We start from the raw sequence: 115,343 nt of genomic DNA, 5'->3' as shown, positions 1-115,343 counted from the left end.
ACCGAAACTTAATTCGAAAACGTGAATTATTTGGGATGGACTTTTTATTTGATGAAGTACCTAATAAAATTGTTCCATTTGATTTTCAAACTTTCTTAAACTGTAATGAACAATTTGTTATAGGGACGACTGATTGCGAATCAGGACAAGCTGTTTATTATAATAAAAAAGAACATGGAAATGAAATTTTAAAAATCATCCGTGCATCCAGCTCAGTGCCGTTTATAGCGCCTGCTGTAGAGTATGATAATCGAAAATTGCTAGATGGAGGAATTATAGATCCTATACCGGTTTTAAAAGCTCAAACTGATGGTTATGAAAAGAACGTTGTAATTATGACAAAGCCAGAAGGATATGAGAAGCAGCGAAATAAATTTTCTGGACTAGTTAAAATTCTATATAGAAAATATCCAAAAATCGCAGAGAATTTAGTAGACCATTATCGTTTTTATAATGAGACAATATCTTATATGAATCAAATAGGACAAAAAGATAACTTTTATATCATTCAGCCTAGCGTACAACTTCCAATAAGCGGAATAGAAAGAAATAAAGAAAAACTCATTAATTTATATAATCTTGGCTATACAGATGCTAAATACCATTATGAAAACTTATTAAATTGGATAGAGAAATAAAGGAGGAGAAAGTTGAAGTTAGGAAAACGAATTATTTTTAAAGAATTGCAGAAAATGCATAGTCTACTGAATAAACCGTTTTCTTATCGTGCTACAGCAAAATTGCAACGAGACCTAAAAAGTAAATTTACCGAAGATGATTGTATAAACGCTGATTTTAATCATTATTGGATGCATACAGCAGCTACTTTAAATTCTATACTAAATGGAAACGAACAGAACATTACGTTTCAACAAATAAAGTGGTTAAGAAAATCGTTTTTTGAGTGGTTTCCGCAATATCGTTTTCTAGAAACAGAAATTGTGAATTATCCCATTTTGTATAGAGATTTCATAAGTTATGAGAAGACCAGGAAGCTATTACTTTATTACCTTACTGAATAAAAGCGAAAACGTACAGGTTACATTACTTGTACGTTTTTTTGTTCATAAAACATTCAATATTAACAACTAGTTTATATAGGAATTCTAACGAGAAGAAAGAAGTACACATAATAGAATGATGCAGGGGAGGAGAGAGGAATAGCTGTTTTGCTTTAAGTTATTGTCCAACTCGAATACAGTTAGTTATTTATGTTAAAATATTTCGAGTGAAATCAAGCTTTTAAGGATTTCATTGAACATTAAACAAAACAAGTTAGCAACGTAGAAGGGATAACATTAACATGAAAAACGTATCAAATATAGATAAAGTAGAATCAATAAAATCTTTACAGTCAACAATTAGTAAACTTGAAAATGCCTTATCACAGATGACTCAAAAAGGATCAAATACTACTTTAGTGAAAAAAAGACTCAAAGCAGCTAGTATCGGCTTAGCTATGTTAGAAAGTGTTTGGAAGCAAGAAACTCATAATTATACTCAGGAAGATTTAGCAGAAGCTCGTAATGTTCTGATTGGTTTGCTTCCATCAATTGAAAAGATTTACGTTAAGTCAAAGCTTGGTAGTCCTCAAAGAACGCTTTTAGAAAGAAGAATAAAATCGTTGGAACTTTCTATTCAGGCAATTGATTATTTTTCTAATAAATAACTTCGCTAAACAAATAACTTACGACTACTTTTATATAGGGATTCTAATGAAAAAAACTACATATAGAATACTACAAAGGAGGAAGAGAGGTGACTACAATAATCAGTCCTAAGTTAGAGAAGCTTAAAAATCAATTAAAGAATGGAAACGAAAAAGCTCTTTATACTTTTTTGCATGAAATAAAGTCAAATCACACGCCACTAATAGAACAATGCCCTGCAGATAATCAGTATAAGCTTATAACGTATATATGGTTAGGGGATCAAAACACTGAAAACGTTTATGTATTCGGTAGTTTTCCTGGTTGGGATTTGTCTGTAAATCAATTACAACGATTGTTACAGACAGATATTTGGTATGTAACGTTTAGGACGGATAAGAGTTTTATTTCAACGTACTATTTTTCAGTAAACGATGTTTTCGAAAATGATTGGATAAAGCGTAGTGAACAGTACGAAATAGACCAATTTAATCGAAATACATTTGGAGAAGGTACCAATAAAGCGTCTGTGTTAAACATAGGAATGGAGGTGCAATATAGCAGTCGTTTTCCTTCAAAGGATTATCCATCCGGAAAGATTGAAACATATTCTTTTTATAGTTCGATTTTAAATAACACACGCAAAATTCATATTTATACGCCTCATGATTATTCTCACACTTCACATCTTCAAGAACTTCTCATTGTATTTGATGGGAATTCATTCATTCATTCAGAGCCTTTCAATTGAAAAAACACTTAATTATTTAATTTACGAAAAAGAAATCCCATCTTGCATTGCTGTTGCTATAGATCCTGTTGATCGATTAGAAGAGCTAACTTATAACGATAAAATGAATACATTTTTAACAAAGGAATTACTTCCGTGGATTCAATCTAAGTATCACGTTTATCAAGAAAGGAATCATACAACAATTGCTGGTTTCAGTCTTGGTGACCTAGCAGCTTTTTATGCAGCGCTTTAAAATCCACATGTTTTCGGAAACGTGTTGTCAATGTCTGGATCCGTGCATTGGAAAAAGGATGGTTATGAAAATCAAATTTCATCTATAGATTTAAATGCGACTCAACCTCATTTTTATATTGCAGCAGGAGAACTCGAAAACAAACCTCTTTTAACGGCTAATAGACGCCTGTATAAAGCTTTAAAAGAAAAAGAGTATCCAGATTACTTATGAAGAGTTTCAAGGCGGATATGACGGTATTTGGTGGCGAGAAAAGTTATTTGATGGATTGAAAGCATTGAAACGTACAAAAACGCTACTATAAAATGTAAAGAGGAGAGATTCTATGAATCAAGAAGAACTAGATAAAAAACTAAAAAAGCAAGAGATTTTAGTAAAAGATGAGAAAGTTTGGACATTTACGTATGAGGACCATATTAGTTCTATCGTAAAAGAAGCAAAAAAGAAAGGGTCTTTTGATAATTTACCTGGTAAGGAGAAACCTCTAAATCTAGATAAAGATCTTTCGTACAATCCTGAAAAGCAACTGTATAGAACTTTGAAAAATAATCATGTATTACCTAGGTGGATTGAGCTTTCAAAGGAAATTGATGATTTAAAAGAAAAGCTAAAAGAAAATACAAATACGGCAGAAGCAGCGGAATTAATTCGAACTATCAATAAAAAGGTTTTAGAGCATAATTTACTTTGTCCGCCAAGCGCGCAAAAAATGAGGGTGAAAATGGATTTTTAACGATTTTCAATTAAGCTATCGCTTGCTATATAATTAAGTTAGGCATTTTCAATTCATTACTAAAGGGAGGCAAATGTAGTGAAGAATACGTATCAACTTCAAATTCCGAAAGAACTAGAACAGTATCGTAGTATTTTAGAAGAAAGTGTGAAACCGTATGTTAAAGTGTCTGGAACATTAGCAGAGACAACCCTTTTTGAAAGTAAGTTTGGTGGTTATCCGTATTTACCTATAGATCAAGAGCATCCTAAAGACTCAAACGGACAACCTATGATGCTACTTGCGCAGTTAAACCTTGAAGAAATACCAAACATTGAACATATGCCTCAACATGGAATGTTACAGTTTTTCATAAGTGCTGAAGAAGATCTTTTTGGAGCAGATTTTGATCATCCCACAAGCCAAAAAGACTTTCGAATTGTTTATCATTCTACAATCACAGCGGATTTAACTAAGGTGATTACTGATTTTAGTTATTTAAACACTTTAGATTTAGAGAATTTTATCGTACCCGAAGCAGCAAAACTAAAGTTTGAGTTGGCATATCAACCAGTAACACCAAGAGATTATCGATTTGAAATGATTTTTAGTGATAACATTGATTGGGAAGAAATTGTTGATGAAGAAAATAATATAGAATTAGGCGAACTGTATGATGATTTATGTAAAGATCAAGGACATAAAATTGGCGGATATCCATTTTTCACACAGACAGATCCGAGAGAATGGGAAGAAAAATACCAACAGCATGACATATTATTGCTGCAAATCGATACAGACGATTCATTAAATATTATGTGGGGAGATTCTGGTGTTGCTAATTTCTTTATACGTAAGGAAGAGCTGTTAAATCTAGATTTTTCCAATGTCATTTACAATTGGGATTGTTACTAGAAGATATAAATAAAATAATAGCAAACAAAAAATCTTCCTGAAGGTAAGGGAAGATTTTTTTATATTAAAAATAAACGTTATGTTAACTAGAATAAAAAACAATGAGTGTAATGAAAGTCAAGCCTAAATAACAGAAATAACAACAAATAATGTAAAGTTGTAAAATGTGTGCAAATAGCAATCAATTCATTAAGTAAAACATAAAATAAAATCACTAATTTATATTTTGTATAGAAATAATTTTTCTGTATAAAAATTTCTTGCCGATCAAAAATGATTTGGATTCGTTAAATCTCAAGCGATTATTGATTAAGATTTGCTGTGATGAATTTATAACAAATAAAAACGATAAAAACTGAAGAAATTTGTTTAGATAAGATTTCATGTGAATCTCACTAAAAATCTCTGTTACGTCTCATTAAGTATAGTTTACTTGGTTTTTGATACCTGTAATCGATTTGTTTCTATAACTTCCTATAATATATATTATGTTAACTGGATAAAAGTAATAAACTTATTATATGTTAGTTTAGATTGTTACGCTTCCCTTTTCATCGGATTCATTCTGTGTAATCGATTGTGTGCTTATTTGTTGTTGTTTTATGAGTTGTTGATGATAATGTCTCCAGATATAAATTATATTTAAGACAATAAAAAATGCAATTCGTTTTAACTGAACGCATTAAACGAATTGCATTGATATGATTACGAATAAGTTCTTAAAATTAGTTTGCTACAGCAATTGCTTCAATTTCAATTAATAAGTTATCTTTAATTAACTTAATCTTTTCATAATCTCTTTTAAATTAATTATCATTTTTTAGCCAACGTTTGAAAGCCGATTCGCTTATTTCTAAATTTGAACAAGTTGTAGCATTACATTTATTTTTCATATATTCTTCAAGGAAATTTTGTTTTCTTTGCTTAACGGCAGTTTGAGTTTGTTTTAATTTTCAATCTTGTAATTGATCTAAACTCAGACTTTCTTTCTGAAACACTTCATATTTTCTATGCAAATAAATATCTTTGTCTTTATAAATCCAATTTGAAAATAGTTGTATTGATTTTCTTTCTGTATAACACCATCTGCTGCTATAAATCCTAAAATATAAGCCATATTATTTGACCAAGTTTTAAAATAATCTTCTTTTATGTCATACTTTCTCTTCCAGCTCCCTATAGCGCGCCTTGGAACGTTGTTGTCTGTTAGAACCATACGAATATACCTTGCAGAAACATTAGCAAGCATCGCGATTTCTGAAGTACTTTCCCCTTCTGCATACATATGAATGATTTCAGCTTTTGATAGTTTACATTTTGATTTCTTTTTTCGCTCTATGTGCACTTACATCCTCTCCTTCCTTTCTTTTATTAGAGACATATTTTCTTCTATAACACACAACGAAACGTATGTTCTTTGTTGCGTATAAGAAGGAATTTACTAAATAAAAACAATTTACAACATGTACTTAATATTTGTTTTAGCTGCCACTTTGCGATTTGTACTTTATAGATACGAATAATGAATTTGACGAATTTATGATGAAAGGTAAAATGATATAGTTTAAACTACAAATAGCTACAATAACCACATACGTAAATTGTTAATCGTAAAAAGGAGAACTGATGAATAAGAAATATACAAATCAAATTCATACTGATATGAGTTTTAAACCGAAAGATATTATAAGTTTAATGACGGATTACTTTAAAATGAAATCAAAGCTGCGTCCTATAAAGGATTTGCCTATCGTTTTATCAAATAAAGATAATGAATCGTTTGAGAGTGTTACATGGTTTGGCCATTCTGCTTCTCTTTTGAAAATAGAAGGTAAAAAACTATTATTAGACCCTATGTTTGGAGATGCCTCTTCCCCATTTCCTTTGTTTAATAGTAAACGCTATAGTGGTGCTTTTTCTTTAGAACGTGATGACCTTCAAGAAATTGATGCGATTATCATTTCTCATAATCACTATGATCATTTGAATTACAAAAGTATTATGCAGTTAAAAGATCGCGCAAAGCACTTTTATGTTCCAACTGGAGTTGCACAATATCTTATTAAATGGGGTGTTTCACCTAGTAAAATTAGTGAGCATAATTGGTGGGACGAAATTACGTTTGATAATATTAAGTTAGTATGTGCGCCTGCAAGGCATTTCTCTGGACGTGGTATGACAGATAGAGATTGTTCATTATGGTGTTCATGGCTTATTCTTGGTCAAAAGACTAAAATTTTCTTTAGTGGTGATAGCGGTTATGCCCCTCACTTTAAGGAAATTGGTGATAAATACGGTCCATTCGATCTTACATTAATGGAATGCGGACAATATGATCCGAGGTGGTCTGCTATTCATATGTTGCCTGAAGAAACGGTACAAGCCCATATTGATGTTAAAGGAGAATTACTTCTTCCGATTCATTGGGGTGCTTTTACGTTAGCATTACACGAATGGAGTGACCCGATAGAACGTGTTACACAAGAAGCCAACCGTTTAGGAGTGAAAATTACAACACCACAAATTGGCGAATCTATTACGTTAAAATCTACAGACTATCCTTTATCAGCTTGGTGGAAGGAAATTTAATTTTAAAACATAAAAAGAGCGAATCCTCTTATAAAGAATTCGCTCTTTTTTCTGTATTTAAACTTATTTTACTATATTGGATCTCCCACTATCTAATACTCTATTTGCTGGTACACTGGACATTTCAACCATTGTATTCATACTCTTATCAGTCAGTTCAATGAGTTCGTTTTCATGTTTTATTTTATTTAAATCCCACACCATCCCATGAAATTCATTATGTTGACCACTTACCTGTATAACGCTTTTTGTTTTATTTGAAGGCTGTATTTGAAGGTTTGTAAATTGATTCCCACTAATTTCATTTGGCGTAGTTACTTGACTATCCATATAAATCATATTTACACAGTCTTCTAAAGAAAAGTTCATAAAACGATTGGCATTTATCCAAGCTTGTCCGGTGCTCGGTTTTTTCGCTACTAATTTCAGTCCGGTTTCCATTCCTACAACTTTAATATTTTCGAAGTTAACAAACGAAATTTCATTTTCTTTTCCAGCAGAGTATAAAGAAATTCCGGTACCTTTATTCGTTTCCGTCCAATTGATAATATTTATATCTTTTATTTGTGTTTTGTTCCAAGTGTTATAATATTTATTTTTACCGTCTAAATAAATAACTTCAGAGTTAAATTTAGGATCGTCAATAGCTATATACGCTCCTTCAATGGATGCGTTTTTCTCTAGTTCTAAAACTCTAAAGTTTCCCTCAACTACAAATTGGGATCCATAACCAAATAATAATTTCACACCTTTTTTAACAATGATTGGTGACGTGATTTTATACTTTTTATCATCAAGCAATACAGTTTTAATTTTACTAGACTCTGCTTTATTAATAGCAGATTGTATTTTTATTGAATCATTTTCCCCTTTAAAGTTTTCTACATACAAGTTAGTACTTTTAGCTGCATAGTCTTTTTTGTTGTATTGATAAAAAGCAAAAATAATTAAAACTATACCAATGAGTAAAACAATTATTTTCTTCATCGTACTCACCCCATATCGATTAATCTATGGCTTTTATATTTAGGTTATTATTATTTTGCTTTGTATTTCAGATTACCATTGCTGCTTTGTCTATGATTGAATTATATTATGTAGGATTTAGTAAACTGTTTGCTATACTAATACATCATTCTTATAATGTATTAATTTATGATTTCATAAAACAAAAGTCTGCTTGTACATAATGTAGTAATCACTTCCTCTATCCCTAATAAGCTCTTACTGGTGATATAAGATGTACTGCTGCAGATTGCTCTCCTGCTTCAATCAATATCGGTCTCATAGAACCGCCAAAGCTTAAAGTAATCGTTTCTTCTTTTATTGCTCTTAAAGCATCAACCATAAAACGCCCATCGAAAGATATATTTAATTGTTTTTCACCTTGAATCGCATCTATCTGTTGTGTTTCGGATATTTGCCCAATTTGAGAAGCGTTTGAAGAAATTTTAATTGTAGATTCGTTTATGATTTCTAAGTTAACATTGTTATTGGCCCATTCACTTGCTAATAAACTTGATCGATCTACACCTTGTAATATCTTTTTTCTATCTATGTTAATAATCGTTTTAAAGTCATTTGGAATAAGGTTAGAAATATTAGGATATTTCCCTTCAATTAGTCTTGAATATAATGTGGTTGTTCCGAGCGTAAATATAATATGACTCTCTGAAAGGTAGATATATACGAATTCCGAATTGCCGTTCATTAATTTTAGAAGTTCACTAATGGTTGCGCTTGGTACAATACAATTTGCTTTTACATCTGAGGAAAGCAATGTTTCGCGTATAGCTAGTCTATGTGAGTCAGTTGCAGCACAAATGAACTTATTATTAGATAACTCTATATGCACCCCAGTAAGAACAGGTCTAGATTCATTTTTTGCTACTGCAAAGACTGTTTGTTTAAATACTTCAATCAATTGCTCTGTCTCTACTTTGATTTCTGCATGATTATCTATAAGCGGTACATTCGGAAACTCATCTGCAGGAAATCCATTTAAACTTAATGTGATTTCTTCTGATTGTATCTTAATAATTTGCTCATTCTTACTTTTTATTGCTATATCACTTGGCATTTTCTTTATTATTTCAATGAAATACTTTGCAGGTACAACAATAGTTCCTGCCTTTAAAATAGTTGCAATTTTTTCGTCTTCAATTGAAACAGGAATGAATTTTTTAATAAAAATATTCGAGTTACTTGCAATTAAAGTAATTCCAGATTGATCTGCAGTTATTTTTATACCAGATAATATAGGAATTAAAGATTTTGTTGATATTGCTTTGTTGACTTCTGAAAGTGATTGAGTGAATTGTTTGTGATTAACGATAAACTCCATGTTTTCCCCGCCTTACATAAGATAATATTTTTATGAAGATTGATGAACGATTGTTCCGTTAAAAAAATAAGGTACTGTTTCTTTCTTTTGTAATAAATCTAGTAAATGTTCTGGTATGCGTAAATATGGAGCTGCTATATGTAATTCCATCCAAGTAATCTCTTCGATTTCTTTTGGCCTTGATATATATGTCTCTCCGCCGATTATTTCGCCTAGAAAATTAAAGAAAATTGCATGATGATCTCTTTCCTCAAAAAAGGCTTCGCTGATAGAACAAATCCCGTTTACATTTATATGTAACCCTGTTTCTTCTTTTACTTCTCGAATTACTGCTTCTTCTAATGTTTCTCCTAGTTTAACTGCGCCACCTGGTAATGTATAATAAGAACCATTTTCCCCTGTGTTTTTTACCATTAAGATCTTTTCATTAGTTTTATCGTACAAAATCGCGTATGTAACATTAACTTTTTTCATATGTACCTCCTCTATTTTAAATAAAAGGAATTTTCTGTCTTCTATTCATTCTACCATTAACTCCTTTTAATATATATAAGTTAGTTAAGTCTTGCCTTTACCACTATTGTTGGAGTTAATAAGAATAGGCTACTGATATAAAAAAAGAACGTACCTTAGGAAGATTATCCAAAGTACGTTCTTGCAGTTTTAGTATAAAAATTGATTCAATTAATACTGAAATTAATATTAACCTCGCCCTTATTGCATTTGTATTTCAAATACTAACGTTAACAAATTCTATATACTTTTTAACCGTTTTTCTAAATAATAATGATTATGTCCTTTCGGATGATCTTCACTTACTCCAATTACTTTATATCCATGTTTCTTATAAAAATCAGGAGCTTGGAAACTAAAAGTATCTAAATTAATTAACCTACACCCTTTTTCAATTGCAAATTCTTCAATAAGTTTTATTAACTTGCTTCCGTAGCCTTCATGCCTATATTCTTCAGAAACCCATAGAAAGTCAACGTGTACATGGTGCCAAAAAATTATTGCTGTTACCCCACCTACGATTTCTTCTTTTTCATTTCTTACTATGAAACTAACCTTCTCTGAAGGGGTTTTTTCTTCATCTGCAAGATATTTTTGATTGTATTCAATCACTTTCTCTCTTATGTAATCACTATCTTCTTGTACCCACTGCTGTACTATTTTCATTTTAAGTGTCACACTCCTTTTACGATAGCTATTCAACTTCATAATTCTAATGTCCTGTCTAAATAATAGTCGTAGATGACTAATACAATTGTTTCATTTCACTAAAATAAAAAAGCCCTACTACCTTTCATCTGTAATAAGACTTATATACGTTGTGTAGAATCCAATTAATCTCAATGAATGTAATTGCTCAAAAAAATATTAAAATTGTTCAATTCTTTTTTATGAAAACTTCCGTTATTTCAACACCTTAGGAGAATAGTCCAATTGTATCACTGCGAAAAAGAATGAACATTCCTAAACCAATTAGAACAATTGGAACAATAATATAACAGTTTTTCTCAAGTACTTTAGCTAGTATAGGAGCTTTTAGCAATTTGTAGCTAATAAAACACCATATCGCTATCATGAAAAAAAAGATAACTAATGTAACGATATTTGTTTCAAGAGTTTGACTAGCAAACATTGGTATATAAATCGAAATATTGTCAGCTCCATTAGCTAATGTAATTGAAGCTACTTTAAATAATGAACCAGTAACGTTATCGATAACTTCATTACTTTTATAAGAACGAAGTGACAACAGTCCTTTAACCCCCATATAAATTGGCACGAATCCTAATAACCCAATCCACGAAACAGGAATGAAAAAAGAGCTTAAAGACCCAACGATACTTAGAAAAACAATCATACTAAACCCAAAATATTGTCCAATAACAATATAAAGTTTTTTTCTCATAACTTTTTCGCGGACAGCTCTACCTTCTTTCCTAATTACTTCTGTTCTTACTTGTGAAAATAAAACAAGCAGTATAAAAATGTCATCAATATTTGTTGTAGCGAATGCCACAACAGAAGAAATTATGGTTGTAATCAATATAAGCCAACTACTTTCATTGTAAACTTATAAGAAAATAATGGTCTATGAATGAAGTGCACGTTCCATCACAAAGTTGGTTAACTGTAATTTTCTAAATGTTTTTTAACAACATGTTAGTTCCTTTATAAAACAATATGAATATTCTACGTATCTGCTACTTAGTTCATTAAGAAATAAACAACTTTATTGCTTCTCAAATCATTTCATTTTAAATTAAATAACTCTATTCTCTCTACACAAAAAAAGAGACCTATATTAGGACTCTTTTTAGTATTAAGCTACTTTCCGATGTAAATGTTTTAGTTCCTTTTTCTTTTCTGCATTTGGTGGACGAATTAATATTGAAATAATAAAGGAAATAACACTTAAAACACCGATTATAATGAAAGTTGGTTGAAATCCCCCGAGTATCGCTCCAATAAATGATCCTGCAAGCGCACCAAATCCGAAACCTTGGTAGACAATCCCATAATTTGTACTATGGTTTTTTAATCCAAAGAAATCTCCGACAATAGCTGGGAATATAGTTATATTACCGCCGAAGCAAAAGGCGACACTTGCTACACAAGCAAAATAGATTCCGTAATTTAGCGGAATAAAACTTAAAGTAAAGACTGACAAACCTATAATAATAAACGTTGCAGAGACAATTTTCATGCGGCCGATTTTATCTGATAACGTCCCAAGAATGATTCTACCTACTGTATTAAAGATTGCAATCATAGCAACGGCGTTTGCAGCGGTTGCTGCGCTAAGTCCAACGAGTTGTACGCCGATATCTTTTACCATACTTATTAAATACAAACCACCCATACACGAGGTGAATAACATAAAAAATAGGAGATATACTTGTTTCGTTCGCATCATTTCACGCGGAGTATAGTCATTGTGTAATGTTTCAGTTACAGCATTACTTACAATTGCCTCACGTAAGAAGAACGATCCGATTAATACTAAAAGTAACACGATAATACCCCAATATAAGAATGCTTGTGATACACCAAGGTTATCGATAAGATTTCCGTTTATATACCTAAAGATTAAGCTGCCCATTCCATATGCTGATACAGATATACCTGAAATAAGCCCTTTCCGATTTGGAAACCATTTAATTAAATTAGATAGTGATGTAATATAAGCCGTTCCATCCGCATAACCAACAACGACACCAGCTAATAAATATAATAGTGGTAAGGAAGAAACTTGTGAACTAAGTATTAAGCCGAGTCCTAAAACAATTCCTGCAGTAGCAATAAGTTTCCGAAGTCCTAATTTTTTCTGCAATTTTGCTGCAAATAAAGTTGAGAATGATAAAGAAAAACTTGTTATGGAGAAAGTTATCGCTACTGAATTAAGATTCCATCCAAACTTACTTACAAGGGGTTGATTAAATAAACTCCATGTATAAATTGTTCCAAGGCCAATTTGAACAATGATTGTACCTAGAACAATTAGTAACGGATTTATAGAAGTTTGTTTCATACTAACTGTCCCCTTCTTTTATCTTGACATGAATTTTCACAGTTAGTATATCCATCATAAATTGTAAGATACTGTACGGAAAATGGTAATTAAGTTCATATACACAAAAAGACACTTCATAAAGAAGTGCCTTTTTGCAGGTTATATCGAATGTTTCTAAAGAAAGCTTTGTTAAGATAAGACATTTTCAAATGCTTATGTATATATGTTATCAAATAATTTATTATATGTGATGGGACTTAAGACGTATTTTTCATTCATCATATAGTCGGATGAAAAATTAATATTCGATTTCATCAAAATCCTTCGGCTGCGGTACAGTTTGCATATTTGCTGCATCTTTAGGATCGCTGTAAATTGCATTTTGCTCTGTATTTACATCTTTTATATTTTGTTTTTTATTTTTGCTCACTTTATCTTTCACTTTCAATCACTCCTTTTTGTTATAGGATTAATTATGCCCTATTACCGCTACTAAATGTATCAGTGACTAAATTGCTAAATTCACGTAAATAATATAAGTAATTATCACCGCCGTAGTTATATCTTTTGTTATACATTTTTGCAACAACTACATTATATTCAGGTATTACTAAAATAGTCGGTCCAGTAATCCCTAATATTTGATACGACCCTTTTGGAATACGTTCACCAAGCTCACTTAATTGTGCAGGTTCATTTTGGACGAACCAAAACACCCCATTTTGTGGTAGCTCTTTGTTTATAAATGTTGGACTCTGCAAACTCGTAGCGATTTTTATAACTTCTTTTGGAACAATTTGTTTACCGTTTATCACACCTTGATTTAAATGAAGATTACCCCAATAAGCAAATTCTCTAGCTGAGACAAACAGATTTTTTTCAGTACCGTCATCTACTGTACCAATTTCACTAATTGCGTCTTCATTTGGATTATTAACAACGTCAACTAAATTTTCATCTCGCTGAACTCTCCAACCTGTTTCTTGAAAATTAGCAGGTTTAAACACACGCTCCTTTAACAATTCAGGAACACTTTTGTTATATAGCTGGTAAATAAGACGTGTCATCATTCTTACATTAATATCTCTATATGCCCATGATTGTCCCGTCATTCGTTTCTTCTAATCCGTGCGAATGTGTTACTAAATGTCTTATCGTTGTTTTACCAAGCAATGCAGAATCAAAGTCTTTAAAATACTTTGTCGCTTCATCATCAATAGAGTTTATTTTCCCCTCGTAAAGTGCGTATGCTACCATTAAACCTAAATAACTTTTTCTCGCAGAAGCAACGTTGAATTGTGATGACGCGGTTACTTTTTTACTTGTAGAGATATTTGAGTGGTAACCACTATAATGCTCTAGTACGATTTTATTATTTTTTATAATACAAAGTGCTGTAGCAGAACTATGATTTTTTTCTTTAATATTTTCTACCCAAGAAATCAACTTATCGTATGTATACAAATAAATCCCCCTTAATACGTTCGAAAATTACAGCATGAAAGAAAAGTATAAACAATGTTTACACCTTTCTTTCATATAAAATATTAATGATGTAATATATTTAAATAATCCACCAGTTCCAGCAATTAAAGCAACCAAAACAACCAGCGCAACCTACGCAACGTCCACCACAGCCACCACATCTACCGCCGCCACAACCGCCACAGCGTCCACCACAACCTCCGCATCCTCCGCAACGACGTGCATCGTCTTGAATGTAATAGTATGGATATTGACTTTGTTGTTGATCCCAATACACAACATTACCAGTTTGATAATCATTAAGGTTTAATGTTTGTAGTTCATGTTGAAATTGATTCATTACGAACCCCTCCATTTATAAATTTAAATTCCGCCCAAACGTTAAAGTTTATATATTTTTGTAAACAAGATTGAAACAAGGCTATAGACTAAATACGTACATCAACAAAATATGAACTTACACTAGGTGATGTACCTTGTTTTTGAGCCTATTTTCTTTATATTCATTCGATGGACGTATTTACTATAAATAAAGTGATTTAAAAATTACTAATCCAACAATTTAGTAGTTCATCACTTAACTTTCTTTCAAGTAATTCCTTCACTAAAGGCATTGGCATGATTTCATAATCATTTAAGGATTCTTTATTATAATCTATCCAGTGAAATGCTAAATGAGACTCGCTAGATTTCGGTGGTAAGTCCGTATGTAAATCTTGTGACTCTACTTCAAAAATGTGGTTAATTTCATGATGAAGCACTTCTTTATCTTGCCATTGATTTTCTATGACTCCTAAAAATTGTTGTATACTACAGTTTACTCCAAGTTCTTCTCTTAACTCTCTTATTAATGCATTCTCTGCTGATTCTCCAATCTCAACATGGCCACCAGGTAAAAAATAATGATGGCCAATATATTCAGCAACTAATAATTTTTCATCTTTTATCATGACTGCTCGTACAATATGATGAAATTTACTTTTCAATTGATATTCCTCCTAATTATTCAATGTATAGTTGCTCAAAATAGTCATTTAGTATTGGTATAATATAAATCATAGGTGTTTCATACGGATGAATATCATTAATAACTTCAAGAGCATCTTTTACAAGTTCTCGTTTACACTTTATTTCAACTTTACATTCTTGCCCTTCGCATATTCGACCAATTTCTCCATTAAAAGGAGATGCCTCGTCTAAAGGTCTCCAATATCCTTTCACTGAACTATAGGAAAAACAATGGTCATATTCGCCCGTTTTACATGCTCCAATTTTATTTAATTCATCCCTTAATGTTTCAATATATTCTTCAGGAATGAACACTTCAATTTTCACTTCAGTAAATTGCATATTTCATTTCACGCCTTTACTTCCTAATAGTTAAACGAATAAACGATATACTTGCTCGCCATCATACTCCTGTTCTAATGATTTGAAACTGTATCGTTCATATAGTTTCTTTGCAGAGATATTATCTTTATGTACGGTTAATCTAATTTCTTTACACGCCTTAAACGTATTTTTTATTATATTAATACTTTCTTGTAAGGCTGCTTTTCCATAACCATTACCTTGCTGCGATTGATCAATAATAAATCCGTTAATCCAATACATATCCGATGTCTCTCTTACAACTGCATGTATTACAAAACCAACCATAAGGTCACCATCGTATATAGCGAATGGTATGTACTCTACATTGTCACCATCTGGTTTTATATATACTTTAGCAAGCGAAACTGCTACGGATGGAACAAATTTCAACTGATTTTCTTTAACTTGTAGCTTTAATGCTTCTTTCCAATTTTCTCTCGTAACAACCTTTAACTGGACATTCAATATTGTAAGCTCCTTTATCTAGAGGGATGTATTTTTATATTCAACGCATTGAAATAATTCCCTTTTTCGACAACAACTTATAACATGATTTTTATAAAATCTTGAATGAATTTTTGTTCATCTATTTCTAATGCTATATGGGCCCCTTCAGATATAGAGCTAGGGCGGAAATCAGCAAATGTTTGTCCTTTCGTATCTCCGTATGTATCTACATTTACTGTACGATGCACAAATTCAAAAAAACTTGGATTTACTAATCCACTTATTGCAACCACATCATGTAGCAAAGGTCCTTCGATAGATGGATTAAGTTTTTGGTATGCAGATAAATAGTAATCATACATTGGTTTCATTATCATATGAAATGGATTCTTTGTATTAGCTTGAATATAGCTAAATACATTTGGTGTTAACACAGCTTTGTTTGTTACATTTAAAGGGAATATTAATAAATTCTTTGCTTGATGGAAAACAATTTTACTTGCTATAGGATCTCCATACACATTTGCCTCTGCTAACGGCGTAACGTTTCCTACTTCTAAAAAAACACCACCCATGAAATATATTGCTTTTACATTTAGCATTAAATCATTCCATAAATTAAAAGCAATTGCTAACGAGGTAAATCTTCCTACAGCAACAATCGTTAAATCTTTTCCGTACTTTATAAGAATCGCAGCAATACTGCCAAAATTGTATATTGGAATAGATAATACGCTTTCTGGAACATGGATAGTACCTAATCCTTCTGCTCCGTGAATTTCAGGGTAGTACGTAGTAATTTCTTCTGTAAGTGGTTTTGTTGTACCACTAATGACAGGAATGCCTTGTCTATTTGCTAACTGTAAAATATACGCTGCATTATGTGCAGCATGTATATGCTCAACATTTCCGTATCCAGTTACAATACCGACAATTTCAATTTCGGGATGCAGTAAACCATACATAATGGCAAATGAGTCATCAATACCTGGGTCTCCGAAAAATAATACTTTTTCCAAGAAATACTCTCCCCTCATAAAAAAATTGAGTCATCAATAGCTATTTATATGAAAAAAGCAAGTATACATATGCAAAGCTTAAAATGGATAATGTTTTACAAGATATAAAAAGGAACTAGCGTATGCTAATTCCTTTTCTTAGGTAAATATTCTCAAATTTGATTATTTATCGTATCCTTCATAGATTTCATCATTTATTAGATTTTGTGTTTTTTTATCATCGGGTACAGGCTTCCACCAATTTCCCGTAATAAAAAGCATAGTTAATAGATTGTAACTATCACTAAAATAGCTTTCTCTCTTATTCTTCATCCAATCCCATCCACTATTTACCCACTTTTGATTATTGCTACTCGTTATACTTGCAGCAATAAACGGTGAAACAAATACAGCAGTTGAATAACTACCAATATTAGATCCATTTAATTGATAACCATCCACAATTTTAGAAGGATTTCCATTCGTTTTATTTTGAATCCACGAAGAAACTTTATCAGAAATGACTTTACTTCTTTTCTCGCCGTACATCGCATAGTCCATTACAATTCTCAATGGTACCCGACTAGCATTGTAATAATATGCATTTGTATATTCTGACTCATCTAAGAAGTCTTTAGGTGCGGGTTGTGGTGGGTTTTTTACAACGAAATCTGAAATAAGTCCTGTATTTGGAGAGTACTTATTACTAAATTGCGTATAAACATCGTACAAATTATTAATAACAGTAAGCCAAGTTTTATCACCTGTAAATTCATAAAATGCTCTAAGGTGTGACATCATCCAATCAGATGGTCTCGTATCAAGTGAACTTTTAGAATCCCAATCTCCTAAATTTAGTCGGTTATTATTTGTAACATTACTAGCTTTAATACCTTTTGTAATCATGTCTTGTGCTTCTTTCAAATAATTAACTGTTCCATTAGATCCCCACTGCTTATGAGCAAGAAGAAGAGAATACGCAATATCTAAATCCCCATCAGTAGCAGAATCAAAATGACCTTGTGCTTTTTTACTATCTGCGACAACCCATCCCATTAAATTAGGATTTTGAGAACTTTTAAAAGTTCTTGCTGTTTTAAATAAACCGTCATAGATTTTTTGAGCATTCGAATCATAACCAGCCATTAATACTGTAATTATCATCCCATACCCTTGACCTTCTGAAGTTCCAAGTGGCTTAAATCCATCCGCATCACCTGTAATCTCTCCTTTTACATAATAACCACCAGGTAAAGAAGATAAATCATTTTTCAAATATTTCTTTTTCCAATTATCGTAGTAGCTTCTTACAGAAGCATTTAAGCTTTCTTGTGTAATATGATTCGGTTTTATAACGCCTGCATAATTAACTTGCTGGGGAAATGGTTTCATTTCCTTTGCAGCAGCTACTTGTTGATTAACTATGGGAATAAAATTTTGTACTGAATTGTCCGTTACATTTGCTGCGAAACTAGAATTAGAAAAACTAGCTAGTCCGATTCCTATAATAGAAATACATGTGAAAATTTTTCTTTTTCCATTCATTATGTTGTCATCTCCTTTTAAAATGCTTACTACATAAAATGTAACATACAATATTTAACTGAAATACAAAATATTATATTTATCAACATAAGAAAGAAACTATATAAAAAAGTATTATAAAATCATTATTGAATTACATTATACGGATTGATTATTTGCTAAATTCCTATGTTTTTCTTTTCTTAATACTGGTATATGAGCAATCACAATTCCAAGTATAGTAATTCCTCCGCCAATTATTGAAACTAAAGTTGGCACTTCTCCTAACCATATCCAAGCAATGAAACACGCAGTTATTGGCGTTAAATATAGAGAACTTGTTGCTTCAGAAGCACCAGTACGAGATATAATATAGGCCAATGTAATATACGGGAGTACTGTTGGAAAGACACCTAAATATATAACGCTCAAGTTAACTTCAAGAGGGGCTGCTAGTATTTCTTGATAAACTCCGGGTAAGAAAATAAGCATACATACAGTACTAGACAAAATTGTATATATGGTAAATGGTAAGAAGCCATATTTTTTTAAGTAAGATGTTTGGAAAACGAAAAATAGACTTTCTGAAATCGCCGCTAATAATATAAATAATCCCCCGCTATTTAATTGAATAGCGTCGCCTTGGCTAAGTGAAATTAAGACAATTCCTGCAAAACTCATTACACCACCGATCCAGCCATTTAATTTCATTTTTTCATTCAAAAAAACAGAAGCAAGAATTGCCGTCACTATTGGAGTGACTGAAATAATTAAACTTGCAGATCCAGCATTTACTGTTTTTTCGCCGTAGTTTAATGCGATGTGATAAATAGTAAACCCTAAAGCACCAAATATAAAAAATGCTGGGATATCCTTTAAATCCGGTAGTCGTAGTTTGTATATAAATGAAAATAACAAAAGTATAAATGAGGCGATTAATAAACGTAGTAAAGTAAGGTGTTCAGGCGTATAAGATTCAAGCCCCATACGAATTGCTGGAAAAGCAGTTCCCCATATAAGAATTGTAAAAGCGTGAGCACATATAATGCGTAAATCCCATTTTTTATTATGCATGTTTTCTCTCCTTCCCTAAAAAACCAACCATTTTTAAATTACCAATTATTTCTTTTCATCATATTTAATAGTTGATACAATGTCTTCAACCAGTTATTTATCGGAAAAACCAACCACTTTGAATCTTTTAAATAAACGAGGGAGTTTTTTATATGACAACCGATAAAAAAGTGCCTAAATATTGGCAGATAATAGACTATATAAAAGAAAAAATTGAAAACGGAGAATGGCCAATTGGAAGTAAAATCCCTAGTCAGCGGCAGTTAGCAAAATTATTTCATGTAAATCGAAGTACTGTAATAACTGCGCTAGATGAACTTATGGCAGATGGTTTAATTCAAGGACAAATCGGAGCAGGAACAATTGTAACAAATAATACATGGTCATTATTAGCAACTAATCCCCCGCCCGATTGGAGTGAATATGTAAAGGCCGGTATTCATAAACCAAGTAAGTTAATGGTGCGAGAAATAAATGAAGCGGAAGCAAATAAAACGCTTATTCATCTTAGTAAAGGTGAACTTGCACCTCATCTTTTCCCGCTTGAAACTATGCAATCTATAATAAAAAACGTCAGTGAGGAATTAGATTATTTTGGATACGAAGAACAAAAAGGTTTTTATCCGTTACGTGAAGCAATAAGCAAATATGTAAAATCATTTGGAATACATGCATCACCGGGTTCTATATTAATAGTCTCTGGTGCACTCCAAGCATTACAATTAATATCAATTGGTCTTTTACATAGAAAATCAACTGTTTTACTTGAACAACCTTCTTACTTATATTCACTTCATGTTTTTCAATCAGCAAATATAAATTTATCCGGTATATCAATGGATAATCAAGGTATTTTACCTAACGACTTATTAAAACGAATTAAGTATAGTCAAAAAAATAATATTTTATATTCAATCCCTTGTTTTCAAAATCCAACGGGGATATTGATGTCCAAAGAGCGAAGAAAAGAAATATTAAAAATATGTGAAAAAGAGCAATTGCCTATCATCGAGGATGATATTTACCGAGAGTTATGGCTTGATAAATCACCACCAGCTCCTTTAAAGTCAATGGATAAACATGGACATGTATTATATATTGGTAGTCTCTCTAAAACACTTACCCCAGGACTTAGAATTGGATGGATAATCGGACCAGAACCTGTTATTGATAGATTGTCAGATATAAAAATGCAAACAGACTATGGATCCAGCTCTTTATCTCAAAGAGTAGCTGCTGAATGGATAAATGAAGGTTTTTATGAAGACCATGTAGCAAACGTAAGAATTCACCTGAAAGAACGAAGACAAATAATGATACGAGCTTTAAATAAGTATTGTGCAGATGTTGCATCGTGGGATATTCCTAGTGGTGGATTTTTTATATGGCTAAAGGTTGTGCATAACATTCCGATGAAAAAACTATTTTCAGAGGCACTATCAAAAGGAATTCTTTTAAACCCGGGACGTATTTATGAAGAAGAATCAGATCAGTACATTCGTTTATCATATGGATATGCTTCTCCAGAACAAATGACTTACGGGGTTAAATTGCTCAGTGAATTAATTCGAAAGTTAACGGCATAAAAAAATCCTCTTTTGTTTTTGGAGGATTTTTTTACGTATCTTATTTACCACAATTTCATTTCCTGCCCTAATAAAATAAGTTTTTCATAAGGATCTCCGTCAATATTTAATACTTGAGCAAATGCAGGTTCTGTTTTTAAACCTTGTTCCTTTAAGCGAATAACTTCTTCCCTTATATGGGGATGCTGCATTAATAACATGTGCTCCACTATCATATGTCTATATGCATTTTGATTACGCACTGGCTTAGGTTGAGCAAATAATTCAAATTCAAAACCTTCGAATTCAAAATTCACCTTTATCGATTCAGTACCTTTAATTTTTTTCTTTTTAATGTTGAACCCTCCATAAGAACCATATAAAGATCTCATTTCCTGCTCAAAAACATCAAAGTTATATACTTCCATTACAATATCTAAGTCAGATTGAGGAGTATCAATTCTTATCGGGATTGTCCCACAAAGAACGGGATTATATAAAGCTAAATCCTCCATGATGTTTAGGTTATTCAAAACATCATATATTTTTTGTTGCTTGTCATTGCCCGATTGTAAATATGTAATAGATGTAAACATAGAAGTCTCTCCTTCACTTAACGTAATAATCATCTCACTAAATTTAAGAAAACATTTCAATCATTGGATTTTGTTCTAGGAGTACCTTTATTTCAATATATTAAGCCGAACTAACTATATTTTTCAACTTTTCTCCTATACTGTAATACTATAAAAATAAAAAAGGAGGAATTATTATGAGCATTTTTAACATTCTTTTAACCATACACATCCTATTTGGAACAATATGCTTAATCACTGGTATTGTAGCGATGGTTGCCCAAAAGAAGAAAGGAAAACATACCGAATGGGGCGAAATATATCATGCATCCTATGTTGTCATTACCCTTACGGCAATAATATTATCCATTATCAACTGGGATAAAGTCGCATATTTATTTTATGTAGCAATCTTCTCTTATTCATTTGCGATTTATGGATACCTTGCACGAAAAAAACGTTGGAAAAATTGGCTCCATCACCACATCAGAGGTATGTTAGGTTCTTATATAGGTGCAGTCACCGCACTTTTAGTAAATGTCGGCATCCATATTCCTATTATAAATTTACTTCCGCCAATATGGTTTTGGTTTTTACCCACCTTAATTGGTATTCCCCTCGTAGCCAGTGTATCAAAAAAATATAAAAAGCGTAGTTGAAATTAATTACATTTTGATTACTTTCTGATTATTAGAATGAAAAATTATACTCTATGTATCACGAATGATATTATGAGTGCTCGCCCTATGAATATTTAAAATAAAATGCCGCCCAACAGGACGGCTCTTATATTTACTTTATAAACGTAACATATTCACCAGAAACCCATTGATTTCCACCAACATTATACCAACCATCTTTATATCCAAACGATTGATATTTTTCACCTTGATACACGTTTTTCACAATGCCGTAATTTGTTCCTGGGCCGGTACGAACACGCAATACATCAGCGATTATAGTAACTACACCTACACCATCGTTTGATGATTGTGAAGATGTTGGTACATTCCCTCCCGTATAACGAATATATGATGGATCGTTATAAATCCACTGATCGCCACCTAAATTTAACCAGCCATTTGATTTTCCAAATACTTTGTAGGACTCTCCTTTCCCTAATTGACGAATAACGCCGTATCCAGTACCAGGTCCTTTTCGTAAATTTACATTACTACCGTTAATATACGCAACCCCTACACTATCATTCGATGGAGGAGAAGTCACTACGTTTTGAGCACCTTTCCCAAAAGTATCCGTTCCATATCCTTTGTAGTTATATTGCAAATGCGGGCTATCCACGAATCCTTTCCAGTCACCGCCCCATTCAAAGCCAATTTGTTTAGCATAACGAATTGCTGATGCCCACGGTTCTTTATTATAGCCATTCCAATCTTCTGTACCATTCGACTGAATTGGAACAAAATCTAATGCCTGTCCTACTAAGTGATATGAGCGCATCGTTTGTGATGCTCCTTTACGAACATATTCACGTTGTTGCTCGACCGTACGGATTGTTTCATAAATTAACACTTCAATACCATTGTTAATGCAGTACTGATACCACTTAAAAGCTGCAGCTTTCGTATTATCCGCTAATTTATTCAGATTACTTACATTTCTATTGTGGTATTTCAATATGCAACATCTCCTTTTCTATTATCCTATGCAAAATTCATCTCATGGGTTGTACATATACCTAGAACGACACGAAGTACAAATACATAAGAAGCCAATTCATCTGAAAAGGTTTTCACTTCTAGCTTCAAACTTTGTAAACTGAAATGGAAGCAATAAAAAAACCACAACCTAAGTCTTCCAGTTGCGGTTTTTGGTATTTTCTTTTTATATGCTACCTGCCTTCTTGCATTGATAATCCTAGTATACAGGTTGTGTAAATTTTCCCTTTATGAATAACACTACTTATTCATGATTTTTCAAATCCAATATTGAATGTAAATGATCTGGATAATTAGTAAACATTCCATCGACTCCCCATGCAAGCAACTTTTTCATATCATTTTCATTATCTACTGTAAATGGATGAACTTCTAATCCGCTTTTCTTTATTTTCTTTACATAATCTGAATCAATATATTTGTAATTCATACCAAGACCTATGCAGTACATTTTATACTTTTCTATCTCTAATTTTGTTAATTGAACTACTTTTTTATAAGGTAATAATTGTACTATGGATATATTACTATTTAAGCTATGAATCTTTTGTAGACTTTCTTCACTAAACGATTGAATAATAACTTTATCATGTATTTCGTAGTGATTAATAATTTCTAATAATTTTCCTTCCATTCCTGGATATTCATCAGGTGATTTTGTTTCGATATAATAGTTTGCGTTATGCCCAAACGTTTCAAGAATTTCTGTTAATGTTGGGACTTTAACATTTTCAAATTCTTTCTTTGCTAAGTTCGGATATTTTCCATTGAAAAAAGAGCCAGCATTTAGTTGCTTTATTTCTTCTAATGTATGCTCTTTCACCAGCCCAGTACCATTCGTTGTACGGTTTAATGTTTCATCATGCATAGCCACTAAATGTCCATCTTTTGTCATTTGGAGATCAATTTCTATATAATCTCCATTCATTTGTTGTCCTAATTGATATGCTGCTATTGTATGTTCAGGTGCATACGCAGAAGCGCCTCTATGTGCGATATTTTTTATATGATTTGATTGGTTAATAGCCTTAGTATACTTATGTTCATTTGTTTTCTGAAAAACAAAGATACTTATTACTATAAAGGCACAAATTATTGTAACGAGATATATCTTTTTCATAACGATTTATAAGCTCCTATATAAAGACGATTTAACTTGAATGATTTACTTAATTAAATGTCGATTTTCGAATACAGTCATTTTGCCGATAGCTTGAAATCCCGATTTTTTATAAATATTGATTCCATCGGGTGAAGCTTGTAATACACAATACGTATTTTTAAATTTTTGTGCTTCTTGCAGAAGGAAATTGAACATAATAGATCCGAATCCTCGTCCTCTCATTTCTTCTTTCGTTGCTATGTCATAAATACCAATACTATCTTTTGAACATATCAATGAACCAACAGTTACGACTTCGCCTTCATAAAATCCTAAAAATAGTTTCATATTCTCACTGTTCCATAAATCAAGAGTAGAAATTTGATTATAGAATGCTTGTACATGTATACCTTCCTCTGATGTGCCAAATAGATTAGCTAACGTTTTTCCAAATTTTTTTATTAGTCCAGGTGATGATGCTTGTTGAATTGTAAAACTTACTGGCATGTTTATTGTTGGAGAAATTGTTTTTAAATCTGCTACCATCGCGATATTTTGCTCCGCTTCTTTTAAACCGATTTTAATTAACTCGCTTTTTATATCCCGCTCTTGCTCCTCATCCCATAACCAAACACTCATTGGAAATTTCTTTTGATTATAGTAGTCTACCTCCTTATATAATTTCTCTATCCCTACCGTTAAATTATTGTTTAGTAGAGTGATGATATTAAATGTATCGGCAGGTAATCCGCAATCAACAGCAATATAATCTTTCGTTTCTTTTATACTCGTTCCGGTCACAAATTGCGCAACATATGAAGTTTTATATGCAAAGTTATCTATTAGTAGTTGTTTATAATTCATCAATAGTTCTCCTTTTCATAAAAAGTAATACTCGAATTCTTCTATATTAAATATAACATATTAGAAATTTACCTTTTTCTATAAAAAGTACCTCTTTAAATTGTGCTCTATAGTTTAAAATAATTAAAAATGATATAACGTTGTCGGAATGAAAAAAGTGGTATATAATAAATATTAACATTACTAGTAATTATTTTAGGTATTCCTAGAATAAAGGAGCGATACATATGAAAATTACTATTTATTTCGGAAGTCATGAAGATCAAGATGTTCGTACTATGGACTGTCATTTAGATGTAGAAGATACAGAAGAGGTTGTTTCTGTATCATAATATAAATAGTTAGGGTAAATCCTATTCCCTACAGTGTTTAAGACACCTTTTATAAGGTGTCTTTTTTGTTATATTTTCATTAAAAACCCTTTACTTTATAGCGTTTTAATAGTAAAATATAAATATACGAACAAACGTTCTTTTTTATTTTAAACGTACATGAAGGGATGATTTTAACAATGGCTTCATTAAAGCGCAGAGGAAGAAAAAAGCAAGCACCTATTATTTCAAATACAGGCTTTATCGGCTCTGTCTTTATTGATACATTGGAGTTACAAAAGAAATCCTATTATTTCGCTCGTAAAAAACTTCAAATTGTTCATCACGTATTAGATGGTCTCTCTGGAGCAACAAGCGCTTTGTTTAAAGAACATAACATTTCAGCATACATGTCATGTGTGTATTTACATAAACAAAAGAAAATTGGCTTTGTTCTTTCAACGAAACCATTTGAACAAAGTGATGGCGTTGCTTATTTTGTAAATTATTTGATCGAAAAGAATTTTTACGGCGGCCATGACAAAGATGTAGAATATCAAGAAGTATTTAATACAGGTTTTATCGGTGTAGTATTCGCTGATTTATCTAGTATAGATCGCTTTAATTTCGAGTTTGAAATGGGTATGCTAACGAAATTAATGAAAGATATGATTATTCCGGTTAAAGAACTGTTTTTACGCCATAATGTACCGGCTTACATCTCCACTTCTCATTTAGAAGAACAAAACAAATTAGGTTTCGTTCTCTCTGTAAAGCCATATGACGAACGCGCTGAAGCAGATTTATATTTTGAGGCATATTTAAAAGAACGCGGGTTATTTATCGGTGATGAAGAAGATGAAATTGATAAAATTGTCATTAGAAAAACAGCTGAATTACGATAGATAAGCGCAGGATCATCATCCTGCGCTATTTCGATATTATTTAATTATGTTCAACACTATACCCTTTTGAATGAATTTCTAAATTTAACTTATTTGCTAAAATTTTATTCAAAATAAAAAATACAATCCCCCCTGCAATGGGAAGCATATAGGCTGGCATGTAATTTAATAATAGTCCTGATATTGCAAGTGCTATTGGCTGCATTATTTTACCTATGCTTAATCCAATACTAAGAACTCTTCCTCTATATTCTTCAGGAATCTCATTTTGCATGAAATACATTAAAGGAATATCAATTTGTGCTATCATAAATCCTAAAAAGAACATAATCATGCAATACGTAGTAACATATACCAAATTATTTACTACAATAGATTTAAATAAAACAGGTATTCCTGAAACTATCATAAAAATTGCCAACATAAAACTTATTTTTTTCAATAGATAAGAATAAGAAAAACAATCAGTTATCTTTTTTACTAATATTGCACCAACTATCATACCTATCGGAAATGTCCCTTGAATCATACCAAATTGCTTAGAACTAAGATTGAGAACTGTGTTAATAATGTATGGCAACGGAACAGTTACAGCAAAGCCTAAAAAGAAATTAAGGGAAATTAAAATACTAAAAGTATTTTTTAAGCTTTTCCGCTCCATTAAGTAAGAGTATCCCTCCTTTATATCTTCAATAAAATTAATTTCTCTAATTGAACATTCCTCATGTATGTTTTGCTCGCACAATTTAAAGTTTATAAACAATATGGATATAGCCGAAAGGATAAATGAAATACCGTTAATAATTATAAAAGTTTTCATATCAAAGACTGCAAAAACAATGCCCCCTAACATAGGCCCTAAAATTAAAGATATAGAATCGATAATTTTACTTATAGAATTAATACTCATTAACCGTTCTTTAGTAACCATATTCGGTTTTACGGCCTCTAATCCTATTCCAAAAAACGTTGTAAATACTGTCATAAGAAAGGTAGTAGTATAAATAATGAATAAGTTTAATCCATAATAGTTGCTTAATATATAAACAGTTATTAATAAGCACCCGCTTAGTACATCCATGCAAACGACGAGTTTCTTTTTATCAACCTTATCAGCAATGACACCAGCAAATGGATTCATAACAATCATTGGAATCGTTCCTAATATGAGCGTAATCGCAAAATTCAACGCAGATCCGGTTATTTGTAAAACATACAATCCTAATGCAAAACTATAAATAGAGCTACCGAATAGTGATACTGTTTTTGCAATTGAATATAAACAAATATTTCTTAGTTCTTGGTTTCTATTTTTATTTTCTATATGTAATCGTAAACTTCCCATCACTTTTCCCCCTGCATAACTTTGTATTACGTACATTGTAAGTTCTTGGGTCAACCCAATAGCAATATGTACGATTTGAAAAGTTTTAAGGAAAAATAAATAAAAGATGGAGTTAGCCCCATCTTTTTCCGAAAAATGAATATGTATAAATTTCTTCTCCTTGAACAAAGAAATCCTCGTACTTTCCGCCTCGTTTTAAATAATTTGAAGTACTTTCATCAATCGATTGAAACTGTAAATTTTGGATTTCTTTCGTTACTTTTGCAGATGTAAAATTCCCTCGGAGTCTAGGTACAATTTGGCTATTTATACTAAATTTATTAAATAAAATAAATGAACTTAATAAATAACAATTGTGTTTAAAAAGGGAATTTAATTCGTGCAATAAAAACTCCTCATGTTCAAAACTATAATTACTTGTACCTGATTGATCGATTACAATATCAACAGAATTACTCTGAATAGGTATGTTTAGAAAATCGGCACAAATAAATACAATATTTCTTTTCGCATTTCTTCTCTCAATTAAATCTTTTAAAAGTAAAAGTTTATTCAAATCTCGATCAACAGCAATATATAAACACTCTTCTGGTAGTTCTTCATAAATATTTCGTAAAAAGAACCCAATACCAGATCCTAAATCAAGTAGTATTTTTTCATTTAAATCTAGTTGCATTAGTTTCTTTTTCGCCCATTCTCCTCCTCTTTGAACATTTTCCAAAAAAGCAGTATCAGTTTCATGGATATAATCCGAAATAGAATATTCAAGTGATGTCTTTTCATACGCTTTCAATGAGTTGTCAGCTGTTAAAACCCCTGAAATAATCGCGTATTCTTCACCACAATTACAAATTAACTTTCCCTCAATAATTTGATTTTTATTGATAAAGCCATCTTCAAGAATTAAATTTCCGTTACACTTAACACATTTAAATAAATGGAGTACTTTTAAATCTACCCCTAAAATTGAACTCGAAATTTCAGTTTCTATAGATAAATTATGTAACGCTTCCTTTAATTTATCTTTTCGTTCCTCTAAGGTCTTTATTTCTTGTTCAATCTTTTCATATTTTACTTTAAATAAAGACTGATAAAAAATATCCTTTTCATAGTCTAAAGATTTCCCTAAATTTTTATAAAGAAACAGTTCTTTAATTTCATTCAAGCTAAACCCTAGCCATTTGTACTCTAATATAAGTTCTATATCCTTTTGACAATACTCGTCAAAAAAATAGTGACTTCCTTTTTTCTCAGGAATAACAAGTCCAAGGTCCATATAATGTCTAATCGTATCTATACTTACATTATTTACTTCTGCAAACTTACTGATTTTCATCCTAATCACAACCATTTATATATTTGTTTATACATACTTCTTTATTATTTTAAGAAATCCTTTCATCGCCCTATGCAAAATTATTTATACTATGAAAAAGTTGTAATTAATTTTAGGGTTCCGCCACATACCCATTAAGCTAAACTTATATAAGTTTAGCTACTCCTTTTTCATTGAGTTGAAAATATTTAAGGTTACGTACTTTTATTGTAGAGGACTTGTACTACGCGTTCATATCAATTTTATAGACGTTTAGGATTTTGTTTTATGGGAAGCATTCTTGCTGTGGAATCGGGATTATAAATATAGATGAACGTGATTCAAATCAAAAAAAGGTACTCCTAAAAGTACCTTTTTTACTATTCTATATGTGCGAACGCTTTCAAAATTATTGGATATAAATTGACGTACGCATTGTATTAAATGGTGCATTTATAGATGTCTTTTGGTACTCAAAGGTTCCTTGTTGGTGTCCAGAAGCATCCCATTTATAATACCAGCCAACGATTGGTCTTCCCCCAATTATAGTGGAATCAATGCTTTTTACATTAGAACCATTCATTTTAGCAAATGGGTTTTGGCCATAGCCCATTTCTTTCGTTGTAATATATAAATATTTTCCCCCGTGGTTACGCGATGTGCTGAAGCTGTTCTGATTAATTGTTTCTACCCCGCCTAGCTCAGATTCTACTTGTACGACGTTTAGTGAAGTAAGTGGTGCTGCTGGTCCAGCTGAAGCTTCTGTTGCCATTCCTAATCCGACGAACGCTGTGATTGCTAACGATGAAATCCCTAGTGCTGCTTTTTTAAACATAAAAAACATCCCCTTCCATCTATTGTTTTCTCTTTCAGTGTCAATATAATCCTAATAATATTATATGTAAATAGATTGTAACTGTAGAAATAAAAGAAAGAAGATTCTGATTTATTGACATTAAAAAATATGACTTCAACTTTTTTCGTTAAAGATAGTCATCAATCTCTAACTACCTAATGATCTCAAATAAATGCTATTCAAGCCATTTTAAGAGGTACAAAAGACCTTATAGTATAATAAGGTCTTTCCCGACACTATGAAAAAACCCGTGAATTATTCACGGGTTTTACTTTAATAACTAATTGCAATTGTACCTTCACCTGCATGAACCGCAAATGAAATTGGTAATGGATATAATTTGAAATTCATTTCAGGGAATGCTTGTCTAATATCTGCAATCCATTCTTCAGCTCCAGCTTTATCGTTAGCATGGAACATGTGAAGTACTTTTGGTAATTCTTTTTCAAGTTCATTTTTAATATATTCTCGACATTTTTGGATTTTACGAACTTTCTTTTCAAGTAAAAGCTCTCCACCTTTTACTTCTAATATTAAGTTGACACTTAATAAACTTCCAAGTAAAAATTGAATACCCTTTACACGGCCACTTGCATATAGACCTTTTAAACTCTTTGGAAATACATGAAAAGGTCTTCTTTTTTCATCTACTAATGTTTTGTGTATATCTTGTAAAGTCATACCATCATTGTATAACGATTTCGCTTTTCTAATTAGTTCATCCATTGGATAACTTGTTGTTTCACTGTCTAATACCGTCAACGGAAAACCTGCCATTTCTGCAGCTAACTTCATATTTTGATAGGTTCCACTTACTTTTCCGCTAATAGCAACTGCAAATCCCTCTTCATATTCTTCTTTGCATTTCGAAAATAACTCTACCATTTCCCCTATGTTAGGCTGTGATGTAGTGACAGTTTTACCTTCGTTCAAAGCGTTATAAACGCGCTCACGCACACCTTCTTCACAATCTTTGTACGACACACCATCAATAATAACTTCAATTGGGATAACAAAGTTATCTCCTTCTGTTTTAAAACTCGCAGTTGTACTATCAGTAATCCAAGCAACACGCTTCATGTTGTTCCTCCCTTAATTCAATTCCTCTTTTCTGACTTTTCTATATATTTATGTTACGAAAAGAGAATATCCCTGTAATAGTAACAGGACTTTATTGTTTTGGCTATAGTAGATGCATATTAATTGTGACTATTTCTTGTCTATTTCACAAATAAAAAAGAAAATCAAGGAATTTGCTCGATTTTCTTCTTATCATATACTATTTAAAGGTTTCATTATCTAAAATTACAACATAATCATTCGTTAATCGGCCAGCTTCTTTAGTATAACTAACAAGCCTTTGTATATTATCACAGCAAATTTTTGCTCCCCATACGAGTAACGGTACACCAATAAAGTCGATATGGAACCTTCTAGAAAACAGCCCACCGAAAGTCATTGGTAAAGGTACGGTTGGTGATGTATTAGAAAAAATAATTTTTTCATGACTTTGATAATGTTTTTGCAAGATTTCTCCTAAATGCTTCATCGCAGGTACAACAACTTTTGATGCGCCGCATCCAATCGTATATACAGGATGACCATGTTCATCGATCCCATGAAAAATAATTTTTCCCATATCTTCTGTTTTCAATTTATTAAAGTAATCTACATTCAAAATTTCTTCTTTCGTTAATTTGCGATCCGTTGGTAGTTTATTTAAATGATACGCTGCAGCTAGTGAGGTAGTATGTGTTCCACCAAAATCTGTGTAAATGTATATCATATTATCATCCCTTGTTGTAAAAGTTCAATGTTAATTAGTATTACCGTTCACAGTGTCGTTAAACACAGGATGAATTTATTTTCAATGTCATTTATTAATAAATTCCAGATTACTACCATCATTTTTTTCTGACTTTCGAATATTGAATTTAGTAGATAGTTTTAAAAGTATTTTATAAATACAATATCCAAAAATAGAACCTAGAACATTACAGATCACATCATCAATATCAGTAATACGTCCCACTCCACTAAATAAAGACTGAATTAATTGTAACAATTCAATACTAGCTGATATAGAAAATCCTAATAAAATTGTATTTTTGAATTTCTTATATTTATCCCATAGGATTGGTGCTAAAAATCCTAAAGGCATTAATAATAAAATATTTCCGCCTACATTTCTTACAATTAGACCAATCATAAATAGGGCATCTCCATCATAAGCACTACCAATTTGATTGATGTCTTTAATAATTGATGCAAATGGTATTATATTGACCGAGCGATTCAAATTTTCAAGATTAGAAGGAAAACCGATTGGTAAAGGGAATAAAGTTACTGCAACAACCATGCAAATGTAGACCACGAATAAAAAACTTATTATTTCTTTCCACCAAATCACATGTTTTTTATTTTTGGTAACAATTAATATTCCACGTACAATTAAATAACAAATAACCCCTAAAATAATAAACAAACTACCGTTGATCATATACAAATTACTAACACATCCTTTCATATAAATTAATAGTTATAATTTACAACTATATAGTAATGTTTTTTAATTTAAAAATCCATATAATCATATGTAATTGTGCAGAATTACAAAAACCCTTTATTTACTAAATAAAGGGTTACTCATTAACTAAAATACTTTTCAAAACAGAAACAGTCATAAACCCGTTTAAATTGTTTTCGTATCTCTTCTTTTATATCCATATAATTAAAAAGCTCTTTCGATTTCTGTCAATAATTTTTCAGGCCCTGAACATTTATTTGAAACAATAACCAATGTAATGCCTAAGTCTGGATATACAGCCGAGCGAAAACTCACGCCTGGGTCATAACCCATAACATGGTATTTAAAAATGTTGTTTTCTTGTGTTTCAATCCATATTCCATATCCGTACGACTGTTTATCATTTACTTGAATGTGGGGAGTTAAAAGTAATTTTGTATATTCCTTTCCTAAAATTTCATTATTAAATAGGGCCGCCCAAAATTTCAGCATGTCTGGTGCAGTAACATATGCACCTCCATCAGCTCCTCCTTTTATCGGTATAGAGTAGGCGTTTGTTCTCCAATTTTGGTTGGTTTCGTCCTTTATATATCCTAGAGCTGTATGTCTTGGTAATCTATCTAACGAAAAATAGCCAGAATCATTCATGCCAATCGAATTAAAAATGTTCTTTTCTATATACTCCGTAAATTTAAGTCCCGTCTGTTCTTCTATTATTAATCCAAGTATGATAAAACCTGCATTGTTGTAGTGAAACTTAGTTCCAGGTGCAAACATCATATTACTTTTTTGGAATAATGGTAAAAAGTCTTTTAAGCTCTTTAATAGATACATAGGTGTTTGTTTCCAAAGATCTTCGAAGTTATCCATAATACTTTCATCAAAATAATCTGGTATACCAGCGCTATGCATTAGTAGTTGATGTATTGTAATATCTTCATCGAAGTTTGAAAATTTTATCTCTAGACAATCTTTTAATTTTGTATGAAAAGAAATAAAACCTTTTTCAACAAGTTGACAGATGCCAATTGCAGTGAAAATTTTACATCCTGAGGCAATGCCAAATCTTGTTTGTATCGTATTGTTTATACATTCACTTTGGTTTGCGTAACCCAAAGCTTTTTCATAGACTAAGTCTTTTTCTTTTTGTACTAAAACTACCCCTGAGAAATTTATTTTCTTTTGTATTTCTTTTACAATTTTATCAATTTCATCTTTTGTTTTTATCACGACAACCACCCTTATCTTTCGGTATTGTTCTTTCCCCTTATTGATTTTTCCATATAAAGGGGAAAGAACCCTTTTATTAAATACGATAAATTGTTAATGAGAACACAAAGTTCATTTCGAATTTATCCCGCTATTTGTGGGCAGTAAGACCCCCATCTCAAAATTCAGCGAAAGCAAAGAAGTTAAGTGGGGACCCTGCTGCCCGTAAAAGCCCGATTGGTGAGGGCTGATAATCAGTGGGGGATGCCCCCTGATTAAAGTTTCACTTTATTGATTCAGTAGAATACAACTTAGATTGTGATGGGAATAAAGTAAACACACACAAGACGACAGTAATAAATAACATAATCAATGAACCTACAATAATTACAAGTTGTATAGAAATGAACTGAGTCACAACACCAGATAATATTGTAATAAAGATTGTTACTATCGCAATAACAAGTCCATATATACTCCCAATCCGTCCCATCATATGAACAGGGATATTATTTTGGTAAAATGTATAAAATCCTGTATTTGCATATGCCATTGAAAAAGATAAAATAAAGAATCCAATAGCAGCTATTAAAAATACATTTGAAAAAGCATAAATTAAATAACCAATTGCAATAAATAATGATCCTATTCCAATTAGAAATGAAGGTGCTAATTTCTTTGATAAAATTGTATTTGTTATGGCACCTAAAATAAATCCTGCACCAGCTATACTAACTAGAAAACCGTATTCACTATCTGTTAGTAGTAATACCTCTTTCGCAAACGATAGTTCAAGTGAATCAGTAGCAGTCGCTAATACGAACATACTTTGAAATAAGAAATACACACATACGACATACACATGTTTTCTACTAAAATTTATAACAGTGTTCCAATCTTTTATTAATACTGTAAGGGATAATGTATTACTAGTTGTATCCGAATCTTTTTTCTTATCAAGATTAGGTAAAAGTAATGTAATGAATCCTGATAAGAGAAATGCTATAGCATTTATATATATAGCAAACTCTGGTGTACTCGCAATTAATAAAATCCCTGCTATCGCCGGACCAATTAAAAATGCACCAGATCCTATTAAACTACGTAATGAGTTGAAACGTTGTCTTTGTTCTACCGGAATTAATTTCTTCATATACGTCATAGCAGTTGGCTCATAAATTGCACTGGCCATACTTATAAAGAATACAAATACATAAACAATCCAAAGTGACGGAAGTAAAGGTAAAATAGCGATAAATAACGCACGATATATATCGAGGTGAATCATTAATTTCCGTTTATTTAAACGATCAATCATACTCCCAGACCAAGCGTTTGTAAATAAAGTGGCTAATGGTTTTATTACATATAAAGCAGCAACAGCTAAGGCTGAGCCGCCCATATGATAGACAAGTACATTCAGTGCTATTAAGTAAATCCATGCCCCTAAATTCGCAATACCAACTCCGGACAATAGTAATAAAGGATATTTCCAATCTTTAAGTAAGTTTTTCATTTTTTGGCCCCCGCTTTCCAAATTGTTTTACAACAATAAAAAAATCCCACCCCCAAGACTTTTAATCTTAGGGACGAGATTTATCATCGCGGTGCCACCCTAGTTTGTTAATATGTCACCATATTAACCTTATCAGGTACTGCATTCTAACTCATGCTTATACCATAGCTCTATAACGGGAGCTCCCGTCACACCATCCCCTAATAATAGGTTCCGATGCGCTGCTCAGAGGCTTGGTTCAATAAAGAATTTTTACTCCTTTTCAGCTAAATGGAGCTCTCTGTGAAAAATTCATTTTATTTACTCTTCTCTTCACTGCATTTGATTTTTCCCATATTATCACAATTATTTTTAACTGTAAATAAAAAATAATCAGATATTTATATTTTCGTCATTTTTGCTTTACGACCAATTCGACATACGAAACGCATTAGCTTTTTATGAAGATAAGGAAATAAAGTAAAGAATACGTCCATCGTTTTTTTTAATGGCATTGGACAAATTACTAATTTATTTTTATGAATAGCTTTCAGTGCAATTTCAGCAAACTTGTCAGCTGAAATTGGCTTATTTGTTTTTAGTTGTTTTATAATTTGATTCTTATTCATATTAATTGCAATTGATTTTTCAAATATGGGTGTATCTACAAAAGTTGGACAAAGCACACTTACATTTACACCGTATTCTTCCGCCTCATAATGTAATGAAGTTGTTAAACCTACGATAGCATGTTTGGTTGTTGCATACGCGGTACAAAGGGGAGCTGGTCCTAAACCAGTTGCAGAAGCAGTATTAATGATATGACCAAATCCTTGTTTTTTCATGAATTGGTAAGCCAATTGTGTTCCGTAAATTACTCCTAATAAATTTATTTCAATAATATGTTTCCAATCACCCAAAGACATATCGTATACTTCTCCATACATAGCAATTCCTGCATTATTAAACATATAATCAATTCTACCAAACTCACTAACTATTTTTATAATAAGTTTTTCTACGGATTCAGCGTTAGTAACATCTAAATATTCGAACCTAGCTAGTTGATTATTATTTTTTATATTATTCACAAGGTTCTGGCCACAGACTTCATTAATATCAGCGATAATTACAAATATATCTTTATTTGCTAATTGAATGGCTAAAGCTTTACCAATACCAGAAGCGCCGCCAGTTATAATTGCGACTCTTTGCTCATCCATATAAATAACCTCCTGTTGTTTATACATATAATGAAAACGGACGAGTGTAAGAATTTGAACAATCGTTCTAATTCGCTTGTAACGCTACACATGTTTGTTTGTAATAGAGAGTAAAAAAATTGTAATGGTTTTATCAAATAAAGCTTCTAATTTCTCTGTTTCAATTGAATGAATGAATTGACATAAACCACCAAGCCATGAAGCTAATAAAAGACTGGAGTCCTCAACATTTTCTATATAAAATTCGCCACTTTGTATACCTTCATCCAAAATTTTATGATATGCCTTTAAAGGGATAGCAGCTAAACCATAAAGCTGTCTTACTGTAGAAGGATTCGTGCTCGGATCAGAGGCAAGCTCTTGCCCTGCCCTTAATAACGGCGTTTTGTAATTATAAAGTACAAATTTAGCCATTCCATATAATTTCCCAGTGGAATTTACATACTGTTTTTCTACTATTTTCCATTTATCGTGCCAGTTTCTCATACTGTCTTTAGCTAAATAAACAAATAATTCTTCTTTATTTTTATAATGATAATATATATGTCCTTTACTATAACCAGAGGCTTTCGCAATGTTATCAATTGAGGTCCTTGTATACCCTTTTAAGGAAAATAACTCTATCGCTTTCTCTGCTATTATTTCTTTGGCTAAATCGCTATCATATCGTCTTTTATTCAATGTAGACTCCTTCTGTCGTTTAATATAAAAAAATTGAACAATCGTTCTAATTTCAATATATGTAAGTTTTTTTGTTTTAGTAACTGTTAAAAATCTTATTTATTATTTTCTTAAAAAATACGGTGCGTGAAATTACTCATAAATTTTTAAAAAAGAACCTATTGGATATAGGTTCTTCAACAAGTTTGAATTAATTCGTATTCGCCTCTGTTAACGGTTGTAACGGCGGTTCTAATTCTAGTTCTAGTGTATCTCCTTCTTGTAAATCTTGTCCTTTTTCAATACTTTGGCTCGTTACATAACCTGTACCAGAAGTTTTCAAATCTAATTTCAAAAGCTTAGAGAAATACATAACATCACGCATGGACCAACCTTTTACATTTGGCATTTGTGCGTTATTCCCTAATAAAAATATACGATCACCTTCACTCATTACCTCGCCAGACTGTGGATATTGTTTTATTATTTTTCCTTCTCCTAAAATTACCGGCTGTAGCTTCTCTTTTTCTACACTTTTCTCTGTTGTACCCATCGATTGATTTACATAATTTTGTACTTTTAGTTGAGATTGCTTCGTTGCATCAGCTATTTGTTTGTCTGTATACGGTTTCACCTTTAAATATTCAAGGCTGTTTTTTATAACAGGTTTAAATATTTCAGCAAGAGGCTGAGCTCCATACTCATCTCCTTTTAACTTTGGCTGCTTAATAGCTAAGTATACGATTAACTCCGGATCATCAATTGGAGCCATTCCTAAAAAGGAGAAAATGTAATTCTCTTTCCCTTCCATATATCGGCCGTTTTCAGGATTCGGTATTTGTGCTGTTCCTGTCTTACCTCCAATTGGATAACCATCCACTTTATACATTGTACCAGTTCCTTTTGAAGATGTTATAACACGCTCCATTAAGCTTCTAACCTTGTCCGCTGTTTCTTTTTTTATCGGATTCCCAATTTCTTTCGGTTGATTTTCCATAATAACTTCTTTGTTTGTTGGATTTACAACTTTATCAACAATATATGGTTGCATCATTTTCCCTTCATTTGCTATAGCAGTAGCCGCCTGGATTAATTGAATTGGAGTTACTGTAGAACCTTGACCGAAAGAAGTTGTAACCTGTTGAATTTGCGTATTTAATAATAAAGTATTTTTACTTTCTCCAGGTAAATCTATTCCTGTTTTTTGATTGAATCCAAATTTATTCATATATTGCTTAAATTTATTTGGTTTCAGTAACTGATCTTCTAAAATAGAAAAAGCTACGTTTGATGACCTTTCAAAACCTTCATCAAATGTAATTGATCCCCATCCAAATCCACCATTATGGTCTTTTATATCAGAGGAACCAACGGAATATTTTCCAGATTGAAAATATTCTTTTCCGTTATATACACCTTCATTAATGGCAGCTGCTAACGTAAAAACTTTCATTGTTGAACCTGGTTCATATGCATTTGCAATCGGGTCATTTAAAAAGTATTCGATATCACCTACATTAGGATTGTAACTAGGTTTACTAGACATCGCTAAAACCTTTCCTGTTTTTGGATCAGCAATAATGCCAATTAACATAGAAGGATCATAATGTTCTTGCGCTTTGTTCATCGCTTCTTCTAAAAAACTATTAATTTGTTTATCAAGCGTTAAATATACGTTATTCCCATTTTTAGCTGGTTCTACTTTACCTATATCATTTGTAAGCGGAATTCCCCTTCGTGTACCCACATATTCTATATTCCCGTTTGTAGAGCGCAAATATTTATCCAAACTCTTTTCAAGCCCAAACTTCCCTTCCGTATTCCCTTTATCATCTGGTCTAGCAAAACCAAGTATATAGGATGCAAAGTCTTCATTCGGATACACTCTTGCTTTTTCCGACATAAAAGATACACCTGGTATTTTTAAATCATTAATTTTTTCCTTCTTTTCCCTAGATAAGTTCCGACCAATTTTCCCAATTTCAACTTGCGTACGCCCTTCATGAAAGTTTTTTAATACTTCTTCTTTATCAATTTCAAGCGCATCGGCTAATTGTTGTGCGGTTTCATCTTTATTTTTCACTTTATCTTTTCCTTTTAAATTCACAACAACTCGATACGTTGTAGAATCTTGTACTAACACCTTTCCGGTTTGATCATAGATAGTGCCACGATTCGCTTCTAAAACACCTTTTTTATTATGTTGTTCATTCGCGAGATCCTTTACATTCACATTATGCACGACTCCTACTGCCTGAATATAGAATATACGCAAAATCATAATAAGAAACAAAACAATAAAAGCAATCATCATATATCGAGCGCCTTTATTCGTTTGGAGTTTTTGCATACTTATCTCCTCTCTTTTGGAATGGATTCGTACGAAGATCCGTTTTAAAATTTGTAGTTTTTGTTTGCGATACTATATGTTTCGAAGTTTTCTTTTTAATTCCTTTAAAACAATGCAAAACTAACTGTTGTTATTTTGCGTCATTATTTTATATATTGTAAATATGGTGCGTGAAATTTCAGAATATTAATTAGTACAACTTGATTACAGAGCACTCTAAACTCTTTTCGTATTTCCTATAAAAAATTCCCCTCTGGATGTCCAAAGGGGAATTTTTTATAGGAAAATTATGCGATATGGTTATATTTCGCTAAGAAAGGAATTCGTCTCGCTACTAATGCATACATTTTGAATACAAGTTTCGCTATTGGTTCAAACATACGTGTACTTTGCATTACTAAAGCGCTCGTAATAAGTGTTAAGAATGCTGCACCAAGTATATCTAAAGGATAATGAACACCTACGTACATACGTGATATACCGACTAGTACTGCCCATAATAGCGCGATATATTTCAGTTTTTCTCCTCTAAGAATAAATACGAAGGCGATTGAAAATACAAGTACAGAATGATCACTAACGAATGATGAATCTGCTGCGTGTGGTACTAATTGGTGTACATCATGTGATACGAACGGGCGCGGATGGTAATATACCGCGTGTATAAGAACATTTACTACTAATGCAATAATAACCGAAAGCGTCGTATATAAAACTGTATATTGTTTTCTAATTGCCTTCTCTTTCTTTCCATTATTAAACCATAAGATAAACATAAATAGAACGGCTACGTATGCAGCGCTATTTGTAATAGCAATCATTAACGTATCTAATAGTTTGGATGAATCAGCAAAATTATTAAACCACTGAAATACTGTGTAATTCATTAAACTCTCTCCTTACATACAAGTGTTCTTGATTTACACAGTATACAATACCATTATGAAAATAGGCTTAAACTTTTTTCATCTAATTCTCATTTTACTATTACTCATGCGACAATTATAAAACAAATTTTATACGCTATTTATGTATAAAACCGGTAAGCCTTTATAATAAGGCGGTTCGTATTTTTTCATGTTTGAAATACATAACATATTCATTTAAATATACTAATTGTAAAATCATATTTTTTAATTCATTTGAAGTACAATATTTCCGAATTGTTCCCCATGTTCCATACGGCTTAGTGCTCGAATTGCTTCTTCTAACGAGTAAACCTTATCAATAATTGGTTTAATTTGATATTTTTCAATAAACTTTATCATCTCATTAAATTCCTCACGGCTACCCATGGATGTTCCCATAATATCAATTTGATTATAAAATAATGCGCGTAATGGTAATTCAATTGTATCTCCTGAGCTTGCACCAAAATTCACGATTCTTCCATTTGGTTTTAATACATCAAAATATTTCAAGAAAGTTGCCGGGCCTATACTATCTATTATTAAATCTACTTTTTTACCTTGTAAGCTCTCTTCCCAATTTCCGGTACTATTAAAAGAAATATCTGCACCATATTTTTCAGCATGTTCCCTTTTATTCTCTACCCTTGAGGTAACACTCACTTTAGCACCAATTGCTTTCGCGAATAACATGGCAAATGTAGCAACACCACCGCCTATTCCCGGAATTAAAACATGTTCACCGCACTTCAATCTACCCTTTGTAAAAAGTGCTCTATATGCAGTTAGTGCGGATAAAGATAAAACACCTGATTCTTCCCAAGTAAGATATGCCGGCTTTTCTACTACATTTTCAGCCGGTACAATTACATATTCAGCAAACGTTCCACCTTTCGGTCCACCTAGCACTTCCGGTAACTCTGGTACTTCAGTAGCATGTTCCCATCCAATACTAGGATTAATAATAACTTCTGTATGTAGTGTAATATTTGAAACTCCTTCTCCTATTTCTGTAACAATTCCTGATCCATCTGACCCTATTACTAATGGTAGATCCATTTCTTTTCTATTATTTATAATAAATAAATCCCTATGATTTAATCCTGCAGCTTTTAACTTGACTTTTACTTCACCTGCATTAGGACTTATCTCAGGTAGAAATTTATATTCTAATCCCTCTAATCCTTTTTCATATTGATGTACAATAGCTTTCATTGCTTAATTCCCCCTTAATATTTCCAATGTACTAGAAATATCAAAATAAATAAAATAGTTTGCCTCCAATAATTAGAAATTATATATTTTGACATGAAAAAATCCCCCTCCCTATAAAAAGTATAGGAAGGGGTTTCAAAACTAGTTAGATAGGAATCTATAAATTCATTGAGTTCTAGCCAATTCTAATATTTTTCGAATAAACGGCGCTTTTGCCTTTGTATATGAAACACGATCAAAAGCATATGTAATAGCAAGCCTCTCTTTTAATTCTCTATATTCTTTACGTGCCCATTCATGGCTTATTAGAAAGTCACGAAATAAAATATTGTTTCTCCACTCATCACTATTATAAATATAAATATGCAAATGATGAGTACCCGCTCTCCATTTTCCCTTTCTAAAAAAACGCCAATTCGTTGCATCTTTTGGAACATACTCATATCCAATTTCCGATAGAACTTCAATCCAGTTTTCAGTAATTTGTAAGTCTGTTACGCCAATCATCATATCAATAAGAGGTTTAGCTCCTAATCCTTCTACTGCTGAGCTTCCTATATGTTCAACGGCAATTATTTCTTGTCCTAACAAGGAACAGAATTTCTCTTTTTCTTTTATATACTCTTCAACCCAGTCTTTTTGATATGCTTTAATAACAATTTGTTGATCCATTGTATTCACCTCTTTATAAGTGTTTATCATTATATTTATAAATTTTTATATTATTAGCATAGGATTTCCATAAAATATGTCGAATAGTGGAATGTACAACTTAATTATATTAAATGTGAGGTAATATATGAAAGAAAATTCCGTGGAAATTCAGTTAAATAACGTAACATTCCAATTAAAAGAATATCATAATTTTGATTGGCTTATTAAATTAGGGACCGTATTTGCAGTTTTTGACCAGCAAGACTCAGGTAATATAAGTTTTGGTGTAGAAAAAGATGGGCATAAGAAATTTATTAAATACGCAGGAGCACAAACAATTGCATTTGAAGGAACAACGGGTCACGCTATTAAAAGGCTAAAAAATTCAGTTACTATCTATGAAGATTTAAAGCATGAATCGCTCATAAGACTAATTGATCATTTTCCAGTTCAATCTGGATATGTATTAATTTTCGATTGGTTTGATGGTGAATGTCTTCATTCGCATTGGAGTTTCCCACCTCCTGAGAAATATAAAAATCCAAACTCTCCATTTTATAAATTTAGACATTTATCTGCTATAGAACGAATTCATTCCTTACATTCCATTTTTTCTTTCCATACTTATGTAGAAAAGAAAAACTATGTAGCAATAGATTTTTATGACGGTAGTATTTTATATAATTTTAATACAAACGAAACAAAAATTTGTGATATAGATTTATACAGTAAGAAACCTTACATAAATAAAGTGGGCCGGCTATGGGGTTCCTCCCGTTTTATGTCACCAGAGGAATTTGAATTAAACGCAACAATCGATGAAAGAACAAATGTATTTAATATGGGAGCAATGGCTTTCTCACTTTTAGGCGGTGAAAAAGATCGTTCTTTTATAAAATGGGAAGCAAGTAAGGAATTATATGAGGTAGCGTATCGTGCTGTAAATAAAAATCGTGCAGAACGTTATGCATCAGTTACAGCATTTTACGAAGCGTGGTTAAAAGCAGCTAACGCAGAAAAGATATAACCCTAAATTATTAAAAGAAATATAGAGTTTATACTATACTTGTTTTGTTTTCTTTGCTATTGCAAACTTCAAAAAAGCTGCAAGTAGGAGGAGGAGCGGTATTCCCTGAATAAAGAGAAATCCTCCAAAAAAATCAAGCGTAGTGCTATATGGAGAGTCTGTTGCCATCACACCTATAAATAAAGCCATTGGACTTGTGAGTAGATTTATCCCTAAACAGATCATTATCAATGATAGGTTTTTAGCCTTAATTTTTGATGAACCAGACAAGAAAAATAAAAATATCGCAGTACCAAATATAAGAAACAGTGTTACATAAAAACTTACCATAATATCCCTCCATGAATATAATTGTACCATTAGCAAGGACAAATTTGAATAAATGGGATATTTATGTAAGTCAGATATAGTGTCTCTTTATCAGTGGTAAGAAAAGAGTGGATCCCTACTCTCTCACAAGGAATCCACTCTTTCTATTTCTACAACTCTATTTATATACGTTCCTCTTTTTGTCCTTACGTGAACTGCCATCACTAGATCATTAACATAATTATCTTTAGCGGAAGTTAAAGGTTTTTATTTGTGTCCTCTAGTTTCCTAGCCGGACTATATTCTATTTTCAAGCCAATTTCTATCTCCCCATGAATAAAACTCAACGTTCTGTTTATACTACAACTACATCTAGAGACACATCACTGTTTAGAGCGGCTAGGTTTTGCTAGCTGCTCTTTTTTGTGTTTTACACAAATAAAATCAATAACTCAGCATATAATATCTATGTAGCTAGACTATTACCTCTGTATCGAGCAGTTAGGCTGGGCTAACTGCTCTTTTATTTATGACAAAATAAAACTTTTAAACAGAATTACTTTCGTATAACATTTTCAATCTCGCTTACACTATAACTGTAACTTTAAGTTACACATCTATTACTTATAGGGCCTAATTTTCTTTTGTGTAACAATTGGTTAGCTCATAAAGTTAACCAATTTGTTGCGTTCAATTTTATTTCTCAATACTTAATACCTGGAATTAATTCTAATTTATTGGTATTAAACTATTGACATTGATTTTCCTCATATACAATTTTTGAAAAGGCCTTTTCTCTCACATCAGGCTCTTTTATTTATTAAAAAAAGATTATTTTATATAGATTACTATAAGCATCCATAAAGCCAAAGCACCAATGATAGCGAGTACTATACGTGTTGAAAGTATCCTTACTTCAAAGTCTGTTTTCTTGGAAGGTTCAGGATATGCAATTATATAAATTCCCTTTAATAATGCAAGCCATGCAATAACTGTTAGGAATCCCTTCCAGTTGAATACCCATACATTATGTAGAATTACAGTACCTAATCCTAGGAAAATTGATAGAAAACCATACATAATACCAAACCCTCTGTCTTCAACCACTAATTTTTTCAAATCACGTAGCACCGATGGACGGACGAAAAGTATTCCTGATACGATAACCGTCATCCATCCCCAGAACAGCCCTAAAAAAGTACTAGTTTCCATTATTATTTCACTCCCCTCAATTATATTTATATTTCAGATATTCCTTCCTTTAGAAAAATTCCAGTACTTTTATATGTAGGTTAAAGTCTACTCTTTTTTTATACAAACATTCCGTATTCAATGCCCATACTTAATCACACCATTTCTCTAAAAAAATGAAGTTTTTATTAATTTTTCATGTTTAAATAAATTTCTTTTACATTGTGATACAAAGATTATCAACTTATAGAATTCCTCTTAAACGCTTCACTTATATAGATGTATTTTTAAAAGAAATAAGTTTCATTACTTACCCTTGCATTAACACAACAATTCATTTGTTAACTTTCAGAAAATATCAACTTGTATTACTGTATCTGCTATCGCGCTTAGCGTAGAAACTGTTACTTTTAACGAGATACTATCCCCCGCTTGGAATGTTGTTGAAATATTATTAGTTATATTAGAAGTCTGGGCACCAGTTAATGAAACTACAAGAGGTGTATCCACACCATTTTTTCGAATAGTCCAAGTATCAATATTTGTCCCTCCAGGGCCAACTCGAGCACGTACCGATAGTGATTTTATAACAGATTTTTGACTTAATCGGATAAATACTTCTGTATTTGAAACAGCCGCTGTTCCTGGTCTATAAAAACGAGTCCCTCCAGTTGGTAGACCCGACGGATCTGCCCAAATAATTGTAGTAGGCTGTAAAACTGTAGAAAAGCCCAAATTATTAGCGTTAGAATTTATAAGATTCGCTGAACTTAAAATCAATGTTCCAGCTGATTGTGATATATCCGCTGTAGTGCCTTGAATCGACGCTAAACGCAAACTTAATTGTGCTCCTATTCGATTTACTTCTGCCCCAATATAAGATCCTGCTCCAACTGAACTAGTAGTGGTTAAATTAACATCACGGCAATGAAAATTATGTGAATTTGTATTAACCAATATGGCTCTTTTATTCCCTAAACCGGCTGATTTTACTGTTATCGTTGTTGCTCTTACAGTACTTATACTTTCATCTGGAATTCCTGTTCCAAAAGAATGAATTCCATAAACATTTGAAGTCCCACTTGTTGATGCTGTAGAATTATCCACAGTTATAACTGCTGTTCTTAATCTAGAAGTTTGTGATGTTGTTCCAGGAAAAGCAATCCCTGTTAAATCCACATGGATAGAAGAGGTTCCTAATACCGTAATATCTTCTACTCTTGTATTTTCTCCCATTGTGAGTACAGTAGTATTTGATGTTGCATTCTGTTGACGAATTATTACTGTCCATAGACTAATTCCTCGTAATGAATTTCCATTAGGGATAACTACCTTTTCGTCATAAATTCCAGGAAACACAAAAATTGTAATCCCTGTAGCTCCTGTAGTATTAATCGCTGTAATCGCACCATTAATTGTTTTAAAAGGGTTCCCTCCAATAAATGCTGTTGAATCATTTCCTGATTTCATGACCACCGCTGTATTTGTTCTTGATATTAGCAGCTCTTGTAAACTCATTTACTGTTATTTCCCCTTTCATCCTTTATTTCGTTTTTTGCCTATTAATATCTTATGAGCCGGGAAACAAATTAGATGCAAATAAAATTTTCATATTAGACCTCGCCTAACAGCATAACAGTTAAATAATTATGAGCTTGCTTTCTACTAGTCACTTTCTTTCTATTATCCGTTATTTTATAAAAGAGGATTTTCTTAGGAAGTACGCTCAAATGTTGAGCGCACTCTTGTATTGTTTTAGTACATATTAGCCATTTAGATTTCCCTTATAAATGGCATACTCCTTTAACTCCATTGCTCAACTTCCCCAAAATAACGTTTTCATTTAAATCCATCTTTTTTGACCGTAGCTTTACTAATATTGTTGCGCTAATGAAACACTTGTACAGATATTAAAAAGAATATCTTAGAGCACATATAAACATGTACTCTTTTTTCTTGTTATAAAATAAAGATTTTTGTATAAAACTACACCTATCTAAGAAACATACATACAATATGATGTGAACCTTTTTTCAAAAAAAAGACTTGGTTATAAAGCACCTTCCTCCCAAAGCGCTCTTTTTATTTGTAAATAAACATTTTGCTCAAATATACTCAAGACATATGTATTTACTAGGATAAGCATTATACTAGAGCAAGAATTATTTTATCCATGTTTATAAGGAGGGGTTTTTATTAAGACAACTTTAATTTCCCATTTTTACAATGAAGAGTATCTACTCCCATGGTGGCTAATGCACCACACAAAACTATTTGATCACGGTATTCTTATTAATCGAGGATCTACTGATCGTTCAGTAGAAATATGTAAATTATTTGCGCCTCATTGGGAAATCCGAGATTCAAAAGTATTAGAGTTTGATGCTATATTAGTTGATAAAGAGATAATGGAAATAGAAAAAGAAATTAAGGGGTGGAAAATGGTTTTAAATACTACTGAATTTCTTTGCTGTTTTGATAAGGAAGCCTTTTTCTCATCTCTCGTCACTTTAAGGAAAAACATGTATGCTATTAGGACTATTCTGATGGTAGATGACCCTACTCATGGTTATTCCAATCCGAGATACGGAATTCCCCTTGTCAAACAGCGTTATCATGGGAGAATACTCGATCCTACTCCACCTGCCCCTTACTACGGAGGTAGACTAATCCACAATTATTCGCATGGTAACTATATAGCCGGAAGGCATTGGTCAAATCATTCATTTATCGTTTACATGTACCCTGCTTTCGTTTTAAAATTCTTTTACAGTCCATGGAACACAGCTATGAAAAATCGAAAATTACAAATTGGCCCAACCCTTTCTAAACATAGCATACAGAAGGGCTTAGGTACGCATCACCTAGTTACACTAGCTGAATTAGAAACAAAATATAAATTCTTTGCAAGTACAACTGTTGACCTTCGATTAATCCCAGAATATCAAGTTTTATTCCCAGATTTATGTTTCCCTAACCATTAATACATCTAAAAAGAACATTTTGGAACTCCCTATGCAACCCTTGCTTTTGAGTGAGAACCAACTCTTATTAAAATAGCGTTTTTGTTAAAATTTCACTTCAATCTTATTCATTTATGGTATAATCTGTATTATTTATTTTTTCCAAGAAAGGCTAAAGTAATGAGGAAATACTTTGGAATCACTTCATTTTTATTAACTTTAATCGTATTTTTTGGTTTATTATCAATGCTTGCAAACATTTATATACTCTTTTTAATACCTGTCTCAATTGTTTTAGCTGTTTTTGCTCCAAAAGGCTCATCACAAAAAAGTCGCTATAGCTAGTTTAATAATTTCCTGTATTATTTACGCTCTCATATTCGGCTTACTTTTTATAATTAGTTGGGGATTAGCAGAATCAAAACTAAACTAATCCCTTTCTACCAATTAAAGATTTCATTAAACCCTTTCATCTTTTAACTGGACAAGCATATGTTATTGGATGGGGGAATCCACTCATAAAAAATCTACCTTTCTTGTCAAAGAGCATGTATATACGTGCTCTTTTTGAATGCATTTAAAGACTTCACATTCATTAGAAATGTACATACAATAATCATGATCATCTTATTATTAATCATTTAAACATCTTGGTCATGGAGCGCCTTTCTCCCAAGGCGCTCTTTAATTTTTAAATAAGGATTTTGTTAACGAACTAAATAAAATTTAATACTTTCCCTAATACTAATCAAAATACAATCTGCTTCTTACCCAGGTTGTATCAAATCAAACAGTTATTTGCAATAACTGTTCGATTTTAATTTTTGTTACATAAACTTGATGTTTTTGTCCACACTATATGTACTGCTTAAATTAATGGTTATAATGTTCTCAATGCAGTTAGCCTTTGCTAGCTGCTCTTTTCTATTGAGTTGAAAATAAATTTTAGGTCTTATTTCTACGACATATAATTTTAACCTAAACATCCAGCTCAAAGTGTTACCGCCTATCTTATAGAGCACTTCAATGCATGGTGCTCTTTTTTATTTTTTTCTTTCACTTCTGAATAACATTTTTAACTCTGTTCATACTATTTTTGTAACTTAATGTTACAAACTATTTCTGTAAGCGCAACGTTTCTTTTGTACAACAAGCAGTTAGTTTTATTAACTGGCTGCTTCGTTGCACAAAAGAAAAATCTGCACATGTATTAAGAACATACATAAAATATCATGTGAGATTCTTTTTCAATATTAGGCTTGTTCATGGAGCACCTTAAAAAGCGCTCTTTATATTTGTTAATAAATAACCATTTTGCTCAAACATACATACGGTATATATTAGTTAAGCATATATTTACATAGACAAGACATAACTTTTTTTAAACATGCACAATTTTTGTGCATGTTTTTTTATTTAACAAAATAACTATTTTATTATGTTTCCGAACTTAAGGTAATGTCCTTAAAAAAATTTCATATATATTTATCAGATACACTTTGAAATCCCAGAATATCAAATACTTTTAAGAGTTGACTGACCACCAATATTTGACTTATCTTTAAAGACTTATTAAAAATAACTTAGATACAAAAAAGCTACGTTTTATATAGGATAAAAAATTATCTTACGCAAAGGAGCTTGATTATTTGTGAATTACCAAAATGATAATAACTCAAACATTCACAAATCTTGCACTTGTCCATCCCCCACGGCTAACAGTTTAAATGTTGTTCAGACTACCCCATCAATAGTCTCTGTAAATTCTGCGATTCCATTAGATACCGTGGTAAATTCTAATGGTACGGCAATCTCATTCACACCACCAACAACTGTTTTACTTGAAGGTGGAAGAACCTATTTGGCAATCTATGAAGTGCAAGTTATCATTCAACCAGGAGGTAATTCGGCAGGTATCACTATGTATCTTAATAATAACCCAATTATTGGCTCTGGTACTTCTCTGGGATATACTGCAGGATTCACTTCTGTATCAGCACCCGCTATTTTCACTACACCTTTAGGTATAACAAGTACTCTTACTGTTAATGTAGGACCATATTCTAATACATTAAATACGTTGGGCTTAACTCTTGCTGTTGTAGCATTAACATAACAAATTCTAAAACTCTCTAAAATAAATTTCTTTGTTCTTTAACTGCGGTTTTGAGTTAGCCTCTAAGAACTCGCTATAACTACATATAAAAAAGAATATTATCTGGATCGATAGTACTGGGTGACTCGGCTGACACAATTACTGAGTCACTTATTTTTCTATAGTAAAATAACTATATCATTTGAAATTTGCGCATATCCTAGAAACATATATAAAATAAATTACTGCTACATTTTCACTTGATCTGAGTCTTAGTCAAAGAGCGCTTTCCCGGACGCTTTTTTTCTGTTCAAATAAGAATTTTATTTAAATTTTATAAACCTCTCTTTATCCAGATAGGTTTAAAATTATCTATTTAGCATATATAATACTTTTAAACAATTTAAATTCTATACATAAGTAATGGAGGTTTTAAAATGGGGAGTGTCCCAAATTTAACACCACAACAATCAATCTCAAAAAAACAAATTAATCCTAATAAGAATCAACAAACCTCCGCTTGGTTACTTTTGGATTAGTTTATATCTTACTGTTAAAAACTCATGCTTCAAGATGGTTAGCTAGTGTTTTAGCAACCACATGTTGTACTTTTGCAGCTATTTATCAAACGTTTTCAATTTTTTCCATGAACACAGCAAAAAAGAGGCCTTATGGCTCTTTTTTTATTCCTTAATAACAATCTAAATATGGTAAAATATATCCATCTCTCATATGTCCAACTATGTAATTTTCATAGCAGTAAAATTAAAACAAGACTTATACACCATGGCTCAAAATAAAATGAAGGAGTGTTTTAAGCGGAAGGACATATTCGAAAAAGAGGAAATAAGTACCGTATCTTTATTAATATTGGTCGTGATCCAGAGATAGGAAAAAGAAGCCGAAAAAGATTAAGGAGTTAAATGAAGGGGCTTTTGTGGAGCCGACTAAGCTTAGTTTAAAAGACTATATGGTTCAGTGGTTAGAAATTAAAAGGGTGAGTATAGAAAAGTTTCTTATAATAGCAATATAACCCACTATGTTATACCTAGTATAGGAATAATTGCACTTCATAAATTAAATGTTATGCACATTCAAAAATGCTATAAATTAACACTAGATAATGGTATTTCAAATAATTGCATCGAATACTAAAAACAGCTTTAAATCTAGCAGTTAAACAAAATATTATTTCTAGAAATCCTGCTAATTTTGTTGAGTTACCAAAAAAGAAAAAAGCTCCATCCAGACTTGGACGGAGGAAGAACCAGTAAAAAATTTTTGGTAAAAGTAGCTTTGGCTAGCTAATGTTTGCATTTTATAACCAAAATCCAAATAAATCTTCTATTAACAAGGTTTATTCACCTTAACACATGTTATCATGTATAATACATATGAAAAGGAAATTCAGAATAACGAGGCAAATATTATGGACTTTGTTTATATTAATCAAAACGTGTTAAATAATCTTCTATACATTTTATGTAGTATATTTGTTTTTTATTTCATATATGATAGCCGGCACTATTTAAAGAAATATAAAATACTACTGATCACCCTTTGTTCTAGTATCCCGCTTATTTTATGTATGCGATACCCTATCTATATGGATGAAAGTTGTATTCATGATTTAAGACAAATTCCGGTCATAATAGGTACGCTTTATGGTGGATTCCCTGTCGGTATCATATTGTTTGCAATTTTATTAATTACGAGATTTTTATTTTATGGCTTTAACATGTTGACAGTTGTTGTTTACGGAATAATGTTCACCGTTACAGCACTCGCATCTTCAAAATTTAATACATATAATAGAAAACTTAAAGTAGCTTTTTCCATGCTTTTAACCTTTTTCCTAGCAATATTTACAACTTTAATTGTATTAACCTTATCAGATTTTGAAGTGAATAATTTGTATATTATTTATTTCATGGTATTACCGACTACTTTAATGTTATTTATTGTTTATATAAATGAAGTTATTAAAGATGCTGTATTAATGCGCTCAAAATTAATTAAAATGGAAAAAATGGAGATTGTTAGCCAACTCGCTGCAAGTATATCGCACGAAGTAAGGAATCCCTTAACGGTTGTAAAAGGATTTACACAGCTTTTAAAAACACCAAATTTAACTCCCGAATCAAGAGACGAATATATTAAACATATACTTGAAGAGTTAAATCGTGCCCAAGAAATTATCGATGATTACTTAACGTTTGCCAAACCTGCTCCAGAAAAATTAGATCAAATTTCAGTAAAACAAGAGTTAAATCGAGTTATTAATATGATATTGCCATTGTGTAATATGAATACGATACATATTACACAGGATTTTTCTGAGGCAACCATTGTTGGTAATAAACAGCACTTTCAACAATGTTTTTTAAACTTAATAAAAAATAGTATTGAAGCAATGCCTAATGGTGGTACCTTAAATATTTCCTCATCCATCAATAATAGTAAAGTTGAAATACGAATTGAAGATAGCGGAGTTGGAATGTCACAGGAGCAAATACATCGATTCGGTGAACCGTATTTTAGTACAAAAACAAAAGGAACTGGTTTAGGTACAATGGTTGCTGTTAAGATTATTGAGACGATGCATGGAAGTTTAAAAATCAGAAGTATCGTTAGTAAAGGAACGACTTTAACGATTACGTTCCCGAAATATAGTAAGAATACACATTAAAACAAATAAAAAAGGAGCATAGTCGCTCCTTTTTTATTTGTTTCGATACATAAGTATCTTCAATGTTTTTTTAGTTTACATTTGTGAAGACTAATTAAAAATTAGTATCCTCCGCCCCAGCAGCTGCATCCTACAATTATTAATAGAATGAATAACACAACTAATAAAGCGAAACCTCCACCAAAACCACAAGAACCACCGTAACTCATATTTTCTCCTCCTTTTGGTTTGAAAACTAATAGGTAGTTGATCATTTTAACTGGTTCGTATTATACATTATGTGTATATCCCTTTTTTGAGCATGTCTACATAAAAATAAGTAAAAACACTCGTTTAAAGAGTGCTTTAAAATGGATACCAAAAGTTTTGAAATACGTTTAATTTTAAATATACCGCAACAATAAATATGAAAATACCGGCAAATAAAGCGATGAAATCTTCACGTTTCGCCTTACTTGTATAAAACCATGTACGTTTATCCTTCTTTCCAAATCCTCTTAAATCCATTGCATTTGAAACCGTATCTATTCTTTCTAGAGAATGAATGATTAGTGGCCAGAAAATTAAAACACGGTTCTTCATACGAACCCATAAACTTGCTTCTCCTTTTTCAAAAGCCACTCCTCTCGCTTCTTGCGCGTGTTTAATAATTTTATACTCAGACTGGATGTCAGGAATATAACGTAGTGCAATATTTATTGCATAAGTAATCTTATAATGAATACCCAGTTTACTTAAGTTACTTACAAATTCACTTGGATCTGTCGTGTAAATAAAAAGAAGTGTAAATGGTAATAACGTAAAATACTTTAATGAAAGTGTAGCTGCATAAAATAATGTTTCATATGTAATCGTTGCATATCCAACATGTAAAAACACGGTATATGATTCAGTTAATTCAGATCCATGAGTTGGTGTAATCAATAAAATCATGACAGAGTTTAATAAACTAAATGTAAATATGACACTAAAAACAATTAAAATTTTACGAAATGGAATTTTAGCAATGCTGAGCCCGATACACCCAATAATAAATAATATTAGCAACACCCGAAAATCAAAAAACAAAAAAGTAAGCGTCATACAAAAAATAAATAAAAACAATTTCACTACCCCATCCATACGATGAAAATATGTACTATGCACCTTCCTCCCTCCTATTACTGTCTAAATAAAGCTCCATAAATTTTTCTGGACATGCAATCCCACTAAATTTAACAAGCTTGGTTAAAGAACTCTCTCTTAAGTTGGCTCTTTGTAACGTTTCTTGATCGCCTAATACATCAAACACTGTATTATCCGCAATAATTTTCCCTTCATGTAGAACTACTGCACGGTCTGCATATTCTAGTACGAGATTCATATCATGAGTGATAAAAACAAATGAAATACCCTTTTTAGCTAGGTTTTTAATAAAAGACATAAATTGTTTATAGTGATAATAATCTTGTCCCGCTGTCGGTTCATCTAATATGATAAGTTTAGGATTTGTTGTTAATACAGATGCGATTGTTAATCTCTTTTTTTGCCCATAGCTTAGTGCTTGAATTGGCCAATTACGAAATGGATATAAACCACAAATTTTTAAAGTTCCTTCTACTCTATTCTTAATTTCTTCCTTAGAAAAATTATGTAATGTTAATGTAAATGAAACTTCTTCAAAAACAGTAGGCTGTGTAATCATATGATTTGGATTTTGCATCACGTAAGATATGATTTCCCCACGTTTACGAATAGACCAAGAACTAATATCTTCACCTTTTAACAAGATTTTCCCATTTTTCATTTTGTTTATGCCTATAAGACTATGAGCTAATGTTGATTTCCCTGCTCCATTATGTCCTAACAGTGCCACAATTTCTCCTTCATATATTGAAAGGTTTACATTTTCTAATACTTTTTGTTTATTAGAGTATGAAAATGATAAATTCTCCACTTTAAGTAATTCCTTGTTTTTAGTATTCCCTTTTAATATGACTTGTTTCTCCATCCACTCTTTTATAACGTTGCTTACCTTTTCTTTTTGAAGGTTTTCCATTGGATATATTACGTCATTATTACTATCAAAATGTAATCTCTTTAATGCTTCGATGTAAATAGGCTCTCTTAAGCCGATACGTGGTAATATATTTGACGCTAAGATTTCTTTTGGTGTTCCTATCGCAATGACTTTACCTTCATCAATTAATATAACTTTGTCTAAATCCAGTTTTAAAATTTCTTCTATCCTATGTTCGATAATAACAATCGTTTTATTATATTGTTCATGTATATCTTTCATAAGTTCTATCGTATGTATGGCGCTTAGTGGATCTAAGTTTGCTAACGGTTCATCGAACAATAATATATCCGCATTTGTTGTTAATAAACCAGCAAGGGAAACTGTTTGCTTTTGACCTCCTGATAATTCATGTGGACTTTGTTTATGAAACGTATGCATCTTCACCTTTCTTAATGAGTCCGAAACAATCTTTTTCATATCATCTTGCTTTACACATTCATTTTCTAAATAAAAAGCTACATCTTCTTCTACTGTCAGACCAATAAATTGAGCATCTTGATCTTGCAAAATTGTTCCTACCTGTTTACTTTGTTCAAAAATACTTCCTTCCCTCGGGTCTTTACCGGCAATTAAAACGTTACCTGTACTAGTCCCTTCGTAAGAAAATGGGATTAGCCCATTTATACAATGAGCTAATGTCGACTTGCCTGAACCACTTCGTCCAGCAATTAGCACTTTTTCCCCAGGGTATATATGAAAGGTAATATCACTTAAAGTAGGCTGCGCAGCATGCCAATATTGAAAGGTGAATTGTTCAAACGAAATAATTGGTTGCATGTTAACATCCCTACTTTTCAATTTTTAAATGTGTATGTTTCTTATTGGATTTCGCCAAACCAATTGTAAGTGGCAATCCAAGTACTAAGAAAACGATGACATCGGAAATTGTTGCGCCTAATACTTGTATAACAATTTTGTCAAATGGTTCTCCCATCACAATAATATCGAATGCCCCAGCAAATATAATAGCAATGACAATACCAACTAGCCCAGTAATTGCTAAATAAGAAATATCCCCCTTGTTAAACGACCCGTTTTTCACACTAAAACCAACTCTTCTTTGAATAAGCCCCATTGAAAAACCAATAATTCCTGAACTAATAACCCAGCCCCACCAAATCCCCCATCCAGCAATCGTATCTGTTACGGTATGACCGATAAGTCCGATTAACAGTCCTGCCACTGGACCAAATAATGCTCCAAAAACAGTTAATATAGCTAATGCTGGTTTAATAAATGTATTCGGTGCAATAGAAAATCCCCAAAGCCCTAATATCCCGTATAATGCTGCTCCAATACCGATTGCTACTACTAACTTTGTTGATAATTTGTTCATGACAATTCCCCTCTCATATTAGTCAACTTTTATTACTCTATATTTAATTTAAAAATGAATTATGCATCGACACTCCCTTTCTATACAACAAAAAAATGACCTCTTACATAAGAGGTCATTTTCTTTCATGTTCAAGAATCCTCTTATCTTTCAAAAAACACATCGTGTTCTCTGCGGAATTAGCACCTTCCTATAAAATTGCATAGGGGTTGCTGAGGTTTCTTAGGGCCGTTCCCTCCACCTCTCTGGATAAGTATTAATTTGTAATTCGTATTATGGCACTAAAGAATGTAAAATTCAACAATTTTCTTACTATTTTTATTTTTTGTTAAATAGATCATTTAAATCATTGTATTCTTATCGGAATTATGAAATAATAAATTCAAAATCGTTTCGGGAGGAATGCATTATGAAAGTTATTGGTTTGATTGGAGGATTAAGTTGGGAATCTACATCATTATACTATAAACATATTAATACACTTACACTCTCTCAATACGATCAAAATGCAAAGTTAGTTTTATATAGTATGGACTTTGGTGAAGTAACTACTTTATTACAAAACCATCAATATGAAGAAGTGAAAAATGAACTAGTTACAGTTGCAAAGAAAGTTGAAAAATCTGGGGCTGAATGTTTATTAATGTGTTCAAATACCGTACATCTATTTGCCGAGGAAGTAGAACAAGCAATATCTATCCCGCTTCTTCACATTGGTGATGTAAGTGCTAAAGAAATGGTAGAACAGAATATAAAACGTATCGGACTATTAGGAACAAAACAAACGATGGAGCAAGATTTCTATAAATCACGATTAGCGAAATATAACATTGAGACAATTATCCCAAATGACGAGGAAAGAACTTTTATCCACCATGTCATATTAGATGAATTAAGTAGAGGGATCATTTCAGAAACATCTAAAGAAAAGCTATTACAAATTACAAAATCATTAATTCAAAACGGCGCTGAAGGTATATTATTAGGCTGTACTGAAATACCTTTACTCATCTCCCAAAATGATCTCACTGTTCCCATTTTTGATACTGCTTTTTTACATGCAAATACTGCTGTACAATTTGCTGGATAAGAATATACAAGCATAAAGGTGAGAACCTCTATGCTTGTATACAGTTACGACTATTTATCCCGCTATTTATGGGTAGTAAAATCCCTATCGATTAAAGTTTTACTTTATTTAAAAGAGATTCAATAACTGCAATTGCTTCTTTTGAACCACCACATTCTAAAAAGCTATCATTAAGTTTTCTTATACCATGTTTATACTTTTCATTTGAAAGAACATCTGTTACGGACTCTTTTAAAGTGTGCACATTAACATGTTCTTTCAATAGTCTATGTGCCGCTTCAAGCTCAGTTAATCTTTGCGCTATCATTGGCTGGTCTTTATCATGCGGTATTATTACAAATGGGACATTATAATGAATGGCATCGTGTACGCTATTCATACCACCATGTGTAATAAAAACATCTGCTTCATTTAATATTTCTGATTGAGGTACGTATGGAGCAATTATAAAATTATCTGGTGCTTTCTTAATTTTAGAAATATCATTTCTATCACCAATTGCCATTACAACTATCCCATCAAAATCTGAAAAAGTATCAATACAAGTATTAAAGAATGGTTCGAGTCCTTCAAGCAGTGTTCCCATTGAAATATAAATAACTTTCTTTTCTTTAAGTGATTCCAATGGAAACTTTATATTTGTTTTACGCTTTGAAATACTCGGTCCAATAAAAATGTTATTTTCTTCGAATGATTCGCTATTAGGTTGGAAATAACGACTTGTGTATACGAGACAAACATCACCCTTATTATTCATAAATTGAAGATTATTGTTTGGTTTTACTCCAAATTCATGTTCCATCTGGTTTAATAATTTTTCAGAGATCTTCTCTGGTTGGAATGGTATATCTGCATTTGGATGAAAAGGTAATGTCTTCAAAAACTCTGAAGGAATTAAAAATATAGGTGAGGACACTACACCTGGAACTTTTAAATACTCCTTTACTAACTCTCCCGCACCAAATATATCATAAATTACGAAATCAAAATTTATGCTTTCACTTAATTGTTTCGTAATTTCTAATATATATAAAGAAGTTTGAACATGCACATGAAAGAAAGCATTTAACCCAGATGAGGTTTCAGCATCAATAGAAATCCCCTTTAATAGATCCGGATGAGTATGTACAGTAGCTCCTAAATCTTCAATTCTACCCTTAAAGTTTGCCGTTGTAATATAATGTACATTATCCCCTCGTTCAGTAAAGGCTTTTACTAAATTTAATGTAGGGTTTACATGTCCCTCTGCTGGAAAATTAACTACTAAAATATTTAGCACTTATTCCTCACTCCTTACATTTCACTATTTTAATTAAGCATACTGTTATTTGTACATGTAATCGTCCCCTAATAGTCCTAATGTGCTTGCAACATTATGTTGATAAATAATTTTCAGTCATCAACATAAAAAAAGGCATCTACCTATGTAGATGCCTAACCGTGATAAGGAGTGTTCTGTGAGGTTAGAACAAGCTTTTCTGCTTGTCTATGCTATCAATATATGATTTATTTTACAAAACGTGAATCGTTAATAGAATTATTTTAGCTCATTAAAATAAAAAAAGAGTTATTAATAAATATAATCTCAATTATTATTATGATGTAGCTACCTATGTTCCTCCAATATTTTAGAATAAACAGCTTCATATATACCTCATTTCTAATCTATTCCCAGATAAAAACGCCTCTAGTTCACATGAATGCTAGAGACGTTTCGTCCATTTTAATTCTCTTTAGAGTCATCTGTTTTTGGCGCTTCACCAGTTAATCGCTTATTTTTCAAATCAAAATAAGCATCTAAAACTTCTTTTCCAATATCGGAGTTAATGCCTGATTTATCATTTTTAACCCACGGTACTACAACAGAAAATGCTACTTCTGGATCATCATATGGCGCATATCCAGCTAATGTTAAATTATAACATTCTCTACGGTCGCCTTTCTCATTTCGCCCAATATCATTTTCTCCACCATATACAGTTTGTGCGGTCCCTGTTTTACCAGCTGGTTTATATGGTGCTTTTTGGAACGCTCTTACTCCCGTTCCATCTCCTTCTTGAAATACTTTTCTAAATCCTTCTTTTACTTGATTAATATATTCTTGTTTCATATCAATTCTATTTAAAACAACGGGTTCTATTGATTGTACTACTTTACCAACCTCATCTTTTTGAACGGTTTGTTCTCTAATCTCTTGAACAATTTGTGGTTTCATTCGATACCCTCCATTTGCGATAGTGGAAATATATTGTGCAAGCTGAAGTGGTGTATACGTATCATATTGTCCAATAGAATAATCTAATAAGAAACCAGGCTGATTATCTTTTCTTCCAATTTGTCCTGCAGTTTCATTTGGTAAATCAATACCAGTTTGTACGCCTAGTCCAAATTGCCTGAAATAATACCTCATTTTATCAAAATATTCTTGTTTAATATCTAGTGAACTATTTTTCACATAATCCACGCCAGCAATTTTTAATGCTATATTAAACATATAAACGTTTGAAGAAACTTGTAACGCTCTTAGATCGTCTATATCACCAAAATTTTTCCAAGACTTCTTCTCCTTAGTTCCTTTAAACTTCATAGGTGCATCATAAAAATGTGTTCCAGGAGTTATTGCATTTGTTTCAAACCCTGTTAACACCGTCGCACCTTTAACCGTTGATCCAAGCTCATAAGAACTAGTCAGCGTGCCTAAAGCATAATCTTCTACTTCCATTTTCCCGTCTTTTTCTACAAGCTTTTTCCCAGCCATTGATAATACTTGGCCATTTTTTGGATTCATCATCACTACGAAAGCACGGTCTAACATTGATTCTGATCCTTTATATTGTTTTAATATTTTTTCTATACTCTCCTCTACTTTTTTTTGCAATTCCATATCTATTGTTAAAGTTAAATTTTTACCGCTTTTCCCTTCAGTAACAGTTTCCGTTCTAATAGTATTTCCTTGTTTATCAGCAATGCTTCTTACTTCTTTTTTTGTACCATGAAGTACATCTTCGTATTGCTGTTCTATATAACTTTTGCCGACCCTATCATTTCGGCTATAATCACGCACTAAATAATAATCTAATCTTTCACGTGGCAATCCTTCATCAGCATTTGAAACGTTACCAAGGACAGAACGGAATAACCCATCATTTACATAGATTCTCTCCCAATCAACTGATGCATCTACCCCTGGAAGGTTCGCTAAATTTTCACTAATCACCGCATATTCCTGTTCACTAACGTTCTTTTTAATAATTTGAGGTGCCATTTGAAAACCTGAGTTCATTTTGCTTTTAATAGCTAACACTTCTATATCTTTAGCCGTTAATTCTTGAAGATTTTTATCTGTAACGCGCTTCCTTTTTAAATCTTCTATTTTTTTGTCTAGCTCTTTTCCGGTAATATCCTTATCTCGGAACTTATCTATTTCTTTTTTTGATACTAAGTCTTGAGTAAGTTCTGGATTTAATTGCATCCAAAAGTCTTTCTTATCAGTCTCCGTTAACTTATCTATATCTTCTTGTGGCATTTCAATAATATCTGCAAGTTGTCTTGCTGATTTTAATATTTCTTCTTGTTTTACACCTTTCACCTTTGTATATGTAATTGTACGTAAAGACTTATTATCAACTACTGGATTTCCTTCACGATCAAATATTTTCCCACGTGGTACAGAAAGACCCACGGTTGTATTTTCTCTCTTCTCTACTTCATTTTTATATGTTTCTCCATCAAAAATTTGTACTTTCCCTAACTGAATAATAATGCCAGAAAATAATAAAAATACACAAAGGAATAAAATATTTAACCGGAGAGGTACTACTCTCCCACTTTTCTTCTCTTGCTTTTTCACCTTGTCATAATCTCCTCCTTACAATATTCCAAATAATAATCACATTTCTATATTAAAAGTAATGTACAATTTCTATACATTGCTTTGTACAAATATTAATATAATGTTTAAAACTTAATAGAAATTAAAACAAAGGTAAAGAAAAGGTAAAGTTTACTAAATTAAATATAAAAAATACCCAATAACAAAAAGCTTAGTTTTCACTAATCGCTTTGTTATTGGGTATTAATTCATTTAAGAATTACTACTAGTGGGTATCGTTATACATTTGTCGTCACAATTAGAAAGAGATTGTTTACTTAGTACTTTCGGTAAGTGAATAGTTACTGTTGTCCCGACACCAACCTCGCTCATGATACTAATTGTCCCTTGATGACTTTCAATAATTTTATAACTTAACATTAATCCAATACCAGTCCCTTTTTCTTTCGTACTATAAAAAGGTTCACCTAATCTCTTAATTCTTTCTTCAGGTATTCCTATTCCTTCATCTATTACATGAATGATGACACCATCATCATTTATTTCTTTTATGTGAATTGAAATTTCCCCACCATTTGGCATAGCTTCGATTGAATTTTGCAAAATATTAATAAATACTTGTTTCAATTGATTTTCTGAGCATTCAATAATTATATCTTTGTCATCCGTAAATAGTTCAACTTGAATATTTGTCATAATTGCTTTTGTATTCATTAACGATACGACATTTTTAAAAATTTGATAAATATTTTTCTTTTCTGTATTTATCTCATCTGTTTTAGCAATTGATAGAAATTCTTGTAGGATTGCTTCTATCCTTTCAATTTCAGAAAGCATAAGATCAAAATATCTTTCTTGATCTTCTTTATTAATTTGGAATAACTGTATAAAACCTTTAATTACAGTTAAAGGATTTCTTACTTCATGAGCCACGCCAGCTGCTAATTGACCAATTGCTGCAAGTGTATCTGATTTGTTTAACAATTCTTCTGTCTTTTTTCGCTCTGTAATGTCGCGTACAATAATCATAATTTTATCATGTAATAATGGTAAGCACCTCGCTTCAAAGAAATCAATACTTCCATTAAGTGTGAGTGGATATTCTACAATTACATTCGTTCCTTTTTCCTTCACTTGATTAATGGCTTCCTGAAACTGCTGTGCTACTGAAGATGGTAATACTTCGTAAAACTTTTTTCCCATAAAAGCTTCTGCGGGTACGTAAAACTTTGTAGGAGATCCTGCCTTGTAATCTATGATTGTACCATCATCTTCTGTTAAGAAACATAAATCCGGTAAAGCTTTAAAAATTAATTCCAGTTCAGATGTTTGTTGTTTTAACTGCTCTTCTATCGCTTTTAAATGGGTAATATCTACACCAACAGCCCAATAACTATATCCTGTTACAGGAAACTGTTCTGATATATTCGACCACATTATTGTTTTGATTTCACCATTTTTACATGTTAAGTGCATTTCCCAATCTCTGAAATTTTTTCCACAAGTTAAAAATTTCTTTTGTATTTGATGGCGATAATTATGATTAGGATACAATAATTGCAGTGCATTGGGATTTCCAATTATTTCTTCAGCGGTATAACCGGTTACAATTTCACATTCTCGATTCCACAAAACAAAATCTCCATTATAATCAAGCGCATCGACCATAACAGGCATGTTTTGTAAAATCGTATGTAGTTCCTCCTCTTTCCGAGAAAGCAACGTTGTATTTTTACTTTGAAATATTTTTATTGCACCATCTAAAATTAAATTCGAGAGCATTTCAAAGTATTTTTGACAACTGAAAATTTCACTTTTTTTGGACCATACAACAAAAGATCCTAAATGTTGATTGTATAAGAAAATGGGGATTTCAATCTTTGGAAGTTTACTCTTTTTCATCTCATTCATTCCGAATGAAAAAACACACTCTTTTTCAGCATCAAGAAGTTGATGTGATATGTTAGTTAATTTATAAAATTGTTCTGCCATGGTTTCTATTGTACTCACATCAATAAGTTCCATTAGCCGCGAATTCATTCCTTTTTCACCTCAATATGTAAAATTAATACAAATGTAAAATTCATACTTCTCCATTATACGAAGAAAGCTAGTGTAGGTATATAGCTGTAGAATAATTATTCGAACAAATTTTATTTTTCAATTAAAATAAGAAAAGAATATATATACTGAATATACCTTTAATTAGTATATATTTCGTTGATTCCTCACTTATTGTCTAGGTAACTTGAATTCATCCTTATATTCACTGAATTTTCACTTGAGAGTCATACGTGTCACTAATAGCGGTATAAACATGCAATAAATATAAAGTTCATAAAATATTCACAATTTTTATGAAAAATATAAACATTTATTCCAATATATTCTATATAATAAAATGTAATAAGGCTTCTATGAATCTCATAGAATACCTTACCCCTAATAAAAAGAAAAAAGAATCCATTTGGATTCTTTTTTCTTTTTTAATTACATTACATATTTATATAAAGCATGTGCCACACCATGTTCTTCATTTGATAACGTTTCGTATTTGCACATTGCTTTTATTTCTTCAACTGCATTCCCCATTGCAATTGATATGTTTGCTTTTTCCATCATAGAAACATCGTTTAGCCCATCACCTATCGCTACAGTGTTTTCAACCGAAATATTAAGATGTTCTGCTAAAGTATATAATCCATTCCCTTTTTGAGCATCTCGATGATTAATCTCTAAATTGTGCCAATATGAAGATGTAATTGCTAAATCTGTATTATGAAGAAATGTTTCTTTTAGTTTTTTTAATTTCTCAATATCATAAGAAAATGGTAATAGTTTATGCACATATATATCTGTTTCTACAATTGGTTTACAACTTTCCGCACTATGAAACGCTGTATGCTCAAGATATAATGCTGCGATTGTTTCTAACTCTTTCAAGTCGAAATTTTCTTTTGAATTCTTCACATACTCAATTTCATTACGTACACTCTCTACTCCATAATCCGGCACATACACACCTTTATCAGTATAAAGCTGATAATATAAACCATTCTCTTCAAGATATTCTACAATTTCAAGTGCCTGCATATTTTGAATTGGATATCTCTTCATCATTTTTTTATCTTTATATATAAGGGCGCCATTTTCCGCAATGATTGGACACTCTAAATCAACTTCTAACAATAATCGCTCAATGTCAACAATAGAACGTCCTGTACAAATTGCTACAACATGACCAGCTTCTTGACATGTTCGAATTGCTTCTGCATTTTCTTTACTTATCATTTTATTCCCCGAAAGAAGAGTTCCATCTAAATCAATTGCGATTAATTTCATTATTTCTTCACCACTTTCTATAAATACACGAGTTTTAATTAATTATTAGGTATCGTTTTCATACAACCCTCGTGAGGTACTTCTTATTTATAATTTATGAAAAGCGTTTCAGGTCAAGAAATAATTAAAAATAAAATCCAAAGCTTTTCTTTTTAAAAAAGCTTCGGATTTTAAACTATGAATTATAACTAATGTATTTTGTCTCACACATGTACACATTTTTTTCTTCAGTTGGGATATATACTTTAAACTTTTCTAACCGTTTTCCATAGACATGAATCGTAATAACGCTTTCATTTTTGCTGATTTCAAGAATATGACAATCCGCTGGTGGAATTACTTTATCAGTTTCTCCTTCTCCCAAATAAAGATTTCCTGTATGTGTTAAATAAACAAGTGAATTTCCAAGTTGTTTCGTTTGTATAAAGTTCTGCACCATTATCCTTCCTGAAAATACGCCTTCTACTCCCCATGTGCCGTCATGATCATGTAAAGGTGTAGATTGTCCATCTTTCCATACGAGAGCTAGTACTTCAAAACGTTTGAGCGGATCTTCATACAATAAATGTCGTGCATATTGAGTCAAATTGGCCTTCTGTTTATCTAACGGAAGCCATGTTTTCTTTTCTAAAAGTTCTTCTAATAATTTTTCAATGCCACACACTATTTCTTCTTCAAATAAACTGTTTTCCATAAGATCTGTAACACCTTTAATAAACTTTTGAAATGATTTACTTCCATTACAAGTCAACATAAGAATCCTCCTCTACGCTTTATATAATTCCATATTAAGGTAATTTTCGAAAACTCACAATTGAGAAACAAAAAAACAAGATGCAAATGTATGCACCTTGTTATGATTTTTATTTGGCTTTCAATCGAATAGGTAAGTATTTTAATGTTTGTTCATTTTCTAATATACATGTTTCTAAACAGAAAGATGGAGATAGCTCTATTTTTTCAAAAGCATTTATAAAGGTAGTTAATGCAATCTCAGCTTCTAAACGTGCAAGTGGTGCTCCTAAGCAAAAGTGAGGACCTTTCCCAAAGGTTAAATGTTTTTCATTTCCTGTTCGATGTACATTAAATTGAGAGGCTTGTGAAAATTTTTTCTCATCTAAATTCGCTGCACTAACCCACGCAACAATCATCTGATCCTTTTTCATTAAAGGACCAAATATATTTGTATCCTCTGTAATCCTCCGGGCCAATGTAACAGGAAAGCGATAGCGTAATACTTCCTCAATCGCTTTTGAAATTAAGTTAGGTTCTTTTCTTAACTCTTCATAAATTCCAGGTGAATCTACTAAAAAGCAATAAAAGCTATTAATAATTAAATTTGTAGTGGTTTCATTCCCAGCCGCTAGTAAACCTAATGAAAAGGTTACAATTTCCTCATCGGTTAATCTTTCGCCTTCATATTCAGCTCGAATTAAATCAGATATGATATCATCGGTTAAATGATATCTCTTTTTCTGAACAATCGGTAGAAGGTATGCTTTGAATTCATTTAATGCTATCCCTTTCTCGGCATCCAGATCATTAAACTTTTCTTTACTATACGGCATAAATAAAATATCAGACCATTCTTTAATTTTTTTACGATCTGTTGTTGGGACTCCTAATAAATCAGAAATAACGGTAACAGGTAAAGGTGCAGCAAACTGTTCAACGATATTAACTTCACTACATTTTTCGATATGTTGTACAAGTTCATCTGCGATAGCCTGTATTCGAGGTTTCCACTGTCCTAAACTTCTTGGAGTAAATGCCTTAGAAACAATGGAACGTACATTGCGATGTTCTGGTGGATCTGTAGAGTTTATATTTATTCTAGTTTCTAAAGGAGGAATTGAGAATTGTCTGCGCTCCCTTCTACTTGAAAATAAGCGATAATCTGATAAAACACGATTTACATCATCGTATAAAAAAACATTCCATACATCCTGCTCTTCATCATAATGAACTGGGTGATTATCCCTCATCAAACGATACCATTCATATGGATTCCGTAACTCTTCTTTTGTTTTCAGCTTTGAAATTTCATGAACTAAAATAACATTTTCAGGTGAAGCCATAGTTCTTTCCTCCCTTTTCTTTTACAATAAAAGTGATAGGTCGGCAGTTCAAAGTTGTATAAACTATCATATGTTATTTTAACATATACAAAAGGAGAGTTTTCATTAGAGAACTTGAGAAATATATAAGGGGGAGTTTTATGTACGTTGACATTTTACTGCTAGCAGAATTAACGACAGGACCAAAACATGGATATGAAATCAAAAAAAATGTTCAAAATCGTTTAGGTGAGAATTTTGAGTTAAATCACAACATGCTTTACCCTGCCCTTCGGCGCTTTGAAAATATGGGTGCTATAACGAAAAAAATACATAAACAAGTCGGAAAACCAAACCGAAATATGTACGATATAACAGAAACAGGAGAAGAAATTTTTTCTGAAATGTTACGAGAGTTTCCTGAAAAACTTGCGACAAACAATACAGAATTTCTAGTTCGTATTGCGCTATTTGAAAAACTTGACTATGAGGATAGAAAAGAGATTTTGACTGTACGTCAAAACGTACTACATAATCAGCTTACTGCTATTCAGACTCTAGATGTCACCTCATCTTTTATTACTGAAGTCATTGAATTTAGTAAATCACGAATTGAACATGAATTGAGTTGGATTACATCACTTATGAAAAAAATATGAAAAAATAACAAGAAAAGTTAAAAACAATGAATGAAAATGATATTTATTATCAATACTATGATTAATAAAAGGGCAACCACGATTTGGCTACCCTTAAAGAAATTACACTTCTGGATCAAATGTTTTGCAATCTGTTTCTTCCGTTGTAGATGCATGTTTACCTTTATGACTTACTACGTAAATTGCCTCTGCACTACATTTATTACCGTTTGCCCAAAATTTACAGTTGTTTACTTCACATAAAACGTCTTGTGCCATAGTATCACACCTCCTTGTTCTATTATCATTAACAAAATTCGGAGGTATGATACTATTTGTCATTCATTTTTTATTCCCTTTTTAGCTTTCTTAATGGTTCAATATCTCCTCGGACAATAGCATCAATATTTTCAGTTATTTTTTCAATGTCAAAATGCCACCATTGAATTTGCAATAATTCTTGGATTATTTCATTTGAAAATCTCTCTTTTATTTTATTTGCAGGGTTTCCACCAACAATTGTATATGGTGCAACGTCTCTAGTCACAACAGATTTAGCTGCAATGATTGCACCATCCCCTATTTTTATTCCGGGCATAATTGTTGTATCCATACCAATCCAAACGTCATTTCCTATAACTGTATCACCTTTATAAGGTAAATCAGACAAACTAGGTGTATACTTCTCCCACCCATTTCCAAATATATTAAATGGATATGCTGAAAATCCATCCATTCGATGATTCGCTCCGTTCATAATAAAGTTAATTCCAGATGCAATACTACAAAATTTTCCAATTGTAAGGCAATCCCCTAGAAATTCATAATGATGTAATACTCGATCTTCAAATGTTTCTCCATCTTTCGTATCATAATAAGAATAGTCACCAACAAGTATATTAGGTTTTGTTATTGTATTTTTTATAAATTGAACGTTTTGATTCCCTTCAATAGGGTATTTAACATTTGGATTAGGATTCATTTTGTACAGCACTTCCTTTACCACTTATTTCACTTTCCACCACTATTACTGGCTTTAAATTGTATATAGGTAAAATAAACAATAATCCAATTATAAAAAGTAAAGCCGTCCCTTCATACATCATACTTAATGAAAACATCTCTTTTAAAGAACCGGCAATACTCATCGTTACCACCATTGAACCAGTAAAAAGCGGACTTAAAATACCATTTACACGACCTATAAAATCAGTATCGCTATTTTGAATAATAAGCGTATTAATACCAATTTGGATACAAGGAAGAGCTAAACCACTAAAAAGCTGCGCTGTAAGTGTCACCCATAAATTTGTAGAATATCCTATAATGCCAATACCAATTGCTTGACCAAGCATACCGATAATTAACATCTTTTGCGGAGCAACGTTTTTCGCAAATACCATCGCTAATGCTCCGCCAACAATCATTCCTGCACCATTTACTGTTAATAGCCACTGTAAACTCTCTTTTGATAACCCTAACTGCTCAGTCACAATAAATATACCTAATGGCTGAATTAATCCTATACCTAGTCCTGCAGCCATAAAACAAAGCCCTAGCAAAGTTAATGCTTTTTTCTTTTTGACATACTTAATACCATCCTTCATCTCCTGCAACAGAGTGATATCTTTCTTTTCTACGTCGTTTTCAAGATCTTTTGGAAGAAATAACAATACAACTGCCGCAAGTAAAAACGAGATACCTGTTATGATGATTGAAATATAAATTCCAAAACTATGAAAGATAAATGTCCCTAGGATTGGTCCTAATACCATAAATATTGCAAATATCGTTTGATATATAGACATTGCTAATTGAATTTGTTCCGTTGATAAATGTTGTTTAAACAACTTCATTCCAGATGGTTGTGAAAACTGTGAAAGGATTGCAGAGATGAGTGTCACAAAAAACACAATTTTCCACGTTCCAAACATAAGCGTAATTAATACAGCGAATACTGAAATGGAACTTAACGTTTCACACCATATCATTGTCTTCTTTGGCTTCCACCTATCAGCAAAAGTACCGCCAATAAATGAAAAAATAAAAATTGGAGCGAATTCAGCAACTGAAATCATCGAAATAGCAAAAGCATCACCTTTTGTCATTTCCATTACATATAGTAATACCGCAAAGTTTCGAACCCATATTCCTATTTGTAAAAATAATGCTGATGCTAAAATCCCTTGAACAAACCGATTTTTTAATACTTGTGATACCCCATTGTTTTGTTTCGTTACTACATTTGTCGACATAAAAAAGCCTCCTATTTCATGTTCTGAACAGGAGGCAGCACAAATCATATAAAAAGACTATATATTCGCAGAGCGAAATACATCCCTTTTCTATAAATGTACAGACTAACCCTATTCAGAAGAATATTTCGTTTTTTAACGAAGATCTCTTATAAATAGAATTAGTTGATCATCGGGATGTCTTCACCCTTCCGTTTCGAATTTAAATAATACATACATACTCTATGTAAATCATTTTCGATGTATGCATGTCTCCTTTTAACTATTCTAGAAAGTTAAAGGTAATTCCTCTAAAGAACGCATTAAATAGTTACCTTGCCATTTAATTTCTTCACGATTCCCTTTTATTTGTAGTTCAGGCATTCGATTAAACAAAGTAGTAATAGCAATCTTTGCTTCCAACCTAGCAAGTGGGGCACCTAAGCAGAAATGACTACCATGACCAAAGGCAATATGACGATTATTTTCCCGAGTAATCTCGAATACTTCTGGGTTTTCAAATACAGTTTCATCACGGTTTGCAGAAGCTAAGGCAATGACAACCATATCTCCTTTTTCGATTGTTCGGTCGTGAATTTGAAATGGCTCCGCTGCCCATCTTGAAGTTGTAACCTCAACTGGAGAATAATATCGTAATCCTTCCTCAATAGCAGCATCAATTAATTTTGGGTTTTCTTTTAATAACTGTAATTGATTTGGATTTTCAAGAAGTGCTAATACCGTATTTGTAATTAAATTCACTGTCGTCTCGTGTCCTGCTACAATTAATAGCATTATCATTGAATATAGTTCCCGAGCGCTAAGTTTATGCCCTTCACTCTCTGCAAGTATTAAAGCACTCACCAAGTCTTCTTTTGGCTCTTTTCTTTTAATATCAACTAAATAATGAAGATATGTAATAAACTCAGATAGTTGCTTTTCAGTTTCTCTTATTTCTTCTGGTGTTTCTGGGTAAGCAATGACAGCATGAGACCAAATTCTAAATTTCGCTTGATCTTCTTTTGGAATACCGAGCATTTCACTTATTACAATGATAGGTAAAGGGAACGAATAATCATCAACAAGATTTAATGAACCCTTTCGCTCGACTTCATTTAACAAACCATCTGCAATATCCTGTATTCTTCCTTCCAATTGCGTGATCATCTTCGGTGTAAAAGCTTTTTGTACGAGTGATCGTAGACGATTATGGTTAGGTGGATCTGAATTTAACATATGAGTAGTTAAATAATCACTATTGTCAACCGTAAGAAACACATTCAATGCATCTTGAGGAAATATATTGGCTGGATCTTTTTTTAAGCGACTGTCTTTTAAAAGCGGCAAGGCATCTTCATATCTTGTGACAAGCCATTCCGCTCCTAGTTCAGTTTTATTCACAAATAAGATAGGTTGCATTTTTCTAGATTCTTTATAAATTTCATACGCATCTTCTTTAAATTGAGCTGAAGCTAAATTAATGCCATCCTCTATTTTTAGTCCAACTTTGTTTTTCATTGACATTGTATTCCCTCACTCTCATTTGTTTTTGAAAACCAACCCAACATATGCATTATACTCTAATAAAAACGTGAAAATTGTAAATTTTTAATCAAAATCTTACTTCGTATATTGAAAAATAAAAAAGTGAGAGAGTAAAATCGTTTCACTCTCTCACTTCTCTTTATGCGAAGCACATAAAATTACTAATTTGTTGATAGCGATAACTTACTTTACGACGACGACCACCTTGCCACGTGTAACCTGACACTCCATTTCTTCTCACTTCAGTCGGGAAGAACCATAAATCCCTTCCGAAAGGACCAGGACGATGTAAGCGTAAATAGCCCCATCTTCCTAGACAGTTACACATCCATGATTTCATATTACCTGGTTGTGCTGGAGAAGCAAATGTAGACGGTAACGACGGCGCTTGTGACGGTGGTGGTGACGTTGGAGCATCTTCCGCATCATCTGGTCTGTAATCTTCTTGTTCAATATCTCTCACTTCATTTGTAGGTTCATACCCGTAGTTTTGTGTATTGTAATACATCGCTTGATCATATGGATAATTTTGTTGATTATACATATTAACAAATCACCTTCTTTTCATTCATTACCTTTACCATTCATATGTGATATGCCCTCGCTGGGAAGCTTATGTATAGCCCAAATTCAACTTAAAAAGCTCGTATTATTAAAAATACGAGCTTTTTAAGTTGAATGTGTTTATTATTTCCTTAACTTCACACTATAAAAACGCATTTCATCTAACGTACCTTCAAATTCAAATACTTCTTGTTTAATTAATTGTTTCAAGCGATATTCTAAGAAAGTATCTCCAACCAATTGTTCAACAAGACCAAGTGCTTCACCAATTACTCTAGGAGCTTTGAGGAACTCTCGATCAGCACCCACACTTTTCGCGCATTCAATTATAAATTGATCAAAATAATCTTCTTGTACAGAATGCACTTCATTTTCTTTCCACACTCTTAAACATTCTATGCTTTCCGATAATCTATCCCACTCATGTTCAAACTTCATTCGCTTCTCTTCAGTTAAATAAGGTAACTTTATAAAACTTTTTTGGAATAAAGCTAAACTTTCAGGTGGTAATTCTCCCGTTCCACGAATATCATACTCTTGTTTTAATATTTCTCTACTTGCTTCAGACGTATTAACAACTCGAATGTTTTTCTTATTCTTTAATTGTGCTATTACAAAACTTAGGCCTACATGTTCATGTGCATTATCAGCCTTCCAAATTGTAATAGGCGTTTCAACAGGAATAGTATGTAGTTCTTCTATAGTTGCTATAAATCTTGATAAATATTCTTCTACAAAATAACTATCATAAGCAGTTAAATTATTTATTAACCACTTCTGTCTTGCTAGTTGCCCCTCATTCGTATGCAACTTATATATCGGTCCAATTGAAAAGAATTCAGAAAAAGCAACAACACTCTCTTCATATAACTCTTCTTGGCTTAACATATATTTTAAGCAACCAGCCGTTGAATCATCAAAAGCAATATGTACGTGCGTACTTTCTATTACATTCCTTTTATAAGTAGGATTACTCGTTAATTGTTTCGGAATATCCATCAAATTTTTAATTGTATCTTCACTATAGTTTTCTTCTAATAAGTTTAACTGTATGAGAATACTTTGAAGTAAATCTTTAGCCTCATCTTCGTACATATCCCCTACAGCATTTTTAATTTTATCTATCACACAAATCCCTCTATTCATTTCAAAAATAACGTAGATTATAGTGTATCATTTTAGTATAGTTCTTTAAAGTCAAATTCACATTGCTACAGCAATCTGGATTTTCAACAAAAGCTCTCCTTATATTTTTGAATTGCTAAATATTTTTACTTTGAAAATCCTTGTATCTAAATGTATAATTATATAAAAACAAAAATATAGGAGCTATATTTATGGATAAAGTACTTACAAATTATAAACATTACTTAAAAAATTGGAGATTTATATTTATTTGCATACTACCTACTATTGCTTTATTCGTTACTTTCGATGTCATCTTTGAACTATTGTTTCATCAAAATTTCTACTTATCTAACTTAATTTCTGCTATCATATTATTTTTAATATTTATTAACGTTAAAGATAAATTTAAAATTAAAGGCTAAAGAACAATATTTCAAAATAGCCTTTTATTATTGCATCCTACTATAAAATAAGGCTCGTAGTAGATTTTTATAAAAAATAAGAGCACCCTGCAATTGGATGCTCTTATGTGATTAGAGGTTTTTTCTGAGTATTAAGTAGGACACAAAGATCTTGTCCTACTACATAATATATGCTTATACTTATTATTTCGTGCATGTATTAAGCACCATGTTCAGGTACTTAATATATGCATAGTCATTACTAAAAAATCTACTCAAATATTCACTGTACAATTTCATATTTATAAATTAAAAAACATCCTCAATGGATGTTTTTTATCTAACGATTTTAAGCTTCCATAAACTTAGCCGGTACACCAATTTTTTCAACTACAGAAGATATATTAGTAGGATTAATCATTACATTTTCAATACATACTAATTTATTTTCTAATATCCCATTCTCTGTAGTAATAAGTTCTTCAAACCGATCTAAAGTCATTGAGAATTTGTGTTCACTTCCACCATTCATACTAACTTTTACATACTTCATAGTGTCACCGCCTTTCATAATAATTTACATTTCGACAAGAAGGCGCTTACATCCTTTTATTTACTCTTAGATTTCTCACGTTTACATGTATTTTGAGAAAAGAAACTACTATTATTTACTCACAAAGTTATTGCTAATAAGAAAGATAAAGATAACAATGCACAAAGTGGAATATATAAACAGGTATCCATTCTAGCAAAGTGCGTATTTTTTTGTCGTTTAAAGATACCAAAATAATTAAACTCACCAATTACTCTAATAGAAAAGATGATCATACAAATCTAGGAACCGACTTGAATAATAAAATTAGGAACTGCAAAATGAACAATTTTTGCTTGTTGCAACAAAATTATTGCTATCATACTTAATAATAATGCAATGAACATTGTCATTCCGGCGCGAGGTGTAAACGCCTTTTCCCCTGATTTAGTTGGAATAACACTATTTGTCCCCCAATTACCTCCGAAAGCCCAATATACATGTAAAAAGCTAACTAAGAATAATATACAAGCAGATATATATGTAATGATAAGCATTTTATCCTCCCCTTATTTTAGTTCCTATCTATAAAATATGCTATTCCTCTCCGCAATAGCAACTTTCATTTCATTACATAAAAAAACCGTAATGATTTATCAATATTAAGATAAGTCATTACGGGGTTATTAAACTTCATTATGCATTATACCTATTTCTTCGGCGTTCCATCCTTGTTTGACCTTGAACTGCATTTTCTTTGTATGGATCTATTTGCTCTGTCATTTCATATGTTGCAACTGGTCCTTCGTACTTATGCTCATTTATCTTTTCTGGCATTTTACTTTTGGATTCTTTCCCACCAAACTTAAATAGTTTCATCTTTAATTTCGGTAATCTTGGAAGACGAATCTTAAATGATAATCTTTTGCGTTTCTTTTTTGGTCCAAGTAGATTTATATTTTCTTTATTATTATCTTTCTCTTTGCGGTGAATGAACATCGCAAGTAATCCTCCTATTACAAGTCCTCCAATTAATAGTAATATATATACATAATGGCTTGTCATTAAACTCGTTATGCGTTCAAGTATGACTAACGACTGTACTTCTTTTATATCCCATAGTAAAGCGGCCCATAATGAGAATAAGCCCAAAGTAAGTCCATATGTACGAAAACGGAATAAACATGGTATTAACGCGACACATGCTGCAATTTTCGCATTTGCTATGATTGAGCTTGTTGAAATATCCTGATGCCAAATAACTAAAAGTAATGTTATAAATGGCGCATACGCTATCCAGCTACATATACGTGAATACATCTTTTTAGCAAAATAACTACCGAAACTAGTAAAAAATAAAAGTCCTCCAATATATATAGATTGTTCTAGAGGGATTTGCTTTATAAGTCCTGCAATTGGAAAGAGGACGCTCAATAGCATTAAGAGCACATCTAATTTCTTCACAATTCCCCATTCCTTTCAAATTTTTTCAATTAATAAAAATCGTTTTTCCATATGATATAGTTTTTGTATTTCTAAAAAACATATTAATCCTGTCTGCACATAAAGTAAATATGTAAACGAAAAGATACTTGACAAAGGATATCCTTATTTACATAAAAAAATGACAAATCCTAATCGATATAACGAGCAGGATTTGTTTACTAGTATTTAAAGTAGTGTAATTGAATCTTACTTTTCTACTTTTACTACATCTACATCCAATTCATCATCAAATTCTTTGAACTCTCTTGCGTCTATGTCAGTAATATAACTCTTTATTACCTTTTCCATATGCATGGAATATGTCATGTGTACATTCTTTTTCGAAATCATACTAGAATTACAGCACATGTAATGTATCATTTTAGCGATATAATCCCTTTCTACAGGTTTTACACCTAATGGTAGAATTTCAAGTATATATCGATGAAAAGTCCCACTACAATTAAGTGAATATTCACCAGTGCTATAATACATCCCTTTTTGATCTGCATATAAGCCAATGCTATCTAGAGCATCATCGCGTACTATTACACCGTAACTTGGTACATCAAAACCTGTATTTATTCTAATAATATTTAAATTTGGAACCTTTAACACCTCTGGAACAATATCAGGTAAAATATCTGTATTAATTTCTTTATTTTGTAACTCTTTTATCCAATATTTTCTCAAATTTGCATCTACAATGAAGTAAACTTGTTCATTTTGTTCTTTTGCATATTGTACAATTTCCATTAATGTTTCGAAAACATATTGTTTAAAAAGAGCCCCCATATCATTTCTCTTTGATGGTTGTGGTAAAAATGCATTATGTTTATTTATATTTAATATTACGTAATCAATCGTTTGCCACTCTGTATTCCCATATAATTTATATAAAATTTCTTTTCCTTTTATTTTTGAAAAAATAGGTAAGAAATCAAATTTCGATATTCGTTCAATTGATAAACTAACATATGTACAAGGTAAATTTATCTTATTCCAACTACGCTTCAAAAATCCTTTTTGTTCTAATAGACTAAAAATACTATTTACAATTGTTTTACGAGATACACTTTGGCCTATAAATAAATTAATAAATGTTGAAATACGGTTTGTTCGTGCAAATCCCTCTCTAATGATTTGTTTTGGATCAATTTTTTCGCGTCCATCACAATTTTTCATTGCGATTAATGCTAATGTCGCATCACTGCGCTTACCCGCGGTAGCATAGACAGCTTTCTTAACATCATCTACAAGATTTGTTTTATATTTTTGGCAATATTGCATTTTATATGGATTTTGTAACACCTTTTCAATATTATATCTCACAATCTTTAATAACACTGGAAAATCTGTATTCAATACATAAGAATTTTCACCAACTTTAGTCAAAACAATTTCACTCTCAAGTAATGCTTGTTCTATTTCCAGCGCTATATTTTCAGACCAAACTTCTAATGTTAATGTCTCTAATCCTTTTGGTGCAAATAAAGGAAATAATTCATTTTTGTTATTTGTTGCTATCTTTTTACATTCTGGAAGTATTGTGAAATAAGAGAATTTACGCTGAAATTCTTTAAATAAATACTCTCTTTCCTTTACCTTTATACCCGGTTCTATTTTAGTACCTTGAACTTTATAAATTCTCTCATTGTATGGAAATAACACCCTTTTATTTTCTCCTACAATATAATCTTTCGGATATTGGAGAATATGGTCTAAATCCACCTCTCCCCCTATTTGAAAATCATCTTTTAAATTTCTAAATATCTTAATCCATTTCATACCGGTTGTAGCTTGTTGTATTTTTAGCTTTACAAACCGGATTTTTTTATTATTTGACGCAAACTCTGAGGTAGAAATCAATATCATGCCTCGTTTCCGTCTTAAAAGTAAAGGAATATCTGGATGATTATATTCTTGATAAAATCTCCGGATCCCTATTGAAATATTTAATAATGGAGCGTTCTCACCACCGCGGGTTATGCATTCGAATCGATATACATAGGAGAAAAAATCTTCTGTTTTTTCATCTTTTATCGGTCCTGACATCGCCTCACAAATATTTTGTGATCTAAGAGGAGAAAAATAGATTTCTTCTTCATTTGTATTTTCTAAATATATAGGGCGCTCACAAAAAATATGTGAGATTAAAGCGGGCACCCACTTAGAATACGTTTCATTATCATGTAGTACTGGCAAATTAGAAATCAAATCGGATTGCCATTCATATTTTGGTGGCTCTACTAATCTATTTGGCTTCCAATCATGAATAATCTCATACCAACTTTGAAAAATATAATCGAGCTGCTCTTGTTTAATAGGTTCTTTCGATACAATCCATGGTGTATTTTCATTTAATACGTACGGATTATGCTGAATAAACAATATATCGGAAAACATATCATACAATCTTTCATTTAAACGTTTCAACTTACTCGTTAATAAAAACGTCTTATAATGTATCTCTACGATGTCAAGCCATTCAATAGGAAAGTATATAAATGATACCTCTTCATTTAAAAGGGGTTCTACTATATTTTCAAATGTTAACAGCCTTAATTTTTTCATAAAATGATTCCTTCCTTTCTGTAGTTGTCTTGATTATCAAAATGCTAGAACAATAGTTACTTAATCTAATCCATTCAAACCAAGTATTTAAAAGAAAAGTAAAAACTGTTTATATAAATAAAATTTTATCAAAACAACTCTTTTAAAAATTTAAAGTAATTATCATTTACAACACCTCTGTATATTTATATTTCAATACATTTAAATTATACATTTTATGTGATGTATTGTACTTATCATTTACAATAACTTTACAGAAAAACAAAAAAGAACACCTTAAATCGGTGCCCTTTTTACAAATATTAACCTTTATGTAATTGAACATATAGATAACATGAATCCTCCAAATGAAATTGCTCCTAGTAAACCTACTACAAATCCTGTTAAACAAATACAATCAGCAAGACAAATAGAAGACTGCGATAATGGAACAAATGACCTACTTGTACTCGACCCATATTGTTTTATTTTCTCATAATTCATATCTAACATTAAATGTAGACATGTTACACCATCCTCAATAGTATGTAGAGATTCTTTTTCTAACCGCTCCAATAATTTACTATCAAAAGCAACTGCTAGAGGGTACTGCTTATCTAATTTCATATTTTGATAAATTAGTTGCAAACGAGATAATATATTGTTTTTCTTCTTTTCAGATGTTACTGTACATTTCATATTATTAAATTCATTTAATAATAGTGTCAATTCATCTCTTTTTCCGTATAAATCTTTAGCTATTTTTCTCTTTAGTTTATACGAATGGATAATAGATTTTAGTTCAATCATATTCATACACTTCCTAATTACATATTATTTACCCAATTATTTTATAGATAAACAGTACTTTTTAATCTTATTTAAATTACACTCAAGCATCTTCATTTACTATCGATTAACATTACATTAACCTTACAAAGTTGTAATAAATTCATTAGCTAGAAGAAATCAATCGCTAATCTAGACAGATATTTGATAGTAAAACCATAAAAAAAGCAATGATTAGATTTTAAATCTAGTCATTGCTTTATCCATCACATCTTGATTACACCTATATATCTTATTGTTACTCTTTCACTTGAATGATTGAATATATCCATTAATAATGGCTATATTCTTTGTTGGCACGTACATATATAAAACTAATGTTTTTTAATTGATAAAGTGAAACTTTAATTAGTCCTCACCAATCGGGCTTTTACGGACAGCCCGATTGGTGGGATAAATAAAAATTAAAAAATATAAATTCTAGTTTCATATCTTTATACTTACTAAGTTCAATTAATTTCTCAATAATTATGGTGCCATTTCCTATATATTTCCGTCTGCCGCTTAGATTTTTCTGTACTATAAATGCCAACACCTCCTAGTAACCGGTTTCTATGATGGTTAAGAAATTTCTACAAAAAAAAGCCCTGATTAGGGCTTTTTTTTCTATTTCTCCAGCAAAGCTCTCTATGAAATTGCTAATCAAAAAAGACACACTTAGATTGATGCGTCTTTTTGTGATGCCTCTTTTGTGAAATCATATAAAGCAATTGCGCCTAAAAGGACAAGTATACCTTGAGGAACATCTAGCAAAATAGTTTTCCAAATTTCTGGAATTACCCATTTGATATCTGCTGCTGTTTCAAGATATGTTTGGAAATAGCTTATTGTAAAATTAATTATCCCTAAAAACACAAACAAAGATAAACCAAATCGAATTAATTTCTTATTTGTAAACATATAACACCTCTCAAAATTCATTGGATATTCCTGCTTTTGCTTCTTTATATTTCCATATCCCTATATTTAATTTTAACACATAAAGAACTCAAAAAGATACAATATGCATATTTGCATATTGTATGAACAGCATTCCATGATGATTTAGAAATTCCCGTAAAGAAAAAGTAAATCCGTTACAATTAACAGAGCCGGTTTCTTTTCTTATTTAACTTCATACCACCAATCTTTACGTTCTTTGATTGTAAAATAAGTGTGACAGAATTTTATCCAGTTAATTCGTAGACAATTAAATGAGCTAACTTATCGATATTCTATTTCGCCATATCCGTAGCACTAATGACTTTACGCAAATTTAACAAGAAAAAATATATAGATAGGTATGATCCATACCTATCTATAACATTACTTCTATTCTTTATCCAATTACGTCTTTTACGTCTGTATCCACTGGCCACTTTTCTAATGTATAAGCCATTTCCCAAAATGAATATTCATATTGACTGCTAATAATAAAATGCTGTTTCATACGCTTACGGTCTGCCTCTGTTACTTTTTCAGCGATAGTATCTAAACGTGTAATTTGTTCTTCAACTAGCGTACGGAACCAATCAGATCCATAAGCAGAAATCCATTCGTTATAAATTGGCTCTTCCGGCTGACACTCTTTTAAGCGTTCGCCAATTTCATAATACAACCAATAACAAGGTAAAATTGCTGCAATGATATCTCCTAAATGTCCTTCATAGGCAGCACGATACATATGTGAAGTATACGCATATGCAGTTGGCGCAGGAATAAAATTATCTTTTTCTTCTTTTGTTATCCCTAGCTTTTTAGCAAAATTCTCATGTAAAGATAACTCGGCCTCATATGTATTTTGAGCATGGTGTGCCATACGAGCTGTCGTCTCTAATTCAAGAGCTTTTGCAGCTCCTAAAGTTTGCACTCTAGCAAAATGACTCAAATAATATGAATCTTGAAGCACATAATAGCGAAAACTAGCTAAATCTAACGTTCCTTCACCAAGTTTTTTTACAAAGGGATGGTTAAAACTCGCTTCCCAAATTGAATCTACTTCTTTACGTAATGATTGTGAAAAAGTCATTTAAATCCCTCCAATAATGTATAAAATATAAGTATTTATCCACAATTATTAAAGCTGTAAAATAAAAAAACTTTCTTTACAGGCGTAAAGAAAGTGAAATTGACAGTATTTATTTACTCATTAAATAGCAACGTCTTTCCCACTTCCCTACGCTGGCATTAACCAGATCAGGTACTAAGAGTCTCAAAATCACATTTGATCTCAGCCTATAAAAGGCCCCCCTAGTGGATAAATATTTTGTTTTTATAATGTATTCATCATAGCATACTTCGTGAAACTATCAAAAGAATTCGTTATATGATTCCCTTAAAACCCTTCTTCTTTTCTAACTTTTAATGATGTTTCAATAATCATATCTAATAGTTTGCTATAACTAATTCCCGCTGCTTCTGCACTTTTTGGCAATAAACTTGATTGTGTCATCCCTGGTAATGTATTAATTTCCATTACATATGGAATTCCGTCCTTCACCATCATATCAACTCTTGCATAAACACTACATTTTAATGCTTTATAACAAGCAAGTGACGCTTTATTTACACGTTCATTAATTTCTGCTGGAAGTTCAATAACTTCCTCAACTGTACTAGTATCATCATATTTTGCATTGTAGTCAAAGAACTCGGCTGCATGTCGAATTGAAACTATAGGTAACTGTTTTCCATCCAGAATTGAACATGTAATTTCATCACCTTTTATATACTTCTCAATTACTACTTCAGAATCCCATTCGAATACAGTTTCTAGCATTGAGATCAATTCATTTTTATTATAAACGATTTTCACTCCGACACTCGATCCGCCAGAGTTTGGTTTTACTACTAATGGAAATCCTAACTTATCTAACTCATCAAGATTTAGATCCTCCATTTTTGTAAGTTCAATCCAATCTGGTGTTTCTACACCTTCATAACGTAAAATCTTTTTCGAAATATTTTTATCCATACATATACTGCTAGATAACATATTACTTCCGCTATAAGGAATCCCTAAACTCTCCAGTGTTCCTTGAACTGTCCCATCTTCTCCGTATTTTCCGTGTAACGCGAGCAACGCAAAGTCAATGTCTTTCGCTTTTTCAATTAAATCCACTTTTTCATTTAATGTAATTGGAACTATTTCATACTTATTTTTATCTAAATGAGCAATCATTTCATTCCCCGTCATAATTGAAACTTGTTTTTCAGACGATACCCCGCCCATAATAACACCGATTTTCATTTTCTCAACTCCAAATTTCATTTTTTAATGTATCACCAATTATTTTAATTCCCCGAACTATTTCTTCTTCTTTCAAGCGCGAAAATCCTAATCGGAAAGTGTTCGCTCCTTCTCCATCAGAGTAAAAAACATCTCCAGGTGAAAACGTAACGCCTTTCTCATAACACTTTTGTAAAAGTGTGCGGGCGTTCATATGCTCTTCTAGCTCTATAAATAAATGAAGTCCACCATCTCCAGTCATTCTTTTAAAAGGAATGTACTGGTTACATGTCCCGACAGCTAACTCATATTTTTTCTTATAAACAGATCTTGCCTTTTTTAAATATTTTTCAAAATATCCCTCATGTAAATATTGAAACAGAACAGCTTGATCTAGCGTAGATGTGTGAATCGTTCTTGCTCTTTTTACGCTTTCTAAATAATGAATCAGCTCTTTATCTGCAATAATCCAGCCTACACGTAAACCAGGGAAAAGTACCTTTGAAAAGCTACTAATATAAATCACATTATTGCCAGCTCCAGCAAAAGTTAATAATGGAGCTAAATGTGAACCTGAATAACGTAGTTCTTCATTAAATCCGTCCTCTATAATAGGAACGTTGTATTTTGAGAATAACCTCATCAATTCCGTTCTTTTCTCTGAACTCGTAACAATACCAGTTGGATTATGATAAGAAGGAATTAAATAAGCAAAATCAAAATCTTTTTCACGCAAACTTTTTTCAACTTCATTCGTATCAATACCATCCTCATGCATATCAATCCCATGAACTTCAAGTCCATGTAAACGGAAAAGCTTAAGTGCAGCGTGGTGAGTTGGATTCTCACAAATGACACGACCGGATTTTTTTGATAAAGAAGAGAGTACAATATCCAATCCTTCTGTAAATCCATTTGTAATTAGAATATCTTTATTTGAAATGTCTACACCTTTCATTTCCATGTAATGAAGTAAATAATTCATTAACGGTCTATATCCCTTTGCATATCCGTAGTTCAATACGATGTCCCCTTCAATGGACATACGAGTAAGAAAAGCTCTTTTGAAATTTTCAACATCAAATAGCTTCTCATCCGGGGCTATACTATTAAAAACAATCATTCCTTTTTCCCAACGAACACCATGTTTCATTAAATCTAATTCATCCGCTAATGCGGTCACTGTATTAAGTTTATTTTTCCAATCTATTTCAACAGACGAAGTGTTAGATATATCCACCTTCGCAACAAAGTTCCCTTTTCCTTTAACTGCATAAATGAGTCCTTCTTGCTCTAAATCTGCATAAGCAGCGAGTACAGTGTTTCTACTCACGCTTAGTAATTCACTTAGTTCTCTTGTTGATGGAATTTTTTGATCCCCGAGCAAATGCCCTTTCATAATCATCTTCTTCAAATAATCTTTCAATTGAATATAAACGGGACGATCTTTAACAACTTTAAAATCCTTAAACAATTTCTTCCCCCCTGCAATCATTTTTGCATATTTATTTCATTCTCAAAAGGTCCACGACATATGTATTTTTTATAAAGGGCGGTACGGTCTTACAAATCTTTTCGATATAAGTTAATTACATCTTTTAAAGCTGCAGCTGCAGCGCCTCTTGGATTAGAAGCCCCACCAATTGTAGTAACTTGTCCCATCGTATCTGTAAAGAACGTAATTCCTTTTTCAGTTCCATTTACTTTTGCTAACGGATGTTTTTTTTCTATTTCGCACGGTTCAACATTTAAATTGATATTGCCACCCTCATCCTTATATGTTGATGCTATTAATTTAATAATTTTATGTTGTTCCTTAGCATTTCGAATTTGCTGTTTTGTAACGTGCTCGATTCCTTTTATATGTATATCAGTAAGTGTTTTATCTGTTTCCATTAAGCGGTTTGTCAAAAGTAACAATTTACACGCACTATCTGAACCACTTATATCTAATATAGGGTTTGTCTCAGCAATTCCTTTATTTTGTGCTTCTTTCAGTGCTTCTTCAAATGTCATATCTTCCTCATACATTTTCGTAAGAATATAATTAGTTGTTCCATTTAATATTCCTTCTATTTTTTCAATACTACAACCAGCTAAACTAAATTGTCCGATATCTAGTGTCGGTAGTGCAGCGGCTGTTGCACCGCTATATCGAATTCGTACATTTGCGCCTCTTGCTGCTTCATTTATTTCTCTCCAGTTTGTAACGAGCGCACCTTTAGAAATTGCTACTATATCCATCTGTTTCTCAATCGCTTGTTTCATATATTGTTTCCCTGGATTTCCATCTTTAAGATTTGTAACTGTTGATTCTACCAATACAGTACCACTTATGCTAGTTGTTGCACGTTCCTTCGGATGATACTCTAAATATTTTTCAATTGCAGCGGTACCGCCACCATACATTAATAAATGATGAAGTGATAAGCCGTCTTCATTATGTATTGCAATATTTCTCCCTAATACGCCACTTACAACTAATTGAATCCCATATGTTTCATATATATATGAATATTTTTCATTTAATAATTTTATAAACTCTCTGCCTACTGTTCCGTATCCTGATAATACAACTTGAATTTTCATAATATCCCCCCATATTTTTCTACCAAATCCCTCTTTCAATATAATATAAAGCGCTCTCGAATTCCATCGAGAGCGCTTTATTATTACCTATTTCGGTAAACGTGATAGCTTTTCAGCAATTGTTCTATAAAACTCTTGAATGCTAGAAAAACCTATCGAGTCTGAAACACTTAACCCTACCATGTCGAGATGGTCCCAATTCGCTTTCGTTTCGATATGATTCCATTTTCCAATCTGTAATGACTCATTATTATTTACAGTAACATTAGAAGATGGTGCAATCATAGAATTTGTATTTACTACACCATCATTTTGCCACCAAGAAGTATCAACTAGCGGACGGTTTTCTTCATATCTCGCATAAGAACCTAAGAAAAATGCATTTCCCATTAACACTTTATTCATCGTTATATGAGGCAAATGTAAACCTGTTATAGGTGCTGCTTGTGATGCATGTCCACTATAGGATAAATAATACACATCTGGTTGCGTCTTTACCCAATTATTTAACTCCTTTGCACCATCTGTACTTAAATCCCATTGACTTATATCTTTTGTATTTTTCCAAAGTGAACTATTTAGAATACGATTACTATATTGGAAAAAGGACTCTCCAGCATTCTTCTTTATACCCCATTGATCCAATTTAAAATCATATAATGATAAATTATTGTTTCCCCCAAAGCTTGCAGCTGTAATGAGTAAATCTTTAACAAACGGCAGTAGAAGACTACCATCCGCAAGTGTTGTACCGTTGTGAGGGGTTGCTAATGTTGTAACACTATGAACATATGATTTTCCGCCTTCAAATAGTGGTGATATTTTGGTGTCTGGGTCGTTTTTCACATAATTCTTTTCTTCAAAACTCCCTTCTTTTAATAGCTGTACTAATGTTCTAATCGTTTGTCCACCCATGCTATGTCCAACTAAATGAACTTTATTTGTTTCACTCCAATTCGGCGCAAAACCACTATAAGTTCTGCCAAAACGATTATGTCCATGTTTCTCAGCATGTACTGCACCATAGTCTACTGTCCCACCGCTAATTTGTGCATACAATTCACATGCACGATCCCAGTTACTAGAAACAGGTCCAACAGCTGCGGTATGTACCGTATAACCATTTCGTTTCAAATCTTCCTGTATATCATAAACACCACCCCAATATTTTACGCCAAGCATTTCTTCTCTACCCCATCCAGCAAATCCATTCACCAATATGATAGGATAATTATTTTGCTGCCTCTCTTCAGCGTATGATATTTTCGCTGCGAATGAACATACGGTCACTAATGCAAAAAAACATATTTTTAAAAATAACTTCCCCATACTTTCTCCCCCTAATAAAACGTTTACATTTTTCTTTTTAAAAAATTAACAGAATAATTTAACAACTTAAACATAATGTAAAGTATTTTATATACGTTGTATATATAGAAAACATATACAAATGTTGATAAATATTAATTCAAGTAAATATTTACTTTTTACAATATAACTTGTAAATCTATTTATTAGGATTTATAATTAGATATAGTTTCCTCATGTTAAAAAGATTTAAAAATCATAAGAAAACTAATCTCATTGCTTGAAAAGGAGGAAAAAGCATGCAAATCGGATCAAATATTCATACATTATCTCAACCTACTAAAATAACTCCATCTACTCTTGAGCATAATATTATCTCTTCTAGTAAACTTGAAAGTAAGAAAGTAAATGATCCTATCAAGTTTGATATTCGTTCATCTGAAAAAGAAATGAAACAGCCTGAGCATAAATTTAATGAATTAGATTTATGGAAGATGTTAAAGGATAAAGGTGTTCCTTTATGGATCATCCTTGAAATGCTACAAAAGGCTCGTAAAGAAAAAGAAGCCCAAAATAATTCAGTTCAAAATTCAAATGGGATTGAGGAAACAAACGAAACTCGATTAAATGAAGTAATGTAAAGCATAATAATTGATTTGTCTATAAACTAAAAAGAGTTCGAAACTGATGAAATTTTTATCAACTTCGAACTCTTTTTTAAGGTTTTTCGCCAATCGTTACGAATTGAAAAGATACTTCTCCTTCCAAACCTTTAATTAACTTTTTTACTTTGACATTTTCATTAATCAATGTATTATCTGTTGACATTTTAGGTTTTTCGTCACCTAGAGATTTTTTCAAATGAAGAAGATGCATTTTCATTTCATTTGCCTTTATTTCTTTATACACACTATTTTTTGCTATAATCATATACCATTCCGTTGAATATTTACGATTGTTGCCTATCCAAGCATCACTATTGTATGTAACAGGAATCTCTTCCCCTCCTATTTTAATACTTTTCATAGTCTTATCGGCTTCACTTGTAAATAATAGTGCTCCTTCTTTTGGGAATTTCGGTAACGTATCTATAATATAATTGGAGCCATTATCTTGTTTTCGAAAAAGTTTTTCTTTAATCAATGCTTGTGCTGTAGATTCATTTAAAATTAAGACATTTCCATTTCCAACTTCCCCTTTTTTCACAGAAAATACTTCATTTTCTTTCGTAATTTCCTGATAACGATTAATAATTGGTGAAATATTATTTTCATCTCCAATAATTAATACACCGTTTGCAGGAAATGGATTCTCCTTTTTAGAACATGCACTAAAACTTATTAATAGTAGTATCGTTAACATAAAAATAGTTAAAGTTCTTTTCATCTCGTTTCCTTTCATCATACAGTTCATTTTTCTACATACTTTATTGTAGTCTTACAAGCTAATAAATTCTATTGCTCCATAACCTTATAAAGCTTTTGCAGATAACGCCAACGGGTTATAAAGAAATATAAAACTTGTATACATATAAATGAAATTAAAATAACGATAGAGCTATTTATGATAGAAAAATCGACTAATTGCTGTAATGCTATATAAGCGACTACAGTATGAATCACTGCAACGACAATTGGTAAAAAGAACATTAATAATAACTGTCTCGTTACAACTTTTTTTAACTCACCTTTACTTAATCCCATTTTCGAAATCATTTTATATTGCTGCTGATCGCGATCCAAATCTGTATATAATCGGAAATAAATAAAACTAGCAGCGAATGTAAAGAAGACAATTCCGACTAAAATACTTACCATAAGTAATAAACCATTCTTTTGCTTTGCTTCCAACAAGTTTAATGTTAAAGCTTCAAAGTAGAAATCTCTGTCCCTAAGATCTTTATCGAATATACTCTTTAATTGATTGGAAATCTCTTTCGTTTTTATCCAATCATCTACAACAAATCCGTAAGTACGATATGGAATTTCTTTATTAACTGGGTCACTAGTAAGAGGCATTCCATCATATACCTGATCTTGAACAGCGATATAAATAGTTCTAGAATCGTGTGGTAAAACTAAATTTTCTACAGCTTTTTTCACATGAAATGTCTTTGTCCAGTCACCTTGAATGACTTCTATATTCTTTTTATACTCGCCATTTTTAAATTCTTGTTTTTGTGATACGACTCCAGGAATTAATAAAATTTCATCTTCTTTTTCAATTGTTTCTTGTTGATAACCTAGTGCTTTAGCAAGATCGTTGTATTCACTTAACTTCATTACATTTACGCCATTTTCTGTGTATATATATGAAGATGAAGCCATTCGATACGGAATATTAGCATCAGAAAGGTGCTTTTTTATAATAGAAAGATTTTTATTCAATACTTTGTCATTTTCAAGACTTCCATACAAAAATGTATAGGGATTTGTCATCCTTACCAAATCCCTATTTCCAATTGCGGCTGTTGTACCAATTGCTGTAAATGCAACTGCTGAAACAATAGATACTATAAAAAACATCGTTGCATTATCTTTCATACGGTAAATTAATTCAGAAAATGTTAATATATTTGTTCTCTTTAAAAAGAAAGAGTCCCTCCTTTTAGCAAGGCGCAATATATACACGCTACACTGTGTATATAAAAAGTACGTTCCTATAATTACTAGGAGCACACCTATTCCAAGCGTAATAAAATTGGTACTTGGTATGAAGCGAAATACTGAAAAATATCCATACCCTATACTAATTAAAGAAAGTAGCGATAATAAAACTGAAGATTTCGGTTCAGGTTTTGGCTTTTCCTCTGCTCGAATAAGTTCCACAAGTTCCGTTACTTTTATCATTTTAAATGTAAATAATGAAACAATTAAAAACAAGAAAAGAAATGTGATAACTGTTAATAATACAGCCCGCACTGGTATATAAAAAGGTAAACCATTATTAATCATTAATACACTTGCACTTATCAATAAGACTAGTTTAGAAAATATGAGTCCAATGAAAATCCCTATACAAATTGAACCAAGTCCAATCAACATATTTTCAATTAATAATAATTTCTTAAGCTGTCTCATTGACATACCTTGCATCAATAAAACGCCAAATTCTTTCTTACGCGTTTTTAAAAACGAACTAACTGAATATAAAATGAAGAAAAATGAAAATACAAAAATCAATCCTTGCGAAACTGAAAATCCCAATGTACCAAATGCACTTATTGTTGCACTTGTCGATTTCAACTCACCTTGTAAATCAGGATGAAATAATAAAATAGCATACGTAAAGAAAATCATAATAGAAAATGCACTACTTAAAAAATGGGCAGCATATGTACGCTTATTGCGAAAAATATTATTAAATGCGAACTGACGAAAAGTCATGCCTTTTCCCTCCTAACAAAGAAAGGACATCCATAATCTTTTGATAAAAAGTTTGCCTACTTTCACCACAATAAATTTCGTTATATAGTTGACCATCTTTAATAAAGATTACTCGGCTGCAAAAGCTCGCTGCATACGGATCATGTGTAACTAACATCATCGTTGCTTTTTCTTCTTTATTTAGAGTATCAAGCATCTCCATTACATCATTTGAAGATTTAGAGTCTAAATTCCCTGTTGGTTCATCTGCAAGTAACAATTGCGGCTTATGAACGATCGCACGAGCGATTGCTGTTCTTTGAGCTTGTCCCCCTGATATTTCAAACGTTCTTTTATTCAATATATCTGTAATATTTAACTTCTCTGCAATCTCTTCCAATCGCTTGTTCATTTCTTGCACGGAAACACCATCTAAAGTCATCGGCAATACGATGTTTTCTTTTACAGTAAGTGTGCTAAGAAGATTAAATGATTGAAAAACAAATCCTAATTGTTTTCTGCGGAATAACGCTAATTCTTCTGATGATAATTGAAAAGGATTTGTGCCATTAATAAATATTTCTCCCGATGATGGAGAATCAATAGTAGATACCATATTTAATAACGTTGTTTTCCCACTACCTGATGGACCCATAATTCCTACAAATTCACCTTCTTGAATTGATAAATCAATATCTACTAATGCTTTATAAGGTACTTTCCCTTTATATACTTTACTAATACTTTTAGCCTGTAAAATTTCCATGTATATTCTCCCTTCATTTCCACTACTCACTATAAAGTGTAAATGAATTATCTTACAGCTCATATTGATTCATCTTTCATTTACCTTACACGCTTGTAAGATTTCTAAAAAAACTGACAACATAATTATTTCAAACTAAAATTAACGCATAACTATCTTATAATAATTGTATAGTAGTAGGAAATATAATGTATAATAAATCTTTATTATATAAATGAGAAAAGACCGATTGCTATCGGTCTTTTACTACCAAACGTTATATTTTTATCCACTCAGATTTTCTCAATATATAATGATTATATATTTGATTTTCTATCCTCTGTTGGCTCTTATAAATAAACCCGCATTTTTCAATAACTTTATTTGATGCTACATTGTTAATTAAAGCAATTGCGTTAAGGACATTTAAATTTGTTTCTTTAAACAAATAGTCAATTAAACCTTTAGTCGCTTTTGTAGCATGGCCATGATTTTGATATTCATTTGAGATAGCATACATTATCTCTCTGTTTGGTGAAGCGAGTTCTTCTTTCATACCTGTGCAGCACCATCCAATGAGTTGATTTGTAGCTTTCTTAAATATTCCTAGCTTTAACATATGATTATCTATGTTATTCGTAGTTTTCACTGCATCAAGAAATGCTTTGTTTGCTGGTATTTCATAATCTGCAATCCAATCCACCCTTTGTTCTTTCGTTGATTTCCAGTCTGGTAAAAATTTTGCTATTTCCGGTTGATTTGCTATTTTATAAATACTCTCTGCATCTTTGACAGTAAACTCTTGCAAGTATATATCTCTACAATCTATTTTAAATAACTTAGTGAATCTCTCTTCTCCCATGTTAATCCCCCTTACTTACGTTATAGCTCCTTAATCTGCTTCGTAAGTTCCATAAACCGTTCATCCAGTGCTTTATATTCTTTGTCTTTAGAAGTTAAAAAGCTTAATTTTCCTAATACTTCTTGTCTCTCTGTTTCTAACGTTAAACGTAGCTCTTCAATATCATCTCTTGTTTTAGTAGGTTCTTCTAGCTGCTTTTGTATCGTATTGTTTGAAAACACGAGTTTTGTGTTAGTTGTTTTCTCCAGAAAATATCGATCGTGAGATACAATTACTAATGTTCCGTTATACTCAGCTAATGTATTTTCAAGTTGTTCACGTGAAGGTAGATCCAAGTGATTCGTCGGTTCGTCTAAAATGAGTACATCTTTTTCATCTAAAATATAAGCCATTAGCTTACACTTTACTCTTTCTCCCATACTCATATGCTCAATCGGCTCTTTCCATTGAGACGCTTGGAATCCTAAATGTTTCATTAAATTTTGGACTTTTCCTCTTTCTTCAAACGTCTCTTTAAAAAATAAATTTTCTGGTGTTTTATCAAGCGGTAAATCAAAAACTTCTTGTGTTAAATAGCCGATGTTTGCTGAAGGTGAAATCCATATTTCTCCTTCAGCAGTTTCCGTTCCCATAATCATCTTCAGTAATGTTGTTTTCCCACTACCGTTTGGTCCAACAATCGCAACTTTCTCACCGTGCTGAATTGTAAAATTAACGTTTTCAAATAATACTTTCCCATGAAAGTCTTTTTTTAATTGCTTCACTTCTAAAAAACGTTTTCCTACTTTTTTGTTCGCTTGAATAGAAAACTCAACTGAATACTCTTCTTTCACACGTTCTACTTTCGCTTTCTCCAGCTCTTTTTCAAGTCGTTTTCGTTTTGACTTCACTTGTGCATCCATTCGCTTCGCTTTTACACGATAGAATTCTTTCACACCTTCTTGTTTTGTAGACTGCGCGTGTGCCTTTTGTGACCATGAACTCAATTCTTTTATATGTGTTTCTACTTGTTCTATCTTTTTTTGCTGCTTTTCATATTCACGCTGCTGCGACTTCCTTCTTTGCTCATGTGCTTTCATGTAGCTCGTATAATTACCACTATGCTCAATTAATTTTTTGTCCTCAATTGACCATATTTTTGTTGCGACAACATCTAAAAAATATCGATCATGCGATACAACAATAACTGTACCTTTCATGTTTTTTATTTGTTTAATGAGAAATCCCGTACTGATCTCATCTAAATGATTTGTCGGTTCGTCTAATATTAAGACATTAGGATTTTCAGCAAATCCTTTTGCTAATCGAATTTTCAGCTTTTCACCACCACTTAAAGTATGAAAATCGTTCGTTGGCACGCCCCATTTCGCAAGAAGTTCTGCTTCTTTTGCAATTACATCATTACTAATAAAAGATTCTATTTCTTGCTCAACATATGCGGTTGTCATATTCATTTGCTGCCATTCAACAATCCCTTTTGAAGGCTCAATCTTTCCATTTATTAATTGAAGTAACGTTGATTTACCAGCACCGTTTTTACCAATTAATCCGATAACATCCCCTTGTTTTACTGTCACATTCATTTTCTCTAACAACATATTTTCTTTTATTTCAACATAAACATCATTTAATTTTAATAGTTCTTTCATAATACCGATCCCTTTCATTAAGGGAGAATAAAAAAATCCTCCCAAATAAATTTGGCAGGATTAGTCGTTAAAATATTTACACCCAAATAAGCTATTACGTAACATAAATAGCAATACCGTTCTATGGAAATTGGGCAGACTAATCCTATTTTTTAGAAATTGAAATTTATTGAATTTCAACATTTAAAAATAAGATTAGTTAATCATCGTCCACCCATCATTCCTTTCCGTCATTAGTAACCATATTGTACCATGATAATACTGTATGCGTAAATATTATTATTTGTACTACAAAAACCATTATTTTTCATTTCTACAATTTCATGTGCTCGTATCTTTAATTTTTACTAATTTGTATCGTTTATTCATATGAAAACTTAAAAAAAAATACAAAACAAGGCTAAAAAACTTATCTCCAAAGTTCTTTAGCCTTGATCAATTTTTACACATTAAAAAATATTACTCGTACTGCCGTACCTTTATCAACTTCTGAATGAATCTCTACACTATGACCTAATTGTTTTGTAATTTCATATACAAGATATAGCCCCATTCCTGTTGATTCTTTAAAACCTCTACCGTTTTCTCCTGTAAAGAAAGGTTTGAAGACTCTTGGTAAATCTTGCTTCGGTATACCTACGCCATTATCAGCAATTTCAAGTATAACGGTATTACCTTCCTTACAAGCTTTCACTTTAATCTTTTCTCTACTTCCTGATGAATATTTAATCGCATTCGATAGTATTTGCCCAATTAAAAATTGTAACCATTTCACATCACTTTCTACAGTAATGCCTTTATCAATTTCAAGCTCTGGATATACAAAATTCCGGATAAAGAACCGTTTATGCTCATGTACCGAATCATTCACTATTTTATGTAGTTGTACTCTTTCTACATAAAAATCTTGTGTAAATGCTTCTAAACGTGCGACATACAGAGCCATTTCTAATCCCTTTTTTAATCGATCAGTTTCCTCATTTATACTTTCAAAACGTGAATCTACTTCATCCTGTGTAATTAATTCTATTACAGATAAAGGTGTTTTCATTTGATGGATCCACTGATTCATAAAGGTTAAATGGTCATTATTTTTTCTCTCTTGCATTTGCAGCTGATTTTGATAATGTCGATATTGCACCTCAACTAGTTCTTGAAGAGCAGCCGATACAGCTGCAAAATCAGATTTTTGAACAGATTCATCCAAAGATTGCATCGGGTTTGCTAAGCGCTCATAAAAAGAACGATGTGTAAAATAACGAAACACTAAATAACTTCCCATAAAGAAAACCCCTAGAAACATTGCATATAACGCCGTTGTAATGTGATTATGCCCATCAAACCAATATACGAGAAATATAGCTAGTAGTTGAATTATAGTAAAGCAAATAAGTGGTATATGATCACGTATAAACAACCTTATCATTTTTCTATACCAGTATCCCAAGTAATATGCAATCTATATCCAACACTACGAATCGTTTCAATCGCACCTTCTATATGTAACGTTTGTAACTTTTTACGCACACGTGTTGTATTTACACTTAATGTATTATCATCAACATAAGATTCGCTATCCCATAATTTATTTAACAACACTTCCCTACTCACAACACGCGGATAATTTTTCATTAATGTCTCTAATAAAATAGCTTCGTTTCTCGTTATATCAATCTCTTCGTTTCTAAGTTTCAATACAAGTCTTTCAGGATATAAACAAAGGCCTTGTTGCTCAATCATTCGCTCTTCTAGTTTCGGTGCATAATCTCCATATGCACGTCTTAAATGACTACGAATTTTCGCCACTACAACTTCATAATGAAAAGGCTTCGGAATAAAATCATCGCCACCGTTTTCTAACGCCATAACTTGATCCATCGTACCTTCACGAGCCGAAATGAATAGTATCGGACATGTAGAAACACCACGAATTTGACGACACCAAAAGTAACCATCAAAACTCGGTAAATTAATATCTAATAAAACTAACTCTGGTTGTTCATCTAAAAAAATGTCTAATACATTTTGAAAGTCCGATACAATAACTCCTTGATAACCATATTTCGCAACATATGTTGATAATAGTTCTGCAATTTTCATATCGTCTTCTACAATCATAATTTTGACCATTATTGAACTCCTTTTTAATGCACAATCTCAAATATACTTATATAAAATAAATACTACCTCTTTTCACAAAATCCGTAAATTAAAAAAAGGATGCTTTTATACAAAAGTATCCTTTTTCGTCCCTTATCTATTTAATATGAAATTTACTAAAAGTAAATCCTAGTTTCTCCACATAATCCATCCCTAATTCCATACGCGCCGTTTTCAACGGGTCCACAACTTGGCAAACTTTTAAATTACCTGCTGCCGATAATAAAAGAGTTGCATCAGCTTTAGACATTGCTAATTCTTCATGTAAAAATGTCACCATATTATGTACAGCACGACTTGCTGCATCATCTAACAATTTCTCTGAAGCAATCGTCATCATTTTTTCTTTTTGAATAGCCATTGGTAACGGCCATTTCTTTTCTTTTATAATTTGAACTGTTACAGTTACCTCACCAGCAACCTCTACACCACTAACACCAATTTCACCATCCCCCATCGCTGCGTGTAAATCGCCTAATGCTAATAGAGCACCAGGAACATTTACAGGTAATAGCAATGTCGTCCCTTCTTTTATCTCTTTACAATCCATATTTCCACCATGATCATGCGGGGTGCCACATGAAATGCTCTCTTCTTTCGGCGCAGTACCAATAACACCAATCATTGGATTAATCGGGATTTGTAGTTCACTTGAAAACAAAACATGTTCGTTATGTATTGGGACAATTTTCACTGTATTTTCATTTAACTCATCCCCCATTACACCAAGGTTTGCACCTGTAGTTAAAACGCCCTGCTCTGCAATTTTAATTTTTTCAATCGTTACGACTAATATATCACCAGGTTCTGCACCATTAATAAATACTGGACCAGTCGCTGGATTAATTCGGTTCCAATCTAATTCTTGAAACGCAACATCTTCAGAATCAATTTGATTTTCAAAGCAATCATATGTTTCAAATACAAGACGACTCCCTATTTCTACTTCGATACAAGGCTGATTATCTGGTGACATTGAGTAAATGATATGGTCTTTATGAATTCGATACATAATACCTCTCCCTTTTATATTTATCTACTATTACTAATTAGCTTTTTTTATACAAGCTCCTCTTAAAGTTAATATTATTTTTATGTAAAAAAGCACGCAGATTGTTTTATAACATACAATCTTTACTATAACAGAAAGGTGGTATTGCTATGCCCCTTATTCCATACAACGAAAGTGATGTTGATTTACTAGCTCGTTTAATTCGTGCTGAAGCTGAAGGCGAAGGTCGCCAAGGTGAGGAGTTAGTTGGATGCGTTGTAGTAAACCGTGTATTTTGTGATTGCTTAGATTTCAAACAACTCCGTACCGTACGCGACGCTGTATATCAAAGCCCCGGCGGATTCGAAGCAGTACAATACGGGTATTTTTACCAACGCGCTCGTGAATCAGAAAAAGAAATCGCACGAAAAGTTTTGCAAGGTGAATGGCGCTGGCCCGCACGATGGGCACTTTGGTATTTCCGTCCAGTTGGAGCTTGTTCACCTGAATGGTATAACCAGCCATTTGTAGGACAGTTTAAAAGCCATTGTTTTTATGAACCAAGTGGTGATGAATGTCCGAAAATGTATTCACGATAGTAAAAAAGAAAACACTGAAAGTACCTGCTTTTATATATACTTTCGGTGTTTTCTTTTTATTCAAGTAATCTAATAGTAAGATAAAATATTTAACTCCTATAACATTTTATTAATTGAATATTCAACATGTACTGAAGTTTCTTAGACTAATAGAAACCAAATGGTATATAAGAGATTATCACTAAATAACAACTTTTAGTTTTAATATATATATTTGTTTATAAAAAAATGATAAACTAATTTACGCATTGGAAAAATTTTATAATGATAAAAAGGGGATCACTATGAAATTACTACGTTTATTTCTCATTCTAACTCTTGTTGTATTATTAAGCGCATGTGGTAATACAGCAGTAAAAGTCACCAAGGTTCAAAAAAACGGCGAAACAACTTTAAACATTGGCTCCCTGAAAGGGTATTACGATGTACAAACGATCAAAACTGAACAAGGAAATGTACAATTCCCTTTTGATGCAACCGTTGAAGAGGGTACAATTTTATTACAAATCACTAAAGACGATAAGGTCATTTACGAAGAAGAAGTCACTTCTCAAAAAGAAGGTTTACTTTCTTTTGAAGCACCAAAATCTGGATCTTATAATTTAATTGTACGCGTAAAGAACGAAAAAGAAAAAGCAAAAGGTATACAAATACATACAAAACTATAAAAAAACGGCAAGCGAATTCTAGCTTGCCGTTTTTTTTATAACTCAATTTTCATAATATATACTTATCGATTAAACGAATTGTTTTGTGTATACTTCATCTTTATTTACATTCTATATTTAGACATTATTCTTAAAAAATCTTCTAAAATAAAAATTAAGTTATGATTTCCGGAATTTTAGTTTAATTACCTAAAAAAATTCTTTATCGCTTCTAATTGAATTTTGTGACTACACTCATCACAACAATATACCCCTTTTGGTTTTTCTTTAAATCGCTTATATTTTTCACTACCTTCGTAAACACGAAATATATTTTTACAAGAAAAGCAAACAATTTCGTAAAACATCATATGCATTTTCCTCTCCTTGTTTATACACTTTTTTAATCACTTGTGAGAAGGTCATTTTTCTACAGTATAAATCTTAATATCCTCTGACTAAAAGGTTTACCTCTATTCTTATCGAATTATATTAATATCTTATAACGCGAGGTGAACATCTTGTTCAGTGATATAGAATTAGTTTTAGATGCTAAAGCAAGTTTAGCTGAAGGACCATGTTGGAATGAAAAAAAGCAACTTTTATATTGGGTTGATATTATGGAGAGAAAATTATGCATATACAATCCTACCGCTAATACGAACCGAGTAATTGCACTCAATCAAAAAATTGGCTGTGTTTTTCCATATTTAGAGGATGTACTACTCTTAGCTATGGAAAAAGGCTTTTATTCTATTAATGTAAATACCGAAAAACTGACACATATTTTTGACCCTGAACCACATTTAATAGAAAATCGTTTCAATGATGGAAAATGTGATCCAGCTGGTCGTTTCTGGGCAGGTTCTACAGATACATACGGTATGAATGCTGTAGGTTCCTTGTATTGTTTACATCATAATTTAAGTGTAGAGAAAAAAGTTTCACATGTAAATACATCAAATGGAATTGCTTGGTCACCTGATCATACATACTTTTACTTTATAGATACACCTACTAAAAAAGTGGTTCGCTATCAATATAATATACGTACTGGAGAAATTCATAATCCAAGTGATGTAATCATTTTCTCTGAAAATGATGGTCTACCTGATGGTATGACAATTGACGAAGAAGGTTGTTTATGGATTGCACATTGGGGAGGTTCAAAAATAACTAGATGGAATCCATCTACTGGAGAACAAATATTAAGCATTCCAATTCCTGCGTTATATGTAACATCATGTACATTTGGAGGACCTAATTTAACAGATTTATATATCACCACAGCAAGAACAAGAATGACTGATGACGAATTAAAAGAGTATCCACATGCTGGTGGTATTTTTCGAATTCAAACAAATGTTAAAGGCTGCCCCACCTATTCATTTTGTAATAAAAATATTGGAACTGAAACAATATGAACCGTATCGATTACATAAGACAAGAAGAAAAGAAATATCACGATCTTTGCTATGAACAATATAAATTGTTTGAAGCTGGCTCTTGGCTTTATAAACCGGTTAAAACAGTTATGGACTTAATGAACTACTTTGAAGGGCAAAACAAATTACAAGTACTTGACCTTGGATCTGGCGTCGGTAGAAATAGCATTCCAATTGCACAAATAATAAAAAATTATAATGGCACTGTTACATGTGTTGATTTACTTGATTCCGCTTTAACAAAGCTAAAAATTTATAGTAAAGAACATGATGTATTCGAGGTTATAAAAACAGAACAAGCAGAAATTGAAAACTATCATATTGACTCTAACGCTTATGATTATATCGTTGCAGTATCAAGTTTAGAGCATGTTAAATCAAAAGAAGCTTTTAAAAAAGTGCTCCATTCTATGAAACAAGGGACAAAAAACGGCGGTATTAATTGTTTAATTATTAACTCTAACATACAAGAAATTGTTTTAAAAACGAATGAAGAAGTAAAAGCTTTAATTGAAATTAATCTCCCAACCGAAGAAATGATACGTCTATTAAAAAGCATTTATAAAGGATGGAAAGAAGTAAAAGTTGAAATAAAAGAATTAGCTTATAATATAGTTCGTAATGAAAGACACATTCAATTAAAAACAAATGCTATAACGTTTGTAGTTCAGAAATAATCGTATAATAAAGATATGGTTATTTCTCTCAGATTTATTTTTATTGCACGAAATTTGCAAGTATAAATATTTATGAAACAAAAAAATAAAAGAGCACTTGTTTCCGCAAGTGCTCTTTTGGGGATTTTGAGATACCCTATTAACGAAAGTTAAGGTTACTTAAAGTTAAAAGGTATTTATATTATATGCTTGTCCTTTTTATTTGTGCATAGTCAATATATAAACATCTTTAATCATTCTTAATAACTTTTAGTTATCGTTCTTTCTTACATTTTATCATTAAGAAATTGATTGAAGGTTTATTTACTATGTTCTTATTTGGTTCATCAATTTCCGAAACTTGTACTAATCCATATTGATTAAAATCTTTTTTTATAGATTCAGAATCATAGAAGAACATTTTTACACCTTCCATTATCTCATAATAATCTTTATCCAACTGTTTTCCTTTTCCGTACATGGGAGCTTTTTTAGAAACAGTTGTAAAAACCATATATCCACCTGGTTTTAACTGATTATAACAATCTTCAATAAATTTTTCTCTTTCCTGTCCATTCAACAAATGAAGAAGTGCATGACTAAATATCCCATCATACAGTTTATTATCAAAAGGCATTTCGTTTACTGAACCGTGATACATACTAACATCTTCTAGTCCGTTTTCTCTTGCTAAATCGATCGCTGTTTTCGAAATTTCAATACCTGTTACATTTATACTATTTTCGATAAATACCTTTGCGTTTCTACCATATCCAATACCGGGAACTAATATGTCCTTAATGTTCTTTTCTAGAAAAAAATCTTTTGTCAAAATTGCAGATTCTGTAGGTTCAAATCCCCACATTGTTTGTTTCTCAATAAAACTTGATTCCCAAAATTCCATTATGTTTCTATCTCCTTGTTTTCATCTCATTTTTAGTATCACATTAAAAACTTATCAACTTTTACACTGCGGCTACCTATGCCAAATTAATTTTTTACCACATTCACTTTAGGTCCATTGAATATAGCATAATTATAAGTCTATATCTATTATAATGACTGGTTTAAAATCCACCCTATTTTATTAATCCTTACGCTTGTAGAAAATAAAAAAAGCCAATGCTACTTCCATTTAGAAATTGTTCCACCTCCCTTGATTTCAATTCAAAGAAATGAATGATAAGTAGTATGCTTGCAAATATGATGGCCGCGAATATAGATGGGACTACTTTCCTACTTAATACAGGCTCTACAATAATACGCGCAATTGATACTACTATAATGATTTCAACTCTTGTCATTTGGCTAACAGATTTACTACCTGTCATTTTTAATGCAAGAATCCCAGTGAGAATTAAAGTAATGCTTTCAACAATAATATGCATAATAGCCCAATCCTTTAATGGTAAATGTTATTAGCATTCTAGATGCACTTTAAACTTTTTGGTGAAAATTAAAACTTACATATATAGAAAATGGATCTATTTAGATCCACCTTTTTTCAATAAGAATTTGATGATCTATTTTCTATTGTCAAAAAAACAAAAGCACCCAAATGGATGCTTATAGATTAAACTTATTCATTATTACTTTCTCCACTTTTATCATCAACTGATTTCAAGTCTAACATGCTGCCTATATCAGGCGGTAAAGCTAGCTCTATACCAGCTACTGGTTGATTATCTTCATTAAACCATTGTTTCTTAAATTTACTCAATTCTTCATTTTTCTTATTTCCATCCATATTACCCCGCCTTTTATGTACGTGATATTAAATACTTTACTTAATATGTACATTGAGAAAGATAATATACGATTTGTACATAATGAAAGAGCAACAACCCGTTGTGCCTATTAAAAATTAACACGTACATGCTACTCCTCGTTTTATTATCATATTAATGACAAAATATATGTAAGCTACGTGACAAGTACGTTGTCATTTTATTCATATGAGACAAATACTTTTAAAGGAGTAATTATTCCTTGACTTAATTCCTCAAAACATTTTTCAAGTGCAGTATAATGAATTTCATATTGAAAAATCTCTTCTATCCATGGCGTCTGTTCTATTTGACTAAAAAACCAATCTGCATGTTTTTGGTAACCATATCCATCACTTGAACCAATGATTTTCAATTCTTTTCGATAAAATTCGGCGGTTAATGTTAAGTCTTCTATATTACCATCAGAAAGAATACATATCGCTCTATTACTATTAATAGCCTTTTGTAATGTGTGAAACCCTCTATTTGTAGCAGAACATTCCAAACCGTAATTATATGTTTCTATTATTTGTTTTTCTGAATCAAAGAGGTTTTTCGCACCAAACTTCTTTGCAAATTCTCTTCTATTTTTATTTGGCTCAACAACATCCACATGCTCAACACCTACATAGTATTTTAAGAAATAACAAGCGAGTAAACCAATAACTCCCATTCAAAATAAATGCTATACTTTAAAGATATCATCTATTGGTAGTTTATTTCCATTTGAAACAATTATGTCCTAAACAAAAAGAGCACTCAACAATTGGGTGCTCTAAAAAGTATTAACATAACACTTTTCTTCTACTTTTTATAACTCAGTTCTATCACTTTCGGTATATGATTGTTATCATATTTCCTTTTATAGAGGTAACGTCAGGAAGATACGAATATACAACGTTAAGGAATTTTCATTACTTTATACCCATTTTTAAGTTATATTCAATAACCATGCTTTGACATTGTCTAGAGCATGGTTATTTTTTAAACAAATATAAATCTGCTTAGTTGATTTTTTAGTTCAGCAATTTATTGAATTCATTAACTGGAAGAAGTATTCAGGTTTGTGAGTTTTATTTAGGTTATACCATGAATGTAATGTATCTGGTGCAAATACATCTAATTTTTTCAGTACCTCCATTGCAAATTCCAGAGGAGCTATCCCTGATGCAGTAACTAAATTTGCATCAGATACCGCAGATACCAACTCATAAAACTTTTCTCCTTTATAGTTAGGACATACCATTTTAGTATATTCTAAGTTATTACTTGTATGCTTTCTAGTATCCAAGTATCCCATATTCGCTAGGGCATCAGTTGCACCACAAATTGCAGCAACAATAGTGCCAATCTTTAAAGCTTGGCCAATTCTTTCTAAAATAGATTGATGAATTTCTTCACTCCAAGTAGTCCCTCCTGGTAAAATTAAAAGATCTTTACTCTCAAGAGTACATTCATCAAGGGAAATATCTGGTTTTATGCTCAGTCCCCCCATAGTAGTAATCATTTCTTTATTAGCTCCTACTGTAATTACTTTTAAAGGTACTAAATCTTTTTTAAAATATCTTCCTGAATTTAGTTCGGTAATTAAATATCCATATTCCCAGTCCGACATTGTATTAAATACATATAGAAAAACTTTTTTTGTTTGTATCCCATATCACTCCAATCACAATTGATATGGATATTATAATATAACTTCCCTGACAGTTAACGTCAGGGAAGTTATCATACTTCATGAAATTTTATTAATTCCGACAGAACTTCAATAAGTCTTTTCTTAAGACTTATTGGCTCAATAACTTTAATAGATTTATTGTACGGTAAAAGTAAATAAGGTACATATGTATGTATCATATCTTTTTCAAGAAGAAAAACTGCTTGATTTGAAGTTCGCACTTGTAAATAATGTCCTAAAAACCAATGTTGGCAAATATCAGCCAATACACTTTTATCCCCACTAATAACCAAAGAAATAATCCCTTCCTTATCTTCTATAGTTGGAAGAAGATTTTTTATAAAAAAGTCACGTGCTGAAAAATTTTCTGGCCGGTTAAACTTATTTTCGGTTAGCATTAAATTTTCAATTCGATCTACCCTAAAACTACGGATATCATTCCTAAGATGACAAAATCCAATCACATACCACTTATTATTCCAATAGATAATTCTGTACGGATCGACCAATCTATAATTTAATTGCTTTTTCCCACTTTTATAATAAAGAATTTTTACTGAATACCCATCAGTTACGGCCTGCTCCAACTCCTTCAAAAAATGTTCCATAGAGGATGAACTAAATCGACTTATTACTTCTAGACTACTTAAATGTCGGTTTATCTTTGCTTCCTGCTCTTGATTTGAGTATTTACTTAGTTTTGAAATGGCCCTATTTAATGCTTCACCTCCATAATATCCGGCTTCTTCTGCAAAAACAGCAGCGTGAAATAGTGAAGTTTGCTCTTCAAAATCAAAAAAAAGAGGAGCCTCAATAAAATTATTTAATAACGTGTATCCACCGTTATGTCCTGGTTCTGAAATTATAGGTACACCACTTGTTGAAATTGTATCAATATAACGATACACAGTCCTTATATTCATCTCTAACTTTTCTGAAATTTGTTTTGCAGTAATTTTTTTATCTGAGCGAAGCATCCATAGAATCGCTAACATATTATCAATTTTAGGCATGTAATTCCACCTCTCTATGGAATTTATCCCTTATTATATATTTCTGATTTTTAGTATAACTCATCAACTGTTCCTTTCCGATAGCTTTCTAAATAATGAGGCCCTAGACACATTTGTAATTTCACAAATTTCATTTACATTCATATCTACCTCTTCATAAAGCTTTACTGCATAATTCATCCCTGCATGATTTTTATGGTATTTCTTTAACCGACCTTTAAATTTTCCTTCTTTCTTATTCAGCTCAATCCCTTTATGTTTCCACGTACGGATCAGATCACGTTCTAATTGGTTTACACCCGCCATAACCTTAATTAAGGCATTGGCTTTAGGAATTATCTTCTAATAAATCGTGCCATGTATCTTTGAAGGATTATAATTATCATCCTTATTATAATATTCAGTTACAAAAATAAATTCAATTATTATAGCGATACACACAAACAAAAGAATTATTTTGCGTCTCACAACAAAGCTACTTATTCATTTTTTTCTTTTTTAAATTGGAAGGTTATATGTTCCAATTGTTTGATTTCCTCTATTATTTTACGAATTCCTTCTTCAATCCTATCTTCCTTTACATTCGATACGTTTAACTTTAATAGTCTTTCTTGCGGAAAACCTCTCACATAATTTTTATCAATTGTATCAATACTTATTTGTTTTTCACTTAGTCTTTGGAAAAACATTTCTGAAATACTCGTTTTATGTAATTTTAAACAAGTATGAATTCCAATTGTATTATGCTTTTTATATGTGAATAAAAGTGGGTTTTCACTATGAGTTCTTTCTAGTGTTTCTGCTAATTTTTTAGATCTATCGTGATAGGAAGATTTAATTTTATTTTTATGACGTTCAAACATGCCACTCTTTATATAAATTTCTAAAGCAGCTTGAGATATCATTGGGCTATCAATATCTAAAATTTTTTTATATGTATAAAAAGCATTCGCAATAATCGGTGGAATAACTGCTACACCAACTCGTAAACCTGGAAAAATAATCTTCGAATAACTTTTCAAATATATGACATGATTATTATGATTCAAGCTATATAACGGATCAGCTTTCGAATCCGTTTCTAAATCTGCTAAGTAATCATCTTCCACTATAAATACATTATATTTCTTAGCCAATAATACGATTTTTTCTTTCTCATCTTTAGAATAAGAAGTTCCAAGCGGATGATGATATCTTGGTATTGTATAAAAGAATTTTATTTTACCTGTTCGAAAAATACGTTCCAACTCATTTAAGTCAATCCCTTCATTCGTACGTTTAATACCAATTACAGGAATTTGGTTTATTTCTAGATATTCAATATATAGATGATATGTTGGTTGTTCAATTAATATCGTTTCATTTTCATTTGGAAATGGTATAGAAGTTAATATTGCTAGCGCCTGCTGTACACCTGACGTTATAAAAATATTTTCTTCTTTAGTGAAGACTTGATAATTTGCTAATTGTTTTTGAATGACCGGAATTAAAGACGGTAAACCTTTTGGCGTCCCATATACGAACAAGTCATTTTTATATGTATCAATGGCTTTATTAATACAATGTTGAAAATCTAAATATGGAAAAACATCTGGATCTGGTGCTGAAGAGGCAAAGTCAATTATCTCGTTACTTTCTATGGTACTCCCTGATTTTTTAACAACGTAGTATCCACTCTGAGGCACGGAATAAATAATATGACGCTTTTCTAATTCGTGAAGTGCACGTATAACTGTTGCCTTATTACACTTATATTGCATAACGAGTGACCGTATAGACGGTAATTTCTTTCCTTCTTTTATCTCTCCATATTGAATCATGTTTTCTAAATCATTTAAAACATGTAAATACTTATACATTATGACACCTCTTACGTTTATTTTGTACCGGTACAGTTTGTATTTATTCACATTGTAGCACTAGATCAGAAAGATTAATATGTACGTATACTGGCCAGTAAAAAATCAGTTACTATGAGGTGAAATTATGAAACTTACAACAAAGGCATATTTATCAGCTTTACTCTATTCATTTATTATTGGATTTTCCTTTTTATTCGTGAAACTAACACTAACCATTACAAGCCCTCTTGATACTCTGGCTCATCGTTTTACAGTTGCTTTCATAGCAGCAAATATTCCGATTATTTTTGGATTCGTAAAGTTAAATATATCATTAAAAAACATACTTTCTCTTTTACCAATTGCGTTTTTTTATCCAGCACTTTTTTTTGCTTTTCAAGCTTTTGGCTTATTGTATACAAGTTCCTCTGAGGCGGGAATTATACAAGCGGCGATTCCTATATTTACAATGATGTTAGCTTCCTATTTTTTAAAAGAGTATACAAATACATGGCAAAAAATCTCTGTACTCATTTCTGTCATTGGTGTCATTTATATATTTATCATGAATGGTATAGGAACTCATGAAACTAGTTTCATAGGTGTTATTCTTATTTTGCTATCGGCATTATCATCTGCTTTCTATAATGTGTTAGCTCGAAAAATGACGAAGAAATTCAAACTAATGGATTTAACTTACACTATGACAGTAATCGGTTTTATTAGCTTTAATTTAATCGCAATCGCCAGCCATATAAGTAAAGGTACAATAACGGTATACTTTAAACCTTTTACGAATGGAACATTTCTTATCTCAATTTTATATTTAGGGTTACTATCGTCCTTGCTGACGGCATTGCTATTAAACTATTCCTTATCTTATATTGAAGCAGCTAAAATAAGTGTTTTTAGCAATTTATCTACACTTATTACAATTATCGCGGGTGTTGTATTCTTACATGAACAAATCGCATACTATCACATCATCGGAACAATTTTGATTGTTCTTGGAGTAGTGGGCACAAACTTCTTAGTAAAAAAAGGGATTGTAGTAAAGAAGAAGAATACTTCCTTAAGTAAATAAAAAGTGAGGGATATGTCATGCAGCGCTTAAATACAATTGATATTAGTAACGTTCTAGAATTAGAAAAGACTCTTTTTACTTTATTAAATAAAGAGATTTCTTCAAAGCTAGAGCTTGAAAACTGGTTAAAAAAACAATCTACAGTCATTTGGGAAATTGAAGAACAATTAACATCGCACTATATCGCGTTTCAATGTAATACAAATAATAAAAAAATAAAAGATACTTTTGAATATGATCAACAATATGTACGCCCTCTTTTGAAACGTTATCAAAATTCATTTGATAATAAATATTTAGAGTCACCTTTTCGAATGGAACTTGATGTAAAAAAGTATAGCTTACTAGACAAAAGAATTAAGAATGCGCAAACATTATTTTGTGAAAAGAACATTGATTTAGAGATAACTGAAGATAAACTAGTAACCGAGTACTTCGAAATTACAGGTGGTTTAACTGCACAATGGGACGGTGAAGAAAAAACAGTTACTGAACTACAGTCTTACTTACAAGATCCAGATCGTCATATACGAAAAAAAGCAAAAACGCTCATTTCTGCAACATTCTTATCTGTTGAAGATACATTACAACATATATTAAATGAATTAATCGCAATCCGTCATCAAAAGGCTAAAAATATTCAATTAGATAATTATCGTGATTATATGTTTAAAAAACATGAACGTTTTGATTATACGCCTGATGATTGCTATGAGCTTGCTGAATCTATTCGTAAATACGTAGTACCACTTATCGATAAAATATTTAATGAGAAAAAATCTGAACTTCAAGTAGATAGTCTTCGTCCATGGGATTTAAAAGCAACCGCACCAAATCAAAAAGCATTAAAACCAATTGAAGACGCGAGTGAATTAATCGAAAAGAGTTCTTATATTTTACATAAACTAGACCCTGAATTTTCTATACTACTGAATCGTATGCATGAAAATAATTGCTTAGATTTAGAAAGTCGTAAAGGAAAAGCGCCAGGAGGATTTTGCGAATATTTGCCTGCTTCTCGATTATCTTTCATTTTCATGAATCTCAATCATACACATGATGATGTTACTATTTTTCTCCATGAAATGGGTCATAGTATTCATAATGAATGTATGAAGCAGTTAGAGCTACAAAAATATTTAGAAATCCCTTCTGAATCAGCTGAACTCGCTAGCATGACGATGGAATTATTTTCGATGGAATATTGGGGTACATTTTATGATAATAGTGAAGAATTTATAAAAGCAAAATTAGATTTCTTTAAAGATATTGTTAAATATTTACCCCCAATGCTTATCGTTGATCAATTCCAGCATTGGATGTATGAAAATCCTAATCATACTGCTAAGGAAAGAAACGAAAAATATTTAGAATTACATAACACTTACCAATCAAACGTCGTAAATATCGAAGGGTATGAAAATTGGATCGCAACTGGCTGGTTACCTGTATTACACATATTCGAAATACCATTCTATTACATCGAATATGCTATTGCACAGCTTGGTGCGTTGCAAATGTATAAACAATATAAAGAAAATCCTAAACAAGCAATAGAAAATTATAAAAAAGCTTTATCATTAGGTAGCTCTAAATCTTTACCGGAAATATATGAAGCCGCTGGAATTCGTTTTGATTTTTCTGGAGAAACGATTAAAGAACTAATGTTATTTGTAGAGGACGAATTAGAGTCACTTGAACAATTGTAAGAAGTAAGCTGTTCCTATATTTTAGGTTCAGCTTTCTTCTTTATTTTATTTATCAATTCTATGTACTGAGTATCACCATATCCGATTGTTGGAAAAAGATAAAACAACTTTGTTAATAATTCTTGATTTGATAAACCTTTATTTTTAGAGATGAATTTCATTACGATATTATCTTCTTTTAGCATTTCTAAATATAAATCTATAGCTTGATACATTACAGGTGGTACTTTATGATAAGTCTTTTTATGGTTTACTAATACTTCATTGTATATAGTAGAATTATCCCCCAATTCAAGTTCAATTTGATTTACTTTAAATTCATCCTCCCTGAAACTATTTAAGTATACTTTCCCTTCATAGCACGACTGCTCAAGGTATGAAAGTAAAGTAAGTAGATTCATTTGGCAAAACATATCTTCACCGAACCATAAAACAATACATTTATACTTTTTCGCAAATAGATTTTCTAACGGATCTATAACTTTTTTTGCATAATTTTCGACTGAACTGTTATGACCTTCTGCTCTTATTTTAATAAACTCTTCATCAAAAACTTGTGCAGTAGCGCTATTTACACACATGGCCTCGTTAAATGGAGCATAATCAGACTCACCCATTAGCTCCTCCGTTTTAAATTCTTCATACATCATTTGACCATTCAATATGTTAAGTACATCTTTATCAAATAGCTCACTATTCTTATTACGTAACTGTTCAACCTCTAATTTTCTAGAAATATTCATTTTGAACTCCCCTTCTTTATTTATATTGAGTTTAACAAATGATTGAATAGGCATGTTGTTCGTTGGTATTCTCTTGGATTCATTCCAAAAACATTTTTACATATTCGATTTAGCCGTTCCTATTTATAGTGCGATAGAATATTCATTTGCTGGAAATGGGAATATCATTGACTATGAACATTCTATTACAAAAGCACTATTTGAAGGCTACCAAGAGGAAAATGAACTACCAAAAGAGATGATAGACAAGTTTCCATTATTTATTAAATTAAAGGAGATTTTTGAATATAGCTTAATGCATATGTATTGGGATAAAGAAGAATTAACGGAGGAACAAGTACGGATTATGAACCTTTATAGGATGAAGATCGAAAATAAGAATACCTATATCAATATTTAAGAACGCTGTTGTTTAACTACAAGGAAACTTTGGTTAAACAACAGCATTTATTAATTAGCTGACAACCTTTTTTATGACTTATAAATACTGATTCAATAATCTTTTCAAATACACTTCATTTTGCGGTGATACTTTTTCAGAAAATCTAGCTGCAATAATAATAGGAGCCCATTGAAAAACTTCATCTCTTGATAAGACGGTACGACTGCAATATATATGTAAATACATTTCAGCTAATTCTACCGAAGATTGTGAGTACAACAAGTATGTTCGAAATACATCTGAGCGAATATCACCTGAACTAGCATCTACCCAATCTATAACTTTCACTTTCTCTTCCTTACTCAAAATCAAATTAAATGGATGGAAATCTCCATGACATAGCCTAAAATTAAATGTAATAGAATCTAATTTTTGTAATATATTCTTCTTTTTGCTTTCATCCAATTTTTGTACAGATTTAATTTGACGCTCTAACCTTTTCCTCATTAACTCCATTTCATCTGTATTCACACGTATAGCATGGATCTTTTTTTGCTCATTAACACAAAGGCCGATATAACGCTCTGCCTCATTCAAATTATTAAGCAGGAGATTACCAATGTTCTCTCCTTTTACATATTCCATAATAATTGCCTGTCTATCGTGTATCTTTGTCACTTCAAATACGTTTGGAACTGGCAGCCCGCATGAATAAGCATATTTTTGTTTTTTTGCTTCATTCATAGACTCTGTACCTGGAAGATATTCTTTAAATAACTTCACAATCTTATTATCATACAGATAAATTTCCGCTGTATTTCCTTTAGCCATTGGCTCACCTAAGTTCAAGTTTCACCCTCCTTAAACCATATAGTATTCTACACCCCTATTTTAAATTCACTGCAATGTTAGGAAATCCTTCTACTCACATAAATCCTATTATTACAAAAATCTTTGAAATGCTAAAAGAAAAGTACGCATCGAAAACAGCCCTATAATTTTTTAGCATAATTATAGGGCGACTTTAATGATGTTGATAATGTTTTGTTTCGTTTGACTTAAATAATTGTTATTTTTAGTAGAAATTAATATACCAATCGGGATTTTAGAATTAAAGTCCTTAATCTTAAAAGATAGTATTTCTTCATTCAAAATTGTACCTTTCGGGATAATTCCTATCGCATTTTCAAAAAGCATTTCTGGAATGAGGTTTAAAGCACTACAATTGTAAATTCTTTTAAAAGATAAATTGTTTTCTACCAAGAAAGAACTTACAGATTGATAGGAATAACAATTACTTTCTCCTACAATAACTGGATAATCTATAATATCAAATGCTTCAACGGATTCTTTTTGTAACAAAGGATGCTTGGGATTATTCACTATAAATTCAATCTGTTCATCACATATTGGGGTGAATTGTACCTTTGATTTATTTTCATTATTTCCGCACACCGCAAAATCAATCTTATTATGTTCTATCATTTCTGATAAAAGTGCTGTATTTCCCACTACAAAATCACAATGTATGTATGGTTTTTCAGCATTTAAAAACTTTAATATTATCGGTATTAACCTTTTAGCAACGGATTCTAATAGGCCTATTCTCAAACTCCCTTTCTCTTCATTACTAATACGTTGTGCTTGAGTTATTGAATATTCCCAATGTGTTACTAAGTTTTCTACTTCCTCTGCAAAAAGTTTTCCTTCTTCTGTTAATCTTGCATCCCATCCTCTTTCAAATAACAGAAAACCAATTTCATTTTCCAGCTTTTTCATATGTGTTGTTACTGTTGATTGTGCATAGTTTAATTGTTTAGCAGCTTGTGAAAACGTTCCTTCTTCAATAATTTTTTTAAATGTAAGTAACTCTTTCATTTCCATTTCATACACCATCTTCATCGATTTTATTAATAATTAGTTAATATATTTTCAATTATACAAATGGAAACATTGGAAGTAAAATGAAATCAAAAGGAAAGGAGTCCTCTATTATGCCATTTGTCACCGTTTATCATCCTGAAAAATTATCCGATAATAAGTTATTAAAAAATGTAAGCAATCAAATTCACCATTCGTTAATTGAACATTTCAATATTCCTGAAAATGATTATTTTCAAATGTTTTTACCTTATCCTTCTCATCAACTTTTTTATAATTCATCTTATCTTTTAGAAGGTTCATTAAAACGATCCAATAATATGATTTATGTTTCTATTACATGTGGACCTGGAAGAACAATTAATCAAAAAAAAGATTTATATAAAGCTATAGCCACTAGTACAGCTAATATTCTACAAATCTCTACTGCTGATGTTTTCATTACACTACACGAGACACCGATGGAGAATTGGTCATTTGGTCAAGGAATAGCTCAAATGTTAAATCAACATAATAACTAGACTTTAATTTTCCTTAAAACAAAATAAACTTACCGCTTTCTATAACTATATAGAAAGCGGTAAGTTTATTTGTTTAGGAATATCTGAATGAAACTCTGGTATATACACAATAGAAAATGTATATCCCTGCTCAATAAATGACACTTCATTATGTTTACATTCAAATGGAACATTATTTTTCTTAAAGTTAATTTGGATTCGCTGTAAAAATGCGGGATCCGGTGTTCCAAAAGAAACGTGCACTTTCGGTGGTAAAGCTTTCATCGCGATTGGAATCCAAGGTCTCTGCCACCAAGTCGCGACGATATATGCAGTGCCACCTATAACAAAGCTGAAAATATCCCCTTCTTCCATCGTTTTCATATTTAAATTTAATTTCAGCCATTCTCTAAAAATAGGTACACTTTTAACAGGAAGACCAATTTCCCGTACGTATAAAATGTTTAAAGGTGAGTGTGGTACTAATACATCCTCTTTAACATAACTATGTGCAATAATTTCAAGAAGATTTCCATCTCCGTCTTTAAAGTATAAATTGAATCGACCATCCTCTTCATCAATTATATGACCATCTTTCCATTTCGCAATGAGTAATCCAGACTCCTCAAGCCATCTTGCTGTTTCATGAAATTTTGAATATGGGATTTCAAAAGCAAAATGTGCAGGTACAATTGGTTCATACACTTCTTGAAAGCTAATTGTTGTATAAGGTGTTACTTCAAATTGAATGAAGGATGCTGTTTCTTTTTTTATTGGAAAAGATAATATGTCCTTATAAACTTGTTTTACCCCTTCTATGGAAACCGTTTGTAGTTTTATATCTGATATATGTGTAATCACTTTACATTCCCCCTCATTTCTTATTATCTATTCGTATTGTATTACACTTATAAATAGATAAAATCAAACGGAAGGGTGGATTTTTTATATAGAAACTACAACTTTAGTATGAATATGTTAGCTCCAATTATTTTTTATTTCTACTATAACAATTTCTGGTTTATCCCCGTGCAACATGTGTGTAGTATCAGGAATTACTTTTACTATACTGTCCGTTTTCTCTTTGAAAACATTTACTGTCTTATCTCTATAATCCGCCCAAACTTGTGGAACTGTAGCTCGAAGTAATACAATATTAGCCGGCAGCTTCTCATATATATCTATCGTTTCATCTTTATGCATACCTCTTATTATATTACTAGCTGTATTCCCCCTGGCATGCCACCATACTTTATTATCCATTTCGACCCCTAGGTCCTTTACAGCAACTTCTAACAATGAAGACCACCTAGTATAAGCTTCTTTTTCACTTTTGAAAAATTCGTCCCAATTATTAAAAACGTATTCATCAAAGTCCTTTTTATAATAAGCAATTTCTTCTCCCAACGTTTCTTCTTGAAGCCTTTTTGTTTGATATCCACCATCAATAAGAATACTTCCTTGTACTTTTTCTGGATGATGTAACAAATAAAATAACGCTACAAAACTTCCCCATGAATGTGATAGAAAATAAAAGTGTTCGATTCTCAATTCATTTATTATTTCATTTAACCAATTTGCTAAATTGGGCATCTCATAATCTTCCGTTCTTTCAAAGGGCGGTGTTTTACCATGTCCAGGTGCATCAACGGAGATAAATCTATACTCTTCTTTTAATTCCTCAGCAATTTCTATAAAACTTAAACTCGTACTTCCTAATCCATGTAAACAAAAAATAACAGGTTTATCCTTATTCCCCCATTCAGTAATATGTACGTTTAATTTTTCATTGTTAATATAGTAACGTTTCAAAACCTTCATTTCCTGCATTCTTTTCCACACAAAAAGCTGCTTTTCTTTAAATGAAAAGCAGCTTTTACACTAAAATATATTATAATTTAACAGCGATAATCATAAATCTTTTTGAATTTGTACGAATCCCTTTTTCAGAACTATTCGTTTCAATGAACTTTTGTAAAATAGTAAAATCCTCTTCCTCTTCTCCAAATCTAGGAATAATAGGTGTATGTTTTAATAAGAAAATAAGATCTTCAGGCGTACTGTAATAATCAGTAACATCATATTCGCGTACTTGCACGAGATCAAATCCTGCACTAATAAGTTCATCCATATACTTTTCTTTTAAAGTGCCATCTCGTTCACCTAAGCATTGTCCTCTGCCAAATGCTTCTTTCAGGTTTAATTTATCATTCTCACTTACTTGTTGTGTTAAGAAAAAGGCACCCTTTTTCATTACTTTTGCTAACTCAGATGCTAGAAACGGAGCATGACAACTTGAAGCAATATCAAAATGGGCATGCGGAAATGTTAAAGCTTCAGAACCCATTTGAAGAAACTCAACATTTTGTACACCTGATTTTTTCAAGTTAGAATGTGCCGTTTCAATCATGCCGTTAGAATTATCAATTCCAATTAACAATTTAGCCGAAGATGCTATGTTAAGTACATTTTCTCCTCCGCCTGTACCAACATCAAGTAAAATATGTGATGGTTTACACCTTTCTTTTACCTCACTATAAAAGTCCCATGTATCTCCTACAGTTTCACATTTTATTTTGCTAAAATCCCATCCATTTAATCTTCCTACTTTATCATAGAAGCTTTTATACTCTAATTCGTTCATCTTATTACTTCCCCTTTGTAAAAATAAATTAAATATGTAATATAACCTACAACACTGTTTAATTATATATTATAAAATAAAAATTATTAAAACAACATTTAACTTCGCACTACATTTGGTTTACATAATAATTTTATAGTTTATCTTTAACTATATGTTCTAAATGTCTTCTTCCCCAACTACAAATACTATCCAAAACAGTACTGACTGTTTTTCCATGTTCAGTTAAGCTATATTCTACTTTAGGTGGTATTTCTTGATAATGCTTATGAATCTTATAAATCTCTTTCTCTTGTAAAAAGGCCTGGCCATAATAATGAAATTGCACATACTGTTCTATATTTAATGCAAAATAGTTTTACTACGGGTAATGTATTATTTCCAGATGGAGGGTACACATATCATTAAATTATTAGCAACAAAAGCCCCTTATTACAGTGGCTTTTGTTGCTAATTTAAACATCGCTGAAGTAATATAGGATTCTCTTTTATTAGTTCTGCTAAAACAAAAGTTGTGGAAAAGGTCGTAAGATTAACTCTTTATCCAGCAACCCCTTTTGTTCTCGAATCATTCCGCCTCCTCGCATAAAAACCGCCCTAATTTCTATTCCCTACAATTTTATATAAAATCAATATTATAAAGTAGGATTCAACAACTTCTTACAGAATTCTATATTTAATACGTATTGGACGGATTATTTTCAAGTTCCTCTATAAAAAAGGGAGGTCATACAATTGTGAAATTTGTACAAGAACGAAGATTAACTATCAAGACAACTTTTTCAAAAGAATACAAGATTTTTATTTTTGGTTTACTCATTTCACGAATCGGGGATTCACTATATACTTTTGCACTGCCTTGGATTGCCTATCAATTAACTGGTTCAGCTGTAATTATGAGTTCTTTATTTGCTGTTAACGTATTGCCAATCGTTTTATTTGGCCCTTTAGTTGGTGTACTAGTTGATCGATATGATAGAAAAAAGTTACTTTGGATGGCGGATATTACCAATATTATTTTAGTAAGTTTCGTACCAATTTTACATGCATTACATCTATTAGAAGTCTGGCATTTATACGTAATTACTTTTATCTTAGCAGTTATGTCCATGCTTTTTGATGTAACAACTGTTACAGTCATTCCACACATCGCAGGTGCATCATTAACGAAGGCTAATTCTTTATATCAAATGGTTAATCAATTGGCTAGTTTGTTTGGTCCAATCATAGCTGGGCTTTTCATATCTTTTATTGGCGGCTTTCAAGTACTTTGGATTAATGTTCTTTCATTTATTGCTACATTAATTGCTGTGATTATATTACCTTCTATAAAAAACTTAAATAAAAAGAATACTGATAAAAAAACATTGCAAAATGTACTAAATGATTTGTTTGATGGTTTTAAATGGCTCAAAAATGATCGGTTAAATATAGCTTTGTCACTTCAAGCTATGGTAGGTAACTTTGGAGCAAGTGCTGTTTTAGGTGTACTTATGTATTATTTATTATCGACATTAAATCTTACCTCCGCACAAAGTGGCTAAAATTATACTTTAATAGGAATAGGTGGGCTTT

At 31.7% G+C, this 115,343-nt stretch carries 107 protein-coding genes, 14 pseudogenes, 2 riboswitches and 1 other annotated feature (2 of these 124 running past the window's edge); of the genes and pseudogenes, 31 read left to right on the top strand and 90 right to left on the bottom strand.

What is annotated here, in order from left to right; translation table 11 throughout:
- The 6 genes and pseudogenes from ACTFRH_RS09605 to ACTFRH_RS09580 all read left to right on the top strand — a co-directional run.
- Positions 1-638, top strand: partial view of a patatin-like phospholipase family protein gene (locus ACTFRH_RS09605; protein ID WP_000799070.1) — the 3' portion only. Its footprint begins 214 nt before the window's first position; only the last 638 of its 852 coding nucleotides appear in the window; its start codon lies off the left edge, out of view; its stop codon occupies positions 636-638.
- Positions 639-650: 12 nt separating this feature from the next.
- A complete protein-coding gene (locus ACTFRH_RS09600) occupies positions 651-1,022 on the top strand; it encodes a YxiJ-like family protein (protein ID WP_000765932.1) in 372 nt (123 codons plus the stop codon).
- Between the two features lie 281 nt (positions 1,023-1,303).
- The gene (locus ACTFRH_RS09595; protein WP_000800306.1) at positions 1,304-1,669 is read left to right on the top strand and encodes a hypothetical protein; all 366 of its coding nucleotides are present in this window, start codon (positions 1,304-1,306) and stop codon (positions 1,667-1,669) included.
- 89 nt (positions 1,670-1,758) lie between these two features.
- Positions 1,759-2,939, top strand: a pseudogene (locus ACTFRH_RS09590) (alpha/beta hydrolase-fold protein).
- A 21-nt stretch (positions 2,940-2,960) separates the two neighbouring features.
- A complete protein-coding gene (locus tag ACTFRH_RS09585) occupies positions 2,961-3,368 on the top strand; it encodes a J-domain-containing protein (protein WP_001070929.1) in 408 nt (135 codons plus the stop codon).
- A 78-nt stretch (positions 3,369-3,446) separates the two neighbouring features.
- Positions 3,447-4,262 (top strand): YwqG family protein, encoded by an 816-nt coding sequence (locus tag ACTFRH_RS09580; RefSeq protein ID WP_000799805.1) that lies wholly within the window; start codon positions 3,447-3,449, stop codon positions 4,260-4,262.
- An 806-nt stretch (positions 4,263-5,068) separates the two neighbouring features.
- Here ACTFRH_RS09580 and ACTFRH_RS09575 read toward each other — a convergent pair.
- Positions 5,069-5,607: pseudogene (locus tag ACTFRH_RS09575) on the bottom strand (hypothetical protein).
- Between the two features lie 281 nt (positions 5,608-5,888).
- Between ACTFRH_RS09575 and ACTFRH_RS09570 the strand changes: the two are divergent.
- Positions 5,889-6,851, top strand: coding sequence for an MBL fold metallo-hydrolase (locus ACTFRH_RS09570; RefSeq protein ID WP_001037077.1), 963 nt, complete (start codon positions 5,889-5,891; stop codon positions 6,849-6,851).
- Positions 6,852-6,914: 63 nt separating this feature from the next.
- Here the strand turns inward: ACTFRH_RS09570 and ACTFRH_RS09565 are convergent, their stop codons facing one another.
- From ACTFRH_RS09565 to ACTFRH_RS09495, 15 genes and pseudogenes are all read right to left on the bottom strand, one after another.
- Positions 6,915-7,838 (bottom strand): hypothetical protein, encoded by a 924-nt coding sequence (locus ACTFRH_RS09565; protein ID WP_000721071.1) that lies wholly within the window; start codon positions 7,836-7,838, stop codon positions 6,915-6,917.
- A 226-nt stretch (positions 7,839-8,064) separates the two neighbouring features.
- The gene (gene dnaN / locus ACTFRH_RS09560; protein WP_000394490.1) at positions 8,065-9,195 is read right to left on the bottom strand and encodes a DNA polymerase III subunit beta; all 1,131 of its coding nucleotides are present in this window, start codon (positions 9,193-9,195) and stop codon (positions 8,065-8,067) included.
- A gap of 30 nt (positions 9,196-9,225) precedes the next feature.
- On the bottom strand, positions 9,226-9,669 hold the full coding sequence (locus ACTFRH_RS09555; RefSeq protein ID WP_000757614.1) for an NUDIX hydrolase: 444 nt from the start codon (positions 9,667-9,669) through the stop codon (positions 9,226-9,228).
- A 279-nt stretch (positions 9,670-9,948) separates the two neighbouring features.
- Positions 9,949-10,374 carry a GNAT family N-acetyltransferase gene (locus ACTFRH_RS09550; protein ID WP_000706900.1) on the bottom strand — a complete coding sequence of 142 codons (426 nt, stop codon included), beginning with the start codon at positions 10,372-10,374 and terminating at the stop codon, positions 9,949-9,951.
- Between the two features lie 250 nt (positions 10,375-10,624).
- Entirely contained in the window at positions 10,625-11,251 is a 627-nt protein-coding gene (locus ACTFRH_RS09545) for a cadmium resistance transporter (RefSeq protein WP_000633412.1), read from the bottom strand.
- A 276-nt stretch (positions 11,252-11,527) separates the two neighbouring features.
- The gene (locus tag ACTFRH_RS09540; RefSeq protein ID WP_000815134.1) at positions 11,528-12,736 is read right to left on the bottom strand and encodes an L-lactate MFS transporter; all 1,209 of its coding nucleotides are present in this window, start codon (positions 12,734-12,736) and stop codon (positions 11,528-11,530) included.
- A gap of 280 nt (positions 12,737-13,016) precedes the next feature.
- Positions 13,017-13,160 carry a hypothetical protein gene (locus tag ACTFRH_RS09535; protein ID WP_000653685.1) on the bottom strand — a complete coding sequence of 48 codons (144 nt, stop codon included), beginning with the start codon at positions 13,158-13,160 and terminating at the stop codon, positions 13,017-13,019.
- 31 nt (positions 13,161-13,191) lie between these two features.
- A pseudogene (locus ACTFRH_RS09530) lies at positions 13,192-14,182 on the bottom strand (serine hydrolase domain-containing protein).
- 100 nt (positions 14,183-14,282) lie between these two features.
- Positions 14,283-14,543 carry a heterocycloanthracin/sonorensin family bacteriocin gene (locus ACTFRH_RS09525; protein ID WP_001071342.1) on the bottom strand — a complete coding sequence of 87 codons (261 nt, stop codon included), beginning with the start codon at positions 14,541-14,543 and terminating at the stop codon, positions 14,283-14,285.
- 199 nt (positions 14,544-14,742) lie between these two features.
- Positions 14,743-15,189, bottom strand: a complete 447-nt coding sequence (locus tag ACTFRH_RS09520) for an NUDIX domain-containing protein (RefSeq protein WP_000836825.1) — start codon at positions 15,187-15,189, stop codon at positions 14,743-14,745.
- Between the two features lie 16 nt (positions 15,190-15,205).
- Complete coding sequence (gene cutA / locus ACTFRH_RS09515) at positions 15,206-15,553, bottom strand: divalent cation tolerance protein CutA (RefSeq protein WP_001160786.1); 348 nt, start codon at positions 15,551-15,553, stop codon at positions 15,206-15,208.
- A 30-nt stretch (positions 15,554-15,583) separates the two neighbouring features.
- Entirely contained in the window at positions 15,584-16,042 is a 459-nt protein-coding gene (locus ACTFRH_RS09510) for a GNAT family N-acetyltransferase (RefSeq protein WP_001102696.1), read from the bottom strand.
- Positions 16,043-16,119: 77 nt separating this feature from the next.
- Positions 16,120-17,043, bottom strand: a complete 924-nt coding sequence (locus ACTFRH_RS09505) for a nucleoside hydrolase (RefSeq protein WP_000416794.1) — start codon at positions 17,041-17,043, stop codon at positions 16,120-16,122.
- Positions 17,044-17,205: 162 nt separating this feature from the next.
- The gene (locus ACTFRH_RS09500) at positions 17,206-18,567 is read right to left on the bottom strand and encodes a glycosyl hydrolase family 8 (RefSeq protein WP_001013584.1); all 1,362 of its coding nucleotides are present in this window, start codon (positions 18,565-18,567) and stop codon (positions 17,206-17,208) included.
- 138 nt (positions 18,568-18,705) lie between these two features.
- The gene (locus tag ACTFRH_RS09495; protein ID WP_000551614.1) at positions 18,706-19,620 is read right to left on the bottom strand and encodes a DMT family transporter; all 915 of its coding nucleotides are present in this window, start codon (positions 19,618-19,620) and stop codon (positions 18,706-18,708) included.
- A gap of 152 nt (positions 19,621-19,772) precedes the next feature.
- On the opposite strand from ACTFRH_RS09495, the gene norG reads away from it, so the two are divergent.
- On the top strand, positions 19,773-21,206 hold the full coding sequence (norG, locus tag ACTFRH_RS09490; protein WP_000205604.1) for an efflux pump transcription regulator NorG: 1,434 nt from the start codon (positions 19,773-19,775) through the stop codon (positions 21,204-21,206).
- A gap of 44 nt (positions 21,207-21,250) precedes the next feature.
- On the opposite strand, the gene ACTFRH_RS09485 is transcribed toward norG, so the two are convergent.
- Entirely contained in the window at positions 21,251-21,781 is a 531-nt protein-coding gene (locus tag ACTFRH_RS09485; protein WP_000495166.1) for a DUF4269 domain-containing protein, read from the bottom strand.
- A 176-nt stretch (positions 21,782-21,957) separates the two neighbouring features.
- Between ACTFRH_RS09485 and ACTFRH_RS09480 the strand changes: the two genes are divergently transcribed.
- On the top strand, positions 21,958-22,419 hold the full coding sequence (locus tag ACTFRH_RS09480; protein WP_000021746.1) for a DUF2306 domain-containing protein: 462 nt from the start codon (positions 21,958-21,960) through the stop codon (positions 22,417-22,419).
- A 133-nt stretch (positions 22,420-22,552) separates the two neighbouring features.
- Here the strand turns inward: ACTFRH_RS09480 and ACTFRH_RS09475 are convergent, their stop codons facing one another.
- The 3 genes from ACTFRH_RS09475 to ACTFRH_RS09465 all read right to left on the bottom strand — a co-directional run bounded on the left by ACTFRH_RS09475 (position 22,553) and on the right by ACTFRH_RS09465 (position 25,405).
- Positions 22,553-23,398 carry an SH3 domain-containing protein gene (locus ACTFRH_RS09475; RefSeq protein ID WP_000873745.1) on the bottom strand — a complete coding sequence of 282 codons (846 nt, stop codon included), beginning with the start codon at positions 23,396-23,398 and terminating at the stop codon, positions 22,553-22,555.
- 285 nt (positions 23,399-23,683) lie between these two features.
- Positions 23,684-24,559, bottom strand: a complete 876-nt coding sequence (locus ACTFRH_RS09470; RefSeq protein WP_000725662.1) for a glycerophosphodiester phosphodiesterase — start codon at positions 24,557-24,559, stop codon at positions 23,684-23,686.
- Between the two features lie 45 nt (positions 24,560-24,604).
- Positions 24,605-25,405 carry a GNAT family N-acetyltransferase gene (locus ACTFRH_RS09465; protein ID WP_001107070.1) on the bottom strand — a complete coding sequence of 267 codons (801 nt, stop codon included), beginning with the start codon at positions 25,403-25,405 and terminating at the stop codon, positions 24,605-24,607.
- Positions 25,406-25,916: 511 nt separating this feature from the next.
- Here ACTFRH_RS09465 and ACTFRH_RS09460 point away from each other — a divergent pair.
- Complete coding sequence (locus tag ACTFRH_RS09460) at positions 25,917-26,621, top strand: hypothetical protein (protein ID WP_000157646.1); 705 nt, start codon at positions 25,917-25,919, stop codon at positions 26,619-26,621.
- 40 nt (positions 26,622-26,661) lie between these two features.
- On the opposite strand, the gene ACTFRH_RS09455 is transcribed toward ACTFRH_RS09460, so the two are convergent.
- The 15 genes and pseudogenes from ACTFRH_RS09455 to ACTFRH_RS09385 all read right to left on the bottom strand — a co-directional run bounded on the left by ACTFRH_RS09455 (position 26,662) and on the right by ACTFRH_RS09385 (position 42,396).
- Positions 26,662-27,966, bottom strand: coding sequence for an MFS transporter (locus ACTFRH_RS09455; RefSeq protein ID WP_033673034.1), 1,305 nt, complete (start codon positions 27,964-27,966; stop codon positions 26,662-26,664).
- Positions 27,967-28,078: 112 nt separating this feature from the next.
- Positions 28,079-29,302, bottom strand: coding sequence for a methyltransferase domain-containing protein (locus ACTFRH_RS09450; protein WP_000703275.1), 1,224 nt, complete (start codon positions 29,300-29,302; stop codon positions 28,079-28,081).
- A gap of 388 nt (positions 29,303-29,690) precedes the next feature.
- On the bottom strand, positions 29,691-30,116 hold the full coding sequence (locus tag ACTFRH_RS09445) for a DUF4879 domain-containing protein (RefSeq protein WP_000472916.1): 426 nt from the start codon (positions 30,114-30,116) through the stop codon (positions 29,691-29,693).
- A 294-nt stretch (positions 30,117-30,410) separates the two neighbouring features.
- Positions 30,411-31,217 carry a DegV family protein gene (locus ACTFRH_RS09440; RefSeq protein ID WP_000831931.1) on the bottom strand — a complete coding sequence of 269 codons (807 nt, stop codon included), beginning with the start codon at positions 31,215-31,217 and terminating at the stop codon, positions 30,411-30,413.
- A 199-nt stretch (positions 31,218-31,416) separates the two neighbouring features.
- Positions 31,417-31,923 carry a DUF3189 family protein gene (locus tag ACTFRH_RS09435; RefSeq protein ID WP_000639421.1) on the bottom strand — a complete coding sequence of 169 codons (507 nt, stop codon included), beginning with the start codon at positions 31,921-31,923 and terminating at the stop codon, positions 31,417-31,419.
- Positions 31,924-32,010: 87 nt separating this feature from the next.
- On the bottom strand, positions 32,011-32,643 hold the full coding sequence (locus ACTFRH_RS09430) for a VanZ family protein (protein WP_000281845.1): 633 nt from the start codon (positions 32,641-32,643) through the stop codon (positions 32,011-32,013).
- A 143-nt stretch (positions 32,644-32,786) separates the two neighbouring features.
- Positions 32,787-32,855 (bottom strand): annotated as a pseudogene (locus ACTFRH_RS09425) (GNAT family N-acetyltransferase); the annotation flags it as partial.
- A gap of 13 nt (positions 32,856-32,868) precedes the next feature.
- Positions 32,869-33,894: a serine hydrolase domain-containing protein gene (locus ACTFRH_RS09420; protein ID WP_000598052.1), complete on the bottom strand. Its 1,026-nt coding sequence runs from the start codon at positions 33,892-33,894 to the stop codon at positions 32,869-32,871.
- A 262-nt stretch (positions 33,895-34,156) separates the two neighbouring features.
- Positions 34,157-35,389, bottom strand: a complete 1,233-nt coding sequence (locus ACTFRH_RS09415) for an MFS transporter (RefSeq protein WP_000793321.1) — start codon at positions 35,387-35,389, stop codon at positions 34,157-34,159.
- A gap of 66 nt (positions 35,390-35,455) precedes the next feature.
- Positions 35,456-35,714: a binding site (T-box leader), on the bottom strand.
- Between the two features lie 55 nt (positions 35,715-35,769).
- Positions 35,770-36,591: an SDR family NAD(P)-dependent oxidoreductase gene (locus ACTFRH_RS09410; RefSeq protein WP_000344378.1), complete on the bottom strand. Its 822-nt coding sequence runs from the start codon at positions 36,589-36,591 to the stop codon at positions 35,770-35,772.
- A gap of 84 nt (positions 36,592-36,675) precedes the next feature.
- Positions 36,676-37,272, bottom strand: coding sequence for a TetR/AcrR family transcriptional regulator (locus tag ACTFRH_RS09405; RefSeq protein ID WP_001042677.1), 597 nt, complete (start codon positions 37,270-37,272; stop codon positions 36,676-36,678).
- Between the two features lie 190 nt (positions 37,273-37,462).
- Positions 37,463-39,601: a penicillin-binding protein gene (locus ACTFRH_RS09400; RefSeq protein ID WP_001170950.1), complete on the bottom strand. Its 2,139-nt coding sequence runs from the start codon at positions 39,599-39,601 to the stop codon at positions 37,463-37,465.
- Between the two features lie 287 nt (positions 39,602-39,888).
- Positions 39,889-40,488 (bottom strand): undecaprenyl-diphosphatase, encoded by a 600-nt coding sequence (locus tag ACTFRH_RS09395; protein WP_001110128.1) that lies wholly within the window; start codon positions 40,486-40,488, stop codon positions 39,889-39,891.
- 246 nt (positions 40,489-40,734) lie between these two features.
- Positions 40,735-41,724 carry a zinc-binding dehydrogenase gene (locus ACTFRH_RS09390; protein ID WP_000644509.1) on the bottom strand — a complete coding sequence of 330 codons (990 nt, stop codon included), beginning with the start codon at positions 41,722-41,724 and terminating at the stop codon, positions 40,735-40,737.
- Between the two features lie 165 nt (positions 41,725-41,889).
- Positions 41,890-42,396, bottom strand: coding sequence for a GrpB family protein (locus ACTFRH_RS09385; protein WP_000372676.1), 507 nt, complete (start codon positions 42,394-42,396; stop codon positions 41,890-41,892).
- A 127-nt stretch (positions 42,397-42,523) separates the two neighbouring features.
- On the opposite strand from ACTFRH_RS09385, the gene ACTFRH_RS09380 reads away from it, so the two are divergent.
- On the top strand, positions 42,524-43,405 hold the full coding sequence (locus ACTFRH_RS09380; protein ID WP_000662485.1) for a protein kinase domain-containing protein: 882 nt from the start codon (positions 42,524-42,526) through the stop codon (positions 43,403-43,405).
- Positions 43,406-43,438: 33 nt separating this feature from the next.
- Here ACTFRH_RS09380 and ACTFRH_RS09375 read toward each other — a convergent pair whose 3' ends face one another.
- The 3 genes from ACTFRH_RS09375 to ACTFRH_RS09365 form a co-directional block, all read right to left on the bottom strand.
- Positions 43,439-43,735 (bottom strand): hypothetical protein, encoded by a 297-nt coding sequence (locus ACTFRH_RS09375; protein WP_000253418.1) that lies wholly within the window; start codon positions 43,733-43,735, stop codon positions 43,439-43,441.
- 810 nt (positions 43,736-44,545) lie between these two features.
- Positions 44,546-44,926, bottom strand: coding sequence for a hypothetical protein (locus ACTFRH_RS09370; protein WP_000450246.1), 381 nt, complete (start codon positions 44,924-44,926; stop codon positions 44,546-44,548).
- A 327-nt stretch (positions 44,927-45,253) separates the two neighbouring features.
- Positions 45,254-46,423 (bottom strand): hypothetical protein, encoded by a 1,170-nt coding sequence (locus ACTFRH_RS09365; protein WP_000058013.1) that lies wholly within the window; start codon positions 46,421-46,423, stop codon positions 45,254-45,256.
- A 737-nt stretch (positions 46,424-47,160) separates the two neighbouring features.
- On the opposite strand from ACTFRH_RS09365, the gene ACTFRH_RS09360 reads away from it, so the two are divergent.
- The 6 genes and pseudogenes from ACTFRH_RS09360 (at position 47,161) to ACTFRH_RS09335 (ending at position 52,652) form a co-directional block, all read left to right on the top strand.
- Entirely contained in the window at positions 47,161-47,889 is a 729-nt protein-coding gene (locus ACTFRH_RS09360; protein ID WP_000546535.1) for a hypothetical protein, read from the top strand.
- Positions 47,890-48,048: 159 nt separating this feature from the next.
- The gene (locus tag ACTFRH_RS09355) at positions 48,049-48,213 is read left to right on the top strand and encodes a hypothetical protein (RefSeq protein ID WP_157464236.1); all 165 of its coding nucleotides are present in this window, start codon (positions 48,049-48,051) and stop codon (positions 48,211-48,213) included.
- A 1,306-nt stretch (positions 48,214-49,519) separates the two neighbouring features.
- The gene (locus tag ACTFRH_RS09350) at positions 49,520-49,984 is read left to right on the top strand and encodes a hypothetical protein (RefSeq protein ID WP_001109250.1); all 465 of its coding nucleotides are present in this window, start codon (positions 49,520-49,522) and stop codon (positions 49,982-49,984) included.
- A gap of 416 nt (positions 49,985-50,400) precedes the next feature.
- A pseudogene (locus ACTFRH_RS09345) lies at positions 50,401-50,481 on the top strand (septum formation initiator family protein); the annotation flags it as partial.
- Between the two features lie 312 nt (positions 50,482-50,793).
- Positions 50,794-51,245, top strand: a pseudogene (locus ACTFRH_RS09340) (site-specific integrase); the annotation flags it as partial.
- 147 nt (positions 51,246-51,392) lie between these two features.
- A complete protein-coding gene (locus ACTFRH_RS09335; RefSeq protein ID WP_033703010.1) occupies positions 51,393-52,652 on the top strand; it encodes a sensor histidine kinase in 1,260 nt (419 codons plus the stop codon).
- 101 nt (positions 52,653-52,753) lie between these two features.
- On the opposite strand, the gene ACTFRH_RS09330 is transcribed toward ACTFRH_RS09335, so the two are convergent.
- The 4 genes from ACTFRH_RS09330 to ACTFRH_RS09315 form a co-directional block, all read right to left on the bottom strand.
- On the bottom strand, positions 52,754-52,861 hold the full coding sequence (locus ACTFRH_RS09330; RefSeq protein WP_000120182.1) for a YjcZ family sporulation protein: 108 nt from the start codon (positions 52,859-52,861) through the stop codon (positions 52,754-52,756).
- Positions 52,862-52,997: 136 nt separating this feature from the next.
- On the bottom strand, positions 52,998-53,798 hold the full coding sequence (locus tag ACTFRH_RS09325; RefSeq protein ID WP_000556378.1) for an energy-coupling factor transporter transmembrane component T family protein: 801 nt from the start codon (positions 53,796-53,798) through the stop codon (positions 52,998-53,000).
- Positions 53,791-55,491 (bottom strand): ABC transporter ATP-binding protein, encoded by a 1,701-nt coding sequence (locus ACTFRH_RS09320; protein WP_001182529.1) that lies wholly within the window; start codon positions 55,489-55,491, stop codon positions 53,791-53,793. The genes ACTFRH_RS09325 and ACTFRH_RS09320 overlap by 8 nt, the downstream gene beginning before the upstream one ends.
- Before the next feature lie 10 nt (positions 55,492-55,501).
- On the bottom strand, positions 55,502-56,050 hold the full coding sequence (locus ACTFRH_RS09315; RefSeq protein ID WP_001038213.1) for an ECF-type riboflavin transporter substrate-binding protein: 549 nt from the start codon (positions 56,048-56,050) through the stop codon (positions 55,502-55,504).
- A 140-nt stretch (positions 56,051-56,190) separates the two neighbouring features.
- A riboswitch (SAM riboswitch) is annotated at positions 56,191-56,306 on the bottom strand.
- Positions 56,307-56,459: 153 nt separating this feature from the next.
- Here ACTFRH_RS09315 and ACTFRH_RS09310 point away from each other — a divergent pair.
- The gene (locus ACTFRH_RS09310) at positions 56,460-57,140 is read left to right on the top strand and encodes an aspartate/glutamate racemase family protein (RefSeq protein WP_000864393.1); all 681 of its coding nucleotides are present in this window, start codon (positions 56,460-56,462) and stop codon (positions 57,138-57,140) included.
- 91 nt (positions 57,141-57,231) lie between these two features.
- Here the strand turns inward: ACTFRH_RS09310 and ACTFRH_RS09305 are convergent, their stop codons facing one another.
- The 6 genes from ACTFRH_RS09305 to ACTFRH_RS09280 form a co-directional block, all read right to left on the bottom strand.
- Positions 57,232-58,419: a macrolide family glycosyltransferase gene (locus ACTFRH_RS09305; RefSeq protein WP_000932163.1), complete on the bottom strand. Its 1,188-nt coding sequence runs from the start codon at positions 58,417-58,419 to the stop codon at positions 57,232-57,234.
- A 444-nt stretch (positions 58,420-58,863) separates the two neighbouring features.
- Complete coding sequence (locus ACTFRH_RS09300; RefSeq protein ID WP_000743782.1) at positions 58,864-60,990, bottom strand: peptidoglycan D,D-transpeptidase FtsI family protein; 2,127 nt, start codon at positions 60,988-60,990, stop codon at positions 58,864-58,866.
- Between the two features lie 234 nt (positions 60,991-61,224).
- On the bottom strand, positions 61,225-63,012 hold the full coding sequence (locus ACTFRH_RS09295; protein WP_001088564.1) for an ATP-binding protein: 1,788 nt from the start codon (positions 63,010-63,012) through the stop codon (positions 61,225-61,227).
- Positions 63,013-63,462: 450 nt separating this feature from the next.
- Positions 63,463-64,314: a Cof-type HAD-IIB family hydrolase gene (locus tag ACTFRH_RS09290; RefSeq protein ID WP_000766388.1), complete on the bottom strand. Its 852-nt coding sequence runs from the start codon at positions 64,312-64,314 to the stop codon at positions 63,463-63,465.
- A gap of 175 nt (positions 64,315-64,489) precedes the next feature.
- Positions 64,490-65,068 (bottom strand): cysteine dioxygenase family protein, encoded by a 579-nt coding sequence (locus ACTFRH_RS09285; RefSeq protein WP_000954441.1) that lies wholly within the window; start codon positions 65,066-65,068, stop codon positions 64,490-64,492.
- 109 nt (positions 65,069-65,177) lie between these two features.
- On the bottom strand, positions 65,178-66,392 hold the full coding sequence (locus ACTFRH_RS09280; protein WP_000157989.1) for a cytochrome P450: 1,215 nt from the start codon (positions 66,390-66,392) through the stop codon (positions 65,178-65,180).
- Positions 66,393-66,532: 140 nt separating this feature from the next.
- Between ACTFRH_RS09280 and ACTFRH_RS09275 the strand changes: the two genes are divergently transcribed.
- Positions 66,533-67,030 carry a PadR family transcriptional regulator gene (locus ACTFRH_RS09275; protein ID WP_000289125.1) on the top strand — a complete coding sequence of 166 codons (498 nt, stop codon included), beginning with the start codon at positions 66,533-66,535 and terminating at the stop codon, positions 67,028-67,030.
- A 102-nt stretch (positions 67,031-67,132) separates the two neighbouring features.
- Here ACTFRH_RS09275 and ACTFRH_RS09270 read toward each other — a convergent pair whose 3' ends face one another.
- From ACTFRH_RS09270 to ACTFRH_RS09245, 6 genes are all read right to left on the bottom strand, one after another.
- Entirely contained in the window at positions 67,133-67,288 is a 156-nt protein-coding gene (locus ACTFRH_RS09270; protein WP_000046095.1) for a DUF1540 domain-containing protein, read from the bottom strand.
- Positions 67,289-67,358: 70 nt separating this feature from the next.
- Positions 67,359-67,991, bottom strand: coding sequence for a Vat family streptogramin A O-acetyltransferase (locus tag ACTFRH_RS09265; protein ID WP_001069256.1), 633 nt, complete (start codon positions 67,989-67,991; stop codon positions 67,359-67,361).
- Positions 67,981-69,264: an MFS transporter gene (locus tag ACTFRH_RS09260; protein WP_000106397.1), complete on the bottom strand. Its 1,284-nt coding sequence runs from the start codon at positions 69,262-69,264 to the stop codon at positions 67,981-67,983. Before ACTFRH_RS09260 ends, ACTFRH_RS09265 begins: the two co-directional genes overlap by 11 nt.
- Before the next feature lie 267 nt (positions 69,265-69,531).
- Entirely contained in the window at positions 69,532-70,767 is a 1,236-nt protein-coding gene (cypA, locus tag ACTFRH_RS09255; protein WP_000062091.1) for a cytochrome P450, read from the bottom strand.
- A 160-nt stretch (positions 70,768-70,927) separates the two neighbouring features.
- On the bottom strand, positions 70,928-71,332 hold the full coding sequence (locus ACTFRH_RS09250; protein WP_000282694.1) for a hypothetical protein: 405 nt from the start codon (positions 71,330-71,332) through the stop codon (positions 70,928-70,930).
- Between the two features lie 143 nt (positions 71,333-71,475).
- Positions 71,476-72,480 carry a DUF1835 domain-containing protein gene (locus ACTFRH_RS09245; RefSeq protein WP_000565703.1) on the bottom strand — a complete coding sequence of 335 codons (1,005 nt, stop codon included), beginning with the start codon at positions 72,478-72,480 and terminating at the stop codon, positions 71,476-71,478.
- A gap of 209 nt (positions 72,481-72,689) precedes the next feature.
- On the opposite strand from ACTFRH_RS09245, the gene ACTFRH_RS09240 reads away from it, so the two are divergent.
- Positions 72,690-72,902 (top strand): hypothetical protein, encoded by a 213-nt coding sequence (locus ACTFRH_RS09240; RefSeq protein WP_000362072.1) that lies wholly within the window; start codon positions 72,690-72,692, stop codon positions 72,900-72,902.
- A 328-nt stretch (positions 72,903-73,230) separates the two neighbouring features.
- On the opposite strand, the gene ACTFRH_RS09235 is transcribed toward ACTFRH_RS09240, so the two are convergent.
- From ACTFRH_RS09235 to ACTFRH_RS09180, 12 genes and pseudogenes are all read right to left on the bottom strand, one after another.
- The gene (locus tag ACTFRH_RS09235; RefSeq protein WP_000878369.1) at positions 73,231-73,434 is read right to left on the bottom strand and encodes a hypothetical protein; all 204 of its coding nucleotides are present in this window, start codon (positions 73,432-73,434) and stop codon (positions 73,231-73,233) included.
- A 119-nt stretch (positions 73,435-73,553) separates the two neighbouring features.
- Positions 73,554-73,970 (bottom strand): annotated as a pseudogene (locus ACTFRH_RS09230) (DUF3995 domain-containing protein).
- A gap of 139 nt (positions 73,971-74,109) precedes the next feature.
- Positions 74,110-74,877, bottom strand: coding sequence for a DUF3959 family protein (locus tag ACTFRH_RS09225; protein WP_000732212.1), 768 nt, complete (start codon positions 74,875-74,877; stop codon positions 74,110-74,112).
- A 228-nt stretch (positions 74,878-75,105) separates the two neighbouring features.
- A complete protein-coding gene (locus tag ACTFRH_RS09220) occupies positions 75,106-77,472 on the bottom strand; it encodes an RNaseH domain-containing protein (RefSeq protein WP_000736189.1) in 2,367 nt (788 codons plus the stop codon).
- Positions 77,473-77,781: 309 nt separating this feature from the next.
- On the bottom strand, positions 77,782-78,267 hold the full coding sequence (locus ACTFRH_RS09215) for a hypothetical protein (protein ID WP_002164034.1): 486 nt from the start codon (positions 78,265-78,267) through the stop codon (positions 77,782-77,784).
- Between the two features lie 207 nt (positions 78,268-78,474).
- Positions 78,475-78,606: pseudogene (locus ACTFRH_RS09210) on the bottom strand (site-specific integrase); the annotation flags it as partial.
- Between the two features lie 351 nt (positions 78,607-78,957).
- Complete coding sequence (locus tag ACTFRH_RS09205) at positions 78,958-79,221, bottom strand: DUF3937 domain-containing protein (protein ID WP_002082716.1); 264 nt, start codon at positions 79,219-79,221, stop codon at positions 78,958-78,960.
- Positions 79,222-79,618: 397 nt separating this feature from the next.
- On the bottom strand, positions 79,619-80,308 hold the full coding sequence (tenA, locus tag ACTFRH_RS09200; RefSeq protein ID WP_000144509.1) for a thiaminase II: 690 nt from the start codon (positions 80,306-80,308) through the stop codon (positions 79,619-79,621).
- A gap of 127 nt (positions 80,309-80,435) precedes the next feature.
- Positions 80,436-80,541, bottom strand: a riboswitch (TPP riboswitch).
- A 73-nt stretch (positions 80,542-80,614) separates the two neighbouring features.
- Positions 80,615-81,529 carry a D-alanine--D-alanine ligase gene (locus ACTFRH_RS09195; RefSeq protein ID WP_001999863.1) on the bottom strand — a complete coding sequence of 305 codons (915 nt, stop codon included), beginning with the start codon at positions 81,527-81,529 and terminating at the stop codon, positions 80,615-80,617.
- 4 nt (positions 81,530-81,533) lie between these two features.
- Positions 81,534-82,982, bottom strand: coding sequence for a MocR-like pyridoxine biosynthesis transcription factor PdxR (pdxR, locus tag ACTFRH_RS09190; protein WP_000471613.1), 1,449 nt, complete (start codon positions 82,980-82,982; stop codon positions 81,534-81,536).
- A gap of 89 nt (positions 82,983-83,071) precedes the next feature.
- Positions 83,072-84,097, bottom strand: coding sequence for a homoserine dehydrogenase (locus ACTFRH_RS09185; protein WP_000701765.1), 1,026 nt, complete (start codon positions 84,095-84,097; stop codon positions 83,072-83,074).
- 87 nt (positions 84,098-84,184) lie between these two features.
- Complete coding sequence (locus tag ACTFRH_RS09180; protein WP_000517076.1) at positions 84,185-85,426, bottom strand: esterase/lipase family protein; 1,242 nt, start codon at positions 85,424-85,426, stop codon at positions 84,185-84,187.
- Between the two features lie 278 nt (positions 85,427-85,704).
- Here ACTFRH_RS09180 and ACTFRH_RS09175 point away from each other — a divergent pair, with 278 nt between their 5' ends.
- Positions 85,705-86,046 carry a DUF3914 domain-containing protein gene (locus ACTFRH_RS09175; RefSeq protein WP_001165512.1) on the top strand — a complete coding sequence of 114 codons (342 nt, stop codon included), beginning with the start codon at positions 85,705-85,707 and terminating at the stop codon, positions 86,044-86,046.
- A gap of 76 nt (positions 86,047-86,122) precedes the next feature.
- On the opposite strand, the gene ACTFRH_RS09170 is transcribed toward ACTFRH_RS09175, so the two are convergent.
- From ACTFRH_RS09170 to ACTFRH_RS09135, 8 genes are all read right to left on the bottom strand, one after another.
- The gene (locus ACTFRH_RS09170; protein ID WP_000975421.1) at positions 86,123-86,809 is read right to left on the bottom strand and encodes a lipoprotein BA_5634 family protein; all 687 of its coding nucleotides are present in this window, start codon (positions 86,807-86,809) and stop codon (positions 86,123-86,125) included.
- Positions 86,810-86,859: 50 nt separating this feature from the next.
- Positions 86,860-88,791, bottom strand: a complete 1,932-nt coding sequence (locus ACTFRH_RS09165) for an ABC transporter permease (RefSeq protein ID WP_000144141.1) — start codon at positions 88,789-88,791, stop codon at positions 86,860-86,862.
- On the bottom strand, positions 88,766-89,536 hold the full coding sequence (locus ACTFRH_RS09160; RefSeq protein ID WP_000404440.1) for an ABC transporter ATP-binding protein: 771 nt from the start codon (positions 89,534-89,536) through the stop codon (positions 88,766-88,768). Before ACTFRH_RS09160 ends, ACTFRH_RS09165 begins: the two co-directional genes overlap by 26 nt.
- A 256-nt stretch (positions 89,537-89,792) precedes the next feature.
- On the bottom strand, positions 89,793-90,377 hold the full coding sequence (locus ACTFRH_RS09155; RefSeq protein WP_000503534.1) for a GNAT family N-acetyltransferase: 585 nt from the start codon (positions 90,375-90,377) through the stop codon (positions 89,793-89,795).
- A gap of 20 nt (positions 90,378-90,397) precedes the next feature.
- Positions 90,398-92,026 (bottom strand): ribosomal protection-like ABC-F family protein, encoded by a 1,629-nt coding sequence (abc-f, locus tag ACTFRH_RS09150; protein ID WP_033703558.1) that lies wholly within the window; start codon positions 92,024-92,026, stop codon positions 90,398-90,400.
- Between the two features lie 442 nt (positions 92,027-92,468).
- Positions 92,469-93,452 (bottom strand): sensor histidine kinase, encoded by a 984-nt coding sequence (locus ACTFRH_RS09145; RefSeq protein WP_002164031.1) that lies wholly within the window; start codon positions 93,450-93,452, stop codon positions 92,469-92,471.
- Positions 93,449-94,156 carry a response regulator transcription factor gene (locus ACTFRH_RS09140; protein WP_000239007.1) on the bottom strand — a complete coding sequence of 236 codons (708 nt, stop codon included), beginning with the start codon at positions 94,154-94,156 and terminating at the stop codon, positions 93,449-93,451. Before ACTFRH_RS09140 ends, ACTFRH_RS09145 begins: the two co-directional genes overlap by 4 nt.
- A 127-nt stretch (positions 94,157-94,283) precedes the next feature.
- On the bottom strand, positions 94,284-95,198 hold the full coding sequence (locus tag ACTFRH_RS09135) for an acetamidase/formamidase family protein (protein WP_000285656.1): 915 nt from the start codon (positions 95,196-95,198) through the stop codon (positions 94,284-94,286).
- Positions 95,199-95,347: 149 nt separating this feature from the next.
- On the opposite strand from ACTFRH_RS09135, the gene ACTFRH_RS09130 reads away from it, so the two are divergent.
- Both ACTFRH_RS09130 and ACTFRH_RS09125 read left to right on the top strand, forming a co-directional pair.
- Positions 95,348-95,776 carry a cell wall hydrolase gene (locus ACTFRH_RS09130; RefSeq protein ID WP_001128399.1) on the top strand — a complete coding sequence of 143 codons (429 nt, stop codon included), beginning with the start codon at positions 95,348-95,350 and terminating at the stop codon, positions 95,774-95,776.
- Positions 95,777-96,060: 284 nt separating this feature from the next.
- Positions 96,061-96,444 carry a BA_1872 family lipoprotein gene (locus ACTFRH_RS09125; RefSeq protein ID WP_000771814.1) on the top strand — a complete coding sequence of 128 codons (384 nt, stop codon included), beginning with the start codon at positions 96,061-96,063 and terminating at the stop codon, positions 96,442-96,444.
- A gap of 185 nt (positions 96,445-96,629) precedes the next feature.
- Here the strand turns inward: ACTFRH_RS09125 and ACTFRH_RS09120 are convergent, their stop codons facing one another.
- On the bottom strand, positions 96,630-96,800 hold the full coding sequence (locus ACTFRH_RS09120) for a DUF2197 domain-containing protein (protein WP_000551046.1): 171 nt from the start codon (positions 96,798-96,800) through the stop codon (positions 96,630-96,632).
- 144 nt (positions 96,801-96,944) lie between these two features.
- Here ACTFRH_RS09120 and ACTFRH_RS09115 point away from each other — a divergent pair, with 144 nt between their 5' ends.
- Together ACTFRH_RS09115 and ACTFRH_RS09110 are read left to right on the top strand one after the other, a co-directional pair.
- Positions 96,945-97,847 carry an SMP-30/gluconolactonase/LRE family protein gene (locus tag ACTFRH_RS09115; RefSeq protein ID WP_000490518.1) on the top strand — a complete coding sequence of 301 codons (903 nt, stop codon included), beginning with the start codon at positions 96,945-96,947 and terminating at the stop codon, positions 97,845-97,847.
- Positions 97,844-98,545, top strand: coding sequence for a class I SAM-dependent methyltransferase (locus ACTFRH_RS09110; RefSeq protein ID WP_001079456.1), 702 nt, complete (start codon positions 97,844-97,846; stop codon positions 98,543-98,545). The genes ACTFRH_RS09115 and ACTFRH_RS09110 overlap by 4 nt, the downstream gene beginning before the upstream one ends.
- A 253-nt stretch (positions 98,546-98,798) precedes the next feature.
- Here the strand turns inward: ACTFRH_RS09110 and ACTFRH_RS09105 are convergent, their stop codons facing one another.
- The 8 genes and pseudogenes from ACTFRH_RS09105 to ACTFRH_RS09070 all read right to left on the bottom strand — a co-directional run bounded on the left by ACTFRH_RS09105 (position 98,799) and on the right by ACTFRH_RS09070 (position 104,843).
- Positions 98,799-99,428: a class I SAM-dependent methyltransferase gene (locus ACTFRH_RS09105; protein ID WP_000397589.1), complete on the bottom strand. Its 630-nt coding sequence runs from the start codon at positions 99,426-99,428 to the stop codon at positions 98,799-98,801.
- A gap of 217 nt (positions 99,429-99,645) precedes the next feature.
- Positions 99,646-99,912 (bottom strand): annotated as a pseudogene (locus tag ACTFRH_RS09100) (DUF421 domain-containing protein); the annotation flags it as partial.
- Positions 99,913-100,103: 191 nt separating this feature from the next.
- Positions 100,104-100,271: a hypothetical protein gene (locus ACTFRH_RS09095; protein WP_000348946.1), complete on the bottom strand. Its 168-nt coding sequence runs from the start codon at positions 100,269-100,271 to the stop codon at positions 100,104-100,106.
- A 200-nt stretch (positions 100,272-100,471) separates the two neighbouring features.
- Positions 100,472-100,966, bottom strand: a pseudogene (locus ACTFRH_RS09090) (alcohol dehydrogenase); the annotation flags it as partial.
- A 348-nt stretch (positions 100,967-101,314) separates the two neighbouring features.
- Positions 101,315-101,947: a type 1 glutamine amidotransferase family protein gene (locus tag ACTFRH_RS09085; RefSeq protein WP_033672617.1), complete on the bottom strand. Its 633-nt coding sequence runs from the start codon at positions 101,945-101,947 to the stop codon at positions 101,315-101,317.
- A 74-nt stretch (positions 101,948-102,021) separates the two neighbouring features.
- Positions 102,022-102,984, bottom strand: a complete 963-nt coding sequence (locus ACTFRH_RS09080) for a helix-turn-helix transcriptional regulator (RefSeq protein WP_001124114.1) — start codon at positions 102,982-102,984, stop codon at positions 102,022-102,024.
- Between the two features lie 63 nt (positions 102,985-103,047).
- Positions 103,048-103,357: pseudogene (locus ACTFRH_RS09075) on the bottom strand (helix-turn-helix domain-containing protein); the annotation flags it as partial.
- Between the two features lie 106 nt (positions 103,358-103,463).
- Positions 103,464-104,843, bottom strand: coding sequence for an aminotransferase-like domain-containing protein (locus ACTFRH_RS09070; RefSeq protein WP_000280140.1), 1,380 nt, complete (start codon positions 104,841-104,843; stop codon positions 103,464-103,466).
- Between the two features lie 127 nt (positions 104,844-104,970).
- On the opposite strand from ACTFRH_RS09070, the gene ACTFRH_RS09065 reads away from it, so the two are divergent.
- Together ACTFRH_RS09065 and ACTFRH_RS09060 are read left to right on the top strand one after the other, a co-directional pair.
- A complete protein-coding gene (locus ACTFRH_RS09065) occupies positions 104,971-105,909 on the top strand; it encodes a DMT family transporter (RefSeq protein ID WP_000779453.1) in 939 nt (312 codons plus the stop codon).
- Between the two features lie 17 nt (positions 105,910-105,926).
- The gene (locus ACTFRH_RS09060; protein ID WP_001189358.1) at positions 105,927-107,618 is read left to right on the top strand and encodes a M3 family oligoendopeptidase; all 1,692 of its coding nucleotides are present in this window, start codon (positions 105,927-105,929) and stop codon (positions 107,616-107,618) included.
- 14 nt (positions 107,619-107,632) lie between these two features.
- Here the strand turns inward: ACTFRH_RS09060 and ACTFRH_RS09055 are convergent, their stop codons facing one another.
- A complete protein-coding gene (locus tag ACTFRH_RS09055) occupies positions 107,633-108,361 on the bottom strand; it encodes a hypothetical protein (RefSeq protein ID WP_002181532.1) in 729 nt (242 codons plus the stop codon).
- 52 nt (positions 108,362-108,413) lie between these two features.
- Between ACTFRH_RS09055 and ACTFRH_RS09050 the strand changes: the two genes are divergently transcribed.
- Positions 108,414-108,761 carry a hypothetical protein gene (locus ACTFRH_RS09050; RefSeq protein WP_000899728.1) on the top strand — a complete coding sequence of 116 codons (348 nt, stop codon included), beginning with the start codon at positions 108,414-108,416 and terminating at the stop codon, positions 108,759-108,761.
- A 78-nt stretch (positions 108,762-108,839) separates the two neighbouring features.
- Here the strand turns inward: ACTFRH_RS09050 and ACTFRH_RS09045 are convergent, their stop codons facing one another.
- Positions 108,840-109,592, bottom strand: coding sequence for an aminoglycoside phosphotransferase family protein (locus ACTFRH_RS09045; RefSeq protein ID WP_001048449.1), 753 nt, complete (start codon positions 109,590-109,592; stop codon positions 108,840-108,842).
- Positions 109,593-109,754: 162 nt separating this feature from the next.
- Positions 109,755-110,627, bottom strand: a complete 873-nt coding sequence (locus tag ACTFRH_RS09040) for a LysR family transcriptional regulator (RefSeq protein WP_000425265.1) — start codon at positions 110,625-110,627, stop codon at positions 109,755-109,757.
- A 110-nt stretch (positions 110,628-110,737) separates the two neighbouring features.
- On the opposite strand from ACTFRH_RS09040, the gene ACTFRH_RS09035 reads away from it, so the two are divergent.
- Positions 110,738-111,145 (top strand): tautomerase family protein, encoded by a 408-nt coding sequence (locus ACTFRH_RS09035; RefSeq protein WP_001117409.1) that lies wholly within the window; start codon positions 110,738-110,740, stop codon positions 111,143-111,145.
- 45 nt (positions 111,146-111,190) lie between these two features.
- Here ACTFRH_RS09035 and ACTFRH_RS09030 read toward each other — a convergent pair whose 3' ends face one another.
- The 4 genes and pseudogenes from ACTFRH_RS09030 to ACTFRH_RS09015 form a co-directional block, all read right to left on the bottom strand.
- Positions 111,191-111,985 carry a VOC family protein gene (locus tag ACTFRH_RS09030; protein WP_000627937.1) on the bottom strand — a complete coding sequence of 265 codons (795 nt, stop codon included), beginning with the start codon at positions 111,983-111,985 and terminating at the stop codon, positions 111,191-111,193.
- A gap of 117 nt (positions 111,986-112,102) precedes the next feature.
- Entirely contained in the window at positions 112,103-112,936 is an 834-nt protein-coding gene (locus ACTFRH_RS09025; protein WP_033690253.1) for an alpha/beta hydrolase, read from the bottom strand.
- A gap of 79 nt (positions 112,937-113,015) precedes the next feature.
- Positions 113,016-113,768 (bottom strand): class I SAM-dependent methyltransferase, encoded by a 753-nt coding sequence (locus ACTFRH_RS09020; protein WP_001003875.1) that lies wholly within the window; start codon positions 113,766-113,768, stop codon positions 113,016-113,018.
- Positions 113,769-113,901: 133 nt separating this feature from the next.
- A pseudogene (locus tag ACTFRH_RS09015) lies at positions 113,902-114,036 on the bottom strand (winged helix-turn-helix transcriptional regulator); the annotation flags it as partial.
- Here ACTFRH_RS09015 and ACTFRH_RS09010 point away from each other — a divergent pair.
- Together ACTFRH_RS09010 and ACTFRH_RS09005 are read left to right on the top strand one after the other, a co-directional pair.
- Positions 114,033-114,176, top strand: a pseudogene (locus ACTFRH_RS09010) (SDR family oxidoreductase); the annotation flags it as partial. The pseudogenes ACTFRH_RS09015 and ACTFRH_RS09010 sit on opposite strands and share 4 nt — an antisense overlap.
- A 329-nt stretch (positions 114,177-114,505) precedes the next feature.
- Positions 114,506-115,343: pseudogene (locus ACTFRH_RS09005) on the top strand (MFS transporter); it runs 389 nt beyond the window's last position.

It is taken from the genome of Bacillus cereus group sp. MYBK216-1 (assembly GCF_051916495.1).
Lineage (GTDB): Bacteria > Bacillota > Bacilli > Bacillales > Bacillaceae_G > Bacillus_A > Bacillus_A thuringiensis_K.
The sequence above is the reverse complement of the archived record's forward strand: the minus strand, read 5'-3'. Positions and strand labels throughout refer to the sequence as shown.

Coding starts and splice junctions, on each gene's coding strand:
- ACTFRH_RS09595 (WP_000800306.1), top strand. CDS start 1,304: ATGAAAAACGTATCAAATATAGATAAAGTAGAATCAATAAAATCTTTA.
- ACTFRH_RS09585 (WP_001070929.1), top strand. CDS start 2,961: ATGAATCAAGAAGAACTAGATAAAAAACTAAAAAAGCAAGAGATTTTA.
- ACTFRH_RS09570 (WP_001037077.1), top strand. CDS start 5,889: ATGAATAAGAAATATACAAATCAAATTCATACTGATATGAGTTTTAAA.
- ACTFRH_RS09565 (WP_000721071.1), bottom strand. CDS start 7,838: ATGAAGAAAATAATTGTTTTACTCATTGGTATAGTTTTAATTATTTTT.
- dnaN (WP_000394490.1), bottom strand. CDS start 9,195: ATGGAGTTTATCGTTAATCACAAACAATTCACTCAATCACTTTCAGAA.
- ACTFRH_RS09555 (WP_000757614.1), bottom strand. CDS start 9,669: ATGAAAAAAGTTAATGTTACATACGCGATTTTGTACGATAAAACTAAT.
- ACTFRH_RS09550 (WP_000706900.1), bottom strand. CDS start 10,374: ATGAAAATAGTACAGCAGTGGGTACAAGAAGATAGTGATTACATAAGA.
- ACTFRH_RS09540 (WP_000815134.1), bottom strand. CDS start 12,736: ATGAAACAAACTTCTATAAATCCGTTACTAATTGTTCTAGGTACAATC.
- ACTFRH_RS09525 (WP_001071342.1), bottom strand. CDS start 14,543: ATGAATCAATTTCAACATGAACTACAAACATTAAACCTTAATGATTAT.
- cutA (WP_001160786.1), bottom strand. CDS start 15,553: ATGCAATTTACTGAAGTGAAAATTGAAGTGTTCATTCCTGAAGAATAT.
- ACTFRH_RS09500 (WP_001013584.1), bottom strand. CDS start 18,567: ATGAATGGAAAAAGAAAAATTTTCACATGTATTTCTATTATAGGAATC.
- ACTFRH_RS09495 (WP_000551614.1), bottom strand. CDS start 19,620: ATGCATAATAAAAAATGGGATTTACGCATTATATGTGCTCACGCTTTT.
- norG (WP_000205604.1), top strand. CDS start 19,773: ATGACAACCGATAAAAAAGTGCCTAAATATTGGCAGATAATAGACTAT.
- ACTFRH_RS09485 (WP_000495166.1), bottom strand. CDS start 21,781: ATGTTTACATCTATTACATATTTACAATCGGGCAATGACAAGCAACAA.
- ACTFRH_RS09480 (WP_000021746.1), top strand. CDS start 21,958: ATGAGCATTTTTAACATTCTTTTAACCATACACATCCTATTTGGAACA.
- ACTFRH_RS09470 (WP_000725662.1), bottom strand. CDS start 24,559: ATGAAAAAGATATATCTCGTTACAATAATTTGTGCCTTTATAGTAATA.
- ACTFRH_RS09465 (WP_001107070.1), bottom strand. CDS start 25,405: ATGAATTATAAACAACTACTAATAGATAACTTTGCATATAAAACTTCA.
- ACTFRH_RS09460 (WP_000157646.1), top strand. CDS start 25,917: ATGGCTTCATTAAAGCGCAGAGGAAGAAAAAAGCAAGCACCTATTATT.
- ACTFRH_RS09455 (WP_033673034.1), bottom strand. CDS start 27,966: ATGGGAAGTTTACGATTACATATAGAAAATAAAAATAGAAACCAAGAA.
- ACTFRH_RS09450 (WP_000703275.1), bottom strand. CDS start 29,302: ATGAAAATCAGTAAGTTTGCAGAAGTAAATAATGTAAGTATAGATACG.
- ACTFRH_RS09445 (WP_000472916.1), bottom strand. CDS start 30,116: ATGTTTAAAAAAGCAGCACTAGGGATTTCATCGTTAGCAATCACAGCG.
- ACTFRH_RS09440 (WP_000831931.1), bottom strand. CDS start 31,217: ATGAAGCGTGTTGCTTGGATTACTGATAGTACAACTGCGAGTTTTAAA.
- ACTFRH_RS09435 (WP_000639421.1), bottom strand. CDS start 31,923: ATGATATACATTTACACAGATTTTGGTGGAACACATACTACCTCACTA.
- ACTFRH_RS09415 (WP_000793321.1), bottom strand. CDS start 35,389: ATGAAAAACTTACTTAAAGATTGGAAATATCCTTTATTACTATTGTCC.
- ACTFRH_RS09410 (WP_000344378.1), bottom strand. CDS start 36,591: ATGGATGAGCAAAGAGTCGCAATTATAACTGGCGGCGCTTCTGGTATT.
- ACTFRH_RS09400 (WP_001170950.1), bottom strand. CDS start 39,601: ATGCAAAAACTCCAAACGAATAAAGGCGCTCGATATATGATGATTGCT.
- ACTFRH_RS09395 (WP_001110128.1), bottom strand. CDS start 40,488: ATGAATTACACAGTATTTCAGTGGTTTAATAATTTTGCTGATTCATCC.
- ACTFRH_RS09390 (WP_000644509.1), bottom strand. CDS start 41,724: ATGAAAGCTATTGTACATCAATATGAAAAAGGATTAGAGGGATTAGAA.
- ACTFRH_RS09385 (WP_000372676.1), bottom strand. CDS start 42,396: ATGGATCAACAAATTGTTATTAAAGCATATCAAAAAGACTGGGTTGAA.
- ACTFRH_RS09380 (WP_000662485.1), top strand. CDS start 42,524: ATGAAAGAAAATTCCGTGGAAATTCAGTTAAATAACGTAACATTCCAA.
- ACTFRH_RS09375 (WP_000253418.1), bottom strand. CDS start 43,735: ATGGTAAGTTTTTATGTAACACTGTTTCTTATATTTGGTACTGCGATA.
- ACTFRH_RS09370 (WP_000450246.1), bottom strand. CDS start 44,926: ATGGAAACTAGTACTTTTTTAGGGCTGTTCTGGGGATGGATGACGGTT.
- ACTFRH_RS09365 (WP_000058013.1), bottom strand. CDS start 46,423: ATGAGTTTACAAGAGCTGCTAATATCAAGAACAAATACAGCGGTGGTC.
- ACTFRH_RS09360 (WP_000546535.1), top strand. CDS start 47,161: ATGCACCACACAAAACTATTTGATCACGGTATTCTTATTAATCGAGGA.
- ACTFRH_RS09355 (WP_157464236.1), top strand. CDS start 48,049: ATGAGGAAATACTTTGGAATCACTTCATTTTTATTAACTTTAATCGTA.
- ACTFRH_RS09335 (WP_033703010.1), top strand. CDS start 51,393: ATGGACTTTGTTTATATTAATCAAAACGTGTTAAATAATCTTCTATAC.
- ACTFRH_RS09330 (WP_000120182.1), bottom strand. CDS start 52,861: ATGAGTTACGGTGGTTCTTGTGGTTTTGGTGGAGGTTTCGCTTTATTA.
- ACTFRH_RS09320 (WP_001182529.1), bottom strand. CDS start 55,491: ATGCAACCAATTATTTCGTTTGAACAATTCACCTTTCAATATTGGCAT.
- ACTFRH_RS09315 (WP_001038213.1), bottom strand. CDS start 56,050: ATGAACAAATTATCAACAAAGTTAGTAGTAGCAATCGGTATTGGAGCA.
- ACTFRH_RS09310 (WP_000864393.1), top strand. CDS start 56,460: ATGAAAGTTATTGGTTTGATTGGAGGATTAAGTTGGGAATCTACATCA.
- ACTFRH_RS09295 (WP_001088564.1), bottom strand. CDS start 63,012: ATGAATTCGCGGCTAATGGAACTTATTGATGTGAGTACAATAGAAACC.
- ACTFRH_RS09290 (WP_000766388.1), bottom strand. CDS start 64,314: ATGAAATTAATCGCAATTGATTTAGATGGAACTCTTCTTTCGGGGAAT.
- ACTFRH_RS09285 (WP_000954441.1), bottom strand. CDS start 65,068: ATGTTGACTTGTAATGGAAGTAAATCATTTCAAAAGTTTATTAAAGGT.
- ACTFRH_RS09280 (WP_000157989.1), bottom strand. CDS start 66,392: ATGGCTTCACCTGAAAATGTTATTTTAGTTCATGAAATTTCAAAGCTG.
- ACTFRH_RS09275 (WP_000289125.1), top strand. CDS start 66,533: ATGTACGTTGACATTTTACTGCTAGCAGAATTAACGACAGGACCAAAA.
- ACTFRH_RS09270 (WP_000046095.1), bottom strand. CDS start 67,288: ATGGCACAAGACGTTTTATGTGAAGTAAACAACTGTAAATTTTGGGCA.
- ACTFRH_RS09265 (WP_001069256.1), bottom strand. CDS start 67,991: ATGAATCCTAATCCAAATGTTAAATACCCTATTGAAGGGAATCAAAAC.
- ACTFRH_RS09260 (WP_000106397.1), bottom strand. CDS start 69,264: ATGTCGACAAATGTAGTAACGAAACAAAACAATGGGGTATCACAAGTA.
- cypA (WP_000062091.1), bottom strand. CDS start 70,767: ATGTCAATGAAAAACAAAGTTGGACTAAAAATAGAGGATGGCATTAAT.
- ACTFRH_RS09250 (WP_000282694.1), bottom strand. CDS start 71,332: ATGTATAATCAACAAAATTATCCATATGATCAAGCGATGTATTACAAT.
- ACTFRH_RS09240 (WP_000362072.1), top strand. CDS start 72,690: ATGGATAAAGTACTTACAAATTATAAACATTACTTAAAAAATTGGAGA.
- ACTFRH_RS09235 (WP_000878369.1), bottom strand. CDS start 73,434: ATGAAGTATGTAAAAGTTAGTATGAATGGTGGAAGTGAACACAAATTC.
- ACTFRH_RS09220 (WP_000736189.1), bottom strand. CDS start 77,472: ATGAAAAAATTAAGGCTGTTAACATTTGAAAATATAGTAGAACCCCTT.
- ACTFRH_RS09215 (WP_002164034.1), bottom strand. CDS start 78,267: ATGAATATGATTGAACTAAAATCTATTATCCATTCGTATAAACTAAAG.
- ACTFRH_RS09205 (WP_002082716.1), bottom strand. CDS start 79,221: ATGAATTTTGAGAGGTGTTATATGTTTACAAATAAGAAATTAATTCGA.
- tenA (WP_000144509.1), bottom strand. CDS start 80,308: ATGACTTTTTCACAATCATTACGTAAAGAAGTAGATTCAATTTGGGAA.
- ACTFRH_RS09195 (WP_001999863.1), bottom strand. CDS start 81,529: ATGAAAATCGGTGTTATTATGGGCGGGGTATCGTCTGAAAAACAAGTT.
- ACTFRH_RS09185 (WP_000701765.1), bottom strand. CDS start 84,097: ATGAAAATTCAAGTTGTATTATCAGGATACGGAACAGTAGGCAGAGAG.
- ACTFRH_RS09180 (WP_000517076.1), bottom strand. CDS start 85,426: ATGGGGAAGTTATTTTTAAAAATATGTTTTTTTGCATTAGTGACCGTA.
- ACTFRH_RS09175 (WP_001165512.1), top strand. CDS start 85,705: ATGCAAATCGGATCAAATATTCATACATTATCTCAACCTACTAAAATA.
- ACTFRH_RS09170 (WP_000975421.1), bottom strand. CDS start 86,809: ATGATGAAAGGAAACGAGATGAAAAGAACTTTAACTATTTTTATGTTA.
- ACTFRH_RS09165 (WP_000144141.1), bottom strand. CDS start 88,791: ATGACTTTTCGTCAGTTCGCATTTAATAATATTTTTCGCAATAAGCGT.
- ACTFRH_RS09160 (WP_000404440.1), bottom strand. CDS start 89,536: ATGGAAATTTTACAGGCTAAAAGTATTAGTAAAGTATATAAAGGGAAA.
- ACTFRH_RS09155 (WP_000503534.1), bottom strand. CDS start 90,377: ATGGGAGAAGAGAGATTCACTAAGTTATTTAAAATAGATTGTAGAGAT.
- abc-f (WP_033703558.1), bottom strand. CDS start 92,026: ATGAAAGAACTATTAAAATTAAATGATGTTTATGTTGAAATAAAAGAA.
- ACTFRH_RS09145 (WP_002164031.1), bottom strand. CDS start 93,452: ATGATAAGGTTGTTTATACGTGATCATATACCACTTATTTGCTTTACT.
- ACTFRH_RS09140 (WP_000239007.1), bottom strand. CDS start 94,156: ATGGTCAAAATTATGATTGTAGAAGACGATATGAAAATTGCAGAACTA.
- ACTFRH_RS09135 (WP_000285656.1), bottom strand. CDS start 95,198: ATGTATCGAATTCATAAAGACCATATCATTTACTCAATGTCACCAGAT.
- ACTFRH_RS09130 (WP_001128399.1), top strand. CDS start 95,348: ATGCCCCTTATTCCATACAACGAAAGTGATGTTGATTTACTAGCTCGT.
- ACTFRH_RS09125 (WP_000771814.1), top strand. CDS start 96,061: ATGAAATTACTACGTTTATTTCTCATTCTAACTCTTGTTGTATTATTA.
- ACTFRH_RS09120 (WP_000551046.1), bottom strand. CDS start 96,800: ATGCATATGATGTTTTACGAAATTGTTTGCTTTTCTTGTAAAAATATA.
- ACTFRH_RS09110 (WP_001079456.1), top strand. CDS start 97,844: ATGAACCGTATCGATTACATAAGACAAGAAGAAAAGAAATATCACGAT.
- ACTFRH_RS09105 (WP_000397589.1), bottom strand. CDS start 99,428: ATGGAATTTTGGGAATCAAGTTTTATTGAGAAACAAACAATGTGGGGA.
- ACTFRH_RS09095 (WP_000348946.1), bottom strand. CDS start 100,271: ATGGATGGAAATAAGAAAAATGAAGAATTGAGTAAATTTAAGAAACAA.
- ACTFRH_RS09080 (WP_001124114.1), bottom strand. CDS start 102,984: ATGCCTAAAATTGATAATATGTTAGCGATTCTATGGATGCTTCGCTCA.
- ACTFRH_RS09070 (WP_000280140.1), bottom strand. CDS start 104,843: ATGTATAAGTATTTACATGTTTTAAATGATTTAGAAAACATGATTCAA.
- ACTFRH_RS09065 (WP_000779453.1), top strand. CDS start 104,971: ATGAAACTTACAACAAAGGCATATTTATCAGCTTTACTCTATTCATTT.
- ACTFRH_RS09060 (WP_001189358.1), top strand. CDS start 105,927: ATGCAGCGCTTAAATACAATTGATATTAGTAACGTTCTAGAATTAGAA.
- ACTFRH_RS09055 (WP_002181532.1), bottom strand. CDS start 108,361: ATGAATATTTCTAGAAAATTAGAGGTTGAACAGTTACGTAATAAGAAT.
- ACTFRH_RS09050 (WP_000899728.1), top strand. CDS start 108,414: ATGTTGTTCGTTGGTATTCTCTTGGATTCATTCCAAAAACATTTTTAC.
- ACTFRH_RS09040 (WP_000425265.1), bottom strand. CDS start 110,627: ATGGAAATGAAAGAGTTACTTACATTTAAAAAAATTATTGAAGAAGGA.
- ACTFRH_RS09035 (WP_001117409.1), top strand. CDS start 110,738: ATGCCATTTGTCACCGTTTATCATCCTGAAAAATTATCCGATAATAAG.
- ACTFRH_RS09020 (WP_001003875.1), bottom strand. CDS start 113,768: ATGAACGAATTAGAGTATAAAAGCTTCTATGATAAAGTAGGAAGATTA.